The sequence below is a fragment of the Paenarthrobacter sp. TRD_SC_7 genome (assembly GCF_056156245.1).
This window is the reverse complement of record NZ_CM149587.1, coordinates 4,435,376-4,549,069: the sequence shown is the minus strand read 5'-3', so window position 1 is coordinate 4,549,069 and position 113,694 is coordinate 4,435,376. Positions and strand designations below refer to the sequence as shown.

Annotated in this window: 104 protein-coding genes (2 of these 104 only partly in view); 61 read left to right on the top strand and 43 right to left on the bottom strand. The window is 62.8% G+C overall.

Translation table 11 applies throughout. From position 1 onward, the window contains the following. A protein-coding gene (locus AC0J5Z_RS21560) for a helix-turn-helix transcriptional regulator (RefSeq protein WP_475036442.1) crosses the window boundary here: on the bottom strand, positions 1-1,259 show its 5' portion. 16 nt of this gene lie to the left of the window's left edge; the window shows 1,259 of its 1,275 coding nt (coding positions 1-1,259); its start codon is at positions 1,257-1,259; its stop codon lies off the left edge, out of view. Positions 1,260-1,409: 150 nt separating this feature from the next. On the opposite strand from AC0J5Z_RS21560, the gene hxlB reads away from it, so the two are divergent. Continuing rightward, positions 1,410-2,000 (top strand): 6-phospho-3-hexuloisomerase, encoded by a 591-nt coding sequence (gene hxlB / locus AC0J5Z_RS21555; RefSeq protein WP_475036441.1) that lies wholly within the window; start codon positions 1,410-1,412, stop codon positions 1,998-2,000. An 80-nt stretch (positions 2,001-2,080) separates the two neighbouring features. Then, a complete protein-coding gene (hxlA, locus tag AC0J5Z_RS21550) occupies positions 2,081-2,704 on the top strand; it encodes a 3-hexulose-6-phosphate synthase (RefSeq protein WP_475036440.1) in 624 nt (207 codons plus the stop codon). 3 nt (positions 2,705-2,707) lie between these two features. Here hxlA and AC0J5Z_RS21545 read toward each other — a convergent pair whose 3' ends face one another. Continuing rightward, the gene (locus AC0J5Z_RS21545) at positions 2,708-4,861 is read right to left on the bottom strand and encodes an amylo-alpha-1,6-glucosidase (protein WP_475036439.1); all 2,154 of its coding nucleotides are present in this window, start codon (positions 4,859-4,861) and stop codon (positions 2,708-2,710) included. 277 nt (positions 4,862-5,138) lie between these two features. Here AC0J5Z_RS21545 and AC0J5Z_RS21540 point away from each other — a divergent pair, with 277 nt between their 5' ends. From AC0J5Z_RS21540 to AC0J5Z_RS21500, 9 genes are all read left to right on the top strand, one after another. Continuing rightward, positions 5,139-5,477: a hypothetical protein gene (locus tag AC0J5Z_RS21540; protein WP_475036438.1), complete on the top strand. Its 339-nt coding sequence runs from the start codon at positions 5,139-5,141 to the stop codon at positions 5,475-5,477. Between the two features lie 91 nt (positions 5,478-5,568). Beyond that, entirely contained in the window at positions 5,569-6,960 is a 1,392-nt protein-coding gene (locus AC0J5Z_RS21535; protein ID WP_475036437.1) for a cryptochrome/photolyase family protein, read from the top strand. A 151-nt stretch (positions 6,961-7,111) separates the two neighbouring features. Then, entirely contained in the window at positions 7,112-8,611 is a 1,500-nt protein-coding gene (locus tag AC0J5Z_RS21530) for a CoA-acylating methylmalonate-semialdehyde dehydrogenase (RefSeq protein ID WP_475036436.1), read from the top strand. Beyond that, positions 8,611-9,675, top strand: a complete 1,065-nt coding sequence (locus AC0J5Z_RS21525) for an enoyl-CoA hydratase/isomerase family protein (protein WP_475036435.1) — start codon at positions 8,611-8,613, stop codon at positions 9,673-9,675. Before AC0J5Z_RS21530 ends, AC0J5Z_RS21525 begins: the two co-directional genes overlap by 1 nt. 10 nt (positions 9,676-9,685) lie before the next feature. Further along, positions 9,686-10,609 carry a 3-hydroxyisobutyrate dehydrogenase gene (gene mmsB / locus AC0J5Z_RS21520; RefSeq protein WP_475036434.1) on the top strand — a complete coding sequence of 308 codons (924 nt, stop codon included), beginning with the start codon at positions 9,686-9,688 and terminating at the stop codon, positions 10,607-10,609. 62 nt (positions 10,610-10,671) lie between these two features. Next, the gene (locus tag AC0J5Z_RS21515) at positions 10,672-11,451 is read left to right on the top strand and encodes an enoyl-CoA hydratase (RefSeq protein ID WP_475036433.1); all 780 of its coding nucleotides are present in this window, start codon (positions 10,672-10,674) and stop codon (positions 11,449-11,451) included. A 60-nt stretch (positions 11,452-11,511) separates the two neighbouring features. Next, positions 11,512-11,808 (top strand): DUF4190 domain-containing protein, encoded by a 297-nt coding sequence (locus AC0J5Z_RS21510; RefSeq protein WP_402936812.1) that lies wholly within the window; start codon positions 11,512-11,514, stop codon positions 11,806-11,808. A gap of 86 nt (positions 11,809-11,894) precedes the next feature. Next, a complete protein-coding gene (locus AC0J5Z_RS21505; RefSeq protein ID WP_475036432.1) occupies positions 11,895-12,035 on the top strand; it encodes a hypothetical protein in 141 nt (46 codons plus the stop codon). A gap of 36 nt (positions 12,036-12,071) precedes the next feature. Further along, the gene (locus tag AC0J5Z_RS21500) at positions 12,072-12,647 is read left to right on the top strand and encodes a dihydrofolate reductase family protein (RefSeq protein ID WP_475036431.1); all 576 of its coding nucleotides are present in this window, start codon (positions 12,072-12,074) and stop codon (positions 12,645-12,647) included. Between the two features lie 7 nt (positions 12,648-12,654). Here the strand turns inward: AC0J5Z_RS21500 and epsC are convergent, their stop codons facing one another. Continuing rightward, the gene (gene epsC, locus AC0J5Z_RS21495; RefSeq protein WP_475036430.1) at positions 12,655-13,233 is read right to left on the bottom strand and encodes a serine O-acetyltransferase EpsC; all 579 of its coding nucleotides are present in this window, start codon (positions 13,231-13,233) and stop codon (positions 12,655-12,657) included. Beyond that, positions 13,230-13,889: a TenA family protein gene (locus tag AC0J5Z_RS21490; protein ID WP_475036429.1), complete on the bottom strand. Its 660-nt coding sequence runs from the start codon at positions 13,887-13,889 to the stop codon at positions 13,230-13,232. The genes epsC and AC0J5Z_RS21490 overlap by 4 nt, the downstream gene beginning before the upstream one ends. Before the next feature lie 105 nt (positions 13,890-13,994). On the opposite strand from AC0J5Z_RS21490, the gene AC0J5Z_RS21485 reads away from it, so the two are divergent. Both AC0J5Z_RS21485 and AC0J5Z_RS21480 read left to right on the top strand, forming a co-directional pair. Then, positions 13,995-14,861, top strand: coding sequence for a universal stress protein (locus AC0J5Z_RS21485; RefSeq protein ID WP_475036428.1), 867 nt, complete (start codon positions 13,995-13,997; stop codon positions 14,859-14,861). 90 nt (positions 14,862-14,951) lie between these two features. Beyond that, complete coding sequence (locus tag AC0J5Z_RS21480) at positions 14,952-15,848, top strand: helix-turn-helix transcriptional regulator (RefSeq protein ID WP_475036427.1); 897 nt, start codon at positions 14,952-14,954, stop codon at positions 15,846-15,848. 38 nt (positions 15,849-15,886) lie between these two features. On the opposite strand, the gene AC0J5Z_RS21475 is transcribed toward AC0J5Z_RS21480, so the two are convergent. Then, complete coding sequence (locus AC0J5Z_RS21475) at positions 15,887-16,375, bottom strand: cyclophilin-like fold protein (protein ID WP_475036426.1); 489 nt, start codon at positions 16,373-16,375, stop codon at positions 15,887-15,889. Beyond that, the gene (locus AC0J5Z_RS21470; protein WP_475036425.1) at positions 16,372-17,568 is read right to left on the bottom strand and encodes an MFS transporter; all 1,197 of its coding nucleotides are present in this window, start codon (positions 17,566-17,568) and stop codon (positions 16,372-16,374) included. The genes AC0J5Z_RS21475 and AC0J5Z_RS21470 overlap by 4 nt, the downstream gene beginning before the upstream one ends. Before the next feature lie 146 nt (positions 17,569-17,714). Here AC0J5Z_RS21470 and AC0J5Z_RS21465 point away from each other — a divergent pair, with 146 nt between their 5' ends. Continuing rightward, positions 17,715-19,070: an HNH endonuclease gene (locus tag AC0J5Z_RS21465; RefSeq protein ID WP_475036424.1), complete on the top strand. Its 1,356-nt coding sequence runs from the start codon at positions 17,715-17,717 to the stop codon at positions 19,068-19,070. Between the two features lies 1 nt (position 19,071). Here AC0J5Z_RS21465 and AC0J5Z_RS21460 read toward each other — a convergent pair whose 3' ends face one another. Together AC0J5Z_RS21460 and AC0J5Z_RS21455 are read right to left on the bottom strand one after the other, a co-directional pair. Continuing rightward, on the bottom strand, positions 19,072-19,581 hold the full coding sequence (locus AC0J5Z_RS21460) for a MarR family winged helix-turn-helix transcriptional regulator (protein ID WP_475036423.1): 510 nt from the start codon (positions 19,579-19,581) through the stop codon (positions 19,072-19,074). Positions 19,582-19,606: 25 nt separating this feature from the next. Beyond that, the gene (locus AC0J5Z_RS21455) at positions 19,607-21,325 is read right to left on the bottom strand and encodes an AMP-binding protein (protein WP_475036422.1); all 1,719 of its coding nucleotides are present in this window, start codon (positions 21,323-21,325) and stop codon (positions 19,607-19,609) included. Between the two features lie 134 nt (positions 21,326-21,459). On the opposite strand from AC0J5Z_RS21455, the gene AC0J5Z_RS21450 reads away from it, so the two are divergent. Beyond that, positions 21,460-22,677: an acyl-CoA dehydrogenase family protein gene (locus AC0J5Z_RS21450; protein WP_475036421.1), complete on the top strand. Its 1,218-nt coding sequence runs from the start codon at positions 21,460-21,462 to the stop codon at positions 22,675-22,677. 80 nt (positions 22,678-22,757) lie between these two features. Here AC0J5Z_RS21450 and AC0J5Z_RS21445 read toward each other — a convergent pair whose 3' ends face one another. From AC0J5Z_RS21445 to AC0J5Z_RS21435, 3 genes are all read right to left on the bottom strand, one after another. Further along, complete coding sequence (locus AC0J5Z_RS21445) at positions 22,758-24,332, bottom strand: APC family permease (protein WP_475036420.1); 1,575 nt, start codon at positions 24,330-24,332, stop codon at positions 22,758-22,760. A 142-nt stretch (positions 24,333-24,474) separates the two neighbouring features. Next, on the bottom strand, positions 24,475-26,130 hold the full coding sequence (locus AC0J5Z_RS21440; protein WP_475036419.1) for a GMC family oxidoreductase: 1,656 nt from the start codon (positions 26,128-26,130) through the stop codon (positions 24,475-24,477). Continuing rightward, entirely contained in the window at positions 26,131-27,642 is a 1,512-nt protein-coding gene (locus AC0J5Z_RS21435; protein WP_475036418.1) for an aldehyde dehydrogenase family protein, read from the bottom strand. It lies immediately after the preceding gene. A gap of 104 nt (positions 27,643-27,746) precedes the next feature. On the opposite strand from AC0J5Z_RS21435, the gene AC0J5Z_RS21430 reads away from it, so the two are divergent. Both AC0J5Z_RS21430 and AC0J5Z_RS21425 read left to right on the top strand, forming a co-directional pair. Next, positions 27,747-29,333, top strand: coding sequence for a molybdopterin-dependent oxidoreductase (locus tag AC0J5Z_RS21430; RefSeq protein ID WP_475036417.1), 1,587 nt, complete (start codon positions 27,747-27,749; stop codon positions 29,331-29,333). A gap of 154 nt (positions 29,334-29,487) precedes the next feature. Continuing rightward, the gene (locus AC0J5Z_RS21425; RefSeq protein WP_475036416.1) at positions 29,488-29,763 is read left to right on the top strand and encodes a hypothetical protein; all 276 of its coding nucleotides are present in this window, start codon (positions 29,488-29,490) and stop codon (positions 29,761-29,763) included. Between the two features lie 184 nt (positions 29,764-29,947). Here the strand turns inward: AC0J5Z_RS21425 and AC0J5Z_RS21420 are convergent, their stop codons facing one another. From AC0J5Z_RS21420 to eat, 10 genes are all read right to left on the bottom strand, one after another. Then, positions 29,948-30,292, bottom strand: coding sequence for a hypothetical protein (locus tag AC0J5Z_RS21420; RefSeq protein ID WP_475036415.1), 345 nt, complete (start codon positions 30,290-30,292; stop codon positions 29,948-29,950). Between the two features lie 323 nt (positions 30,293-30,615). Then, positions 30,616-30,939: a hypothetical protein gene (locus tag AC0J5Z_RS21415; protein WP_475036414.1), complete on the bottom strand. Its 324-nt coding sequence runs from the start codon at positions 30,937-30,939 to the stop codon at positions 30,616-30,618. 170 nt (positions 30,940-31,109) lie between these two features. Then, entirely contained in the window at positions 31,110-31,712 is a 603-nt protein-coding gene (locus AC0J5Z_RS21410; RefSeq protein ID WP_475036413.1) for a TetR/AcrR family transcriptional regulator, read from the bottom strand. A gap of 44 nt (positions 31,713-31,756) precedes the next feature. Beyond that, the gene (locus tag AC0J5Z_RS21405; protein WP_475036412.1) at positions 31,757-32,515 is read right to left on the bottom strand and encodes a MerR family transcriptional regulator; all 759 of its coding nucleotides are present in this window, start codon (positions 32,513-32,515) and stop codon (positions 31,757-31,759) included. A gap of 77 nt (positions 32,516-32,592) precedes the next feature. Then, the gene (locus AC0J5Z_RS21400; RefSeq protein ID WP_475036411.1) at positions 32,593-33,240 is read right to left on the bottom strand and encodes a PadR family transcriptional regulator; all 648 of its coding nucleotides are present in this window, start codon (positions 33,238-33,240) and stop codon (positions 32,593-32,595) included. 145 nt (positions 33,241-33,385) lie between these two features. Beyond that, on the bottom strand, positions 33,386-34,168 hold the full coding sequence (locus tag AC0J5Z_RS21395; RefSeq protein WP_475036410.1) for a 3-oxoacyl-ACP reductase: 783 nt from the start codon (positions 34,166-34,168) through the stop codon (positions 33,386-33,388). A gap of 34 nt (positions 34,169-34,202) precedes the next feature. Then, positions 34,203-35,573 (bottom strand): aldehyde dehydrogenase family protein, encoded by a 1,371-nt coding sequence (locus tag AC0J5Z_RS21390; protein WP_475036409.1) that lies wholly within the window; start codon positions 35,571-35,573, stop codon positions 34,203-34,205. After that, on the bottom strand, positions 35,570-36,340 hold the full coding sequence (locus AC0J5Z_RS21385) for a gamma-glutamyl-gamma-aminobutyrate hydrolase family protein (protein ID WP_475036408.1): 771 nt from the start codon (positions 36,338-36,340) through the stop codon (positions 35,570-35,572). Before AC0J5Z_RS21385 ends, AC0J5Z_RS21390 begins: the two co-directional genes overlap by 4 nt. Beyond that, positions 36,321-37,703: a glutamine synthetase family protein gene (locus tag AC0J5Z_RS21380; protein ID WP_475036407.1), complete on the bottom strand. Its 1,383-nt coding sequence runs from the start codon at positions 37,701-37,703 to the stop codon at positions 36,321-36,323. The genes AC0J5Z_RS21385 and AC0J5Z_RS21380 overlap by 20 nt, the downstream gene beginning before the upstream one ends. Positions 37,704-37,753: 50 nt before the next feature. After that, positions 37,754-39,184 carry an ethanolamine permease gene (gene eat, locus AC0J5Z_RS21375; RefSeq protein ID WP_475036406.1) on the bottom strand — a complete coding sequence of 477 codons (1,431 nt, stop codon included), beginning with the start codon at positions 39,182-39,184 and terminating at the stop codon, positions 37,754-37,756. 270 nt (positions 39,185-39,454) lie between these two features. Between eat and AC0J5Z_RS21370 the strand changes: the two genes are divergently transcribed. Beyond that, on the top strand, positions 39,455-40,171 hold the full coding sequence (locus AC0J5Z_RS21370; protein ID WP_475036405.1) for a FadR/GntR family transcriptional regulator: 717 nt from the start codon (positions 39,455-39,457) through the stop codon (positions 40,169-40,171). 72 nt (positions 40,172-40,243) lie between these two features. Here AC0J5Z_RS21370 and nadE read toward each other — a convergent pair whose 3' ends face one another. Beyond that, a complete protein-coding gene (nadE, locus tag AC0J5Z_RS21365; protein ID WP_475036404.1) occupies positions 40,244-41,065 on the bottom strand; it encodes an ammonia-dependent NAD(+) synthetase in 822 nt (273 codons plus the stop codon). 80 nt (positions 41,066-41,145) lie between these two features. After that, on the bottom strand, positions 41,146-42,162 hold the full coding sequence (locus AC0J5Z_RS21360) for a LacI family DNA-binding transcriptional regulator (protein WP_475036403.1): 1,017 nt from the start codon (positions 42,160-42,162) through the stop codon (positions 41,146-41,148). 134 nt (positions 42,163-42,296) lie between these two features. Here AC0J5Z_RS21360 and AC0J5Z_RS21355 point away from each other — a divergent pair, with 134 nt between their 5' ends. The 16 genes from AC0J5Z_RS21355 (at position 42,297) to AC0J5Z_RS21280 (ending at position 60,360) form a co-directional block, all read left to right on the top strand. After that, positions 42,297-43,655, top strand: coding sequence for an ABC transporter substrate-binding protein (locus AC0J5Z_RS21355; RefSeq protein ID WP_475036402.1), 1,359 nt, complete (start codon positions 42,297-42,299; stop codon positions 43,653-43,655). Between the two features lie 12 nt (positions 43,656-43,667). Continuing rightward, on the top strand, positions 43,668-44,729 hold the full coding sequence (locus AC0J5Z_RS21350; RefSeq protein ID WP_475036401.1) for a carbohydrate ABC transporter permease: 1,062 nt from the start codon (positions 43,668-43,670) through the stop codon (positions 44,727-44,729). Next, a complete protein-coding gene (locus tag AC0J5Z_RS21345) occupies positions 44,726-45,661 on the top strand; it encodes a carbohydrate ABC transporter permease (protein ID WP_142936848.1) in 936 nt (311 codons plus the stop codon). Before AC0J5Z_RS21350 ends, AC0J5Z_RS21345 begins: the two co-directional genes overlap by 4 nt. Positions 45,662-45,663: 2 nt before the next feature. After that, positions 45,664-46,512: a sugar phosphate isomerase/epimerase family protein gene (locus tag AC0J5Z_RS21340; protein WP_475036400.1), complete on the top strand. Its 849-nt coding sequence runs from the start codon at positions 45,664-45,666 to the stop codon at positions 46,510-46,512. Then, entirely contained in the window at positions 46,509-47,705 is a 1,197-nt protein-coding gene (locus AC0J5Z_RS21335; RefSeq protein ID WP_475036399.1) for a Gfo/Idh/MocA family protein, read from the top strand. Before AC0J5Z_RS21340 ends, AC0J5Z_RS21335 begins: the two co-directional genes overlap by 4 nt. Then, positions 47,702-48,622 carry a sugar phosphate isomerase/epimerase family protein gene (locus AC0J5Z_RS21330; protein WP_475036398.1) on the top strand — a complete coding sequence of 307 codons (921 nt, stop codon included), beginning with the start codon at positions 47,702-47,704 and terminating at the stop codon, positions 48,620-48,622. The genes AC0J5Z_RS21335 and AC0J5Z_RS21330 overlap by 4 nt, the downstream gene beginning before the upstream one ends. A 3-nt stretch (positions 48,623-48,625) precedes the next feature. Next, a complete protein-coding gene (gene uxaC, locus AC0J5Z_RS21325; protein ID WP_475036397.1) occupies positions 48,626-50,017 on the top strand; it encodes a glucuronate isomerase in 1,392 nt (463 codons plus the stop codon). Then, positions 50,014-51,345, top strand: a complete 1,332-nt coding sequence (locus AC0J5Z_RS21320) for a mannitol dehydrogenase family protein (protein WP_475036396.1) — start codon at positions 50,014-50,016, stop codon at positions 51,343-51,345. Before uxaC ends, AC0J5Z_RS21320 begins: the two co-directional genes overlap by 4 nt. 57 nt (positions 51,346-51,402) lie before the next feature. Continuing rightward, positions 51,403-52,632, top strand: coding sequence for a D-mannonate dehydratase ManD (manD, locus tag AC0J5Z_RS21315; protein WP_354514051.1), 1,230 nt, complete (start codon positions 51,403-51,405; stop codon positions 52,630-52,632). Then, entirely contained in the window at positions 52,622-53,155 is a 534-nt protein-coding gene (locus AC0J5Z_RS21310) for a gluconokinase (RefSeq protein ID WP_475036395.1), read from the top strand. The genes manD and AC0J5Z_RS21310 overlap by 11 nt, the downstream gene beginning before the upstream one ends. Positions 53,156-53,475: 320 nt before the next feature. Further along, positions 53,476-54,600, top strand: a complete 1,125-nt coding sequence (gene chvE, locus AC0J5Z_RS21305; protein WP_475036394.1) for a multiple monosaccharide ABC transporter substrate-binding protein — start codon at positions 53,476-53,478, stop codon at positions 54,598-54,600. Positions 54,601-54,726: 126 nt separating this feature from the next. Then, positions 54,727-56,256: a multiple monosaccharide ABC transporter ATP-binding protein gene (gene mmsA, locus AC0J5Z_RS21300; protein ID WP_475036393.1), complete on the top strand. Its 1,530-nt coding sequence runs from the start codon at positions 54,727-54,729 to the stop codon at positions 56,254-56,256. A 5-nt stretch (positions 56,257-56,261) separates the two neighbouring features. Then, positions 56,262-57,545: a multiple monosaccharide ABC transporter permease gene (gene mmsB, locus AC0J5Z_RS21295; RefSeq protein WP_475036392.1), complete on the top strand. Its 1,284-nt coding sequence runs from the start codon at positions 56,262-56,264 to the stop codon at positions 57,543-57,545. An 81-nt stretch (positions 57,546-57,626) separates the two neighbouring features. Beyond that, a complete protein-coding gene (locus tag AC0J5Z_RS21290; RefSeq protein ID WP_475036391.1) occupies positions 57,627-58,610 on the top strand; it encodes a LacI family DNA-binding transcriptional regulator in 984 nt (327 codons plus the stop codon). A gap of 5 nt (positions 58,611-58,615) precedes the next feature. Beyond that, the gene (pyrE, locus tag AC0J5Z_RS21285; protein WP_475036390.1) at positions 58,616-59,188 is read left to right on the top strand and encodes an orotate phosphoribosyltransferase; all 573 of its coding nucleotides are present in this window, start codon (positions 58,616-58,618) and stop codon (positions 59,186-59,188) included. Between the two features lie 47 nt (positions 59,189-59,235). After that, a complete protein-coding gene (locus AC0J5Z_RS21280; protein WP_475036389.1) occupies positions 59,236-60,360 on the top strand; it encodes a thioesterase domain-containing protein in 1,125 nt (374 codons plus the stop codon). Between the two features lie 21 nt (positions 60,361-60,381). Here AC0J5Z_RS21280 and AC0J5Z_RS21275 read toward each other — a convergent pair whose 3' ends face one another. Together AC0J5Z_RS21275 and AC0J5Z_RS21270 are read right to left on the bottom strand one after the other, a co-directional pair. Next, positions 60,382-61,092 carry a tyrosine-protein phosphatase gene (locus AC0J5Z_RS21275; RefSeq protein WP_475036388.1) on the bottom strand — a complete coding sequence of 237 codons (711 nt, stop codon included), beginning with the start codon at positions 61,090-61,092 and terminating at the stop codon, positions 60,382-60,384. 12 nt (positions 61,093-61,104) lie between these two features. Further along, the gene (locus tag AC0J5Z_RS21270; RefSeq protein WP_475036387.1) at positions 61,105-61,935 is read right to left on the bottom strand and encodes an HAD-IIA family hydrolase; all 831 of its coding nucleotides are present in this window, start codon (positions 61,933-61,935) and stop codon (positions 61,105-61,107) included. A 117-nt stretch (positions 61,936-62,052) separates the two neighbouring features. Here AC0J5Z_RS21270 and AC0J5Z_RS21265 point away from each other — a divergent pair, with 117 nt between their 5' ends. The 9 genes from AC0J5Z_RS21265 to AC0J5Z_RS21225 all read left to right on the top strand — a co-directional run bounded on the left by AC0J5Z_RS21265 (position 62,053) and on the right by AC0J5Z_RS21225 (position 71,599). Beyond that, on the top strand, positions 62,053-62,580 hold the full coding sequence (locus tag AC0J5Z_RS21265) for a PadR family transcriptional regulator (protein ID WP_475036386.1): 528 nt from the start codon (positions 62,053-62,055) through the stop codon (positions 62,578-62,580). Further along, entirely contained in the window at positions 62,577-63,290 is a 714-nt protein-coding gene (locus AC0J5Z_RS21260; protein ID WP_475036385.1) for an ABC transporter ATP-binding protein, read from the top strand. Before AC0J5Z_RS21265 ends, AC0J5Z_RS21260 begins: the two co-directional genes overlap by 4 nt. Beyond that, complete coding sequence (locus tag AC0J5Z_RS21255) at positions 63,287-65,506, top strand: FtsX-like permease family protein (protein WP_475036384.1); 2,220 nt, start codon at positions 63,287-63,289, stop codon at positions 65,504-65,506. Before AC0J5Z_RS21260 ends, AC0J5Z_RS21255 begins: the two co-directional genes overlap by 4 nt. A gap of 217 nt (positions 65,507-65,723) precedes the next feature. Next, the gene (locus tag AC0J5Z_RS21250; RefSeq protein WP_475036383.1) at positions 65,724-66,752 is read left to right on the top strand and encodes a hypothetical protein; all 1,029 of its coding nucleotides are present in this window, start codon (positions 65,724-65,726) and stop codon (positions 66,750-66,752) included. Between the two features lie 56 nt (positions 66,753-66,808). Continuing rightward, the gene (locus AC0J5Z_RS21245; RefSeq protein WP_475036382.1) at positions 66,809-67,507 is read left to right on the top strand and encodes a TrmH family RNA methyltransferase; all 699 of its coding nucleotides are present in this window, start codon (positions 66,809-66,811) and stop codon (positions 67,505-67,507) included. A 169-nt stretch (positions 67,508-67,676) separates the two neighbouring features. Continuing rightward, complete coding sequence (locus AC0J5Z_RS21240) at positions 67,677-68,903, top strand: lipase family protein (RefSeq protein ID WP_475036381.1); 1,227 nt, start codon at positions 67,677-67,679, stop codon at positions 68,901-68,903. A gap of 137 nt (positions 68,904-69,040) precedes the next feature. Beyond that, complete coding sequence (locus AC0J5Z_RS21235; protein ID WP_475036380.1) at positions 69,041-69,967, top strand: endonuclease domain-containing protein; 927 nt, start codon at positions 69,041-69,043, stop codon at positions 69,965-69,967. A 190-nt stretch (positions 69,968-70,157) separates the two neighbouring features. Continuing rightward, entirely contained in the window at positions 70,158-71,177 is a 1,020-nt protein-coding gene (gene fbaA, locus AC0J5Z_RS21230) for a class II fructose-bisphosphate aldolase (RefSeq protein WP_475036379.1), read from the top strand. Then, positions 71,177-71,599, top strand: coding sequence for a DUF3151 domain-containing protein (locus AC0J5Z_RS21225; RefSeq protein WP_011773312.1), 423 nt, complete (start codon positions 71,177-71,179; stop codon positions 71,597-71,599). Before fbaA ends, AC0J5Z_RS21225 begins: the two co-directional genes overlap by 1 nt. Positions 71,600-71,718: 119 nt before the next feature. On the opposite strand, the gene AC0J5Z_RS21220 is transcribed toward AC0J5Z_RS21225, so the two are convergent. The 3 genes from AC0J5Z_RS21220 to AC0J5Z_RS21210 are packed head-to-tail and all read right to left on the bottom strand — an operon-like array spanning position 71,719 to position 74,671. Further along, positions 71,719-72,531: an ABC transporter ATP-binding protein gene (locus AC0J5Z_RS21220; protein ID WP_475036378.1), complete on the bottom strand. Its 813-nt coding sequence runs from the start codon at positions 72,529-72,531 to the stop codon at positions 71,719-71,721. Beyond that, on the bottom strand, positions 72,528-73,592 hold the full coding sequence (gene fepG, locus AC0J5Z_RS21215; RefSeq protein ID WP_475036377.1) for an iron-enterobactin ABC transporter permease: 1,065 nt from the start codon (positions 73,590-73,592) through the stop codon (positions 72,528-72,530). The genes AC0J5Z_RS21220 and fepG overlap by 4 nt, the downstream gene beginning before the upstream one ends. After that, positions 73,589-74,671 (bottom strand): iron chelate uptake ABC transporter family permease subunit, encoded by a 1,083-nt coding sequence (locus AC0J5Z_RS21210; protein WP_475036376.1) that lies wholly within the window; start codon positions 74,669-74,671, stop codon positions 73,589-73,591. Before AC0J5Z_RS21210 ends, fepG begins: the two co-directional genes overlap by 4 nt. A gap of 123 nt (positions 74,672-74,794) precedes the next feature. On the opposite strand from AC0J5Z_RS21210, the gene AC0J5Z_RS21205 reads away from it, so the two are divergent. Then, complete coding sequence (locus AC0J5Z_RS21205) at positions 74,795-75,841, top strand: ABC transporter substrate-binding protein (protein WP_475036375.1); 1,047 nt, start codon at positions 74,795-74,797, stop codon at positions 75,839-75,841. Between the two features lie 147 nt (positions 75,842-75,988). Here the strand turns inward: AC0J5Z_RS21205 and AC0J5Z_RS21200 are convergent, their stop codons facing one another. Continuing rightward, positions 75,989-76,621 (bottom strand): uracil-DNA glycosylase, encoded by a 633-nt coding sequence (locus tag AC0J5Z_RS21200; RefSeq protein WP_475036374.1) that lies wholly within the window; start codon positions 76,619-76,621, stop codon positions 75,989-75,991. A gap of 478 nt (positions 76,622-77,099) precedes the next feature. On the opposite strand from AC0J5Z_RS21200, the gene AC0J5Z_RS21195 reads away from it, so the two are divergent. Then, positions 77,100-78,389 (top strand): adenylosuccinate synthase, encoded by a 1,290-nt coding sequence (locus tag AC0J5Z_RS21195; RefSeq protein WP_224094034.1) that lies wholly within the window; start codon positions 77,100-77,102, stop codon positions 78,387-78,389. 71 nt (positions 78,390-78,460) lie between these two features. On the opposite strand, the gene AC0J5Z_RS21190 is transcribed toward AC0J5Z_RS21195, so the two are convergent. Both AC0J5Z_RS21190 and AC0J5Z_RS21185 read right to left on the bottom strand, forming a co-directional pair. After that, positions 78,461-79,657, bottom strand: coding sequence for an IS30 family transposase (locus AC0J5Z_RS21190; protein ID WP_475039797.1), 1,197 nt, complete (start codon positions 79,655-79,657; stop codon positions 78,461-78,463). A 438-nt stretch (positions 79,658-80,095) separates the two neighbouring features. Beyond that, a complete protein-coding gene (locus tag AC0J5Z_RS21185; RefSeq protein ID WP_475036373.1) occupies positions 80,096-80,818 on the bottom strand; it encodes a DUF2306 domain-containing protein in 723 nt (240 codons plus the stop codon). 124 nt (positions 80,819-80,942) lie between these two features. On the opposite strand from AC0J5Z_RS21185, the gene AC0J5Z_RS21180 reads away from it, so the two are divergent. The 4 genes from AC0J5Z_RS21180 (at position 80,943) to AC0J5Z_RS21165 (ending at position 83,848) form a co-directional block, all read left to right on the top strand. Next, positions 80,943-81,656: a TetR/AcrR family transcriptional regulator C-terminal domain-containing protein gene (locus tag AC0J5Z_RS21180; RefSeq protein WP_475036372.1), complete on the top strand. Its 714-nt coding sequence runs from the start codon at positions 80,943-80,945 to the stop codon at positions 81,654-81,656. A gap of 49 nt (positions 81,657-81,705) precedes the next feature. Beyond that, positions 81,706-82,566, top strand: a complete 861-nt coding sequence (locus tag AC0J5Z_RS21175; protein WP_475036371.1) for an SMP-30/gluconolactonase/LRE family protein — start codon at positions 81,706-81,708, stop codon at positions 82,564-82,566. A 66-nt stretch (positions 82,567-82,632) separates the two neighbouring features. Then, positions 82,633-82,866 (top strand): DUF6480 family protein, encoded by a 234-nt coding sequence (locus AC0J5Z_RS21170; protein WP_091465072.1) that lies wholly within the window; start codon positions 82,633-82,635, stop codon positions 82,864-82,866. 61 nt (positions 82,867-82,927) lie between these two features. Next, a complete protein-coding gene (locus AC0J5Z_RS21165; RefSeq protein ID WP_475036370.1) occupies positions 82,928-83,848 on the top strand; it encodes an NADP-dependent oxidoreductase in 921 nt (306 codons plus the stop codon). Positions 83,849-83,866: 18 nt separating this feature from the next. Here the strand turns inward: AC0J5Z_RS21165 and AC0J5Z_RS21160 are convergent, their stop codons facing one another. Then, entirely contained in the window at positions 83,867-84,535 is a 669-nt protein-coding gene (locus AC0J5Z_RS21160; protein ID WP_475036369.1) for a GntR family transcriptional regulator, read from the bottom strand. A 207-nt stretch (positions 84,536-84,742) separates the two neighbouring features. On the opposite strand from AC0J5Z_RS21160, the gene AC0J5Z_RS21155 reads away from it, so the two are divergent. Continuing rightward, the gene (locus AC0J5Z_RS21155) at positions 84,743-87,589 is read left to right on the top strand and encodes an FAD-binding and (Fe-S)-binding domain-containing protein (protein WP_475036368.1); all 2,847 of its coding nucleotides are present in this window, start codon (positions 84,743-84,745) and stop codon (positions 87,587-87,589) included. A 31-nt stretch (positions 87,590-87,620) separates the two neighbouring features. Here the strand turns inward: AC0J5Z_RS21155 and AC0J5Z_RS21150 are convergent, their stop codons facing one another. After that, positions 87,621-89,369 (bottom strand): L-aspartate oxidase, encoded by a 1,749-nt coding sequence (locus AC0J5Z_RS21150; protein WP_475036367.1) that lies wholly within the window; start codon positions 89,367-89,369, stop codon positions 87,621-87,623. Positions 89,370-89,440: 71 nt separating this feature from the next. On the opposite strand from AC0J5Z_RS21150, the gene AC0J5Z_RS21145 reads away from it, so the two are divergent. After that, the gene (locus tag AC0J5Z_RS21145) at positions 89,441-90,382 is read left to right on the top strand and encodes a LysR family transcriptional regulator (protein WP_475036366.1); all 942 of its coding nucleotides are present in this window, start codon (positions 89,441-89,443) and stop codon (positions 90,380-90,382) included. Positions 90,383-90,388: 6 nt separating this feature from the next. Here AC0J5Z_RS21145 and AC0J5Z_RS21140 read toward each other — a convergent pair whose 3' ends face one another. Then, complete coding sequence (locus AC0J5Z_RS21140; protein ID WP_475036365.1) at positions 90,389-91,375, bottom strand: malate dehydrogenase; 987 nt, start codon at positions 91,373-91,375, stop codon at positions 90,389-90,391. A 317-nt stretch (positions 91,376-91,692) separates the two neighbouring features. Here AC0J5Z_RS21140 and AC0J5Z_RS21135 point away from each other — a divergent pair, with 317 nt between their 5' ends. Beyond that, the gene (locus AC0J5Z_RS21135) at positions 91,693-92,970 is read left to right on the top strand and encodes a flavin-containing monooxygenase (protein ID WP_475036364.1); all 1,278 of its coding nucleotides are present in this window, start codon (positions 91,693-91,695) and stop codon (positions 92,968-92,970) included. A gap of 60 nt (positions 92,971-93,030) precedes the next feature. On the opposite strand, the gene AC0J5Z_RS21130 is transcribed toward AC0J5Z_RS21135, so the two are convergent. From AC0J5Z_RS21130 to AC0J5Z_RS21115, 4 genes are read right to left on the bottom strand one after another with little or no spacing between them, the layout of a single operon-like run. Beyond that, a complete protein-coding gene (locus AC0J5Z_RS21130) occupies positions 93,031-94,449 on the bottom strand; it encodes an aspartate ammonia-lyase (RefSeq protein WP_475036363.1) in 1,419 nt (472 codons plus the stop codon). A 41-nt stretch (positions 94,450-94,490) separates the two neighbouring features. Continuing rightward, positions 94,491-95,648: a M20 family metallopeptidase gene (locus AC0J5Z_RS21125; protein ID WP_475036362.1), complete on the bottom strand. Its 1,158-nt coding sequence runs from the start codon at positions 95,646-95,648 to the stop codon at positions 94,491-94,493. Further along, positions 95,638-96,309, bottom strand: coding sequence for a DUF1028 domain-containing protein (locus AC0J5Z_RS21120; RefSeq protein ID WP_475036361.1), 672 nt, complete (start codon positions 96,307-96,309; stop codon positions 95,638-95,640). Before AC0J5Z_RS21120 ends, AC0J5Z_RS21125 begins: the two co-directional genes overlap by 11 nt. Further along, positions 96,306-96,737 carry a RidA family protein gene (locus AC0J5Z_RS21115; protein WP_475036360.1) on the bottom strand — a complete coding sequence of 144 codons (432 nt, stop codon included), beginning with the start codon at positions 96,735-96,737 and terminating at the stop codon, positions 96,306-96,308. The genes AC0J5Z_RS21120 and AC0J5Z_RS21115 overlap by 4 nt, the downstream gene beginning before the upstream one ends. A 133-nt stretch (positions 96,738-96,870) precedes the next feature. On the opposite strand from AC0J5Z_RS21115, the gene AC0J5Z_RS21110 reads away from it, so the two are divergent. Then, entirely contained in the window at positions 96,871-97,785 is a 915-nt protein-coding gene (locus AC0J5Z_RS21110) for a LysR substrate-binding domain-containing protein (RefSeq protein ID WP_475036359.1), read from the top strand. Here the strand turns inward: AC0J5Z_RS21110 and AC0J5Z_RS21105 are convergent. Both AC0J5Z_RS21105 and AC0J5Z_RS21100 read right to left on the bottom strand, forming a co-directional pair. Beyond that, positions 97,782-98,390, bottom strand: a complete 609-nt coding sequence (locus AC0J5Z_RS21105; RefSeq protein WP_475036355.1) for a TetR/AcrR family transcriptional regulator — start codon at positions 98,388-98,390, stop codon at positions 97,782-97,784. The genes AC0J5Z_RS21110 and AC0J5Z_RS21105 overlap by 4 nt on opposite strands. 104 nt (positions 98,391-98,494) lie before the next feature. Further along, on the bottom strand, positions 98,495-100,465 hold the full coding sequence (locus AC0J5Z_RS21100) for a primary-amine oxidase (RefSeq protein WP_475036351.1): 1,971 nt from the start codon (positions 100,463-100,465) through the stop codon (positions 98,495-98,497). Between the two features lie 118 nt (positions 100,466-100,583). On the opposite strand from AC0J5Z_RS21100, the gene AC0J5Z_RS21095 reads away from it, so the two are divergent. The 5 genes from AC0J5Z_RS21095 to AC0J5Z_RS21075 all read left to right on the top strand — a co-directional run bounded on the left by AC0J5Z_RS21095 (position 100,584) and on the right by AC0J5Z_RS21075 (position 107,386). Further along, positions 100,584-101,045, top strand: coding sequence for a hypothetical protein (locus tag AC0J5Z_RS21095; RefSeq protein ID WP_475036347.1), 462 nt, complete (start codon positions 100,584-100,586; stop codon positions 101,043-101,045). A gap of 23 nt (positions 101,046-101,068) precedes the next feature. Further along, the gene (locus tag AC0J5Z_RS21090; protein ID WP_475036343.1) at positions 101,069-102,565 is read left to right on the top strand and encodes an aldehyde dehydrogenase; all 1,497 of its coding nucleotides are present in this window, start codon (positions 101,069-101,071) and stop codon (positions 102,563-102,565) included. A gap of 171 nt (positions 102,566-102,736) precedes the next feature. Continuing rightward, the gene (locus tag AC0J5Z_RS21085; RefSeq protein ID WP_475036339.1) at positions 102,737-104,170 is read left to right on the top strand and encodes a purine-cytosine permease family protein; all 1,434 of its coding nucleotides are present in this window, start codon (positions 102,737-102,739) and stop codon (positions 104,168-104,170) included. 4 nt (positions 104,171-104,174) lie between these two features. Then, on the top strand, positions 104,175-105,848 hold the full coding sequence (locus AC0J5Z_RS21080) for an amidohydrolase (protein ID WP_475036335.1): 1,674 nt from the start codon (positions 104,175-104,177) through the stop codon (positions 105,846-105,848). Positions 105,849-105,877: 29 nt separating this feature from the next. Beyond that, on the top strand, positions 105,878-107,386 hold the full coding sequence (locus AC0J5Z_RS21075) for an APC family permease (protein WP_475036331.1): 1,509 nt from the start codon (positions 105,878-105,880) through the stop codon (positions 107,384-107,386). Positions 107,387-107,462: 76 nt separating this feature from the next. On the opposite strand, the gene AC0J5Z_RS21070 is transcribed toward AC0J5Z_RS21075, so the two are convergent. Next, positions 107,463-108,812, bottom strand: coding sequence for an MFS transporter (locus AC0J5Z_RS21070; RefSeq protein ID WP_475036327.1), 1,350 nt, complete (start codon positions 108,810-108,812; stop codon positions 107,463-107,465). Between the two features lie 239 nt (positions 108,813-109,051). Beyond that, the gene (locus AC0J5Z_RS21065; RefSeq protein ID WP_475036323.1) at positions 109,052-109,885 is read right to left on the bottom strand and encodes an alpha/beta fold hydrolase; all 834 of its coding nucleotides are present in this window, start codon (positions 109,883-109,885) and stop codon (positions 109,052-109,054) included. Positions 109,886-109,981: 96 nt separating this feature from the next. Between AC0J5Z_RS21065 and AC0J5Z_RS21060 the strand changes: the two genes are divergently transcribed. The 3 genes from AC0J5Z_RS21060 to AC0J5Z_RS21050 are packed head-to-tail and all read left to right on the top strand — an operon-like array spanning position 109,982 to position 113,076. Then, on the top strand, positions 109,982-110,545 hold the full coding sequence (locus tag AC0J5Z_RS21060) for a TetR/AcrR family transcriptional regulator (protein WP_475036320.1): 564 nt from the start codon (positions 109,982-109,984) through the stop codon (positions 110,543-110,545). A gap of 41 nt (positions 110,546-110,586) precedes the next feature. Further along, entirely contained in the window at positions 110,587-111,888 is a 1,302-nt protein-coding gene (locus tag AC0J5Z_RS21055) for a cation:proton antiporter (protein ID WP_475036316.1), read from the top strand. A 45-nt stretch (positions 111,889-111,933) separates the two neighbouring features. Then, positions 111,934-113,076 (top strand): App1 family protein, encoded by a 1,143-nt coding sequence (locus AC0J5Z_RS21050; protein ID WP_475036312.1) that lies wholly within the window; start codon positions 111,934-111,936, stop codon positions 113,074-113,076. 3 nt (positions 113,077-113,079) lie between these two features. Here AC0J5Z_RS21050 and AC0J5Z_RS21045 read toward each other — a convergent pair whose 3' ends face one another. After that, a protein-coding gene (locus AC0J5Z_RS21045; protein ID WP_475036310.1) for a PHP domain-containing protein crosses the window boundary here: on the bottom strand, positions 113,080-113,694 show its 3' portion. It continues 1,110 nt past the right edge of the window; the window shows 615 of its 1,725 coding nt (coding positions 1,111-1,725); the start codon falls outside the window, past its right edge; its stop codon occupies positions 113,080-113,082.

Genomic DNA, 113,694 nt, shown 5'->3' with positions numbered 1-113,694 from the left:
CTGTGGGCCAGGGCGATGGCCTCAGTGCGGGACCGGACGTCCAGCTTCCGGAAGAGGTTCCGGAGATGGAATTTCACGGTGTTTTCGCTGATGCCAAGGTCCGCGGCGATCGCACGGTTCCGCTGGCCGGCAGCCAGCAACTGAAGAACCTCAAGTTCCCTGGCAGCCAGCCCCCACTCTGCTACGTCCCCCGCGGGAGTTGACGGCGGATCCAATGGCAGGACCACGGAGATATCGGCACCCCACCCCTGCATGACGTCCACGCTCATGGTCCCGTCCACAGCCTGCACGCGTTGAAGCAACCGTTCAAGGGTGGGTCCCTCGGGGGAGAGCTCACCGCCTCCGTCATCCCTGACATTGATCAGCAGGTTCTCTCCATCACAATCCCATTGCGTCCGGACCCGATGAACATCAGACTGTTCGGCGATAGCCAGGACCAATCCTCGAACCACAGCCCTGGCGGCGTGGGCCACCTCGCCGGGCAGTGCCCTTCCGTTCGCAGGCGGTTCGATGAACTGGATGTCTATATTGCTGAAGTGCATGAGCGGCCTGAGGTCTTCCCGAAGCCTCTCGAATGCCGTGGCGACAGGCTCTTCCACGAGATTGCTGGTGCGGTCGCTGAGGGTCCGGAGGCCTACCAGGGCTTTGGCGGTCAGATCTGTCACGAAAGAGCGGGCCGCGTGATCGTCCAAGGAGTTTGAACGTAACGCCGCGAGCACAGTTTCCAAGGTTGTTGAGTGCTGGTCCACCAGCTCGCCGGTGACGCGGACACGCTCCGCCGATGCGGCCCGGGACTCCAGAAGATACGACGGCGGCGCGTCGCTGACCTTCTCCTGTATGCGCGCCGCTGCAAGCTCCCAAAGGTAGGTCACTATCCGTAGAGCTGCATTGTCCGAATCCGCAGGCGTTGGCGCCGGATCGGTAAGAACCAGCAGGGCGTTGCTTGGTGCATAGCGAAACGCCAGGACCTCTCGTTGCTGGCCGCCAATGACAGCGGGCCCGCGCAACGGTCCTTCCCCTTCCACCGCCGCGCGTAAACGCTCCAGTTCAGGGATGGAGACCCGGCTGACGATGTCCTCTGCGCCGGCCTTCTTCTGTGGGCGGCCCGTGCAATCCTCGGTGAAGATGACCAGCGAGCTCGATGTCAGGAACGGCAGAGTGGCCGCGCGAAGCTCTTCGGCAATGCCCATTAACGGGGCTTTTGCAATGGACGCAACCGCATCGAGAAGGGGCCAGTGGAAGTCGTTGGGCTGGGGCATGCCACCAAGCCTAAAGGAGTTCCAGCCAGCTGCCTACCCAAACGGGTGGTTATTACTGTCCATTTTTGGCGTTACACCTACCTGAAGTAATCGGAACAATCGTTGTAGGCCCTCAAAGGGAAAAGGCACCGACCTGCAAAAGGAGTGAAAGTGAACGTCACAGCAGAAGCAGCAGCAATCACCAGTGACGACTTAGGCAGTAACGTATCCCTGATCCTCGGGGAGATGGGACACACGGCCTCCGGCATGGATTACGGACAAGTGTCCCGCCTTGCCGACAAGATCAGTGGTGCTGAACGCGTCTTCCTCGCCGGAGCCGGTCGGAGCGGTTTGGTCTTACGGATGGCAGCCATGCGCCTCATGCACCTCGGAAAAACCGTCCATGTTGCGGGTGACACCACAACCCCGGCCATCAACGCCGGGGATTTGCTGGTGGTCGCTTCCGGTTCCGGTACCACAACCGGGGTAGTCAAAGCGGCTCAAACGGCACTCTCGGCAGGAGCCCAGGTTGCGGCAATCACCACCAACCCATCGTCCCCCTTGGCTGGCCTTGCCCAAACGGTGGTGGTTATCCCCGCCGCCCAGAAGACGGACCATGGCCCAGATGTTTCGCAGCAGTACTCCGGCAGCCTCTTCGAACAGTCGCTCTTCCTGGTGACCGAGGCTGTTTTCCATTCTCTCTGGGGCGCCACTGACGAGCCCGCTGAGAAGCTCTGGTTGCGCCACGCCAACCTGGAGTAGACCCGGTCAACACCCTGAGATCCGCGCAACACCTCATACCCACCCGATTCACCAACAATTCCAAAGAAGGAAACAACACCATGAAACTGCAAGTTGCACTCGACCTCCTCACCATCGAAGACGCCTTGGAACTCGCCGGCAAAGTAGCCGAGCACGTGGACATCATCGAGCTGGGCACCCCGCTGATCAAGGCCGAAGGTCTCTCCGCCGTCACGGCAATCAAGGAAGCCCACCCCACCAAGATCGTGTTCGCGGACATGAAGACCATGGATGCCGGTGAGCTTGAAGCCGACATCGCCTTTAAGGCAGGCGCCGATCTGGTGTCCGTCCTCGGAACGGCGGACGACTCCACCATTGCCGGTGCAGTCAAGGCTGCACAGTCCCACAACAAGGGCATCGTGGTGGACCTCATTGGCGTGGCTGACAAGGTTTCCCGGGCCAAGGAAGCACGCGCCTTGGGCGCAAAGTTCATCGAGTTCCACGCTGGCCTTGATGAGCAAGCCCAGCCCGGTTACGACCTGCGTGGGCTGCTGAACGCCGGCGAACAGGCCCGCGTACCGTTCTCTGTGGCCGGTGGAGTGAACGCATCAACCATTGGAGCCGTGCAGTTGGCCGGCGCCGACGTGGCGGTCGCTGGCAGTGCTATCTACAGTGCAGCCGATCCGGAGCTGGCTGCGAAGGAGCTCAAGGCAGCCATTCAGTAGATCCTACGGTTCGGTCCGTCGCAGCTCGGCCTTTTCCACGAGCTCAGTGATCCAGGGCCGTTGCGCACGGTGGAGTGTCAGGCCTTGCGGAAGTCCCTGAACCTGGGATGTAGAACCGGCGACATCAATGGTGATGCGCCCGCTCCCCATGGGGGCATTGCTGATGTGCAGGTCACCGTAAGATTCCGGCAACACCGGATCCAGCCAGACGCCGCCCAGGGAAATGTGGGCGTCGTAACGCATGAGTCCGGTGATCAGCTGGATGGGAGTGGTGGCAGCCCATGCCTGTGGGGAGCAGGCAGTCGGATACGGCACGGGCTCCCTGAACTGTCCGCGGTCAAAACCGCAGAACAGTTCGGGGAGCCTGCCGCCCGAAAACTCGGCAGCCTCAAGGAGGGCAGTGGCGATGCGCTGCGCTTCCTCCACGTAGCCGTAGCGGAGCAGCCCTGCCGCTATCAGGGCGTTGTCATGCGGCCAGACAGACCCATTGTGGTAGCTGGCAGGGTTGTAGGCACCCATGTCGCTGGCCAGTGTCCGGACGCCCCAGCCGCTGAACATTTCCGGGGACATCAGCCGCTCCGCCACGAGGGGTGCCTTGTCTTCATCCACCAGCCCGAACCACAGGCAGTGGCCCATGTTTGAAGCACACGCATCCACGGGTCGCTTGTTCTTATCCAAGGCCACCGCGTAGTAGCCCTTGTCCGGGAGCCAAAACTCCTCGTTGAACTTCTTTTTGAGGCGATCCGCGCGTTCCCGAAGCTCGGCTGCCAAGGTGAGGTCGCCGTCGTCGTAAGCCATCCAAGCACGCGCCATATAGGCGCCGTGCACGTATGCCTGGACTTCGCACAGCGCCAAAGGTGGTTCAGCGATGGCGCCGTCGGCAAAGTTGATGCCGTCCCAGGAGTCCTTCCAGCCCTGGTTGATGAGACCGTGTTCGTTGGGACGGCCGTACTCCACAAAGCCGTCGCCATCCCGGTCGCCGTAGTCCCTGATCCAGTCAAGCGCGCGATCCGCGTTGGGCAGGAGCTCCGAAATCACATCCTTGGCGAAGCCCCAGCGGCTGACGGAACCCAGGACAACGACAAATAGGGGAGTGGCGTCGACGCTGCCGTAGTACGCGGACTTACCGCCCAGAGCCAAGCCGCTGGAGACGTCCAGCCGAACTTCATGCAGGATCTTGCCCGGTTCTTCCTCACTGGTGGTGTCCACCACCGTTCCCTGACGGTCAGCCAGCGTGCGGAGGGTTCCCAAGGCCAGTGACGGGTCAACGGGCAGTGCCATCTCTGACGCCCACAAGGAGTCGCGGCCAAACAACGTCATGAACCAGGGTGCCCCGGCCGCAACAACCACCCTGTTCGGATGGTCCGGATCCTGGATCCTCAACGCGCCCAGGTCTTCGTAGCTGCGCCTCAGGGTGCGTTCAATGGAGCGGTTCCCCACCTGCAGGCGGGGGATCTTGGCCACCCATTCCTGCCGGCGGCGATCGCTGGGAGACAACTCGCCGCGGGACGGATGGGCGAAGGGCGTCCCCGCGCCGTCAAGGGTGGGGACCACACTCACTCGGGTGCTCCAGCTACCGGAAGGTGGAATCCTGGCCGTGAAGCCCAACGCTCTGGCTCCCGCGCCGGCGCCTTCAGCGCGGATGACCACGCTCTTCCGGATACCCTCCCACTTTCCGCGAATCTCCAAGGAATCGCCCTCGGGGACGCGGGTTTCCGTCCACTCCCGGGTTATGCGTGCTTCCTTCACTTCAAAAAGGTCAGCGAAATCCGACTCTGCAGTCAGCAGGATTCGGCACTCCTCGGGCCGCTTGGAGTAGTTGCGGACTGTGATCTCCTCCAGGATTCCCGCCCCGACTTCCCGTAGCCGTTCCACCAGCAAGGGGCTGTCCGCGTACCCGTCCGAACGCGGAACCCGGCCTGCGAAGAGAGCGCGGTAAGGTTCCCGGGTTTCAGCTGCCAAGGGTTCGATCTTCTGGCCGTTGATGGTCAGTTCCCATCGGGAGAGTATCCGGGTGTCCAGGTGAAAAACGCCATGGGGAAGTTCCGGGTAGATGTCCCCGTTGGCAGAGGAAATGCAGAAGGACGAGCCTTCCACCAAGGTAACCGTTCCAGAGCCCAGCGGCCCCGCTGCGGTGTCAGCATTCCATCCAGCCACGTGATGCTCCTTGCCACTGAGCTTGCGGATCGCTTGTGCTTTGGCAGCCGCTCGGTGGGCGGCCTGCATGGGTGCAACTGACGCTACGCCGGAGAGCGGGCAGGCACCAGAGCCCGGCATTTTCCTGTACATCTGCGTAGGGCAACTCCTGCATGCAACCCAGAGTTAATCTCATTTCCTCGTGTGGGAAACCACAACAGGTCTATAGTGGGTGAACAGGACATTCGCTGATGCAGCCCGGCGGCCCGATATTTCTTCCGACGCCGGAGGCCCCGTAATGACCGACACCCAAATTGGCAGCTTCATTCGCGAATGCGTGGTGTTCGAGGATGACACTGAGAGCGGCTTGGACTTTGACACCTTCTACGGCCTGTACATCAGCTGGTGCGTTCTCGGACGCAAAATTCCCATTCCCGACTCCGCCTTCAAAACGGCCCTTGAACTTGAGGGCTTCAAGCCCATCAAAGAAAATGGCCGGAGAATCTATCCCGGCATGAGCATGGTAGGTCCAGCCGCGAGGGACTACGTGGTCAACAACGTTCCCATGTGGACCGAAACCGCCACCGACATCCCGGTTTCCGAGATCCGCCAACAAGCCATGGCGTCCATCGCCTGATCTCCAAGCAGCGAGCGTTCAGCCCATGCCCCTAGGATTCTTAGGGGCATGGGCTGTTCCTGTTTCCGGAGGAATTCGCTGAAAGGAATCGATGAAACCGTCCATCGTTTGGTTTCGTGACGATCTAAGGGTGGCCGATAACCCGGCCTTGCGTGCCGCCGTCGACGACGGTGCAGCAGTTGCCCTCTACGTCCTTGATGAAGAATCGCCGGGCATCCGGCCCCATGGTGGTGCCGCGCGTTGGTGGCTTCACCACTCGCTGACCGCGCTCCGTGGGGAGCTGGACAAGCTAGGTGTGCCCCTGCTGCTTCGTCGTGGACCGGCTGCTGAGGCGGTGCAGGAGACCACGACGGCGGTTGGCGCCAGCGGGCTGTACTGGAACCGTCGGTACGGTTCTGCCGAGCGAACGGTCGACGCCGGCATCAAGGCCTGGGCACGCGGGGCCGGACTGCATGTCTCGAGTTTTCAAGCCTCTCTCCTCCACGAGCCGTGGGAGGTCACCACTAAAACGGGCGGACAATACAAGGTCTTCACGCCATTCTGGCGAACCGTTTCTGCGCAGGACTTCCGCGAGCCGCTGCCCGTCCCTGAAGCTGGCCACGGATTCACTGGAACGCTGCCCGTCTACGACCAACTGGAGGCATGGCACCTGCTGCCCGGCAAACCGGACTGGTCCGCCGGATTGGCCGGGATGTGGACGCCGGGCGCTGCCGCGGGGCATAAGCGGCTTGCCAAGTTCGTGGCCGACGGCCTCGCCAACTACAGCGAGGGCCGAAACCGTCCGGATACGGACGGAAGCAGTTGCCTGTCGCCTTACCTGCGCTGGGGTGAGCTCAGCCCATTCGAGGTGTGGCATGCCTTGGGTTCCAAGCGATCGGACAGCGCTTCGATTTATGCTTCCGAGCTGGGCTGGCGCGAATTCTGCTGGCACCAGTATTTCCACAACCCAGAGCTTGCAACGGCAAACCTTCGCCCTGAGTTCGATCGCTTCCCTTGGGCGTGGCCAGGCAGCAGCGATAGCAATGGCAAGCATCCTGGCCACGAGTCAGCGCCGGAGGAGTTCCGGGCCTGGCAGCAGGGCCGCACGGGTTTCCCCCTTGTGGACGCGGGGCAGCGGCAGCTGTGGCGTACGGGCTGGATGCACAACCGCGTCCGCATGGTTGCCGCCAGTTTCCTGGTGAAGAACCTGGGGATTCATTGGCAGCTCGGGGAGCAGTGGTTTTGGGACACCCTGGTGGATGCGGATCCTGCATCCAATCCAGCCAGCTGGCAATGGGTAGCTGGCTCCGGGGCGGATGCTTCACCGTTCTTCAGGATCTTCAACCCGGAGGCTCAGCGCGTTAAGTTCGATCCGCAGGGGAGGTACATCGCCCACTGGATTCCTGAGTTCGGGACTCCGGAGTACCCGGAGGAAATCGTGGACCTCAAGACCACCCGGGCGGAAGCGCTGGAAGCGTACAAAGAGATGAAAGAGGTCCACTAGGGGCTGAAAAATACCCCTCTGGAAATTAGTAGGAAGTCCGAGTATATTCGGATTCAGAGATGACCTGGATCACAGTTGGTCACGTGTTCCGCAATGGTCCCAGCACCCGGCGGGCACGGCAGTCATTCACGATGCAAAGGAGCATTCCACTATGGTGCGCGAGCTTTCCCACTACGTAGACGGCCAGAGGATCGACGGCACGTCCGGTCGGTTCAGTGATGTCTACGATCCCTGCACGGGCGAAGTCCAGGCGCGGCTTCCGCTGGCCAGCGCGGACGAGGTTCGCAACGCCGTCGCCAATGCCGAAAAGGGCCAGCTCGAATGGGCGGCCATGAACCCGCAACGCCGGGGACGCATCCTGCTCAAGTTCGTGGACCTGGTCAACGAGAACATGGACGAGCTCGCCAAACTCCTGTCTTCCGAGCACGGCAAGACGTTCGCCGACGCCAAGGGAGACATCCAGCGCGGCATCGAGGTAGTGGAGTTCTCCGCCGGGGCACCGCACCTGCTCAAGGGCGAATTCTCGGACAGCGCTGGCCAAGGGATCGACGTCCATTCGCTCCGCCAGCCGCTCGGCGTCGTCGCAGGCATCACACCCTTCAACTTCCCGGCGATGATTCCGCTATGGAAGTCCGGCCCGGCGCTCGCAGCCGGCAACGCTTTCATCCTCAAGCCCTCCGAACGGGATCCCTCCGTCCCGCTGCGGCTTGCTGAGCTGTACAGCGAAGCCGGCGTTCCCAACGGCGTCTTCAACGTGGTCAACGGTGACAAAGAAGCCGTTGACGCCCTGCTTGAGGATCCGCGCGTCAAGGCCATTGGCTTCGTTGGCTCCACGCCGATCGCCCAGTACATCTATGCCACGGCCGCCGCGCACGGCAAGCGCGCGCAGTGCTTCGGCGGGGCGAAGAACCACATGGTGATCATGCCCGACGCCGATCTGGACATGGCTGCCGACGCCCTCATTGGTGCCGGGTACGGTTCCGCCGGCGAACGCTGCATGGCGATTTCCGTTGCCGTGCCCGTGGGCCAGGAAACTGCCGATGCGCTGGTGGCCAAGCTGACCGAGCGTGTCAATGACCTGAAGGTGGGCCACAGCCTGGACAAGGATTCGGATTTCGGTCCCGTGGTTGCTGCTTCTGCCAAGGAACGGATCGAGGGCTACATCCAATCCGGCGTGGACGAAGGCGCAACCCTGGTCACGGACGGTCGCGGCCTCACCGTGGACGGCTACGACGGCGGCTTCTGGGTTGGCCCGACCCTTTTCGACAACGTCACCAAGGACATGAAGATCTACAAGGAAGAGATCTTCGGTCCCGTCCTCAGCGTGCTGCGCGCGGCTGACTATGACGAAGCGCTCAGGCTCTGCAGCGAGCACGAGTTCGGCAACGGCGTCGCAATTTTCACCCGCGACGGCGACTCCGCCCGCGACTTTGCCAGCCGCGTCGAGGTAGGCATGGTGGGTATCAACGTGCCGATTCCCGTGCCGATCGCGTACTACACGTTCGGCGGATGGAAGGCGTCCGGTTTCGGCGACCTCAACCAGCACGGCGCCGACGCGTTCCGCTTCTACACCAAGACCAAAACCGTGACGTCGCGGTGGCCCTCCGGCATTCGTCAGGGCGCCAGCTTCATCATGCCGGCAGGCAGCTGATGGGGGCTGAAGCGGCAGAGGAAGAAGTCCTGTTTGAGCGTCGCGGCCACCTCGGCATCGTGACCCTCAACCGCCCGAAGGCAGTCAACGCCCTGAACGCGGGAATGGTGAAAGCCATGCTCAGGCAGTTGGCCGCCTGGGCTGATGACGACGCCGTTGTCACCGTTTTGGTGCGCGGCGCGGGCGACCGCGGGCTGTGCGCCGGTGGCGACATCGTGGCCATCTACGAGGACATGTTGCACGGAGGCACCGAGACAGCCGAGTTCTGGGCTGACGAATACCGGCTAAACGCACTCATCTCGCACTATCCCAAGCCGTACGTCGCGTTCATGGACGGGCTCGTCTTGGGCGGCGGCGTGGGCATCTCGGCTCACGGCTCGGTTCGCGTGGTCACCGAGCGGACGCGCACCGGCATGCCGGAAACCACCATCGGTTTTGTGCCCGACGTCGGCGGCACCCTGTTGCTGTCCCGCTCGCCCGGGGAGACGGGAACCCATGCGGCCCTAACCGGCGCGCATTTGTCCGGAGCCGACGCCCTGTTCCTCGGACTCGCGGATCACTTTGTTCCGTCCGAAAGCCTCGCCGCGCTGGCGGAAGCGCTGGAAAGCTCGACGGCGGAGTCCGCCGTCGAGCGCTTTGCCCAAGTACCGCCGGACTCGGCCCTGGCGGCCCAAAGCGAGTGGATCGACGCCGCGTACGCGCATGCCGACGCGGAGGAGATCGTCCGGAGCCTGCGCACTTTGGGAAACGAGGCAGCTGCTGCAGCCGACACGGTCGAGGCGAAGTCGCCTACGTCGGTAAAGGTCGCGTTGGAATCGCTGCGGCGGGTCCGGGGGATGTCCCTCGAGGAAGCGCTGGACCAGGAATACCGCGTGGGCCTGCGATGCCTGGTCGGACCCGATTTCCGGGAGGGCATCCGCGCGCAAGTGGTGGACAAGGACCGTAATCCGCAGTGGAAGCCGCCCACCTTGGCCGATGTCCAGGCGTCCGACGTCGAGGGCTACTTTGCGCCGCTTGGCGAACGGGAGCTGGGGCTTTCAGCCAGTCCAGTCCGATCGAATTGAAGGAGACGACATGACAGAGAACGCAGCCCCGGCAACAGGACTCATCGCTTTCCTTGGCCTGGGCCATATGGGTGGCCCCATGGCGGCCAACCTGATCAAAGCCGGGCACGATGTTATTGGCTATGACCCCGTTCCGGCGGCCGTCGAGGCAGCATTGGATCACGGGATTCCCATGGCTTCCACGGCGCATGAGGCTGCTGCGGAGGCTGCCGTGGTGTTGACCATGCTCCCTAGCGGCAAGCATGTGCTGGATGCCTACCGCGGGGTGGACGGGCCGGGACTGCTTTCAGTTGCCCGCCCGAACACCCTGTTCCTGGACTGTTCCACCATCAACGTGGACGAGGCCCGCGAAGCCGCCGTGATCGCGCTGGAAGCCGGACACCGTTCAGTGGATGCCCCGGTTTCCGGCGGCGTGGTGGGAGCCGAAGCGGGCACATTGACGTTCATGGTGGGTGCGTTGCCCGAGGACTTCGAGACCGTGAGGCCCATTTTGGAGCTCATGGGCAAACGTATTGTCCATTGCGGTGACCATGGTGCCGGACAGGCCGCGAAGGTCTGCAACAACATGATCCTGGGTGTGTCCATGATTGCCGTTGCTGAGGCATTTGTGCTCGGCGAGAAGCTGGGTCTCACACATCAAGCCTTGTTCGATGTCGCATCCAACGCCTCCGGGCAATGCTGGGCATTGACAACAAACTGTCCTGTCCCCGGTCCTGTTCCCACCAGCCCGGCCAACCGCGACTACCAGCCCGGTTTCGCCGGCGCGTTGATGGCCAAGGACTTGCGCTTGGCTGTGAATGCGCTGGAAAGCACGGGCGTCGCTGCGGACATGGGGCCCTTGGCTTCGCGTATCTACGACGCCTTTGCGGCCGGTGAAGGTGCTGGAAGGGACTTCTCGGGAATCATTACCGAGATCCGAGACAAGTCCGTGTGAGTGTTTTTGAATGAGTAGTTGATGGTTTGGACGGGTTTGATGGGTTTGGCGAGAGGGAGAGCATGACGGAGCAGTACCAGAACATTGTGGTGGAACGTCGGGGACGGGTTGGCTTGGTGACACTGAACCGGCCGGAGGCGCTGAACGCGTTGAACACAGCACTCATGAATGAACTCGTGGACGCAGTAACGGCGATGGACACCGACCCCGACGTCGGGGCGGTGGTGATCACGGGATCCGCCAAAGCGTTTGCGGCTGGCGCGGACATCAAGGAAATGTCCTCCAACAGCTACATGGAGATGTACGCCGCTGACTGGTTCCGGCGTTGGGAAGACCTAACACGCCTGCGTATTCCCGTCATTGCTGCTGTCTCCGGCTTTGCCCTTGGCGGTGGCTGCGAACTGGCGATGATGGCCGACTTCATCATCGCCGGAGACAACGCCAAGTTCGGCCAGCCCGAGATCAACCTCGGCGTGATCCCGGGTATGGGCGGCTCCCAGCGGCTCACCCGTGCCGTGGGCAAAGCGAAGGCGATGGACATGGTCTTGACGGGCCGGTTCATGGATGCCGACGAGGCCGAACGCGCCGGCCTGGTCTCGCGTGTGGTTCCCTCTGCTGAGGTGATCGACGAAGCTCTCAAGGCCGCCGAAGTCATCGCATCCAAGTCCAAGCCCGCGGCGATGGTGGCCAAGGAAGCAGTCAACGCAGCCTTCGAAATGGGTCTGGCGCAGGGTGTTCTTTTCGAGCGTCGGGTGTTCCATTCGCTCTTTGCCACGGAGGACCAGAAGGAAGGCATGGCCGCGTTCAGCGAGAAGCGTCAGCCGGAGTTCAAGCACCGGTAGATCCCCGGGATTCGGGCCCGGCGGGGATAGACTCAGGGCACTTACGAATGGGGAGAGAACATGTCAACGGAGATCGTTCAAACCGAGCAAGCTGACACGTCCGTGCAGCCGGTCAACCGGCAAGCCATTGTGGCCGCCGCCATGGCGGCGCTTGCCCTTGTGGGGCTGTTCTTCGCGGGCATGGCGGTCATCGCAGTCTTCGTCGTGGGGGCCGGCCATGTGGCCTTGAACCAGATACAACAACGCGGTGAACGGGGACGCGCCTTCGCCATCGGAGCCTTGGTTGTCGGCTACGGCATCGGTCTCCTTTCCTTGGGCTCAGCGCTGATCTTCGCTGTTACTTCCGCAACCCAGTAGGGGGCAGCTCACGTTCCATCCCTCGTCACGATCCCGGTGATTGTGCCTCCTAATTGGGAGACGCAAACACGACGACGAGGAAATCAATGGCTGCGCAATTCTGCGATAACGATGACTGCCTGGACAGCTGGCACTGGACGGACTTGGCGGACACGCCCGAAGGCTGCCGGGAGGCTGGGAACGAGAAGAACGGTGAAGGGGTTGTCGGGTCATTCTTCGCGGCGTAGGCTCCTTCGGGCCAGCACCGGATCGAGGAGTCGCTCATGGGACAGCTGATCGTCCAGGATTTTGTTACCGCCGATGGATTCGCCGCAGATACCAACAACGAGTTCAAAGCGTACGAATTGCTGGAAGGCGGAACGGCCGAGTTTGACCGTGCCCAACTCGAATGGCTCGGCAGCGTGGAAGCCATGGTTTTGGGGGCCAATACTTACAGGTATTTCGTTGAATACTGGCCCACACCCGCCTCCGAGGGCGAGGTCATCGCTCCCGCACTCAACGGTCTCCGCCGCCACGTGTTTTCACGCCACCTGAAGGAAGCCCCCTGGGGCGACTTCCCGCCGTCGAGCATTGAATCCGGCGACGCGATCGAGGCGATCCGTCGCATCAAAGGGGAGTCCGCAAAGGACATCGTCCTCTGGGGGAGCCTGTCGCTCGGAGAGACGTTCTTCGCTGCCGGAGAAGTGGACGCCGTCCGGCTGGTAGTGATGCCGGTGGGCCAAGGGTCAGGCAGGGGCGTGTTCCCGGCGGGACATGACCCTGCCCTGTTGAAGCTCGTGGACGTGAACAGCTATGACCAAGGCTTAGTGGAGCTGAACTACTCCGTCCGGAAACGGTGATGCGTTCCTAAGTAAGCAGCGCCGGATCAATGAAATCCTCGCGCGGGTCCATCGTGGCACCAGGGTCTTTTGAGCGTGAAAGTGCGGGCAGGCCCACTGCGACAGAATGAGGCGGAACGTCCCGAACGACTACGGCGTTAGCACCGATTGCAGAGTGCTCACCCACGGCGACGGGGCCCAGTACTTGAGCTCCGGAGCCGAGCATGACGTGATTGCCGATGGTGGGATGCCGCTTCATTTTAGTGAGTGCCCGGCCGCCCAATGTGACGCCTTGGTACATGAGGACGTCGTCCCCTACTTCGGCCGTTTCCCCCACGACGATCCCCGTTCCATGGTCGATGAAAAGCCGCCGCCCAATCGTGGCCCCGGGGTGAATTGATATTCCGGTCAGTGCCTTCGTAGCTTGGGAAATCAATCGAGCCGGACCGCGCAGGTGCGGTTTTTGCCACATCGCGTGGGCCAGTCGATGGCTCCAAAGGGCGTGAACCCCTGAGTAGACAAGTGCTACCTCGAAGAGGCTTGTCGCCGCCGGGTCCTGGTTCTTGGCGGCGTGGAGATCTTCTTTGAGGAGCTTCAGGATACTCATGAAACGTATACAGCCAGCGCCGCGTCAAAGAACGCGCGCTCCAGCCGCACTGCCGCCGCGAAGGTGGCGGCAACCTGCTCACGTTCTGCGGCGTCACCAGGCTCGACGGCGTCAAATTCGTTGCGTAGCCATGTCACCCACGCGTTGTACTCGGGGTTGTTGTGGAGGCGGATCCACTCGGCATGCTTAGCTTGAGCCGGCCAACTGACGGGGTCGCCTGCGCGGGCTGCCCAGTCTCCGTACAGCCATTCAGCAACCAACAGCACGGCCAGGACCTCCGGGTAGGAACGGGTGGCGAGGGCGCTCCGCATAAGGTTGTCGAAGTCGCGGGTGGCAGCTCCGAGTGCTGGGGCGGTTCGATCCGCCTCCGGAACATCGAGTTCATTGAAGCAATCCTGGAAGTACGTATTTTCGTCCGAAGCGAAAGCCCCGAGGACACCAGCGAACACCAGCCGGGAGCGCAGTGTCGGTGCCGATGCCACCGCCTGGCCCAGAAGAGCTGTGAAGGCGTCACAGAACTGATAATCCTGCACGAGGTAGCGGCGCAGGTGCTCATCGGAGAGGGACCCGTCCAAGAGTTGCTCCACGAACGGATGGTTGACGGCGGCGTCCCAGTCCTCGGTGTACTGGTTCCTGAGTTCATTGGCAAAGCCCACGGTGTTCCTCCTGAAGTGTCAGCATCGGAGCCTAGCAGCGTGCCGCACCATATCGTCGGGCGTTACGCTATGGTGCAGCTTCCCGCGCCAGCGTAGGCTCGGGCCATGACGGAACCCCGCACGATCGTGGTTGGCTATGACGGATCCGAAGAAGCGAAGCGTGCCGTCCAGTGGGCCGCCCGGCACGCTGTCCTGCGGGACTGTTCCCTCCACGTTGTGCACTGTTCCCTGTGGGTCCTGCTGTCACACAACAGGGGTCCCGTCCCCGGTGTTGCTGATAGCGGCCTGGAACGGGCTGCCCAAAAGGTGCTCGAAGAGGGTATGGAGCTCGTCAAGGAAACCGTCCCCGACCTCGAGGTCCACACAACCCTGCTGCACGGAATGCCCCGTGATCACTTGGCCCGGGTTTCTGTTGATGCTGAGATGTTGGTGCTCGGAAGCCGGGGCCTTGGCGGGTTCATGGGGTTACTGGTGGGTTCCGTGAGCCTTGAGATGGCCGCAACCGCAGAGTGCCCGGTGGCAGTAATCCGCGCAGATGACCGTCCCGATGGTCCAGTGCTGCTTGCCGTGGACGACGCGGGGTCACCGGCAGCACTCGAAGACGCCTGCCATTTCGCTGTGGCAACGGGTGCCGAGCTCAAGATTGTTCACGTGCTGCACGAACCCGCCGGCTATCGCCGGTTGCGTGAGCCGGTGGAGGCGTACCCGGAAGCTGAAGCTCTGCTTGATTCCGTGCTGAGCCAAGCCCGCCACAAAGCGCCCGGGATCGCCGTGTCAGGAGAGTTGCTGGTGGACGCTTCGTTCTCCAAGGCAATCGTCAAAGCTTCGCAGGGTGCTCGCATCACGGTGGTGGGGACCAAAGGGCATGGACTCATCAAGGGAACCATAGGCTCCACGGCACACGCCGTCCTACACCATGCCCACAGTCCCGTGCTGGTTTCCCGTCGCAAGGCCACATCCGGGGGCATATAGGGCCGGGCTTCCAAGCCAGTAAAGAGCCGTCATTTCGGAGGCCCTCGCAGGGACTCCCTCCAATGACGGCCCGGACTTATTGTGGAAAGCATGGACAATCGGGCGGAAGTACGCGAATTTCTCATCTCCCGGCGTGCCCACGTGGCCCCGGAGCAGGTTGGGTTGCCCACAGGATCCAACCGGCGGGTCAAGGGATTGCGTCGCAGCGAAGTGGCCACCCTTGCGGGGTTGAGCGTGGAGTATTACACCCGCTTGGAACGCGGTGCCATTAGCGGCGCTTCCCCACAGGTCCTTGAGAGCATCGCCCGGGCGTTGAACCTGGATGACGCTGAGCGGGCACATCTGTTCGACCTCGCCCACGCCGCCAGTCCCGTTGCCCGACCCCCGCGGCGCCGCAACTCGAAATCCTATGTGCCCCACGAGAGCCTCCAGTGGGCGTTGGATGCTGTGACAGCAGGACCCGCGTTTGTCCGGAATGGCCGGATGGACCTGCTGGCCGTGAACCCCTTGGCGCGGGCGTTCTACAAGGACTGCTATGACATGCCGGGCCAGGCGCCCAACATTGCCAGGTTCACGTTCCTGGACCAACGTGCTTATGAGTTCTACCCGGACTGGGACGCCTTTGCGGAGGTCACTGTTTCCATTCTCCGCACGGAGGCCGGACGCGACCCGCACAACAAAGAACTGCATGATCTCGTTGGTGAACTCAGCACCCGCAGCGAAGAGTTCCGCATCCGTTGGGGAGCGCATAACGTCCGACACCACGGCACAGGGTTCAAAACGTTCAATCATCCGATCGTGGGCGAAATGACACTCGCATTCGAGGGCTTGGAAATGGCCGCAGAACCCGGCTTGACCCTGACCATCTACGCAGCGGAACCCGGGTCGCCGTCGGCCGAGCGCCTCCAGCTGCTGGCATCCTGGGCGGCAAGCGAATACGGACAAGGCGTCCAGCCGACGTCGGAAAAGACACGAACGGACAGCTGACGACGTCGGTGCTGTCGCGGACTCTGCCGGCTACGGACTCAGCGCAGCAGCTCCACACGCGTTGCGTGGCCCGCAAAACGGGCAAGTTCCTCGTTACTTGCTTCGTAGCGGCCCAAATGAATGGTCTGGTCCGAGAAACCGATCCCCGAAGTGTTGTAGTAGAAACCTAGGTTTCCCCAGGGGACGAAGTAGATCAGGTCGCCGTCCTCGGGGTCGGACCCGGGAGACCCTTCATAGTGGAGGGGCCTGGGCAGGTCCGCGATTTTCTCCCGGCCGGCGAACTCTTCCATGGTGAGGGTGAGCGGCAGCATGCTGAGGAAGTCCCGGGTGGCAGGATTGTCCTCCCCAATGGTGACGTCCAGTGATGCTGAACCGGTGCTGAAGCGGACCACGGTACCTACCACGCTGCCGGCGTCGGAGCTGGATGTCTCGCTGGCCGAACTTGATGTTGCCTTCACTGCGGGAGATGGGCTGCAGCCGATTAGCGAAATCGCCAGCAGCAGTATTCCGGCGATGCGGTGCTTCATGCCAAGGCACCTTCCTTCCGGTCTTTGAGCATCAGCACCGTGAGCGGCACGAAGTAGAGCGCGGCGATGCCCGTTCCAACCAGCACCGGACCGGTGGCTCCAAGCACGGACTCCAAGGCGTAACCGGCGATCCACGATCCCACGGCCGTGCCGAGGTTGAACGCTGAGGTGCTGAGTGCCGAAGCAAGGGTGGGTGCCTGCCCGGCGTAACCAACGGCTTTGCCGATCAGGATCGGATTGGTGGCCATGCCGAAGAATCCCAGCAGGAAGATCAGAACCACTGTCACCACGGCGTAGTGGGAGAACAAAGAAAGAGCGCCCAGCACCAGGAACGTCATACCTGCCGAGATGAACAGCGCCGGATAGGGGCGGTATGCACCGAAGCGACCTCCAAGATTGGAGCCGATGAACGCCCCGACACCGTACGCCACCAGAACCAACGGCACTACGGAAGCGGCCAGCCCCGTGTTCTCCGTAAGTAGCGGTGAGATGAAGCTGTAGGCAGCCAAGGACGATCCGCACACGATCGCGCAGCCGGCCAGAACAAGCCAAACCCTCGCGTCACGCATGCTGGCAAGCTCTGCCCGCACGGATGGAATGGGCCCGGATTCCGGACCGGCCGGGACCAGCCGGTACACCACAACAGCCGCCGCCAGCGCGAGAACAGCCAAAGCCCAGAAAGGGCCACGCCAGCCAATCACCTGGCCCGCGAAGGCGCCAAGGGGTACACCAACCACATTGGCGAGCATGCCACCGCCCAACACAACGCCCAGCGCCCGGGAGGCTGAAGCCGCACCCGCGGCCTTTGCACCCACGACGGCGGCTACCGCCCAGAAAGCGCCCGTCGCCAGTGCTGTTATGAAACGGGCCACCAGGATCAGCGTGAAGTCGGAAGTAAGGGCAACTACGACATGGCCCACAGCGAAGACCACCAGTGCGAGACTCAGCGTCAGACGTCGCGGCAGCTTGAGAGTCAGGATGGCCATGGTGGGTGTTCCCACAATCATGCCCATGGCAAAGACCGTGATCATGAGGCCGGCACTTGCCACGGACACCCCAAGATCGACCGCAATCTCGGGCAAAATGCCCGCAACGATGAACTCGGTAGTCCCCATGAGGAACACGCCGGCCGCCAGGACATAGGTCACCAGGGGCAAACGCCGGGTCTTGGTGGTGGAAATGGTTGTGGTCATGCATCCACATCATCACGTCCGTCGCCGGAGAGGGAGTCCCGCTTGAGGGAGGTCCTCCGAAGGACTCCCTCGCTTAGCTAAAAGCCATTGGGCTCCCCTGCGATCACTGACGTTATATTGTCGGTGCCTGCTGCCAGAGTTAGGGCATGGAGCGAATTGGGGAGAGGCAAGCGAAGACAGCGGTGTCCGCTGCGCCTCTTCATGCCAGTTCCCGAGGCGTGTCTCAGCCCGGCGCGGTTGAGGCCAACACTGTCAGCGCTGACCTGGTCGAGCAGTTGCGGGTGTTGGAGGAGATGAAGTCGGCCATTACCGCTTTGCAGGCGCGGGTTGCTGTGGCGTTTGATCTTGCCCAGCGTGCCGAGCAGGCCGAGGCCGGTGTTCCTGTCTCGGAACGTGGAAGTGGCGTGGGTGCTCAGGTGGCGTTGGCGCGGCGGGAGTCACCGAACCGCGGGTCACGGTTGCTGGGTTTGGCGAAGGCCCTTGTGCTGGAGATGCCGCGGACGTTGGCGGCTTTGAAGTCGGGGCAGTTGAACGAGTGGCGGGCGACGCTTTTGGTGAAGGAGACGGCGTGCTTGTCTGTTGAGGACCGGTCCGCGGTGGATGAGGAGCTCGCCCCCGATACCGGGACTTTTGACGGGAAGGGCGACAAGGCGATCGTTGCGGCGGCGAAAGCGGCCGCCTACCGCCGGGATCCGCGGTCGGTGGCCGGGCGTGCCAGCCGCGCCGCCGCCGAGCGGACGGTGAGCCTGCGGCCTGCTCCTGATACCATGACTTACCTGACCGCGTTGTTGCCGGTCGCGCAAGGGGTGGCTGTCTACGCGGCCCTGACCCGGGCTGCTGATTCGGCCCGTTCCAGCGGTGATGCAGAGACTGTGGGGGATGCAGGGTCTGTCGGGGTTGTCCGGTCCCGCGGCCAGGTCATGGCCGACACTTTGGTCGAGCGCGTCACCGGCACGCCCGGCGGGATCAGCGGTGTGGATCTTCAGCTCGTCATGACCGACCGGACCCTCTTCCAGGGTGACAGCGAACCGGCCCGGCTAAAGGGCTACGGAATCGTCCCCGCCGAATGGGGCAGAACCCTTGTTAGTGAGGAGCAAGCACCCCAGGACCAGGAGCTAACTGTCTGGCTTCGCCGGCTCTACACCGCGCCGGCCAGTGGCGAGCTCCTGGCCATGGACTCCAAAGCCCGGCTCTTCCCGACAAGGCTCCGGCGTTTCATCGAAACCCGCGACGACACCTGCCGGACGCCGTACTGCGATGCGCCCATCCGGCACATCGACCACGTGCTTCCGTGGCGCTCGGGAGGAAAGACAAGCCTCGCGAACGGCGCCGGTCTGTGCGAAGCCTGCAACCACACCAAGGAAAACCCCGGCTGGACGGCCCGAACCGTACGCCCCGACGTGCACGGGGGTACGCACACCCTGGAAATCAGCACCCCCACCGGGCACAGCTATCAATCGAAAGCCCCACCCCTGCCCGGGCACCGGCCCTCCAGAACGTGAGTTACTCCTCGGTGAAATCCCCGGCGTCCCTGCGGAAGCTGCCCAGCACGCGGATGAGGTGATCTACGTCGTCGGGCCCGAAGCCTGACTTGCCGAAAACCTCTGCGTTGAGGGCCGCCGTCGCTTTCTTGGCGAGGGTGCGTCCCTCGGCGGTGAGCTCGATGAGCGTAGTGCGGCCGTCCGTAGGGTGCGGGGAACGCGTCACCAGGGCGGCCTTTTCCAAGCGGTCGACGGCGTTGGTCACCGAAGTGGGATGCACCTGCAGGAGCGCGCTGGCTTTGTTCATGGGCAGCGCGCCGCTGCGGGCGAAACTCAGCAGGGCCAGCAGCTCGTAGCGCGCGAACGTCAGCCCAAAGGGTTTGAGCACCGTTTCAATGCGCGCGAGGAGGATCTGTTGCGTGCGCATAATCGCGGTGATGGCGGCCATGGGCGCGGCGACATCGCCCCAGCCATGCCGTTCCCAGTTTCGCTGGGCGTCGGCGATGGGGTCGCGGGGGAGTGGCGTGCCCATGGGCCTCCTAAGGTTGATCGGTTGGCTAGTCTTTCAGATTCGGGAACTCTTCCTCGGTGTATTCGACGCCCAAACCTGCCGGCAGGGGACCATCGCCGTGCCGGGCGACCTCGGTGCCGCGCAATTCCACCCGTCGGATTTTGCCGGATATCGTCTTGGGCAGCTCGCCGAATTCGAGCCGCCGGATGCGCTTGAACGGTGCCAGGTGCTCGCGGCAATACTTGAGGATGTCCTCGGCGACTGCCGGCCCGGGTTCGTAGCCGGCGGCCAGCACCACAAACGCTTTGGGCACCGACAGCTTCACTGCATCAGGCGAAGGTACGACGGCGGCCTCCGCCACTGCGGGGTGTTCGATTAGAACGCTTTCCAGTTCGAAGGGCGACAAACGGTAATCGGAGGATTTGAAGACGTCGTCGTCCCGGCCGACATAGGTGATGACGCCGTCGGCATCCCGACTCGCCATGTCGCCGGTGTGATAGTAGCCATTCCGGAAGGCTTCGGCCGTTTTCGCTTCGTCACCGAAGTAACCCTTCATGAGCCCCACCGGCCGGGGATCCAAGCGCAAGCAGAGTTCGCCGTCGTCGGCCTCCTGTCCGGTGACCGGGTCAACAAGGACCACATCGTACCCGGGCAGGGGCCGACCCATGGAGCCGATCTTCACCGGCTGGGCCGGCGTGTTGGCGATCTGGACTGTGGACTCGGTCTGTCCGAAGCCGTCGCGGATAGTGACTCCCCAAGCTTCCTCCACTTGGCCGATAACCTCGGCGTTGAGTGGTTCGCCGGCAGATACGACCTTGCGTGGCGGGGTGGAAAGTTGCGTGAGGTCGGCCTGGATGAGCATGCGCCACACGGTGGGTGGTGCGCAGAAACTCGTAACGCCTTCGCGGCCCATCTGGTCCATGAGGGCAGCGGCGTCGAAGCGCTGGTAGTTGTAGATGAAGACGCAGGCCTCGGCAATCCACGGCGTGAAGACGTTGGACCACGCGTGCTTGGCCCAGCCGGGGGAAGCGACGTTGAGGTGGACGTCGCCAGGTTCCAGGCCGATCCAGTACATCGTGGACAGGTGGCCCACGGGATATGAGGTGTGGGTGTGCTCCACCAGTTTGGCCCGTGACGTGGTGCCGGAGGTGAAGTAGAGCAGGAGAGTCTCGTCCGCGCGAGTGGGGGCGTCGGGCGTGAAATCCGTGCCGGCGTCGTACGAGTCCGCGTACTGTTTTGCGTCCGCGTTGGTGGGTTCCGCACCGATCTCTATCAGCGTGTACTCGCCCTCCACTGCGGCGAACTTGCTGATGTTGGCGCTGCCGACGGCAACCCAAGTGGCCCCGCCGCGTTCCACACGGTCCTGGAGATCGCGGGCGCCCATGAGAGTGGTGGTGGGGATCATGACGATGCCCAGTTTGATGCCGGCCAGCATGAGTTCCCACAGCTCAACCTGGTTGCCGAGCATGATGATCATGTGGTCGCCGCGCTGCACGCCTTGGTCCCGCAACCAGTTGGCGAGCTGGGAGGACCTCCGGGAGAGGTCCTTGAATGTGCGGCGCGTGGAGCTGCCGTCCTGTTCCACGATGACCAACGCAGGCCTGCTGCCCCTGGCCTCGTCCGCGGCGATCTGGTCGAACCAATCGAGGGCGAAATTGAACTCCTCGAAGCGGGGCCACTGAAATTCGGCATGCGCCTGCTTGTAGTCCTCGCGCAGCTCCAGCAGCCGGTCGCGGGCCGCACGGAAGTCTTCTGTGACTGTCATAGTCCGCCTTTCGCTTTCGGGTTGCCCTGGCACCTTTGCCGGAACAACCCGCCTAGTGATACACATCACCTTGCAATATACTAGGACATCCAAGGGTTTGGAAGAGCCCATGCGGGACATGACGAAGGGGTCTAATGCTCGACGAAAAAGCTGCCGGCACTGTTACCAGTGGTGCGGCATCAGAACGCGTCCGGCCTCCTTATCCGGAGGCGGACTTGATGCACGTCATTGATTTGCTCCCACCGGAGGAGCGCGCGCGGTACCTCGAAATCAGGGAGTTCCTGCAGACGCGGATCAGGGCTGCGAGTATCGACTACTGGAACCGTGAGGAGTTTCCGTTCGGGCTGCTGGCTGACATGGCCAAGTTCGGCTTGGGAGGACTACAAACGGACGGCTCGTCCAAGCTGTTCAAGGGGCTCATGTATACCGAGATTGCCCGGGCGGATGTGTCCCTTTCAGCGCTGGTGGGCATCCATAATGAGCTCATCGTCGGCATGATTGACGAGCTCGGTTCCCCTGAGCAGAAGCGCAAGTGGCTGCCTGGGCTGGAGGCTTTTACCCAGCTGGGTGCCTTCGCGCTGACGGAACCGGACCACGGATCGGACATCGCCGGAGGACTCTCGACGACGGCGCGGCGCGACGGCGGCGAATGGGTTATCAACGGTGCCAAGCGCTGGATCGGGGCCGGCACGATTGCCGACTTTGCTCTCGTTTGGGCTCGCGACGAGGCTGATGGACACATCAAGGGCTTCATCGTCGAGACGGACCGACCCGGGTACTCCGCCACCAAGATCTCCAACAAGATCGGCCTGCGCATCATGCAGAATGCGGACATCGTGTTGGACGAGGTGCGTATTCCTTTGGAAAACCTCTTGCCGGGTGCCACGGAGTTTTCCCGCGCTAATGATCTCCTGCGTGACTCCAGGGCCTGGGTAGGCTGGCAAGCTGCGGGAATTCAGTTGGCTGCCTTTGATATTGCCCGTTCATACGCTTTGGAGCGCCGGCAGTTCGGCAAAGAGTTGGCGCGCTTCCAGTTGGTGCAGCAGCAGCTCGCCGACATTCTGGGCAACGCCAACGCTTCGCTGTCCATGATGGTTGAGCTCGCGCGGATCCAGCAGGCCGGGAAACTCGAAATGGTGCAGGCTGCCATGTGCAAGGCCACCACCACGCGACTGGCCCGTTCATCCGTGGCGATGGGCAGGTCCCTTTTGGGCGGGAACGGGATTACCACGGATTACGAGATGGCCAAGCTCTTCGGCGACGCTGAGATCCTGTACACGTATGAGGGCAGCTATGAGATTAATTCGATGATCGTGGCCCGAGCGGTGACGGGGAAGTCGGCGTTCGTCTGAGAACGCAGGCTTGTTTGAGAATGCGACGAGCATCCCTTCGCCGGTTGAAAGCCGGGCGAAGGGATGCTCGTCGGGTGCGGCTAGGTGTTTTGGGCTACCACCAAGGCAGGGTCCGGAGGGGTGGCGGCAGCATGTTCCGCCAGGACTCCCGTACGGTGCCTGATGCGGAGGCGGTAGAGGAGTGTTCCGCCGATCACTACTGCCGCAACGAAGATGACGCCGCCCCATTGCAGGTACCACTCGAAGGGCGGTACCGAGTTGTAAATCTCCGGCCGCGGCCACACAAGGTTCAGCGTCATGGCACCGCCCCAAAGCACCGCCAGAATGTTCACGGGCAGTCCCCACTTGCCGAGGCTGAACCCCGGTTCCGATTCGTCGTCCTGCAGGGGCCACTTCTTCAGGAACCGTCGCCGCAGCATTGGCACCGTAACCAGCAGGTAAGACAGGTAGATCAGGACGATGCTGATGCTGGAGAGAATGGTGAAGATGGCGGGCTGGGAGATGTTGACGATCAGCGGAATCACCGCCACTACACCGATGACGATGGCAGCCACTGTGGGGGTTTTCCGGGTGGGGTGCACTTTGCTGAGCTGACGGCTGAAGGGGAGGTTGTTGTCCCTGGCCATGGCAAACATCATCCGGATAGCTGCTGCATGGACGGCCAGCGTACAGACGACCACAGCTACTACGATGCATGCCAGGAAGGCCTTGCCGAAGGGGCCGCCCAGCACGGAAAGCACGATGTACTGCAGTCCGCCATCGGCCGCTCCGAGCTTGGGATCGGAAAGATCGGGCGCGGCCAGGATTCCGCCCAGGAGGAGTAACCCACCCAAGAGGAAGGACGCTGTAACGGCGCGCAGGATCGCTCTGGGAGCCGTGCGCTTGGGGTCCTTGGTTTCCTCACCCAAGGAACTGGCGGTGTCGAATCCGTACATGACGTATCCGGATGCCATGGCGGCAATGATGAACACCCCGAAGAAGCCCAAGGGATGTTCTTCGCCGAATCCAGCGGTCTCCAGGAGGACTTCCGGTCCCCGCACGGAGTGCCAGATGAGAGCCGCAATGAGCAGGACGGCCGCAACCAGTTCCACGAACACGCCTACGCTGTTGATCATGGTCATGAGCTTCACGCCGAACGCGTTGATGAGTGTGGAAATGCCGATCATGATGCTGGCCAGGATGACCCCGTTGACCGCAAAGTCGTAAGGACCTGTTCCATCGCCTACCAGTTGGAAACCGCTCCAGATCTGCGGCAAGGTGATTTGGAGGGCCAAGGCCACGGACCCAAGAGCCATGATGGACGAAAGCAGCAGCAACCAGCCGGCCAGCCAGGCCCACGTTCCGGTCGAGAGCCTTTTTGCCCAGTTGTAGACCGATCCGGCCACCGGATAGCGTCCGGCCAGTTCCGCAAAGCATAGAGCGACCATTAGCTGGCCGACGAAGACGATGGGCCATGACCAGGCGTAGGCGGGTCCCGCCGTCGAAAATCCGAAGTAAAACAGTTGAAAAACGCCGGTGAGGATGGAGATGTAGCTGACGCCGGCGGCGAAGCTGGCAAACTTACCGATGCTGCGGTCGAGTGTTTGGGCATAACCAAACTCGTCCATACCGCTTGCGTCGCTCTTGCAGGGTCCTATTTTGCTGGGTTCAGACATGTGAACTCCTAGTTCAGACGTGCACGAATGGTGATAGCCTGCGGCCGCCATTGGACGCAGTCGATATCGAAGGCCGGGCACCACGGTGTGCCTCCGGCTGTTTCCCCCATTGTTATTGCGTGGTCTAAAGCAACTCGCCTGTTCAGGCGAGAGACAAGCTGAAGTCGGCCTCCGCCGTCGTTGTTTCCTCCGTCCCCCCGGCCCTGATGAGGTCGGTCTTGATGAGATCGGCACAGCGCTCACCGATCATCATTACGGTGATGTTGGGGTTCACGGTGACATGTTCCGGCATGACGGAAGCGTCGGCCACTCGCAGGCCAGTAACTCCCTTGACCCGCAGTTCGGGGTCCAGTGGTGACATGTCGTCGTCCACTGGTCCCATGCGGACAGTGCCGACGGGGTGGTAGACGGTGTTGTGCGTTTTGCGAATGTAATCCTGCAGTTCCTCGTCGGTCTGCGCCTCGATGCCAGGGGAGAGCTCCCGCCCGGTCCACTCGGCCATGGCGGGCTGCGCGGCGATTTCCCGGGCCTTGCGGATACCGGCCACCATGACTCGCATGTCGTGCCCGTCCGGATCGGTGAAGTAGCGGGGGTCCACCATGGGCTTGTCGCGGAAGTCCCTGCTGCGAAGCCGAACGGTCCCGCGGGAACGGGCGTGGGTGACGTTGGGAGTAAGGCTGAAACCGTTCTCCGTGGTGGGGTAGCCGTGCCGCAGGGTGTTCATGTCGAAGGGCACGGAGCCGTAATGCATCATCAGGTCCGGTCGGTCCAAACCCTCTTCGGTTGGGGTGAAGATGCCAATCTCCCACCACTGGGTGGAAGTCTGCACCATGGGCTGTTTGGCCTCGAACTGCACCACGCCTTCCGGATGGTCCTGCAGGTTCTCACCAACGCCGGGGGAATCCACGAGGACCTCGATGCCATGCGCCGCCAGATGTGCAGCCGGGCCAATGCCGGAAAGCATGAGGAGCTTGGGGGAGTCGATGGCACCAGTGGACAGGATAACCTCGCGATGCGCTGAGAGCCTGTGCGTCCGGCCGAAGGCCGAGTCCACCACGTCGACGCCGGTGCAGCGCTTGTCCGCGTCGAACACCAGTTGGCGGGCCCGCAGGCCGGTCAGCAGCGTGAAGTTATCGCGATCCACGATGGGGTGGATGTAGGAGACCGAACTGGAAGAACGTGTCCCGTCCGAGCGACGGTTGATCTGGAAGAAATTGGCGCCGTTGATCACCGTGCTGCCGTCATTGAACTTTGCACGCGGGATGCCGGTCTGCTCACAGGCATTGAGGAGCGCGACGCCGGCGGGATCGTTCGGGGGAACGTTCATCAAATGCACTGGACCGTCGTGGCCGTGGTGGGGAGCTTCCGGGCCCGCGTCCTCGTTGCTTTCCAGACGCTGGTACAAGGGCCAGGCGGCAGCAGCGTTCCAGCCGGTGGCGCCATACTTTGACTCCCACTCGTCCAGGTCTTCGCGAGGAGCCCAGAAAGCGATGCAGGAGTTGTGGCTGGAGCATCCACCCATGACCTTGGCGCGGGCGTGGCGCATGAAGGAGTTGCCGTTCTCTTGCGGTTCCACCGGGTAGTCCCAGTCGTACCCTGACTCCAGCAGTTCCATCCAACGGTCAAGCTGGAGAATCTCGGGCAGGCCTCGGTCATCCGGGCCGGCTTCCACCAACGCCACGGTAACTGCAGGGTCCTCGCTCAGCCGGGCGGCGACGGCAGCGCCGGCAGATCCTCCGCCGATGACGACGTAGTCGAACCCGTGCTCACTGAGGTTTTCGATGTTGTCAGTGTGCATCTATTTCTCCTTGCCGTGGTCTGCGAACCAGCCGGTCACCTGAGGGCTGGTGTTCTGGTAGATGTGCTTGGCTTCCTGGTATTCAGCCAGTCCGGTGGGACCGAGCTCACGGCCGACGCCGGACTGCCCGAAGCCGCCCCATTCGGCCTGCGGAAGGTAGGGGTGATAGTCGTTGATCCAGACGGTGCCGTGCCGCAAACGGCCCGCTACCCGCTGAGCCTTGCCGGCATCCTGGGTCCAGACCGCGCCCGCCAGCCCGTAGATGGTGTCGTTGGCGGTGGCTACGGCTTCGTCTTCCGTGCGGAAGGTTTCGACCGTTACTACCGGGCCAAAGGCTTCGTCGACCACAACCGACATTCCGCGTTGGACGCGGTCCAGGATGGTCGGCTGGTAGTAGTAACCGGCGTCGTACTTCTCCCCTTGAGGGGCGGCGCCGCCGCACCGCAACCGCGCACCTTCCGCCACTCCACGCTGGACGTACTCGTGGACTTTGTCGCGGTGTTCGGCGGAGATGAGCGGGCCGGTTTCGGCGGCCTCATCGAACGGGCCACCGAGGCGGATGTCCTGTGCCCTGCGGACCAGCTCGTCCACGAAGCGCTCGGCGATGGATTCCTCCACCACCAGCCGTGCCCCAGCGGAGCAGACCTGCCCTGAATGGACAAACGCGCCGTTCAACGCATTGTCGACGGCGGCGTCGAAGTCAGCGTCAGCAAAAATAACGTTGGGGTTCTTGCCGCCGAGCTCCAGCGCCACCTTCTTGACGGTGGCGGCAGCGGCAGCGGCGATACGCTTGCCCGTCTCCAGGCCGCCGGTGAAGGAGACAAGGTCGACGTCGGGATGTTCCGTCAGCGGTGCGCCCACCTTCCTGCCGGGTCCGGTGACGAGGTTGGCCACGCCGTCCGGCAGGCCAAGGTCCTTGAGCAACTGCATGGCAAGGATTGCGGTGGACGGGGTCAGTTCGGCGGGCTTGAGGACGAAAGTGCAGCCAGCCGCCAGCGCCGGTGCGATCTTCCACGCGGCCTGCAGCAGGGGGTAGTTCCACGGCGTGATCAGGCCGCAGACGCCGACGGGCTCGTAGACGATCTTGCTCACGACGGCGTTGTCCCCTGCATCGACTACCCGGCCCGCGGACTGCCCGGCGAGCCTTCCGAAATATTCGAAGCAGGCAGCGATGTCGTCGATGTCGATGCGGCTTTCGATGATTCGCTTGCCGGTGTCCAACGATTCGGCGCGGGCGAACTTCTCCCGGCGTTCGCGCAGTTCCGCGGCGACCTTGAGCAGGAACGCGCCTCTCTCCGGCGCGGGAACCGAGGACCAAACACCGGAGTCGAAGGCCGCGCGGGCTGCGGCAATGGCGCGCTCGGCGTCCTCGCGACCCGCCTCGGACACCGTGGCGACCAGTTCGCCGTCGGCCGGATTATGGATTGCGCGCACCGCACCGGATGCGGCCGGCTCCCACTTGCCGTTGATGAAGAGAGTGGAGGCGGAATCGGAAAATGTGGCTTGGGTCATACGAAGCAGGCTAGTGCATCTTGAACATCTGTTCAAGGAAAATTATGAACGGATGTTCAAAGTGACTCACCCATCCCAGCTCCCTGCCGCTACGAACCACTGACATGAAAAAGCTCGGACTCCGGACCAAAGGCCCCGAAACCATGGCAGCGCTGGCAGGCGTGGTGTCGGCCGCCGTCGTGCTGGCCGTTGCCGAGCTGATCGGCGCCTTCTTCACTGCCAGGGCAACCCCGGTGTTCGCCTTGGGATCCACGTTCATCGACTTCACGCCATCGTGGCTGAAGGACTTTGCGATCGCCACGTTCGGTACTAATGACAAAGCTGCGCTGTTTGTGGGCATGGGCCTGACGATCGCCGTGCTGGCCTGCGTTCTGGGCGTTGTGGCCTACAAGAAGTGGGCGCTGGGCGTCCTGGGCGTCCTGTTCATGGGCGCTGTGATCGTGGCCGCCGTCCTGACTCGCGCCGGGGTGGGACCCGCCGACGCCATTCCCTCCCTCGTGGGAACCATCGCCGGCCTCATCGTCCTGCGGCGCCTCATCGTGCCGTTGTGGGGGTTGAAAGCGTGGCCGGAAGCTCCCGCTGACATAGCAGCCGACGCCGACGAGCAGGTGGGCGGCGCCGGTACCAGCCGCCGTCGTTTCTTCGCAGCTGCCGGGATCACCGCGGTGGCCGCCGGAATCGCGGCGACCGGTGGTCGACTGCTGGGTGCAGCGCGCAACAATATTGCGCAAGCCCGGGATGCCCTCCGGCTGCCGGCGCCAATCAAAGCTGCACCCCCCGTGCCTGCTGGCGTCCAGTCCCCGGTCCCCGGAGTCTTCCCCTGGCTGACACCGAACAACGAGTTCTACCGCATTGATACGGCCCTGAGCGTCCCGGAAATCAACGTCGACGACTGGGAACTGCGGGTGCATGGAATGGTGGAGGAGGAGCTAACGCTCACCTTCCAGGACCTGCTCGACGCCGATCTGATCGAATCGCACGTCACCCTCACCTGCGTGTCCAACCCGGTGGGCGGGAAGCTCGCCGGAAACGCCAAGTGGCTGGGCATGCCCATCCGCGAAGTCCTCGCGAGGGCCAAGCCGAAGGAAGGCGCGGACATGGTGCTCTCAACATCCATTGACGGCTTCAGCGCCTCCACTCCACTGGAGGTCCTGCAGGATGACCGCGATGCCATGCTGGCCATCGGCATGAATGATGAGCCACTTCCTGTAGAGCACGGATACCCCGTGCGGATGGTGGTTCCGGGGCTGTATGGATTCGTCTCCGCCACCAAGTGGGTAGTGGACCTGGAAGTCACCCGTTTCGCGGACAGCAAGGCCTACTGGACCCAGCGTGGCTGGTCGGAGCGTGGCCCCATCAAGACCATGGCGCGTGTGGACGTACCGGCGTCCTTTGCGCGATTGAAGGCAGGCAAGGTCGCTGTGGGCGGCACCGCATGGGCGCAGACGCGGGGAATCACCAAGGTGGAAGTCCAGATCGACGACGGCGATTGGGTGGAAGCAACGCTTTCGGACGAAGCCTCCACCATCACCTGGCGCCAGTGGTCCTTTGAATGGGATGCCACGCCCGGCATGCACTACGTCAAGGCCCGAGCCACCGACGGCACCGGCGAAACCCAGACCGACCAGCGCGCCGATCCTGTGCCTGACGGAGCCTCGGGCTGGCCTTCGGTGGCGGTGACTGTGGAGTAAGGAAGTGGGACGGGAAACTGTGTAGCGTTTAGGGCACCTTCACCGGGCAGTTTTGCGGGCGGGTCTTACGGGAATCCTGGTTCCGCCGAATGACGCGAATTTTACTTAGCGCTGGTTGGGACCGCATGGCGGCCGGTGGGGGACCGATGCTCCTATGGATCGTCAAGCGGCTTTGGCGAGTTCCTCTGTGGTGTTGGCAGGTTGCAGGGCATGGATGGACCCGGAATACTCCCAGCCCGCCGACGTCATGCAAAGGCTGGAGCCCATCTATTCACTCCTAGGCTCAGGCCCTGTCCTGAAGCTACACAACCCCCCGCGGGAAGCCGAACATGACTACGGCTCGGTCACCGGAAAACTCGGCTTCCACGAGTTCATCGTGATTGATCGGATTCTCCGGACACTTCACGTCATCGTCGCATCGGATGACTGAATTACTCCGCCCCGTTGTCATCATTCGCAGAGCCCTAACTTGGAGTCACTGATGGCATCCGATCAGTGAGCGTATTCCTCCGCCAAAGGGCCCAAGGAAACGGAAGCGCCTGCCGCGCTGCTTATCCGAAGCTACCAACACCAACCCCAGGCAGCACGGTAAGGGATCCTCAACCGGACGCTTCTCACGAAATCTGCCATGGCTCCGGGGTTTGCCATCGAGTGAAGAACTGGTCGATCTCGTCAGGAGATGATTTGTCGACGGACAACCATTCTGCGGCTGCCTTGCGTCCGATCTTCTCGCGTGCTTCCTCGGACGCCGGGCCGGCTGGATTGTCGTAGAGGTCGCTGATTTCCATCCAGAGGGCATATGCGGCGCCATCGTGAGAGGACCCTAGGAGCTCGCGAATGAACTGCTCGGCCTCCTCCATGACCAGGTCGTAGATTTGCTCACGTTCGGCCTCTAGCACCTTGTTGGCGACGTCGGTCATTGCTTGTAAAAAGCGAGCCTCACGGATGGTATCTTCCATGTAAGTTCCTGTCATTCGGTGGACCAGTTATCAGTCATCCTCCTAATTGGAGCAGGGGGCCCGTTACCTAGCAGGACACACGCCCGTAACTCATTGGCTCCTTACAGCCACGGCTGTGCCCGTAAACCCGTCGTCCATGCTCGCATCTTCTGGCACATTACTTCATGGACGTACCATTCCTCAGATAGGCCGGCAAGAGCGATGCATGACACCGATTTGCACAGCGCCCGGTCAAGGATCCGTCTCGGGGCGCTGGTTTGGGTCTCAAATCTGATCGAGGTTTTGCCCATTCCTCGAAAAAGGGGTGGCGAGTAGGCGTTTGTTCAGATCTCTTGTGAGCGTCCATCTAAGGAAATCTGCGCACAGCGAAGTACGAGGCCTGCCCCCTCTGACCAAAGCATGAACTCCACCCGCCAGCAGCGCGCGCTTTCGTCGTACAGGGCCTCGACTTCCGTAACCTCTGCATAGCTCCAGGGACCGGGAATATCGCTGTAGAAGCGCAGGTCGGTCACGTCAGCACAGAGCAGCACATGCGTTGTACTTCCGGATTGCTCTTCAACAGCTATTTCAAGAACGCATTCATGAGTAACGGGATCAAATGCGAAGCTCTTAAGGAGGCCGCCCCAGAGGGCATCTGTGAAGCTCATCAGTAGATCCTGTCGTCGTGCGCTGGCAAAAAACCTCACCCCCTGGCTCTCACCGAGCTTCTCTTCTTTGAGGTTCGATGAGGGAACGAAGGCCCGCTGTCAGCGCTGGTCGAAAAGTGAGCCGCCACTCAAATCTGCGCGGCGGACGGATAGCGGGACCTGCCCCGTCACTAAGTGTCCTCGTGCCGCGAAGGGGCGAACGCGATCTCCTCCGTCCGGGCAATGCCTCGCTCGATAGCCGCTTTGTCTATTCCCAGGAGCGTGGTGAGCCACATGCCGTTCTGCACCACGACGACGTCCGCTGCGCGCTCCCTGCATTCATCAGGCGAGAGCCCGGGAACGGCATTGCCGATCAAGGCCGCAAGCCCTTGAAGATACCTGTCAAAGGCTGCGGCATTGATCTGAGCGAAGTCCTCATCCGCCTGGGCGAGAGCCCACAGATGGAGGCGGAGGGACAGGTACGGCGTGGTTAGGAGCCCGGGGTCCGCAACGCGCCGAAGGGACTCACGAAGTTGCGCGTCCGGGGTTGAAGTGGGCGCCGGCTCCACCAGTAGGAGGTCGTGCTCTTCAATCTGGTGGAGCACGGCGCGGATCAAACTCGATTTGTCTTCGTAGTAATAGTTCACGAGTCCCAGTGCAACGCCGGCTTCACGCGCCACGGCACGCATATTGATGCCCGAAATGCCATGGCGGGACAGTAGTTCAAGTGCCGCTTCAAGAATGCGTTTCTGCCTGTCAACCTGTTCGCCGGACTTTACGGTGCTTGTACCCATTCGGCCAGACTATTGCCAAACCCGGATCAGCGCATCCTGACCGTCTATAGGTTCTTTTCCGCGTAAATCCGCAGCGCATCCCGAACAAACGTAGCCCCTGTTTCCCCGCCATAGTTGGCCGCGAACCGTGGATCAGCAACGTACATTTCGCCGAGGCCTGTGACGTAACCTTTGACGTCTCCGCCAGGTGCCGCCGTCGGGGTTCCCGGGATGCCGCGAAGCCATTCGACGTGTCGCTTCGCCAGATCCTGTGCATCAGCGCTGTCCGGCGCGATGCCGGACCCGGCAGCGGAGATCCAGTCGCTCCCCAGCCTCTGCACGCGTTCCTTCCACTGCTGCTTTTCCTCGGTACTCATTCCGCGCCACCAGGAATCACTGGCGGCGTACGCATCCTTGCCCCAGCGGCCCTCCACCTCGTCCTTGTACTGCGTGTGGTCGAAGCCATCAAACATGTCCTGTGCCATGTACTTTCCATCCCCTTTCATTGTGTCGATGGTCTGCCGAACGGAGGCGATCTGCCGGGTCAGCCTGTCCTGCTCCTTTGCAAGCCATTCCAGATGGCCGCTCAACGCTTTGACTGTGTCCGTCTCGCGATGGAGAACCTCGGCTATGGCCGGCAGGCCAAGCCCGAGTTCCCTGAGCAGGAGAATGCGCTGGAGCTGAACCAGCGCCGGACCGTCATAGTAGCGGTAGCCGTTATGGCCGGTCCGGCTTGGTTTGAGCAGCCCGATGTCGTCGTAGTGACGCAGCGTCCGGCTGGTTGTGCCCGCGATCTTGGCGATTTCCTGGATTGACCAGTCCATCTGTCCTCCGTCCTTGCCTTGTTCTTCGACAGTAGAGGTTGACGCTACGTCAAGGTCAAGAGGATGCTGACCGGCACTTAGTCAGCCAGGATCAAGTAGAGGGCGCGGCGGGTTTCGTCCAGCTTCTCAATGGCTGCCTGGCGTTGTTCGTCGGTAGCCGCGCCCCGGAATTGGTGGATGACGCCCATGAGCTTGCCGACGCTTTGGTGGAATGCTGCGCCTGTTCCATCGGCCTCGGTGTTCCATGCATTGGCGAGCTCTTCTTCATGCTCGGCGACGTAAGCCTTGCCATCGTCTGTGAGCGTGAACTCGGTGCGACGCCCCTCGCCGACAGCGACGATCAACTCTTCATCCACCAATTGCTGCAGCGTCGGGTAGACGGAGCCGGGGCTGGGACGCCATGCGCCGGATGTCTTTTCGGCGATGGTCTTGATCAGGCCGTAGCCGTTGGACGGAGCCTCCGCCAAGAGCGAGAGGATCGCTGCGCGGACGTCACCGCGGTTTGCGCGACGTGATCCGCCGGGACCGAAGCCCCGTGGTCCGAAACCCGGACCAAAGCCGGGGCCAAAACCTGGACCGAAGCCCGGCCCAAATCCACCTCCGCCATGGCCGCCCGGTCCGCGCCGGCCCTTGCCTCGGTTGAAGCGGCCTCGGCCGTGTCCGTGTTCGGGGTGCCCATGGCCATGCTCAGGGAAGGTGTTGTCGTGTTCGTTGATGCCTTTCATAGCAGCATCGTCCTTTCGGTCGAATGGTTCACCGAAGGAGTATCGGCGATAGTTAACGATATATCGGTAACTATCGGGTCGTCAAGGCCCTCAAACAAAGCTGCCCCCGCCAAAACCGGCGGGGGCAGCAGAAATAATGCGAGCGTTAGGAAAGAGGCGTGACGTAAGCCCCCGAGATGCCGCCGTCCACCAAGAACGTGGAAGCTGTGATGAACGAGGCGTCGTCACTGGCCAGGAAAGCCACGGCAGCGGCCAACTCTTCCGGTTCCGCGAAACGGCCCAAAGGAACATGTACCAATCGACGTGCGGCCTTCTCGGGATCCTTGGCGAAGAGTTCTTTCAGCAGCGGAGTGTTCACGGGGCCCGGGCACAGGGCGTTGATGCGGATGCCCTGCCGTGCAAATTCGACGCCGAGTTCCCGGCTCATGGACAGCACGCCGCCTTTGGACGCGCTGTAAGAAATCTGCGACGTCGCCGCGCCCATGACGGCCACGAATGAGGCCGTGTTGATGATGGATCCCTTCCCCTGCTCCTGCATGTACGGGATGGCGTACTTGCAGCAGTAGTAGACCGAAGTCAGGTTAACTTCCTGGACCCTGCGCCACGCGTCAATGCCGGTGTCCAGGATGGAGGCGTCGTCAGCGGGGGAGATGCCGGCGTTGTTGAAAGCGATGTCCACGCTTCCGTACGTCTCTTTGGTCTGCGCATAAAGGTTGCGGACCTCTTCTTCGCTGGTCACGTCTACCTTGACGAAGAGGCCGCCTACCTCGGCCGCGGCGGCAATCCCGGATGTCGGTTCGATGTCTGCGATCACCACGTTGGCGCCCTCTGCGGCCATGCGGCGGGCCGTGGCCAGGCCGATGCCGCTGGCCCCGCCCGTGATGACTGCGCTGCGGCCGGCGAGACGGTTGGAAACTACTGCTTGCATTTGTTGCTCCTTCAAAAAAGTGGAATACGGAAGATCACGCGGACTGCGTGGAGATGAAGACGTTTTTGACCTCGCTGAACGCATCCAGCGCGTCGGGTCCAAGCTCGCGGCCCAGCCCGGATTGCTTGAAGCCGCCAAATGGAGTGGAGTACCGGACCGAGGAATGCGAGTTGACCGAGAGGTTGCCGGACTCCACTCCCCGAGCCACGCGAAGGGCGCGGTCCACAGAGGAGGTCCAGATTGAGCCGGACAACCCGTACTCCGTGTTGTTGGCGATGCGAATGGCGTCGGCCTCGTCCTCGAACGGCACCACAGCTACCACCGGGCCGAAGATTTCGTGGGTGAAGGACGGCGCATTCAGGTCAGGTGTCAGGACCGTTGGCGGGAACCAGAAGCCCGGTCCTTCCGGCGCCTTCCCTTGGAAGGCGACCGGGGCGCCGTCGGGCACGAACGCTGAAACCGTACTGAGCTGCTGGGCTGAAATCAGCGGCCCCATAGTGGTGGCCGCATCGGCGGGGTCTCCCACGCGCATACCGAGGACTTCGGGCTCCAGCAGTTCCAGGAAACGTTCATAAACTCCGCGCTGCACCAGAATCCGTGACCGGGCGCAGCAGTCCTGGCCGGCGTTATCGAAAGCACCGCCCGGCGCAGCAGCCGCCGCCAGCTCAAGGTCGGCGTCATCGAAAATGATGTTGGCGCTCTTGCCGCCAAGCTCCAGCGTCACGCGCTTTACCTGCTCTGCGCAGCCAGCCATGATCTGCTTTCCCACCCCGGTAGACCCGGTGAACACCACTTTTCGGACCGCGGGGTGGGTGACAAAGCGCTGCCCCACCACGGAACCCTTGCCCGGGATAACTTGGAACACGCCCTCGGGAAGACCGGCTTCAAGAGCAAGTTCGCCAAGACGGATGGCGGTCAGGGGAGTCACTTCCGCCGGTTTGAGCACTACCGTGTTTCCGGCAGCCAGGGCAGGAGCGAAGCCCCACCCCGCAATCGGCATGGGGAAATTCCAGGGGACGATGATCCCAACAACTCCCAGAGGCTCGTGGAACGTCACATTGATGCCCCCTGCAACCGGAATCTGACGGCCGAAATGCCGTTCCGGAGCGGCGGAGTAGTACGTGAGGACGTCGCGGACGTTTCCCGCTTCCCAACGGGCGTTGCCGATAGTATGCCCGGCGTTGCGGACCTCCAGTTGAGCGAGGTTCTCCAGGTCATTGTCGACGGCGGCAGCGAACCTTCGCAGCAGCAGCGCACGGTCCGCAGGGGCTACTGCCCGCCAGGATTCGTAGGCAGCAGCGGCCTTGGCAATGGCTGCGTCGGTTTCTGCCACACCGGCGAGCTGCACGGTTTGGAGAACTTCCTCGGTGGCCGGGTTGATCACATCAAATACTGTGGCGGTCATGCGGGGGACATCGCTTTCTCGGTAGCGGCCTGATCGGACCTGTAGTTGGCGGCAGCTTCCACGAAGCCACGGAACAGCCGGAGGTCGCTGAGATTCTGTTCCGGGTGGAACTGGACTCCAAGGACCCAACCGTGGTCTGTGCTTTCAAGGGCCTGGACCAAACCGTCGGAGGACGTGGCCGTCACGCGCAGGGAGTCGGGGACCGTGTCCATGGCCTGATGGTGGTAGCAGGGCGAGGAAGCGGAAGCTCCCAGAAGGTGGTGGATGATGCTTCCCGGAGTGGTGGTGAAGGTTGCCTGTCCGTAGACCCCGGGAGCGGGCTGGCTATTGCTTTCCGGGCTGACGTCCGGAATGTGCTGAATCAGGGTGCCGCCCAGCACGACGTTGAGGAGCTGGGCTCCCCGGCAAATCGCGAAAAGCGGGAGGCCGCGTTCAAGTGCAGCACGAATGAGGGCGGAGTCGTGGCTGTCCCGCAGCGGTTGCGACTTGGTGGTGGGATGCGGCGCCGCCCCGTAGAGGGAAGGATCGACGTCGGGCCCACCCGCCACGATCAGCCCGTCTACCAGATCCAGCACTGTCTCGTCGGTGCCCAGCGGGGGCAGCAACATGGGGGTTGCTCCGGACGCGACCACGGCCTCCACGTACGTTCCCGGGAGAATTGCCGCCGTCGTATTCCAAACTCCCCAGGAGGCCTCCTGTAGGTAACTGGTGAGCGCGATTCTGGGCTTGTACGGTTGCCCGTAGGTTTTAGAGTCGTTCGAAGCCACGGACCCGCTCCCAATCTGTGATGGCGCTGTCGTAAGCGGTCAGTTCCACTGTGGCGGCGTGGACGTAGTGGTCCACCACGTCGTCGCCGAAGGCTTTGCGCGCGATGCTGCTCTCGGCCAAAAGGTCCCGGGCGTCCCGCAAGGTAGTGGGCAGGCGTTCCGCGTCGGATTCGTAGGCGTTGCCCTTGGTGATCTCCGGCAGCTGAAGGTCGTTTTCGATCCCGTGGATGACGGCGGCGATCATCGCGGCCACAGCGAGGTATGGGTTCACATCGCCGCCACCCACCCGGTTCTCGGTCCGGAGCCCCCGGCCGTGGCCCACCACGCGGAGTGCGCAGCTGCGGTTGTCCAGGCCCCAAGCGATCGCTGTTGGGGCGAAGCTGCCCTCTACGAAACGTTTGTAGGAATTAATGTTGGGTGCCAGGAAATAGGCGAGTTCGCGCAGCGCCGCGAGTTGACCAGCAACGAAGCGCTCCATCAGGGGGCTGAAGCCGTGTTCGCCGTCGCCGGCCAATACGGGGTTGCCGTCCAGGTCGGTGAGGCTGAAGTGGATGTGGCAGGAGTTGCCTTCGCGCTCGTTGAACTTGGACATGAACGTGATGCTCTTGCCGTGCTGGTCAGCGATTTCCTTGGCGCCGTTCTTGTAAAACGTGTGCTTATCGCAGGCGGCCAGGGCTTCATCGAAGCGGAAGGTGATTTCCTGCTGGCCGAGGTTGCATTCGCCCTTGGATGACTCGACCACCAGGCCCGCGGCTTCCATGTTGTTGCGGATGGAGCGAATCACTGGTTCCAGACGGGCAGTTGCGAGGAGCGAGTAGTCGACGTTGTACTGCGTAGACGGCGCGAGGCCGGTGTAGTTCTTCTGCCAAGCCTGGTTGTAGGAGTCATCGAACATCAGGAATTCAAGCTCGGTCCCTGCGTGGGCCCGGTATCCGAGCTTTTCGAGTCGCTCAATCTGGGCCTTCAGGATCTGCCGGGGTGATGCGGCTACAGGGGTCCGGTCAGTCCACAGGACATCGCACTGCACGATCGCTGTGCCTTCGAGCCAGGGCACCCGGCGAAGTGTGGAGATGTCCGGCAGCATCACCATGTCTCCGTAGCCGGTTTCCCAGGACGACATTGCGTAGCCGTCCACAGTTTTCATCTCCACATCAACGGCAAGCAGGTAGTTGCAGCCCTCCGCGCCGTGATCCAGAACGTCCTCAAGGAATGAGCGCGCGCCGCACCGCTTGCCCTGCAGCCGGCCCAGGGCATCGGTGATGGCGACGATGACAGTATCGATCGCGCCGCTTGCTACTTGTTCGCGCAGTTCATCGACGGTGAGTTGCCCGTTCCGGCTGGGCTCTTGGGTCTTAGCGTTCATTGTGTCTCCGCAGTGTGGTTCGGTGAATGAATTTCAGTGTCTGCCGGCTGTTACTTCAGTTCGGCCTCGGCCATGGCAATTTGGGCGAACTCTTCCTCGGGCGCGCCCGCCACGATCCGGTGCCGGCTGTACAGCCAGTAGTAGAGGAGGGCAGCTGCAAAAATCGCTGCCGTGATGGAGGCGGCAAAGACGTCGACGACGAACGTCGCCACCACTGCCACAGCGGACAGGACCAAAGCAATCGACGTTGTGACGATTCCGCCCGGAGTCCTGTAGCCGCGTTCCAGGTTGGGTTCCTTCTTGCGAAGGACTATGTGTGAGAGGTTCAGCAAGACGTAGGAAACCGTGGCGCCGAAGACTGCGATGTTGATCAGCAAGGCGCCGTCCCGCGTAAGCGCAGCCAGCAGGAAGCCAACAGTCCCTGGGACGATCAGTGCCCAGTATGGGGTCCGCCGTGCCCCGGTCAGGGAGAGCCAGCGCGGGAGGTAGCCGGCCCGCGACAAAGCAAAGAGCTGACGTGAGTAGGCGTAGATGATGGAGAAGAAGCTGGCCACGAGTCCCGCCAAGCCTGCGTAGTTGATGAAGTCGGCCAGGAACGTGTTGCCGCCATAGGCAATGCGCAGCGCCTCAGGAAGCGGGTTGTCCGATTCGCTCATGGCCTGGGACCCGGCAGCTCCCGGGACCAGGACGAGCATAAGGGCACCGAAAATCACCAGGATGACAACGGCCACGATGATTCCCTTGGGCATGTCCTGTTTGGGGTTCGAGGTTTCCTCGGCCGCGAGCGGAACTCCCTCCACAGCGAGGAAGAACCAGATCCCGTAGACCAAGGCCGCCAGGACGCCGCTGATACCCATGGGCAGGAAGGCGCTGGAACCTGCCGAACCGTCCGGCACGATGTCGAAGAGTCGTGCGGCATCGAACTTGGGGAGAAGTCCAATAGCCGCGGCGATCAGGGCCACCGTTGCCACAGCCGTGATGGCAAACATGATCTTCAGGGCTTCGCCGACTCCACGGATGTGGATCCAGATGAAGACGACGTAGGTGACCAGATAGATGGGCCACGAGTTCGTCAGGCCGAACAGCCCGAGGGCTTCCACGTAACCCCCGATGAAAGTCGCGATGGCCGCCGGTGCCACCGCGTATTCGATCAGGACCGCAACACCAGTGGCGAATCCGCCAAGCGGACCCAGCGCCCGGCGGGCGAACGCATAGCCGGCACCCGCCGTCGGGAGCGTTGACGAAAGTTCTGCCAGACCAAAAACCATGCACGTGTACATGACCGCCATCAGCACAAAGGCGATGAGCAGGCCGCCCCAGCCTCCTTGGGCCAAGCCAAGGTTCCAACCGGCGAAGTCGCCGGAAATAACGTACGCCACCCCAAGCCCAGCCAGGAGAATCCAGCCGGCCGCGCCCCGTTTGAGGCGCCTGTGCTTCAAATATTCATCCTCGCCGCCAGGCGGCTGGTGCGCTGTTTCCATGCGTGTTCCTATCGTCTGAGGAATGCTTCTGGGAAGTTTGAGCGGAGGATCCTCGGGGGATCCTAAAGGACTGTTTTCAGTCCAAAGTATGATTCATAGTCTGGATTGTCATTCCCCTAACGTCAAGGCTTTTCATTAAAAGCTGATGACTTGGATCACAGGTGAGGATTTCCAAAGGTCTCTTTGGTGACCTTTGAAGATCCTCGCGGGTAGCATTGAGTCAGCGGCGCCCGCATGTGGCGCGGCCCGCGATTCGTGGAAGGAGCTGCCGTGCCGGACTCTCCGTTTGGCCCGTCGTTCTCGATGCTGCGCCCAGTCCGGGGTGGCAACGCGTTCGAAGAGACCATCGAACACATCCTTCAGACCATCAAGCTGGGTATCTTTGCGCCGGCCGAAAAGTTGCCACCGGAGCGCGAGTTGGCGGAACAGTTGGGTGTATCGAGGGCAACGCTGCGGGACGCGCTGGGGGAGTTGCAGAGCGCTGGCTACCTCGAGGTCCAGCGGGGCCGGTACGGGGGTACCTACGTCTCCGCGGCCGCCGTCCAACGGACTCCGGATGTCGGGCCGCTCGACCCTGCCGAGGTTGAGGATGTCCTGTTGTTCCGCTCAATTCTCGAGCCCGCTGCTGCTTCCTTGGCTGCGAAGGCCGATCTCTCCGCTGCGGCCAGGAGGCACCTGCAAGTCTGCCTGTCCGAAGTAAGTGCTTCCCCTGCAGTGGGATACCGCCCGCGTGACGCGCGGTTCCACATCGCCATTGCCGAGCTATCCGGCTCGGCAAGCCTGGTGGGAGCGGTGGCTGAAACCAGGGCCAGGGTCAACGGACTGTTGGACAGGATCCCGCTGCTCGCTACCAACCTGGAGCACGCCAACGAACAGCACGCGGAAATCGCGGAGGCGATCCTGCGCGGCGACGCCCCCGCCGCAGAGCAGGCCACCGTTCAACACCTTGAGGGAACAGCCTCGCTCCTGAGGGGCTTCCTGGCCTGAAACCACGACGGCGGGTGCGGACTTATCAAAAAGTCCACACCCGCCGTCGAGGTTCTGTAGCGCTAACTCAGGCTATTTCCACCACGTATCAAAGATGGTGACCGGGACGGTTCGCTTGTGGCGCGTGCGGAGGTACTTCTGCTCGATGAGCTCCGCGGCGCCCTCAGCTACTTCTCGGCCTTCGAGGTAATCATCAATTTGGTCGTACGTGATGCCGAGCTCATCCTCGTCGGTGCGTCCGGGCTTGTCGTCCAAGAGGTCGGCGGTGGGCACCTTCTGCCAAAGGCGGGCGGGGGCGCCCAGTTCCGCCAAGACTGCGCGGTTCTGACGCTTATTCAGGCCGAACAGCGGAAGGATATCCGCACCGCCGTCGCCGAATTTCGTGAAGAAACCCGTGACGGACTCGGCGCCGTGATCGGTGCCGACCACCAGGTAATTGTGCTCGCCTGCCAGGGCGTACTGTGCGATCATCCGGGCGCGGGCCTTGGTATTGCCCTTGTGGAAGTCGGAAATTTCGGCGCCGGTGGTCTTCTCGAACTCTTCCTCAAAACCGTCCACCGCCCGGGAAATGTTGAACGTCCATTCGGTCTTGGCCTTGATGAAATCCAGGGCGGCCTGGGCGTCGTCTTCGTCATGCTGGATGCCGTAAGGGAGTCGGACGGCCACGAAGTCCGCCTCCACACCCTCCGCTTCAAGCTCTTCCACGGCCAATTGGGCCAGACGTCCTGCGAGCGTGGAATCGAGCCCGCCGGAGATGCCCAGGACGAAGCCCTTGGTGCCGGTCGCTTTTACATAATCCTTGAGGAAGGCGACCCGCTTGCGGATCTCCTCCGGAGGATCGATCCGGGGCTGGACGCCCATTTCTTCAATGATCTTGGCCTGGAGTTCGCGCATGGTCCAACACTAGTCAGCCTGGTTATGAACGCTCAACCATATTGCACACTTCCAGCCCAAGTGACTCGCAATAATGCCACCTAGCTGGCGGGGACCGGACCTGTTGAGCCGCGGACAGTGAGGTGGGTGGGCATCACAGCCAGGCGTCTGCTGGATCCGGAGTTCAGTGGATCAAGTTGGGCCAGCAGCATGGAGACGGCCACGCGTCCTGCCTGCTCAATCGGTGAAGCCATGGTGGTCAGGGGTGGGTTGCAGAAGTCTGCGCCGAAGATGTCGTCGCAGCCCACGATGCTCATGTCTTCCGGAACGCGGATGCCGCGCTCGCGAAGTCGCTGCAGCATTCCAATGGCCAGGAGATCGTTGAAGACGATGCAGGCCGTTGCTCCAGTCCGAACGGCTGCATCAGCTGCTGCCGCGCCGGACGTTGTCTTGGGGGTGAAGGGACCCACCCGGGATGTGGTGAGCCCGCGGTCGCGGCTTTCGTCCTCAAAGGTCTTCCATCGCTTGGCATTGGACCAGGACGACGCCGGCCCGCCGACGTAGCAAATCCTGCTGTGGCCGAGGGACGTGAGGTGTTCCAGTGCCTGGACCACGGCGCCGGGGGTATCGATCACCACCGTAGGTGCGTTGGCGGAGGAGCGGTTGATGGTCACGATCGCTTGTGACGATGCTGCCTCGAGTATTTGTGCGTCGGTAAGGCGGGACGCGGCGAGGATGAATCCATCAGCAGTCCGTTGCATCTTGCGGAGCGTGTCTGCTTCCATTTCGGCGGACTCTTCGGTGTCCACGAGCAACTGCGTGTACCCGGCGGCTTTTAGCTGGTTCTGCGTGCCCCGGATGATGTCGAAGTAGAAGGGGTTGGTGACGTCGGGGACCAGGAGGGCGATCGCGTTGGTGCGTCCGGAGCTTAGTCCGCGGGCCTGTGAGCTGGGAACATAGTTGAGCTCGGCCGCCACCTTTTCGATGCGTTCGCGGGTCACGCGGTTTACCCGGTCCGGGTTGGACAACGCCCGCGAGACCGTTGAGGTTGCCACTCCGGCCCGTTCGGCGACGTCCCGGATGGTAGGGGCCGTTGCCCTCGCGCTTGTCTGTCCCATAGGAAGATTGCAACACTCTTGGCAACTTTTGGCAAACGCTTGCCGCGTGGATTGCCAACTCCCTAGACTCAACAACGAAGCCCCTGTGACGCACGCCACCACCACCTGCGGGCTTGGTAATCAAGGAGGAAACAATGAGGTTTGCACCATCAGCGAAGCTGGCCGCCGTTCTGGCAACGGCGGCCTTGGCTTTGACCGCCTGCGGGGGAAGCGGCAGCAGTTCCGACAGCACCGGGGGTGCCGTGGACGGCGCCGGGAAGAAGTTGAGCGTCCTGACCGGCGTCAACAACCAGTACCCCGAGCAACAGAAGGAATGGTTCAAGGACATTGCCGCAAAGTTCAAGGCGAAGACGGGCGCGGATGTTGAATTTGAAACCTTCGCATCTGCCAACGACGAACTGACCCGGATCCAAACGTCAGTGGTTTCCGGCCAGGGCCCGGACGTCTACAGCCTGGGCACCACCTTCACCCCCACCGCCTACGCCACCAAAGCATTCGTGACGCTCTCCGAGGACGATTGGAAGAAGGTTGGCGGAAAAGAACGCTTCAACCAGGCCGCCTTAGGCATTTCCGGCCCGGACGCCGATCACATGGCAGGTATTCCGTTCGTCAGCCGCCCGTTCGTTATGGCGTACAACAAAGACCTCCTGGCCGCCGCTGGCATCGAGAAGCCCGCAACAACGTGGGACGAACTCGCTGAGCAGGCCAAGAAGATGACCAACGCCTCGGCCGGCACTTATGGCCTGGCCGCGGGGTATAAGGACAACTTTGACCCGTGGAAGTTCATTTGGGCCATGTCCGTCCAAGCCGGGAACCCGCTTGTGGACGGGAACAACCTCAAGATGGACGACCCCACGGTCAAAAAGGCCTACGAGACCTACTTCGGTTGGCTTACCAAGGACAAGGTAGTGGATCCCGCTGCCATCGGTTGGAGCAACAGCAACGCCGTAGCCGCGTTCGCGTCGGGCAAGGCCGGCTACTTGATGATGACGACCTCAAGTTCCGTTCCCACCTTGGACAAGTCCGCTATCGCCGGCAAGTACGCCTACTCCGTCATGCCCACCACGGCGCCCGGTGAAACAGCACCCAAGGGTGACGGCGACAAAGCTGCCAGCATCCTCTCCGGCGACAATGTAGTGGTTGCCGACTACTCGCAGCAAAAGGACCTGGCCTTCGCGTACATCGAGCTCATCACGTCCAAGGACGAGCAGCTGAACTACCAGAAGATCTTCGGCGAGCTTCCTGCGAATGCAGAGGCGCTCGCCTCCTTGACAGATCCTAAGCTCCAGCCAATTGCCGACGCCGCGGGCAAGTCGAAGGCAACACCGTTCACGGGCGCGTGGGGTGACATCCAGTTGGGCCTCCTGAACGTCACTGTCCAGTCCATTCCGGATCTGGCCAACGGTTCCGTGGACGACGCGGCGCTGGAATCACGGCTCAAGGATGCACAGTCCAAAGGCCAAGCGTCACTCGACCGGGCCGCGAAGTCCTAGGCAGGATCTCCCATGTCCACTGATTCCTTCAGGGAAATAAAGGCCGCGACCGGCCCGGCCGCCGAAGGGCAGCTGGCCCGGTCCGGTACAGCAGGCCAAGCGTCCGACGCCGGTACGTCACCGGCCGCAGGCACAGGCACTATCCAGCCGTCCGGCCGCGGCAAGAAACCTGCCCGCCGCAAGGGGTTGAGCGAGCGCAACCGTCCCTTGTGGATGCTGATCCCCGGCGGACTCCTGATGTTCGTCATCATTGTGATTCCGCTGTTCCTGGGCATCTATATGTCGGCCCTCAACCTGGACCAGTACACGCTGCGCAAGTGGGTCAGCGCCCCCTTCATCGGCGTCGATAACTTTGTAGAGGCGCTGACCGATTCGCCGCTGCTCCACTCGGTGTGGCTGAGCGTCAGCTATTCGCTGATCGCCATGGTGGTGACCTTGCCCCTGGGTATCGCTGCTGCCGTGGCCACGCAGAACGCCTTCAAGGGCCGGGCGCTGATCCGCTCGATTTTCCTGATTCCGTACGTGCTGCCATCCTTCGTGGTAGCCACGGTGTGGCGGACCATGTTCCAGCCGGACGGCGTAGTGGACTCAGCCCTGGGCACGTTCGGCATGGATGGCGGTCTGTGGCTCAACGGGCCGCAAACCTATTGGACGCTCATCCTGGTCCAGATCTGGGCTTCCTGGCCGTTCATCTACCTGCTGGCTCTGTCCGGCCTGCAGTCCGTGGACCACGAGGTTCACGAGGCCTCGGCCTTGGACGGCGCGCTGTGGTGGAACAAGCTGCGGTATGTCATCTTCCCGTACCTCAAAGGTCCGCTCGCGCTGGCTTTCCTGATCGGCATGCTGCATCACATCAATAACTTCACCCTCCCGTTCGTGCTGTTCGGCGTACCGGCCCCGGCCGACGTCGAAGTGCTTCCCATCCTCACCTACGTCACCAGCTTCCAGAGCTTCCGCTTCGGCCTCAGCGCCGCCATGGCTTTTGTGTCCTTGGTGCTGATAGCCATTCCGCTGTTCATCTACCTGCGCGCCGTCAAGCTGGACGACGCCGAGACGCCTGGAGGCAAGAAGTGAGCGCATCAACAACCTCCGTCCGCGGCACGGCCCGCCGGGGTTCGGCCGGGACCACGTTCCGGCCGGGTTCCAAGCGGCAGCATGAAGTGACCAGGCTTCTGCCCGGCCCCATGCTGGCGATCATCCTGACGGTGCTCAGCGCCATTGTGCTGATCCCGGTGGCGTACATCTTCCTGGCCTCGGTGAACTCGGACATCGGCGTGGCCAACGGCGAGTTCTGGCCATCTACGTTCTCCTTGGAGAACTACACCAAGATTTGGTCCAGCGTTGGCCTTGCCAAAGGCCTGGCCAACAGTGTGCTCGTAGCCGGAGCCACAGCCGTGGTGTCAGCAGCGATGTCCGTTTCCATCGCGTACGTGCTGGTCAGGTACCAGTTCCGTGGACGGCTCACCATTCTGCGGAGCCTCCTGGCGCTCCAGTCAGTGCCTGGCACGCTGATGGTCCTGCCCGTGTTCGTTCTTTTTTCCTCGGCTGCGAGCTACCTGGGAGTCCAGGTCATCGGAACCCAATGGGGCCTCTTCATCACCTACCTGACGTTCGCCATGCCCTTCTCAACGTGGGTGATGGTCACCTACCTGCGCGGCTTGCCCCGCGAACTGGAGGAGGCGGCAAGGATCGACGGCGCCAGCAACCTCGGCGTACTGGTACGCATCATCCTGCCTCTCAGCTGGCCCGGCATTGTGGTCTCGGGTATCTTCGCATTCCTGCTCGGCTGGAACGATGTTCTCTTTGCCTCGGTGATGACCCGGCCTGACAGCCAAACAGCTGCTGTGGCACTGCAGATCTTCGGGGCTTCGCAAGAAGGGGGTGCCATCCCGCTGTACGGGCAGATGATGGCGGCCTCGCTCGTCTGCGCGGCACCAGTAGTGATTCTCTACCTGATTTTCCAACGTTACCTAGTGGGCGGCCTCACCGCCGGAGGAGTGAAATAGCAATGACCGGTTCAGCAACAGTTGAGTGGACGCTCTCGGGCTTCGGAGACGAAATCGACGACGACCCGGTGCTGCAGATCGCGGTGCTCCAGGCCTTGGGCGCGAACCACATTGAGGTCCGCAGCGCATGGGGAACCAACATCGTGGACCTCACTCCGGAGCAGTTGGCAGAACTGAAGAATCTCCTGGACTCGGCGGGCATGGGAGTCTCTGCCATCGCTTCGCCCATCGGCAAGGTTGAGGTCACACTGCCAGTGGAACACGAGGTGGAGCGACTTCGCCGCGCCGCCAACGCAGCCCGGGTCCTGGGTGCCCGCTACATCCGGATCTTCTCCTTCTACTACGGCGAGGGCGTCCCCGTGGACAGTATCCGGGACGACGTCATTGATCGGATGCGTGCCTTGGCAACAGTGGCCGAGGAAACCGGCGTGGTCCTCCTTCATGAAAACGAAAAGGACATCTTCGGAGACACCCCGGATCGGGTCCTGGACATCATCGAATCCGTGGCCTCGCCGGCTTTGAAAGTCGCCTGGGATCCGGCCAACTTCGTCCAGGTGGGCGTCAAGCCGTTCGACGAAGGCTATGCCAAACTGCGGCCCCACCTCGAGTACCTGCAGGTCAAGGACGCACGGTTCGCGGACGGCGTCGTTGTTCCCGCAGGGGAAGGCGACGGCGACCTGCTCCGGACGGTAGAGGCGCTGAAAGCCGACGGCTTTGTAGGATTCGCAAGCCTCGAACCCCACTTGGCTGGCGCGCACGGCCTGGGTGGCTTCTCAGGGCCAACCGCCTTCGGAATGGCAGCGCGCGCCTTTGCCAAAGTCGTGAACGAAGCAGGAGTTGAAACCAAATGAGCAACCAAGACCCCAACGCTGTCCTCAACGTTGCCATCGCCGGGTGCGGCACCATCGGACGCACCCACGCCGCATCCGTCGGTGAGATTACCGACCTTCGTGTCACGGCGCTTGTAGACGAAATCACCGAAGCGGCCGACGGACTCGCCCAGCACATCGAGGACAGCGGCGCCCCCCGCCCGGGCACCTTCCGAAGCCTGGGCGAAGCGTTCGCCGGGGCCGACGTAGACCTCGTCATCATCGCCACCCCCAGCGGACTGCACATCCAGCAGGCCCTGGAAGTGCTCGAGGCCGGCAAACACGTGGTCATCGAAAAGCCGCTGGACGTGAACCTGGACCGGGCGGATGAGATCCTCGCAGCGGCCAAAGCCGCGGAAGCAAAAGGACTCGTTGCAAGCGTCATCAGTCAGCACCGCTTCGATCCCGCCAGCATTGTGGTGGACGAGGCCCGCCGTGCCGGGCGTTTTGGGCGCCTAACGTCGGCCATCGCCTCCGTGAGCTGGTACCGCAGCCAGGGCTACTACGATTCCGGCGCTTGGCGGGGAACCTGGGCCATGGACGGTGGGGGAGCCGTGATGAACCAGGGCGTCCACACCGTTGATCTGTTGCTGTGGTTCCTCGGCCGCCCCGTTGAAATCAGCGCCAAGACCGCGCTCTTGGCGCACACCGACGTTGAGGTTGAAGACACTGCGGTTGCCACCGTCACGTTCGAATCGGGTGCGCTGGCCGTACTCCACGCAACCACAGCCGCATATCCGGGACTCACCGTCAGGCTGCAGGTCATGGGCAGCAAAGGTTCTGCCGTGATCGACAATGACAACCTTCAGTTCTTCCACGCAGCCGCTTCAGACGAAGAGACGCAAAGCGGACCCATGGGTCTCCCGGGTGCCGGCAACCAGGCCGAGGCGGAACTCGCCAGGTTCGCTGAACCGGCCACCGAGACGAACCTGGATCCGACGCTCTACCCGGCCGGGCACATTCGCCAGTACCGCGACGTTGTGGATGCCATCCGAAACGGCCGGCCCGCCGCCGTCACCATCCAGGACGCCGTCACGGCCCTCGCCACGGTGCGGGCACTGTATGTCTCGGCCACGCTGGGCCGCCCGGTCCTCATCGCCGATGTCACTGCAGGCAAATACAACGATGTCCAGGTACGGACGGGTAACGGCCGGCTTGAGGAGGTCACGGCATGAAGTTCTCGGTTTTCACGGCTTCGACGCCGGAATGGACTCCCCGAGAAGCAGCCAGGGAACTGTCCGCCCAAGGATGGCACGGCATTGAATGGCGGGTCACGGACCAGGCCGACGCCCCGGAACCAGGCTTCTGGGCAGGGAACAAAGCCACCTGGCCCCTGACCGGGCTGGAGGAATCACTTCCGGAAATCGCGCGCATTACCGCTGACGCCGGCCTGGAGTACTCAGGCCTGGGCGGCTACGCCCGCTGCGACAACCACGACGACGTCGATCGCGTCCTCGCGGCGACCGCCGCGTTGGGTGCCACGCAAGTCCGCGTCAACGTCCTTCCGCTCGGCAACTCCACCATGGGGGGCCAGGAACCCACAGGCCTGTCCTATCCCGAGCTGTTCGACGCCACGCGGAAACACTACGAATGGGTTGCGGAGCGTGCGGCCCACCACGGCGTCAAAGCCTTGGTGGAACTGCACCACGGAACGGTGACCGCCTCGGCGTCGTCCGCCCGGCGCCTCCTCGACGGCCTCGATCCGCAGCACGTAGGTGTCATCCATGACCTGGGCAACCTGTTGATCGAAGGCTGGGAGTCGCCGCTGCCCGCGCTGCAACTGCTGGGCCCATACCTTGCCCACGTCCACGTGAAGAACGCCCGATGGGTCCTCACAGACCGGCGCGATCCCGCTGGCGGTGCAGTCTGGGCCAGTGAATGGGCGCCCCTCGCAGAAGGAATTGGAAACGTGGTGACCTACTTCAAGGCGCTCGCTGACGCGGGCTACGACGATTGGGTGACTGTGGAGGACTTCTCCACTGACGTTCCCCTCGCCGAGCGGACGGCCCAAAATCTCGACTTCCTGCGCCACGCCGCATCCCTTGCCGGACTTGCCGTTGCCGGCAGCGCCGACTCTGTCCCGAAAGGCTGAGCCATGTCCCTAGCCACCCATCCCGACCGCCTGCTGCCGGCGGATCCCGGCACCCGCGGCATCGCCCGCGAGCTGCTGCAACGCGTTCAGGACCTGCCCATCATTTCGCCGCACGGCCATGTGGACGCAGCGGTCATCGAACAGAACACGCCCTTCCCTGACCCCGCAGCCCTGCTGGTCACCCCGGACCACTACGTCACGCGCCTCATCCATGCCTCGGGAATCGGCTTGGACCAGCTTCAGCCAAGCAACGCCGCGCCCCGCGAGATCTGGCGCCATTTCTGTGCGGCTTGGCCACTGTTCGACGGCACCGCGTCCGGGTACTGGCTGCGAACCCAATTCGAGTCGGTTTTCGGGTTGCACGGCGAACTGAGTGCGGAGACGGCTGATGCCAGCTTCGATTCCATCTCGGCCAAACTCGCGGAACCGGGATTCCGTCCGCGGGAGCTGTTCAAGGATTTCAACATCGAGGTACTTGCCACCACGGATGACCCCTTGGACAACTTGGAGAGTCACCGTGCGCTGGCGCAGGATCCTTCGTTCCACAGCCGGGTGCTGCCGACGTTCCGCCCGGATGCTTACATCAATATTGCGCACCCGCAGTGGGCGGCCAACGTGGAGCGGCTCATCTCTGCGGCGTCCGACGGCGTCACCGGCTACCGTGGGTACCTCACCGGGCTGGAGAATCGCCGCCGATACTTTGTGGACTGCGGTGCCGTCTCCGCGGACCATGGCGTCCGGACTCCGGCCACCATCAAGCTGGATGAATCCGAAGCGGCGGCATTATTCGAAAAGGCCCGCTCCGGCCAGGCAAACGCCGAGGACCGCGACCTCTTCGAAGCCCACATGATGTACCAGATGGCCAGGATGTCCGTGGAGGACGGCCTGGTCATGACCATCCACCCCGGCTCCTACCGCAACCACCACGGGCCTACTTTCGATAGGTTCGGGGCAGACACCGGCCACGACATCCCCGTCGCCACCAACTACACCGAGGCCATCCGTCCGCTGCTGCAGGATTTCGGTACCGCCAAGGACTTCCACCTGGTCCTCTTCACCCTTGACGAAACAGTCTTCTCTCGGGAACTTGCACCCCTGGCAGGCTTCTACCCCTCGGTTTACATCGGTGCACCGTGGTGGTTCCTGGACGCCCCGGATGCCATGCTCCGGTTCCGTTCGGCAGTGACTGAAACCGCGGGTTTCTCCCGGTCCTCCGGCTTTATCGACGACACGCGCGCCTTCTGTTCCATCCCTGCACGGCACGACGCCTCACGCCGGATTGAAGCCTCGTTCCTCGCCCGCCTTGTGGCTGAGCACCGCATCAGCGAGGCCCGCGCGCACGAGCTGATTGTCGACGTCGTGGATTCCTCGCCACGAAGGGTTTTCAAGCTGTGACCGTTGACCAGACACTTCCGCGGCTGGGCCGGGGATCCCGGCCCAGGCCGCCCATCCGTATGGTCCACCTTGGCTTGGGCGCCTTCCACCGCTCCCATCAGGCCTGGTACACACAACACGCGGGTGACGCAGCTGGATGGGGAATCGCCGCGTTCACCGGACGGAGACCGGACGCGGCTGCAGTCCTCGCGGAACAGGAGGGCGTGTTCACGGTGGTGGAACGCTCGGGCAGCGGCGACACTTTTGAAACAGTCGGCAGCATTGTGGAGGCTGTTGATGGTGCCGACGTAGGACGGCTGACGGAGCTTGTAGCCGCACCCACCACGGCTGTCATCACGCTGACCATCACCGAAGCTGCCTATGCGGCGGATGCAGTCGGCAACACTGAAGGGTCGACGCCGTTGGCTCGCTTGGTGACGGCCCTTGCCGCCCGCAGGGACGCCCAAAGCGGGCCGATCGCGGTGGTGAGTTGCGACAACCTGGCGGAGAACGGCGGCGTGGCCAGGCACGCTGTTGGCGCGTTGGCGCGTGCCAGGGACCGCGGACTGGCCGCGTGGATCGATGCCAATGTCAGTTTCGTCAGCACCTCGGTGGACCGCATCACGCCGCGGACCACCCAGTCCGACCTCGACGTGGTTGCGGCCTCATGCGGTTACCGGGACCAGGCCGCGGTGGTTACCGAGCCGTTCCACAACTGGATCCTGAGCGGGGACTTCCCTGCTGGCCGGCCTCGCTGGGAGGACGCCGGGGCCGTGTTCGTGGACGACACTGAACCGTACGAGAACCGGAAGCTCTGGTTGCTCAATGGCTCGCATTCGATCCTGGCCTACGCCGGATTGGTTCGCGGGCACGCGACCGTAGCCCAGGCGCTGTCCGATGACGTGTGCAGGGGAGCTGTTGAAGCGTTCTGGGACGAAGCATCCCGGCACCTGTCCGGCGATGAATTGGAGATCCCGGAGTACCGGAAAGCCTTGTTGGAGCGTTTCGGCAACTCCCGGATTGCCCATCACCTGACCCAGATCGCCATGGACGGGACCACCAAGCTGCGCATGCGCGCCTTGCCGGTCCTGGCTGCCGAACGCGGCGCGGGCCGATCCGGGGATGGCGCGGCCCGGATGATCGCGGCCTGGATCGCGTACTTGTCCTCCACGGCCGAGTTCCACGACCCCTTGGCCGCCGACATCCGGGATGCAAAAAAGTTCGACGGCGAACACCGCACCGCTGCCCTGGTGGCGCTCATCAGCCCTGAACTGGCAAAGGACCCGGCCGTTGTATCCCGCATCCATCGGCAACAGGACTCCTTGGCCGCCACGACTACGCACGCCTAGACCCTCAGCTGTTGCCAGACACCCAGCTGCCAGACACCCTTGGAAGGACCCTCAATCATGAAAATCATTGCCGCTGAAGTCTTCGTGACCAGCCCGTCCCGGAATTTCGTCACCTTGCGCATCACCACGGAGGATGGTGTGACGGGCATCGGTGACGCGACGCTCAACGGCCGTGAACTCGCCGTCGCTGCCTATCTCAAGGAGCATGTGGCGCAGCTGCTGATCGGCAAGGATCCACACCGGATCGAGGACACCTGGCAGTTCCTGTACCGCAGCTCTTACTGGCGCCGCGGTCCGGTCACGATGGCGGCGATTGCCGCCGTCGACATGGCGTTGTGGGACATCAAGGGCAAGGTGGCCGGGATGCCGGTCTACCAGCTGCTGGGCGGCGCTTCCCGCAACGGCCTGCGTGCCTACGGACACGCGTCCGGCGCTGACATCCCCTCCCTGTTCGACTCCGTCCGCGAGCACCTGGAACTGGGCTACAAGTCCATCCGCATCCAAACTGCAGTCCCCGGCATCAAAGCCGTCTATGGTGTGGCCGCCCAGGCCCAGGCTTCCGGCGAACGTTACGACTACGAGCCCGCCGGTCGCGGCAACTTCCCGTTGGAAGAGGATTGGGACACCCGCGCCTACCTGCGCCACCTGCCCACCGTTTTTGAGGCCGTGCGCAACGAGTTCGGCCCGGAAATCCCGCTTTTGCACGATGGCCACCACCGCATGACGCCCATTCAGGCAGCCAAGCTCGGCAAGGCTTTGGAACCGTATGACCTCTTCTGGCTGGAGGACTGCACTCCCGCGGAGAACCAGGAAGGGCTGCGCCTGGTCCGCCAGCACACCACTACTCCGCTGGCCATCGGCGAAATCTTCAACACCGTGTATGACTTCCAGACCCTCATCAAGGAACAGCTGATCGACTACGTGCGCGCGGCCTCCACTCACTTCGGCGGCATCTCACCGCTGAAGAAAGTCATGGATTTCGCGGCCCAGTACCAGATCAAGTCCGGTTTCCACGGCCCCACGGACATCTCCCCGGTGGGCTTTGCCGCGCAGTTGCACGTGGGCCTGGCCATTCATAACTACGGGATCCAGGAATACATGCAGCACTCGGACAAGACCAACGAGGTCTTCCAGCAGTCCATGACCTTCAAGGACGGCTATCTGCACCCGGGCGACAACCCCGGTATCGGCGTCGAGTTCAACGAGGAAGCCGCCGCCGCTTTCCCGTACCAGCAGGCGTACCTGCCCTACAACCGCCTCGTGGACGGCACTGTTCATGACTGGTAAACCTGCTTCCCTTGTAGGCGGACGCCGCCACCACATCGTGGTGATGGGCGTGGCGGGCTGCGGTAAGAGCACCGTTGGTGCCGCCCTCGCCGAGCGCCTTGGGGCTGAATTCCTCGACGGCGATTCGCTGCACCCGCAGGCGAACATCGACAAGATGGCCTCGGGTACTCCGCTGGACGACGACGACCGCGCACCGTGGCTGGCCGACATCGGAAGGCGATTCCCGGCGTCGAGCACTGCTCTTGTGATCGCGTGCAGCGCGCTCAAGCGCTCGTACCGGGACATCATTCGCAGCGCCGATCCCTCGGTGGTCTTCGTGCACCTGCATGGCACGCGGGAACTACTGAGCGAACGCATGATGTCCCGCCCCGGACACTTCATGCCGGCCTCGTTGCTGGACTCGCAATTGGCCACGCTGGAACCTTTACAGGACGACGAAGCCGGGATCGTTGTGGACATCGCAAAGCCCGTGGAGGAAATAGTGGACGAGGTGAGCTCTGCCCTCACGGAAGCCCTGCTCTAGGCTTAAGCCCTCGAATCCCGGCACTGCCACAAGGCAGTGCCGGGCTTTTTTTCTGTCCCTTTGCCACCGCGCCCGCCAATTGTGAACGCTAACAACGTTTCAAGTCAAGAGCGTTGGGACCGGTTCAATGCTGCAATCATTTCGTGATCCACGGCACTTGACCGACGGTATTGTTAGCGTTCACAATGGCATTCGCACCACCTTTCGTGGCATGTGGCACCCAGAGGGCCGCAAACCACAAAACGCTTCACCGTGCCGGACGCGCAGATGCTCCGGCTGCATCAGAGTTCGCGGCAAAGCTGCCGCGGAAGGAGAGCATCGTGAGATTGAAGAAACTCCTGGGCGCCGTAGCGGTTGTCCTTACCTTGACTGTCGGAGCCACAGGCTGCGGTAGTCGCGGTGGCTCAGCCGAGTCCACCAGCAGTGCAAATCCCAGCGATTCACTGGTTGGCATTTCGATGCCCACCCAGACGTCCGAGCGTTGGATCGCTGACGGCGCCAACGTAGAGAAGTCCCTGAAGGACCTTGGCTACAAGACGGACCTCCAGTTCGCCAACGATGACATTCCCACGCAGGTTTCCCAGATTGAAAACATGCTGACGAAGGGCGCCAAAGCGCTCATCATCGCAGCCATCGATGGCACCACGCTGACGGATGTCCTGGCCAAGGCCAAGGAGCAGAACGTCAAGGTCATCGCATACGACCGCCTCATCAACGGAACGCCGAACGTGGACTACTACACCACGTTCGACAACTACACCGTGGGCGTCCAGCAGGCTACCTCCTTGCTGACCGGCCTGGGCCTGGTTGACGCGAGTGGCAACAAGGTTGAGGGCAAGGGCCCGTTCAACGTTGAACTGTTTGCGGGCAGCCCGGACGACAACAACGCCAACTTCTTCTGGACCGGCGCCATGGACACCCTCAAGCCGTACCTGGATGCAGGAACCTTGAAGGTTCCCAGCGGCCAGACCAAGTTTGAGCAGGCAGCCATCCTGCGCTGGCAGGCACCCGTAGCCCAGAAGCGCATGGAAGACATCCTTACCTCGGCCTACAGCTCCGGAACCAAGCTGGACGGCGTTCTGTCCCCGTATGACGGACTGTCCATCGGCATCATTTCCGCACTGACCAGCACCGGCGGCTACTCCACCGGAAACCTGCCCGTCGTCACCGGCCAGGATGCAGAGAAGGGCTCTGTGAAGTCCATCATTGCCGGCGAGCAGTACTCCACGATTTTCAAGGACACCCGCCAGCTCGGCGCGCAGGCCGTGAAGATGGTTGACGCTGTCCTCAAGGGCACCGAGCCGGAAACCAACGACACCAAGACTTACGACAACAAGGTCAAGGTTGTCCCGGCGTTCCTCCTGAAGTCCGTCATCATCACCAAGGACAACTTCCAGAAGGAACTGATCGACTCGGGTTACTACACCGAAGCCGACGTCAAGTAATCACGTCCCCGGTCTGTGGCTCCGCCGTTCTGTGTTGCAGTGCGCAGCGCGGCGGGGCCACAGCCTCCCCCAGAGCCTCCGAGTCCTCGGCCTGGCCAAGTTTCAACCAGTCAGCGGGAATTGACGATGAACGTACCCATTCTTCAAATGCGAGGAATCACTAAGACCTTCCCCGGGGTAAAGGCCCTGCAGGACGTCACCCTGGACGTCAACCGTGGTGAGGTTCACGCCATCTGTGGCGAGAACGGAGCCGGGAAGTCCACCCTGATGAAAGTGCTGTCCGGCGTCTACGCCCACAACACGTTCGAAGGCGACATCCTCTTCGAGAACGAACCCTGCGATTTTTCCAGCATCACGGACAGCGAGAAGCGCGGCATCGTGATCATCCACCAGGAACTGGCCCTGAGCCCTTACCTGTCCATCGCCGAGAACATCTACCTCGGCAACGAGCTTGCCAAGAACGGTTGGGTGGACTGGCGGAAGACCAACCTGGAAGCGGCCAAGCTGCTGGCGCGCGTAGGCCTCAGCGAAAACCCGATCACGCCCATTCAGCACATCAGTGTTGGCAAGCAGCAGCTGGTGGAGATCGCCAAGGCACTGTCCAAGGAGGTGAAGCTCCTCATCCTTGACGAGCCCACCGCGGCGCTGAACGATGAAGACTCGGACCACTTGCTGGACCTCATCCTGCACCTCAAGGGCCAGGGCGTTACAAGCATCATCATCAGCCACAAGCTCAACGAGATCCGCAAAGTGGCCGACGCCGTCACCATCATTCGCGATGGCAAGTCCATTGAGACCCTGCGCCTGGACCAAGGCCAGATCACCCAGGAACGCATCATCCGGGGCATGGTGGGACGCGACCTCGAAAGCCTCTACCCGGACCGGACCCCCAACATTGGCGAGGAAGTCCTCCGCATCGAGGACTGGACCGTCCAGCACCCGCAGGATCATTCACGGACCGTGGTGAACAACGCCAGCCTGAAGGTGCACAAGGGTGAAGTGGTAGGCCTCGCCGGGCTCATGGGCGCAGGGCGGACCGAGCTGGCCATGAGTGTATTCGGCCGGACTTACGGGCGGGCGGTTTCGGGCAAGGTCTACAAGTACGGCCAGGAAATCAACACCTCCACGGTCTCCGATGCCATTGACCACGGGATTGCCTACGCCACCGAAGACCGCAAGCACTATGGCTTGAACCTGATCGAAGACATCAAACGGAACATCTCCATGGCAGCACTGAACAAGCTGGCCAAACGGGGCTGGGTGGACGGCAACAAAGAGACCACCGTAGCCAACCACTACCGGAAGAGCATGAACATCAAGGCTCCGTCCGTTGCTGCCATCACGGGCAAACTCTCGGGTGGAAACCAACAAAAGGTGGTCCTGAGCAAATGGATGTTCTCAGACCCTGACGTCCTGATCCTGGACGAACCAACCCGGGGAATCGACGTCGGCGCAAAGTTTGAGATCTACACGATCATTGCCGAACTCGCAGCTGCAGGAAAAGCCGTCATTGTGATCTCCTCTGAGCTTCCGGAGCTCCTGGGCATTTGCGACAGGATCTACACCCTGTCCGCAGGACACATCACCGGCGAAGTCCCCATCGCCGAAGCCACCCAGGAAACCCTCATGCATTTCATGACCCAAGAGAAGGAATAGCGAACATGTCCGCCCTACGAGAATCCCTTGGCTTCCTCACAAGCCGCCTCCGCCAGGTTGGCATCTTCGTCGCCCTGATCCTCATTGTCATCCTTTTCCAGGTACTGACTGACGGCATCCTGCTGCAACCGCAGAACGTCACCAACCTGGTAGTCCAGAACAGCTACATCCTGATCCTCGCCATAGGCATGGTGATGGTCATCATCGCCGGGCACATCGACCTCTCCGTTGGCTCCATCGCAGGCTTCATCGGCGCTGTGGCAGGCGTCATGATCGTGCATTGGGGCTGGGCGTGGTGGCTCGCCATCCCTGCTTGCCTCCTGGTGGGTGCGCTGGTGGGTGCGTGGCAGGGGTACTGGATTGCCTATGTGGGCATCCCCGCCTTTATCGTCACCCTTGCAGGCATGTTGATCTTCCGCGGCTTGACTCTCATTACCCTCAAGAACCAGCAGATCACCCCGTTCCCGAACGAATTGCGAGCCCTCGGCGGCGGCTTCCTCCCCGACATTTCCGGCGGCACATCCGTTCTGGAATGGCTGACTGTCATCCTTGGCGTCGGCGGTACTGCTGCCATCCTGTTCCAAGCCATCAAGGAACGCCGGGTTCGCCGGAAGTTCAACCTGGAGAATGAGCCGATTGCCTGGTTTGCCGTCAAGAACGGGTTCATCGCAGTGCTGATGCTCATCATCACCTTCCTTCTTGCCAGCTACCGCGGAACCCCGATTGTCCTGATCGTCCTGGCTGTCCTGGTGATCGTTTACTCGGCACTGATGAACAACAGCATCTTCGGACGGCACACCTACGCGATCGGTGGCAACCTCCACGCGGCCGAGCTCTCCGGTATTAAGACCAAGAAGGTCACCTTCCGCCTGTTCGTCAACATGGGTGTCCTCGCTGCCCTGGCCGGGTTGGTCTTTACGGCTCGCCTGAACTCGGCACAACCCGCAGGCGGTACCGGCTTCGAACTCGACTCCATCGCAGCAGCGTTCATTGGTGGCGCTGCGGTCCAGGGCGGCATTGGAACCGTAGCCGGTGCCATGATCGGCGGCCTGATCATGGGCGTCCTCAACAACGGCATGTCCATCCTTGGGCTCGGCACCGATTACCAGCAGCTCATCAAGGGCTTGGTCCTGCTGCTCGCCGTCGGCTTCGACATCTTCAACAAGAACCGCACCGGATCCGGTGGGGGCTCGTCCATGGGGCGTCGTTTCAAGTGGAAGACCACACCTCCGGTCACGGAAACTTCCACACCGGCCAAGGTTGAACCCGTCGGCGTCGACGCGAAATAGTCGCTGATGTCCAGAGGGGGAGTGTCCCGGCCCCGGGCAACGCCCGGGGCCGGGACGGACACACCGGCCAGGCCTCCTGTCATGGGTGACGTGGCAAAGATGGCAGGAGTCTCGCACCAAACCGTTTCCCGCGTCCTGAACAACCATCCGAACGTCAGCGGCCAAACCAGGCAGCGCGTGGAGTCGGCCATTGAAGCGCTGGGGTATCGCCGCAACACCGCCGCCCGCAGCCTGGTGACCCGGCGGTCCCGGACCATCGGTGTGCTTGCCTGCGAGACAGGCCAGTTTGGACCTGCGAACACCCTCCTGGGAGTCGAACAAGCGGGGCGGGAAGCGGGCTACTTCGTCAGTATTGCGAACCTCCGGGAAGTGACCGACGACAGTGTCAACGGCGCCATCGCGCACTTCAGGAACCAGTCCGTGGATGGGATCGTCATCCTGGTTCCGCACCCCGATGTCCTCGCGGTCCTGCGCGATGTTTCGTTCCCCGTGCCAATCGTGGCTGTCGGGGCCGGCACGGGAAACCAGTTGACGGGCGCATCCTTGAATCAGCGGCTGGGAGCACGCCTTGCTGTTGACCATTTGATCGGCTTGGGGCACCGCCGCATTGCCCACATCTCCGGCCCACCGCACTGGATCGATGCCGCCGAACGCATCAAGGGATGGCAAGAGTCGTTGGCAAATGCTGGTTTGAGTGCTGAGATCCTGCTCCAAGGCGGCTGGGATGCGGCGTCCGGTTACCGTGCCGGTCTTGACCTCATCCGGCAGCACACCGTCACGGCCGTGTTCGTTGCGAACGACCAAATGGCAGTGGGCGTTCTCCGCGCCGTCCAGGAAGCCGGCCTTCACGTGCCGGGCGACATCAGCGTAGTGGGCTACGACGACCAACCCGAGGCTGAATTCTTCATGCCACCGCTGACCACCATCAAGCAGGACTTCGAGGAACTCGGCCGCCGCTGCATGGAAGCGGTGCTGCAGCAGCTGGACGGAGACGGGGAAACCGGTGACCAGATCGTCAATCCCCGTTTGGTGATCCGTGCGACTACGGCCGCCCCACTAAACTAGGAGCCATGACTTCCACGCTTGATACTGCTGCCGCCCGCGCCCGCCTTCTTGAACTCATCAAAGAACTGGCGGTGGTCCGCGGCAAGGTGATCCTCTCCAGCGGCAAGGAAGCGGATTACTACATCGACCTCCGCCGCATCACCTTGCACCACGAGGCGTCCAAGCTGGTGGGTCAGGTCATGCTGGCAATGATCGACGACGCCGGCGTTTCAGTTGAGTGCGCCGGCGGACTCACCATGGGTGCCGATCCCGTGGGTACCGCCGTGATGCACGCTGCTGCAGACGCCGGCCGTGCTGTGGACGCCTTTGTTGTCCGCAAGGCCCAGAAGTCTTACGGCATGGGCCGCCAGGTGGAAGGTCCCTCGGTTGAAGGCCGCAACGTGGTGGTCCTTGAGGACACCTCCACCACCGGCGGGTCCGCGCTGACCGCCGTCGAGGGTGTCCGTAAGGCGGGCGGCAATGTAGTGGCCGTGGCTGTGATCGTTGACCGCGACACCGGCGCCAAAGAGAAGATCGAAGCCGAAACCGGCGTGCCTTACCTCTTCGCCTTCGGCAAGGACGAACTGGGCCTCGACTAGGATCTACGGGGCTGTAAGGCAGTGCCCGCGAAGCCTATGCTTGCTGCGTGGACGTTCAAGTAGGGAAGCTCACGGCACCGCCGGAGGTGAACGAAAACCTCCCCACGGCGGTGACTCCGGAACCGGAGAAAGCCGAAGATCCGGGCTCATGGGCCCGGATCCTGCCTTACGCTGCCCGGCTGAAGAAGACATCCCGCCGCAGCTTCCTCATCACCGCCGGAGCTTCCGGGGCGCTCGCCGCGGACATGCTCTTCACTCGTCGTGTGCAGGCCGAGCGGCGAGCCACCAAGATCCTCCGCGTCCCTGATTCGTACTCGGACCTGTACTTCCCCAAGGCCAGCTGGATCCTCTTCCCGGGTTACAAAACCAGTTGGGAGGAGGCCCAGTGGATCCTCAACTCGCTGCGTCCTGCCCTGCATCAGCGGGGCCGCCTTGCCGCCGTCGGATATTCCAACCTGGGATTGGACGTGGACGAGATCGTCCGCGAAATCATCCTGCACGTCCGCGAGCTGGAACTGGAGAAGCTGTACTTTTACGGCCACAGTTTTGGCGGAATGCTCGCCACCCAGGTCGCGGCCCGCCTGCTGGAACTGCACGGCGTCGAAACGCAATTGATCGTCCTGGATTCGAGCCCGTTCAGCCGGGCAGACGTCCTGGACCAAAGCTGGTTCGACGGTGTGGTGTTCCTTTACGAAAATGGCTTCCGCATCCCGTCGGTACTGCGCGGCGGCTATGAGCTGGGGGAGCGTGTGGCGCATAAGGACGAGCGCACGTGGCGGCAGATCCTTGACCAGAGCCTGGAACAACTATCGCCGATCGCCCCTTCCAGTGTGCTGATACAGACGGAGTCAGCGTACATTTACCACTTTGACGGCCTCCGGCTGGCCGGAAAAATCGGTGGCGCCAAGATGGCATTCATAGGCAACGCCAAGGACGCCACCGTGGATTATGAGTCGGCGCGTGCGGGGTGGAGCAAGGTCTTCGGAGCGAACATGGCGATGCCCACGCTCAGCACGGAAGGCGCCCGGCCCGCCCATGCCAGCCCGCAGTGGAACGGCAGCACCTACCGGCCGCTGCTGGAACGTGTCCAGGATGAGCTCCAGCCGCTCCCGCCCGAGCCCCGGGAGCCGTCATACCAGGAGCCGAACGGTAAGGTGATCCGGCCCGCCTAGCGCTTCTCCGGCTGGGCGCTGTCACGTACCCTCGCGCAGCGATTTAACCTCGACGGCGGTGAGGCCCGCCTCGCGCAGGAAGCTCCGCGCGTCGCCGAACTCGCGTGCGAAGCCGGCCAGAAAATGCCGCATCGCAGCTTCAGGGCTCTGCAGGACCATCAGTTCCGGGCTGAAATATGCCGCTGGCGTGGAGGGGACGTGCAGGTGCCAAGTTTCGGCCATGACCTCCAGCATTGTGGGGAGGCTGATAGTGGTGGCCGTGTAGTCCTTCACCACGGCATCATCAGACTCTCCGGCCGCCAGAAGGGCAATCGCGGACACCACCCCGGTCCGGTCCTTGCCCAACGAGCAGTGCACCAGAGTGCGTTTTCCGCGGGCGGCGGGTCGCAGGGCGTCAGCCACCCATTCCGGTCGCAGCTGGATCCACCCCAAATACAGCTCGCCGAGGTCCTCTGCCGTTTCCACGGCTTGGAGCGAGCCGGCAATGGCGTTCGGGTCCAGCGGATTATGGATGAGTTCGACGGCGGGCGGGACGACGGCGACAGGCTCGCCGCCGCCGTCGTCAACCAGCCACGGGACCAGCGAACGCTCAAGCTCGCTGCGAAGGTCCATGATGGCTTGGATTCCGTGCTCCGCCAGGAAACCCGACGTTGCAGCGGCATCCAAGCCGAATGGCTGGCTTCCCCTGAGTATCCGGCCGCCGGCCAGGGGACGCAGATTGAGCACAGCCATGGTTTTGGCCTCTTAGATCTGGCTCTTGAGGTCGGCCACGGAGTTTAGGATCTGGTTGGGCCGGAACGGGAAGGACACGATTTCTTCGCGCTGCGTGATGCCGCTGAGCACCAGGACCGTGTGCAGGCCCGCTTCCATGCCGGCCACGATGTCCGTGTCCATGCGGTCGCCGATCATGGCCGTGGTCTCGGAGTGGGCATCGATTTGGTTCATGGCCGAGCGGAACATCATGGGGTTCGGTTTGCCAACAATGTACGGTTCGCGGCCCGTGGCTTTGGTGATCATGGCCGCGATGGCACCGGTCGCCGGCATGGGGCCGTCCTTGGAAGGGCCGGTGGCGTCCGGGTTGGTGGCGATGAAGCGGGCACCGGCCAGGATGTGGCGGACGGCCATGGTGATCGCTTCGAAAGAGTAGGTGCGGGTTTCGCCGAGCACTACGAAGTCGGGGTCGGTGTCTGTGAGGATGAACCCGGCCTCGTGCAGGGCGGTGGTGAGTCCGGCTTCGCCAATGGTGTAGGCGCGGTTGCCGGAGTCCGAGGACTGGACCTGGTCCTTGAGGAACTGGGCGGTGGCCAGTGCGGACGTCCAGATGTTCTCTTCCGGAACTTCCAGGCCGGACGCGCGCAGTCGGGCTGCGAGGTCGCGGGGAGTGAAGATGGAGTTGTTGGTCAGGACGAGGAACCGCTTGGACGTATCCACCCAGCGCTGGATGAGCTCAGCTGCGCCGGGGATTGCCTGGTTTTCATGGACCAGTACGCCGTCCATGTCCGTGAGCCAGCATTCGATTTCGTGGCCGTTCCGGTAAACCGATACGGACGTGTGGGGCGTGGATTCTTCTGCCATATTTGCCTCCGGCTGGGATTGTTCATGCACTGCCACCCAGTCTTTCATTATTCGGGCCTCGGGACATCCTGTTCGCCTGCTGGCGTACCACTATAAACTCAGTGTATAGATAGGAGGGTGAACAACTCACTCACCCTCCTGGGCCTTTTGAATCGCGAGGCCAGCTATGGCTACGACCTCAAGCACTCCTACGACCGCTACTTCGGTGCAGGGAAGGCTTTGGCGTTCGGGCAGGTGTACTCGACGCTGGCCCGAATGGTCCGCGACGAGCTGATTCGCGCCCTGGGGGAGGAAACCGGAGGCGGCCCGGACCGCAAGAAATACGAAATCACCGTTGCCGGTGAGGCCAAGGTCCGCGAGTGGTTGTTCACCCCGGATGTTCCCTCGGAGTCCCTGCAAAGCAACCTCTTCGCCAAGACAGTGATTGCTTTACTACTGGACGACGACGCCGAGCACCTGCTTGATGTGCAGCGCAGCGAACACATGGCCCGCATGCGTGAATTGACCCGGATGAAGAAAGACGCAGGCCTGCTGCACGTGCTGATGTGCGACCACGGACTGTTCCACATCGAAGCTGACCTGCGCTGGATGGACCTCACCAGCGCACGCCTCACCCAACTCAAGAAGGAGCTGCACAGCGCATGATCACCACGGACCCGGCATCACCCATCCTCAGCGCCCGCGGCCTGCACCACTCCTTCGGTAACACCGAGGCGTTGCGCGGTATCGACCTGGATGTCCACGCAGGTGAGGTGCTCGCCGTCATGGGTCCGTCAGGATCCGGAAAGTCCACGTTGCTGCACTGCCTCGCAGGGGTCATCAAGCCCGACGGCGGTTCGGTAACCTATTGCCCGGCCGGACGAACTTCCTTGGAAGTCAATGCCCTGCGGGAACCGGAACGGTCACGCCTCCGGCTGACTGATTTTGGCTTCGTTTTTCAGTTCGGTCAGTTGCTGCCGGAGCTCACTGCGGTAGACAACGTCAGCATCCCGCTGCTGCTCAACGGCATCAAACGACCGGAAGCACTCCGCAGGTCCACGGATCTCCTGGACCGGTTGGGGCTGGATGGGCTTGATTCCAAGTTGCCCCGGGAACTCTCCGGTGGCCAGGCCCAACGCGTCGCAGTGGCCCGGGCGCTGGTGACCTCGCCTGCCGTGTTGTTCGCGGATGAACCCACGGGTGCGCTTGATTCCCTCGCGTCAGAGAACGTCCTGACACTGATGCTCGATCTCGTCCGTGAAGCAGGAACCACGGTAGTGATGATCACCCACGATGCCCGCACGGCCGCCTATGCCGACCGGGAAGTCATCGTGCGGGATGGCGCCATGGGTGCCGGCTACCGGGTGTCCGCGTGAATGCCGGGCTGTTTCGCCTCGCAGTAACGGGCAGCCGCTCCGCCTACGGCAGGCTTGCCGGAATCGCTGGAGGTGTCGCGGTCGGGGTTTGCCTGTTGCTGTTGCTGTGGGGCGGTGCTAACGGGCTGCAAGCGCGTGACGACCGCGGGGCCTGGCTGCGGGAAACCGGGAAGCCCGCCTATTCGGACTCCCCGGACGGCTCAGGCCTTGCCGAGCCCATTCCGTTGACGCCGGAAACAGCGCTCATGAAAACCAAAGGTGCTGAGATCTTCCGGGACAAGCTCATCGAGCGGCGTGACTTTGCCGCCCTGCCCTCGGCCACAGTGAAAATCCCCGGTGTTGGCGTTCCTCCTGAGCCGGGCAGCTACTTTGCCTCTCCGGCATTGCAGCGACTCATCGCGTCCACGCCATCGGATCAGCTTGGCGACCGTTTCGGGGCCTATGCCGGCACGATTGATGACTCAGCGCTGCCCGGGCCGGACTCGCTGGTGGTCATCACCGGCGCCACGGCGGGCGAACTTCGGGCGAGCGGGACCGCTTCCCTGGTATCAGACTTCACCAGCAACCCCTACGGGGGCAGTGCGGCCAGCTACACTACAGTGATCATCATCGGGGCAATCGCGGTGTTCTTCCCTGTTCTGCTGTTGATCGGCATTGTCACGGATTTGGGGGCCGCCCAACGGCGGGAACGGTTTGCTACCTTGCGGCTCATAGGTGCCTCGCCACGCACGGTCTCGCGCATTGCCGCCGTCGAAATTGCCATCCCAAGCCTGATCGGCGCGACGCTGGGTGTCCTGGCAGCCACCTTGCTGAGCCCGGCCACCGCGGAGATACCGATCAATGGATCCAGGTTGTTTGCCGAGGATCTCCACCCCGGGTGGGGTGCAGCTGTGACGGTGGTGGCCGTGGTGGTGGCGGCTTCAGCGCTTGTTACCGCTGTGCGAACGGCGCGTGCCGACGTCGGGCCCCTAGGCGTGAGCAGGGCTGTCCACGAGAGGAGGCCGACAGCCTGGCGCACTGTGCCGGTGCTGCTGGGGTTGGCCTTCATGATTTCGGCAGTGGTCCTTATCCGCGTCCTGGAAATCCGACTGCCGTGGCTTGAGTCCCCCTTGTTGATGGTCGGCTTCTTGCTGGTTCTCGTGGGCATCGTGGTTATCGGCCCCTGGTTGACGCGGACCGTGAGCCACATGGGTTTGCGGCACGCCGGAAGCGCCGCGACGGTGATTGCGGCCAGCCGCATCCAGAGAACCCCCGTTGCGACGTTCCGGTCTGTGTCGGGACTGGTTATTGCGGTGTTCGTCGTCTCGGTTTTTGCCGGAGCATCAAGCGTCATCCAGTCCGCGGATGCACCGGTGGCCAGGCCCGGCCTTCTTCAGCCCACCAGCCTGCACGCGACAGTTGGGCCGGGACAGATTCCGGCTGCCGTTCTGGAGGCCGCCATGGCTGCCAAAGAACTGCCCGGTATCCGAAGCGCCGTCCTGGGCTACGGCCCCGCTGCGTTGTCCGAAAGGGGTGCCGGATCCGAGCTCATCTTTAGCGCTGCGGACGCCCCTGCCTTGGGATTCGAGGACGTTCCAGCATCGGAGACCGTAGCTGTGGATGATACGTTCCTCTATTTCTGGACGGCGCAGCCACTCGAGCTGACGCCCGCACCGGGTGAAACCTTGGAGGAACTGGTCCCGGTTGTGATCGTGCTGGGCACCGACGGTACGCCCGAAGCCATGGATCGCGCCCGGACGGCCTTGGACAGCTCGGGCGTCACGGCCACTCCAGCGGCCTCCAGTGCAGACTTCCAACTGCAGTCATCCCGCCGCCTCGTCAACGGCTTGGCAGTGCTGGCATACCTGGGAATGTTTGTTGCAGTCGCCATCGCTGGACTGTCACTCGCCGTCGGGACCGCTTCGGCCATCCTGGACCGGCGAAGGGTCCTGGGGTTGATGCGGCTGATGGGAATGCCTCCCTTCGTCCTGCGCCGGATCATCACCCGGGAAGCCGCGGTCCCGCTCCTCAGTGTGCTGCTGCTCTCCATCGGGCTCGGCTTCCTCACCGCCTGGCTTATGGTCACCGTCATCGATGACAGTTATCAGGTGGCCTGGCCGGATCCTGGATACTTTGCCGCCCTGGGCTTGAGCCTCCTCCTTGCCTGCTGCGCCGTGGTGGGAACCTTCGGCCTCATCCGGAGGAGCACAGGCATGACAGCCACGCGGTTTGAGTGACGCAGCACCCGCACCTGTTCCACGACGTGACTTGCGTTGGGCGCCTCGGGCTCGACTACGCTGGTTGCGGCGCTGGCGTGCCACCACCGTGGGTCGGGGGATCGACATGGTGGTTTTTATGCGTCGCCCACGCTTCAGCAGGTCCCCTTGTTCCGGATCGTCCACCAGGTGTCCCCAGAAACATCCCGGTGACTCACTGCATTTGAAAGGGCCTGTCATGAGCAACAACAACGGAGTGCCTCAGCCTCCCCACAACCCGGACGGCGTGCCGCAGCCGCGCTACGACACCGGCAAGGACCAGTACAGCCAGTACCAGCCCGGCTATCTCGGCCAGCCCGGCTATCCCGGCCAGCCTGGCGGACCCGGCCAGCCTGGCGGACCCGGCCAGAACCCGGGCGACCACAACAAAAAGTCCCTGTTCCTCATCCTGGGTGGCGTCGCCGTCGTCGTTATTGTTGCGCTGGTGGTGACGTTCACATGGCTGATTCCGTCGATGACCAAGCCCACCGCCGTTGACACCCCGCTGCCATCGGTGACGTCCTCCGATGAAGCATCCGAGGCAGCTGCCGAGCCGTCTGCCGAACCCTCAGGCGAGGCCTCGGCATCCTCCGAAATCCCCGCTGACGCCATCCCCCTGCCCGCTGGGTGGGACGAACTGGCCGGACCCGGCAACGTACCGGCCGACGGCGATCCCCTGTTCAGCAAGTGGGTCACCGGCGAATCGTCCTTCCAGTACCTGGCCGAGTGGACCCATGACGAGTCGTTCGGCATCACCAAGGACCCCACCACCGGTGTAGAGATCCAGAAGAAGGCCCAAGGAACTGTGGAGGCCGACGGTGACGGAATTGCGCTCGCCTACGCTTTCTTCGCGGAGTCTGAGGAAGGCAAGTACGGCAAGGATCCGGCGGAGATCAAGAAGGCCATCAAGGACATCGAAACCCGCTACAAGGGGATGACCGCTACCGAACTGCCCCAGAACCTGGTGGGCCACAAGTGCACGGCGGACTTCAAGACCTCCATGCCGGAAATCCGCGAGTTCCGACGCGGTGCGGCCGTGGTCGTCGGATTCACCTGCACCAACGCCCGCGGCGAAGAGATTCAGGCCGTGAACCTGTTCTCCGTGACGCCGTGGGGGACCCCGCAGATGCTCGGCGTCAGTGGTCACAAAACGTACTGGGATGCACACCCCGGGCTCTTCGAGCAATTGAGTAACTCGTACCGCATCAACAAGTGGAAGATGGTCTAAGGCCCGCTCGACACAGCGCGCTCAGGCGGGCAACGGGGCAGGGCTAAAGTTGAGGGGTGACTGACCTTCCCCCCAATAACGCCCTGCCCACGCCTGCCGGGTCTCCTGCCGAAACCACACCGGAAGGTGAGGCAGAAGCGAAACCCGAGGTCGGCGTCGGGCCTTGGGAAGGCGAGTGGCCGGTTGGCGAGCACTGGGACCCGGACCTGTTGAGGGATGGTGACCGCCGCAACGTGGTGGACCAGTACCGATACTGGAAGCACGAGGCGATCGTGGCGGACCTTGATTCCAAACGCCACGAATTCCACATCGCCATAGAGAACTGGCAGCATGACCTCAACATCGGCACCGTGGTGCGGACTGCCAACGCCTTCCTCGCCAAAGAGGTCCACATTATTGGTCGACGGCGGTGGAACCGTCGCGGGGCCATGGTCACCGACCGCTACCAGCATGTCCGCCACCACCCAACTGTTGAGGACTTTGTCCAGTGGGCTGAGGGGGAGGGGCTTGCTGTGATCGGCATCGATATCTTCCCGGATTCCGTACCTCTGGAGACCTTTGACCTCCCGAAGAAGTGCGTTCTGGTGTTCGGCCAGGAAGGCCCCGGCCTCACGCCCGAGGTGCACGATGCCGCCGTCGCTACGCTTTCCATCGAGCAGTTCGGCTCCACCCGCTCCATGAATGCAGCCTCCGCCGCGGCCATTGCCATGCACGCGTGGGTGCGCCGGCACGTATTCCAGCAGCCCGTCTCTTAGCCCTCCCGCCGAGACGGCACTTAACCCCCATGTTTTCCCCAAACATGGGGGTTAACTGCCATCTCGCGGCAAGAAATATTCGCTGAATCCCTAGGCCCAGATGTTACCCATTAGTAACATCTGCCGTGGACCGTGCTCATCGTGGCGCACGGCTACTACTGGAGGTTCAATGAAGCATCCTTCTCTACGACTGTCTTCCGCTTTCATCCTTGCTTTCCTGCTCGCGGCGGGCAGCGGCGGGGCTTCCACTGCGGCCCCGGAGCCCGCCGACTTTTACGCCGCCCCGGTCGTGCTTCCACCCGCCAACGGCGACGTGATCCGGACTGAGCCGTCGGTCTTCTACGTCGATCCCCTTAAGACCGTGAGGGCGCAGGCCACCGTGCAGCGCGTCATGTACCGATCCGTGAACGGCGCCGGTGTTCCCATCGCAGTGACCGGCACCGTCCTGGTTCCGTCCGCACCCTGGATAGGCGCGGGCGCTCGTCCGCTGGTGGGGTATGCCGTGGGAACCCAAGGGCAGGGCGATCAGTGTGCGCCCTCCCGGGCGATGGCTGCGGGCGAGGAGTACGAGGGCGTCTTCATCGCCGGTTTATTGGCGCGGGGATACTCCGTTGCGGTGACCGATTATGAAGGACTGGGCACTCCGGGCAGCCACACGTATATGGATCGTGCATCGCAGGCACACGCAGTGCTCGACATCGTCCGCGCGGCCCAGCGACTAGGTAACCCTCAGCTTGTGGCCGGCGGACCAGTGGCCCTTGCCGGATACTCCCAAGGCGGTGGCGCCTCGGCAGCTGCCGTCGAGCTTGCGGCGCAGTACACGCCGGAGCTGAACCTCAAGGGCGCCTATGCCGGTGCCGTCCCGGCGGATCTTCCCTCAGTGGGACGCAACCTCGACGGCGGGCTGTACACCGGCTTCCTTCTCTACGCGGTGACCGGCATGAGCGCTGCCGGGAGGCTGGACCTTAGCCCATATCTTAGTGTTGCCGGCCAAGCGAAAATCGCTGCGACGAACCAGGAATGCACTGTACAGTCCATTGCCTCCAGCGGCTTCCTGGACACTACTAAGCTCACGGTGTCCGGGGAGAAGCTGAGTTCACTGTTGGACCTGCCGCAGGTCAAGCCGGTGATCGCGGAACAGAAAATCGGCAACGGGCGTGCACCCGTGGTTCCGGTTCTGCTCTCCCACAGTGTGCTGGACGATGTCATTCCTTACGATCAGGGCCGCCAGTTGGCCAAGCGTTGGTGCGCGGCGGGTTCGTCGGTGTACTTCGATACCACCGCGGGGGCTACCCACGTTGGAGGGTATGCGGCGGCGATCCCGCAGGCCTTCCTGTTCCTGGAGCGTCGTTTTGCGGGCAGGAGCCCGGCGAGCAACTGCTGGCTGTACGGATAACTCACCTCCCGCCGAACTGGCAGATAACCCCCATGTCCGGGCCCAACATGGGGGTTATCTGCCAACTCGGCGCGGGGTAGGCAGCCTGGGCTGTGGATAACCCAGCGGGGAGTTTGGCGGGCAAGCCAGAATAAGGAATGCGCAGGACAAACCTTCCGGACCATCTGACCACGGGCTCGTTTTCCTTGCGCGCATCGGACAAGGCCGGCGTGACCCGCAAGCGCACTGCTGCCAAGGATTTGGTGACAGTTTCCCGCGGTGTCAGGGTGCCGGTCTTGTTCGGTGCCTCCGGGGCGGCAGCCCTACGGGCTTACACAGACCTGGATGACGCCTCTGTGCTTGTCATGCTCAGTGCCGCACGGCTGTGGAATGTCCCGCTGCCCGGCTATGTCAGTGGCGATTGGCGGATTCACCTGGCCCGCCGGAGGGGGTTCAGTTTTCCCCGGCGGGTCAATGTCTCAGGGCACCTCCTCACTTTCCTTCCGGAGGAGACGGTTGAGTACGACGGCGTCCGTCTCACCTCGCCGGCGCGGACGTGGCTGGACTTGGCAGCGTTGCTTACCGTGGAAGATCTGGTTGCAGCGGGCGACTCGCTAGTGTGTTCCCACGGTCCTGATTTCCCTGTGCCTAAGGACGCGATATGCAGCATCGAGGAGTTACGGGAGATCGTGGGGCGCCACCCTGGGATGCGCGGAGTGCGAACGGCACGGGCAGCATTGGAACTCATCCGGGTCGGCGCCGACTCGGCTCCGGAAACCCACATGCGGTTGGCATTGATCGACGCGAACCTGCCTGAACCTGAACTGAACCACGTGGTCCGCAATCACCTCGGCCTGCCAGTCCTGTGGCCGGACGCTGCGTACCTCGAGTGGAAAGTCTCGCTTCAGTACGACGGCCAACACCACGGCGGCGCCGAACAACACCTCAGGGACATCGAACGCCAGGAACGCTCCCTGGCATATGGCTGGCTTGAGGTCCGGATCTCCAAGCACGACCTCGAAGGTGAGAGACCCGCCGTCGTACATAAAGTCCGCCGGGCGCTCCAAAGCCGCGGATGGAAGTAGCGCCGAGGTGGCACTTAAACCCCATGTCTTGCCGCAACATGGGGGTTAAATGCCAACTCGGCGGAAGTGTTAAGAACCACCAGTGACCCGAAACACGGCGTCCCGGTGGATATCGCTAGGATGGGTGCTAGCCGTAAGCGGTCTACTCCAGGGTTACCAACCCACAGACGAATTCAGCATAGGAGTCACCATGCCCATTGCAACCCCAGAGATTTACTCCGAGATGATCGACCGCGCAAAGGCTGGCGGATTCGCTTTCCCCGCGGTCAACGTGACGTCGTCGATGACTCTGAACGCTGCGATCCGCGGTTTCGCCGAGGCCGAATCCGACGGCATCATTCAGGTTTCCACCGGTGGCGCAGCCTACTGGTCCGGCGCTTCGGTCAAGGACATGGTTGCCGGTTCCCTCGGCTTCGCCGCGTTCGCCCGCGAAGTTGCCAAGAACTACAACGTCAACATCGCCCTCCACACGGACCACTGCCCGCAGGACAAGCTTGCAGACTTCGTCCTTCCGCTGCTCGCGGCTTCCGAGGAAGCTGTTAAGGCCGGCAAGGACCCGATCTTCAACTCGCACATGTGGGACGGCTCGCACGAGACCCTCTCCGAGAACCTGCGCATCGGCCGCGAGCTGCTGGAACGCGCTGCAGCTGCCAAGATCATCCTCGAAGTTGAAATCGGCACTGTGGGTGGCGAAGAAGACGGCGTTGAGAACGAAATCAACGAGAAGCTCTACACCACCACCGAAGACGCCCTGGCCACCATTGAGGCCCTCGGTGCCGGCGAAAACGGCCGCTACCTCACCGCACTGACCTTCGGCAACGTGCACGGCGTGTACAAGCCGGGCAACGTGAAGCTCCGCCCCGAGCTGCTCAAGCAGATCCAGTCCGAGGTTGGCGCCAAGATCGGCAAGGAAAACCCGTTCGACCTCGTGTTCCATGGTGGCTCGGGCTCCACCGAGCAGGAAATCGCTGACGCCGTTTCCTACGGTGTCATCAAAATGAACATCGACACCGACACTCAGTACGCCTTCACCCGCCCCGTTGCCGGCCACATGCTTGCCAACTACGACGGCGTCCTGAAGATCGACGGCGAAATGGGCAACAAGAAGACCTACGACCCCCGCGTCTGGGGCGCTTCCGCCGAAGCCGGCATGGCCGCGCGCATCGTCGAAGCCGCGCAGCAGCTCGGATCGGTTGGCAAGACCTTCTAATGTCCGACGAATTCCGGAAGAACCTGATGGGGCCGGAGCCCACGCTCCTGCCCGCCGAAACCGAGATCTACCAGCACCTGGCACTCGGCAACGAAGCGCTGGACCTGGTGGCGAAGAACCCCACGTCGTCTCTTCTGTGGGCCATCCTCGCGGAGGAAGCCTGGGCGGAGGGCCGCACCATCGAGTCCTACGCCTACGCCCGTGTTGGCTACCACCGCGGCCTGGATTCCCTGCGCCGCAACGGTTGGCGCGGTGTCGGACCCATTCCGTGGGAGCATGAGCCCAACCAGGGCTTCCTGCGTGCGCTCTACGCTTTGGGTCGTGCCGCTTCTGCAATCGGCGAAGCTGAAGAGCCGGAGCGGATCGAGAAGTTCCTGAACGACTCGGACCCGAAGGCCAAGGCAGCGCTCGAAGCCCGCTAGGGACTCAAGCAAACAACGACGGCGACCCTCACCCAAAAGGCGAGGGTCGCCGTCGTCTTTAACCCAAGTAAGTAGCAGCAGAGCGCGTTTTGACCGCTCAAAACGCGCTCTGCTGCGACCTAGTTGGGTAGCCGCGGCCGCCCCAACGGAACCACCAGCGGTGTGTGGGTCACGGGGTCCTCGATGATCCTGCAGGCCATCCCGAACACTTCTTCCACCAAGGACTCGGTGATCACGTCCGCGGGAGGGCCCTCGGCTACCACCCTGCCGTCCTTCATGGCGATGATGTGGTCCGCGTAGCGGCTGGCGTGGTTGAGGTCGTGCAGCACGGCAACCAGTGTGTGGCCCTTGTCCAGGTTGAGCTCGCGGAACAGTTCCAGCAGCTCGATCTGGTGGGCGATATCAAGGAAGGTTGTTGGCTCGTCCAGAAGCATGAGCGGGGTCTGCTGGGCGAGGACCATGGCCACCCACACGCGCTGCCGCTGGCCGCCGGACAGTTCGTCCACGAGGCGCCCGGACAGGGCCGCGACGCCGGTGGCCTCCATCGCTTCAACGACGGCAACCTCGTCGGACTCGGACCATTGCCGCAGCAGCCTTTGGTGCGGATAACGGCCGCGGGCCACGAGGTCTGCCACGGTGATGCCATCGGGTGCGATGGACGACTGCGGGAGCAAACCCAGGCGCCGTGCGAGTTCCTTGGCGGGCAATGACGTCACCGATTTCCCGTCCAACAACACCTGTCCGCTGCGGGGCTTGATCAGCCGGGCGAGGGCGCGCAGCAGCGTGGATTTGCCGCAGGCGTTGGGACCGACGATCACGGTGAACTGCCCCTCGGGGATGCGCACGTTGAGGTTCTCGGAGATGATGCGCTGCTCGTAGCCGATGGTTAATGCCTCGGCGTGGAGCTGCGGCGCAGCAGTGGTGAGGCTCATGATTTCCTTGCTTCCCTGGCCAGCAGCCAGACGAGGTAGATACCGCCGATGCACACCGTCACAACGCCCACGGGCAACTGGATCGGAGCGAACAAGCGTTGGGCCGCGAGGTCGCTGGCCACCAAGAGGAAGGCGCCCATCACCGCGGAGGGCACCAGCGTGATCCCGGCGCTCCGGGTGAGCCGGCGGGCCAGTTGCGGTGCGGCGAGGGCTACGAACGCGATGGGTCCGGCCACGGCGGTGACTGCCGCCGTCAGTGCCACGCCAAGGACCAGCAGCAACAAACGGGTGGGTTCCGCCCGGACGCCTAGGGCGCGTGCTGCGTCGTCGCCCATTTCCAGGAGTTGCATCCGGCGTGCGACCGCCAGCGTGGCCAAGCCAACCACAACAACCACGACGGCGGCAGGCGCCGCTTGCTCCCAAGTGATGCCGTTGAGGGACCCGGCACCCCAGACAGCTGCAGCCAGGGCGGCCTCAAGCTCGGCCTGCAGGATCAGCCAGTGGTTGAACGCGGCCAGCATCGCACTGATTCCGATGCCCACGATGATGAGACGGAAACCCTGGGAACCACGGCGGTAAGCCAGCAAATAGACGGCCAGCGCCGTGAGGATGCCGCCGACAAGGGCTCCTGCGGCGATGCCGAGGTAGCCACCGCCAACGGTCAGCATCACGATCAAGGCTCCCGTGTAGGCGCCCGTGTTGAAACCGATGATGTCCGGGCTGCCCAGGGGGTTGCGGGTCATGGACTGGAAAATGCCGCCGCTCATTCCCAATGCCGCGCCAAACGCCAGCGCCGCCAGAACGCGGGGGAGTCGCCATTCCATGACGATGGTCTGGGCGAGCCCTGGTGCGTCGCCGGTGAAGGCCTGCAGGACTTGGGCGATGGTGATGTCGTAGTCGCCAGTAGCGAGTGACACCACGGCCACAGCAAGGGCCGCGAGAACCAGTGGGATGCAGACGAGGATGCTGCGTACATCGAAGCGGAGGCTCAGCGAACGGTTGCGGACCAAGACCGTGGGACGGCCAAAGTCGACGCGGCTCCCTGGGTCTAAGCGCGTCATAGCCCACTCACCTTCCGCCGCCGCACGAGCGCAATAAGCACCGGCGCACCAATGAAAGCAGTCACCACACCTACCTGAAGTTCGCCGGGTGCGGCAACTCTGCCCACGACGTCCGACACCAGCAGCAGGCTGGGGGAGAGCAGCACGGTGGTAGCCAGGATCCACCGCTGGTCCGGCCCCACGATCCAGCGCGCGATGTGCGGAATCATGAGCCCGACAAAACCGATCGCTCCGGCGCCAGCGGTTGCTGCACCGCTGAGGAGGGTGATGGCCACTACGCCCAGGACGCGGGTGCGGTGGACGTTTGCACCGAGGGAAGTGGCGAGGTCGTCGCCCAGCGCCACAGCGTTGAGCCCGCGGACACAGAACAATGCGACAAGCAGCCCCACGCCCATGAACGGTGCCACTGTCATGACAGACTCCATGCTGCGGGTGTCCAGCGAACCGATGCTCCACGAGCGCAGGTGGTCAAAAGCCTTGGGGTTCAGCAGCGTGAGTCCGGACCCGATACCCGTAAGGACAGCGCCCAACGCAACTCCGGCCAAGGTCAGCCGGATCGGGTTCACTACGTTCCTGCCGGATGTGCCGATCAGGTACACGGCCGCAGTGGTCAGGATGGCGCCCGCAAACGCGAACCAGATGTAGCCACTGAGGGATCCGACCCCAAAAACGCCGATGGCAATCACAATGGCAAACGATGCACCCGCGTTGACGCCCAGGATGCCCGGATCGGCTAACGGATTCCGTGTGATCGCCTGAATGAGCGCGCCGGCCACGCCCAACGCAACTCCAACGGCGATGCCCATCAAGGTGCGCGGCAGGCGGCTATCAAGGATGATCGCGTGGTCGGCGGTGTCCTGCGGGTTGGTGAACGCTTCGAGGACCGTGGACGCCGGGATGAACTTGGCGCCGACACCCAGGCTCAACACCACTGCACCCAGCAGGACTGCCGCCGCAAGGAGCAGGAAGAGGATCCGCCAGCGGGATTTATTGACGACGCCGTAACTTGCGGCCGCGCTGTCTGCTGACGGGGAGGCGGTGAGTGGCTCGCCGGCCTGTGGCTTGGGAGCGCGAGCCATCAATGGGGACACAACAAGGGACCATTCCGGAGAGGTGGGGCAGAAATAAGGCGGCCCTTTCGTGACTGTTGTCACAACGTCACGGAAGTGTGCCTTAATTAGGTTAGCCTTACCCAGTGAAAAATGACGATTTTGAAGTACAGCCGCGTAAGGCTTCTCGCAGTGCGCAAACTTGCGATGAAGGTAGCCGGTGCCGCCGTAGTGGTTGGCCTCCTCGCGGGCTGCGGCACCAGCGGTGGCTCCGGTTCCACCGCGGGCAACGCCGACGTTGCCACGGGTGGTTCCAAATTCACCACAGCAGACCAGGAAACGGCCAAGCTCGGCACGGACGCTGCCCCTGGCGTTTTCCCGCGCACGCTCAAGCATGCTAACGGTGAGACCACCCTGGAGAAGAAGCCCAGCCGCGTCGTGGTCCTCGACACCGGCGAGTTGGACGACGTCGTAACCCTCGGCATCACGCCGATAGGCATGGCGACCACTGAAGGCGCCAACCCTGTCCCCACCTACCTGGCTGACAAGGTCAAGGATGTGGCCTCGGTCGGCACCATCCAGGACCTCAACCTTGAAGCGATCGCGGCGCTGAAGCCGGACCTGATCCTCGGCAGCCAGCTTCGCGCCGACAAGCTGTACAAGCAGCTGTCCGCCATCGCTCCCACGGTCTTCAGCATCCGCCCCGGCTTCCCGTGGAAAGAGAACTTCCTCTTGGTGGGCAAGTCCCTGGGCGAGGAAGACAAAGCCGTCAAGGCCCTCAACGATTACCAGACCGAAGCCGACGCCCTCAAGGCAGACGTGAAGGGCGACCCCAAGATCTCCCTGGTCCGCTTCCTGCCGGGCAAGATCCGCCTGTACGCGAACAAGTCGCTGATCGGCGTCATCCTGAAGGACGCAGGCTTGGCTCGTCCGGAGAACCAGAACATTGATGAACTTGCCGCCGAGATCTCGGCCGAGAATATCGAGCAGGGCGATGCTGACTGGATCTTCTACAGCAGCTACGGCGATCCCGCGGCCACCGGAGAAACGTCCGTGGTCGAAGGTGCCGTGTGGCCCAAGCTTGGTGCGGTCAAATCCGGCCAGGCCAAGGCCGTCAGCGACGACGTCTGGTTCCTCGGGCTCGGCCCCACAGGCGCGCAGCTGATCCTCAAGGACCTCCGCAGCATGCTGGTCGGCTAACGCCGCCGCCCCAACACAAGCACCCAACGACGACGGCGGCCCTCACCAAAAAGGTGAGGGCCGCCGTCGTATGTTCGTTGTGAGGCCCGGCCTGCGCGCTTACCCGGAGATTTGGTGCGCAAAGCAGGCCCCGCAACGGGTTGGTAACTAGGCCTTGCGGGGGATACCCGTGCGGGCCATGGCCTCGGCGTATGCACCGTGGATGGCGTCCAGGTATTCCTGCTGGCGGGCCGGAGTGCCGGCGAAGGAGCGGCCACCGAGCGAGCGGACTTTGAAGGCCTTGAAGCCGCGGCGGGCGATGCTGGCAGGTGCGGCCTTCATGAGCTGGTCGGCCAGGCGGTGTGCCTCATTGCCGTGTGCCACCAATGCCGACGTGCGCGGCAGGAGCTGGAGGAGGCGAAGCAAGGGCTTGAGGCCTTCAGTGATGTTGGCCGGCGTCAGCTTGCCCGGTTCCTCGGTGGGCTCGATCCACGGGTAAGCATTCCACGGAATCATGAGCTCGGGCCGGAGTCCAAGCTGCCACTGCATGCCCAGCATGCGGGTGTTGGCCTCTTCATCACCCGGGGTGATGAAGCCCTCGCCGGACGAGGTGCGCTGATTGGAGAAAAGGCTGACGATGCGGCAGTCATCCATGCTGTGTGCGGGGTCGATGTAAAGGACCTCGCTGCCCGGCTTCTGCTCCTTGATGGAGTCGCACAGCTCGTTGACCTCGGCGATGTGCGGTTCGTAGCGGCGGTTCCAGAGGATTTCTTCAGGTGATTCAGTCGCCAGTTCTTGCATCAGGGGTTAGGTCTCCTAGGTGTTACAGCGCACCGTTCCAAGGTGCTGCGGGCATGCCGCAGCCAAACCTCAAAGGGTGCTGTTGGGGGCTAACTAACCTTACCGGACTATAGGGGTGAACGGGTGCTGCTCCGGCGCGCCTCTTAATGCGACACGGCGTGTTGCCCTGGAAACGTGGCAGGCGTCTCGACGGCGGCGGGTAGCTCTCGACGGGGGTAGACGGCTTACGCATGCTGAACAACAAGGCGCTGGCCTGCCTTAATGGCGACAAAGTGGTTTGCAGTTCCACCCCAACGCCGGCCAAACACCAGAGAAACCTTTGCAATCGGCTAAACTTGGCTGGTAAGAGCCCCGAAACTCTTGCGTATGCCCTGCCTGTGGCAGGTCTGCACCAGTTAGCGTCGGGGCATTCTCATGTACGGCGTCTCGTCCTGGTCATCCGGCTGGGTCCAGGCCCGAAAGAATGGGGGAGGATCCCATGCCCGCTATCGTGATCGTCGGAGCCCAGTGGGGCGACGAAGGCAAAGGCAAAGCAACCGATCTGCTCGGTGGCCGCGTTGACTATGTGGTCAAGCCCAACGGCGGTAACAACGCCGGGCACACCGTGGTTGTCGGCGGTGAGAAGTATGAGCTGAAGCTCCTTCCCGCGGGCATCCTGAGTCCCAACGCCATTCCCATTATTGGCAACGGCTGCGTGGTGAACCTCGAGGCACTCTTCCAGGAAATCGACGGCCTCGAAGCCCGTGGCGCGGACACGTCCCGCCTTCGCGTCTCGGCCAACGCCCACCTGGTTGCTCCGTACCACCAGGTCCTGGACAAGGTGACCGAGCGCTTCCTGGGCAGCCGCGCCATCGGTACCACCGGCCGCGGCATTGGCCCGGCGTACATGGACAAGGTGGCCCGCCTGGGCATCCGGGTCCAGGACGTCTTCGACGAGTCCATCCTCCGCCAGAAGGTGGAAGGCTCGCTGCGCCAGAAGAACGAACTCCTGGTCAAGGTTTACAACCGCCGCGACATCGTGGTGGACGAGATCGTGGAGTACTTCCTGTCCTTCGCTGAGCGCCTGCGCCCGCTGGTTATCGACAGCACGCTGGAACTCAACAACGCGCTGGACGAGGGCAAGGTTGTGCTCATGGAAGGCGGCCAGGCAACGTTCCTGGACGTCGACCACGGAACCTACCCGTTCGTCACCTCGTCCAACCCCACAGCGGGCGGCGCGTCCGTTGGCTCCGGCATTGGTCCTACCCGCATTTCGCGGTCCATTGGCATCATCAAGGCCTACACCACGCGTGTTGGCGCCGGTCCGTTCCCCACGGAACTGTTCGACGAGATGGGCGTTTACCTGCAGAAGACCGGTGGCGAGTTCGGCGTGAACACCGGCCGTCCCCGCCGCTGCGGTTGGTACGACGCCGTGCTGGCCCGCCATGCTTCCCGCGTCAACGGCTTCACGGACTACTTCGTGACCAAGCTGGACGTCCTCACGGGCATCGAGCAGATCCCGGTCTGCGTTGCCTACGATGTTGACGGCGTGCGCCACGACGAAATGCCCATGACGCAGACCGAGTTCCACCACGCAGTGCCCATCTTCGAGTACTTCGACGGCTGGACTGAGGACATCACCGGCGCCCGCACCCTGGAAGACCTCCCGGAGAACGCGCGCAACTACGTCTTGGCCCTCGAAAAGCTCTCCGGCACCCGCTTCTCAGCCATCGGCGTCGGCCCGGACCGCGACCAGACGATTGTTGTTCACGACCTGATCAACGACTAGGTTCTACGGATTTACGACGGCGGCGGGTCACCTTGGTTGCGGTTTCTAGGGGTCGTTGCAACACCTGTTGGTTAGGTGGTTAGTAGTAAATCACGTAAACGCTCGGCTGGGGTTTTCCAGCCGAGCGTTTTGCGTGGGCGGCCGTTGAGTTCCTGGGCGACGTGTTCGAGGTCTTCCGGACCGTGGACGGACAGGTCGGTGCCTTTGGGGAAGTACTGGCGCAGCAGTCCGTTGGTGTTTTCGTTTGAGCCGCGTTGCCAGGGGCTGGCAGGGTCGCAGAAGTAGACCTGCATGTCGGTGGCGAGGGTGAAGGATTTATGGGCGGCCATTTCCGAGCCCTGGTCCCAGGTCAGGGATCCGCGCAGGTGGGCCGGTAGGGTGGCCATGGTCTTGATGAGGCCGTCACGGACGGTTTCGGCGGTGTGGTCGCCTGGGAGGTGGACGAGCATGACGTAGCGGGTAGTGCGTTCGACCAGGGTCGCGATCGCGGACTGGTTATTGGCGCCGGTAATGAGGTCGCCCTCCCAATGGCCCGGGACGGCGCGGTCTTCGATTTCGGGCGGACGCTCGGAGATCATGAGCATAGGGTCCACGAACCGTCGCGTGCGTTGTTCGCCGGTCGTGTGTGGTTTGCGGCGGGTCCGGCCGGTGCGCAGCGCTGCCTGCACTTCGCGTTTGAGTCCGCCCCTGGCCTGGAGGTAGAGGGCCTGATAAATGGTTTCTGGGCTCACACGCATCTCCGGGTTGTCGGGGAACTCTTCGATCAGCGTGTTGCTGATCTGTTCCGGAGACCAGCGTATGAGCAGCTTGTCCTTGACATAGTCCCGCAACTCCGACTCACCGGCCAGTTTGGCGGTCTTGGGACGTGCCCGCCGGAGCAAGGCTCGCCGGTGTGCCCCATGTGGCAGGTAACCCAGCCTGCCGTCGGTATTGCGGGCCAACTCACGGCTAATGGTCGAGGGCGAACGGCCCAGGACATGGGCTATCGCCCTGAGCGAGGATCCCGCCGCTTGCAGATCCCGGATCAGTTCCCGTTCCTGAACATTGAGGTATCGCGGGTCGACGGGCTTCTCTAAGGCCGGGACCGGCACCAGCGCCCTTTCGGTTGTGCCGGTGGAAGAGGTCATGGTGGTCACACCACGTTTGTAATCGACTACGCGCCCATCAGGGTAAATGCGTCGCCCGCCGGACTTCCGGATTCCACGCTCCCACTCCCGGGCGGTCTTGGGATTGACGCCCACGGCGGAGATGGCTTCGCTTCGGCTCATCCCGATCCCACGCAACTGGAGGAATTTCTCCCGCCGGCCGGATCCTGGGGCCTTGCTGGCAATTCCCGCTTCTCCAGCCCAACGGTGGCAGGTATTGACGTTCAACCCAAGTTCGGCGGCGGCCAGAGTCACACTCTCCACACGCCGAAGGACCAAGAGGAACTCTTCCTTCTGTCTTGGCGTGTATTGCATCCTGACGGCCTGCTCGTTCCGGATGCCGGCCTTCCGGCACCACTGGTAACAAGTCATCCGATTCAGCCCAAGCTCCGAAGCTGCGGCGGTGACACTGCCAAGGCGATCAAGGGCTTGGAAGAACTGAGCCTTCTGCTCAGGCGTGTACTTCCGGCGGTTTGCCGGTTCGTTCGATAAAGACGACACGGTCGTTGCAACTCCCAAAAATTCCGGGTGTTGCAACGACCGCTAGAACCCCCCGGTTCCTCACGGAACCGAGCGGTGGCCCGCCGTCGTCGTTTCCGGTTTGGGGACCCGACTCGCCGGCCGGGAGGATGGGCCGGACAATCTGCGCCGGCGAATGACGTACTCGGCCACCGCCAAGTTAATGACCCAGGATGCACCCATGAGCCCTGCCCTCGTTGTCTCGTCGGCGGGGCCCGCAACCAGCATCCACGACAGGAACACGAAGGCTTGTGTTCCCGCGCCCAGTGCGATTGCGTACGCACGCGTCATCCACGCGCCGTGCGTGGCGTAGTCCCCCCGGCGAATCGCAAAGAGACCCAGGATAATGCTCGTAACCATGGCGGAACCAAAGACCAGCCGAAGAACCAGGAGGGCCTCGCCGTCACCCTCTGGTAGGGCGTAAAACATCGACATCCACAAGCCGGACAAACCAGCGAGCAGGCCTGCCGGCACAAGGATCCGTCCGGCCATTCGGTGCCACGACTGCCTGCCTCGTCGAAGTGTTGGGACGAACTGAAAAGCCCCGAGCAGGCTGTATACCGTGACAGTGACGATGTGCGCTATCACGGGGATGGGCGAAGCGAAGAACCTGGCGTTCTGCGGAGTGACGTTCGCGCCGCCCGTCAGCTCGCTGAGGCGCGCCGCTCCGGCAATCACCGGGATGAGGCTGAGGATGATCAACGCCACGGGCACCGCCCATTTTGTGCGAGGGCCCCGGAAGGAGGGGGTGGTTTTTGGTGTCATGACGCTGCCTTGCGAGTAGGAGGTGTACGGCGTACACCTTTGTGATTGCTAGACTAGGTGTACGCTGTATACCTGTCAATCCCTAGGCTAAGAACTTGGCAGTATTTTCGGAAAGGCGATCCCCATGACCCAGCCGGCGGAGGCAGTCCGACGTTTACCTCTGAACCGTGACCGCGTGCTCCAGGCGGCCATTGGGCTCGCGGACGAGGTGGGTATCGAGGCGCTCAGCATGCGTCGCCTCGCCCAGGAGCTGGGCGTTGTTCCGATGGCGCTCTACAAACACGTCGCCAACAAGGAAGAGCTCCTCGACGGCATGGTGGACACTATCGTCGGCGAGATCAACCCGCCCGTTCCGGATGCCCCGTGGAAAACAGCGGTCCGACTCCGAGTGCTTTCCGCCCGACAGGCACTCCTGCGGCATTCCTGGGCCCGCCCTGTGATTGAATCCCGCACCAACCCGACGCCGGCCGTACTTGCATACATGGACGGCTTCGCGGGGATGTACCTGGCTGGCGGACTTTCGGTGGATCTTACGCACCATGTCATGCATGCCATGGGCAGCCGAATGTGGGGCTTTACCCAGGAGGTCTTTGATGACTCGGCGGGGCAAGACGCGAACGAGCAGCAAAGGGTATCGGTGGAAGCCCGGGCTGCCATGGCACGGCAGATGGCCGAGAAGTACCCGAATCTCTTGCAGATCGCTGTAGCGGCAACGCATGACGACGAGTCCGTTGTCGGGAACGGCTGCGACGACCAGTTCGAGTTCGAGTTTGCCCTCGACCTGCTCCTTGACGGATTCGAGCGACTCCACGAGCGGAACTGGACGTCAAACGGCTGAACGCGCTGCGAAGCCAATTCGGAACCTGCGAACGATTAGTCTCGAACACATGGAAGAACTGATCGCCGGCACCCTGGAGAAGATGTTTGAAGGAACCGTCTGGGCCGAGGGCCCCCTCTGGATTCCGCAGTCGCAGACCGTTCGCTGGAGCGACATCCCCAACAACAGGACCCTCGAGTTCTCTCCTGCCACTGGCGCCACACGCGAGTACGCGACCGGCGTCGAGTACACCAATGGGCGGACGCTCCACCCCGACGGGAGTGTGGTGCAGTGCAGCCACGGCCGCAGGCGCGTGGAGCGGGACCGCGACGGCGTGGTGACGCCAATCGTTGAAGCGTTCGGTGAGCGTCGGCTCAACTCGCCCAACGACGTTGTGGTTGGCGGCGACGGCGCAGTCTGGTTTACCGATCCTCCCTATGGGATCCTGCCCGGGACGGTGGAGGGACATGAGGGCGAGCAGGAATACGGCGGTTGCTACGTCTTCCGCTTCGACCCTGCCAAGGAAGAGCTGACGCCGGTGGTCACGGATCTGGTGCACCCCAACGGCCTTGCGTTCTCCCCGGATGAATCACTTCTCTACGTTGCGGACACGGCGGGCCGGGCCCACGGAGTGCCGTTCCGGATCGCTGTTTACCCAGTTGAGGGCGGTGCGTGCGGAGAGGGCAGGACTTTTGTTGAGCTCGAAGACGACGCGGCTTCGGACGGTTTCCGCGTCGACATCGAGGGCCGGGTGTGGACCTCCGCGGGAGCGTCCGTCCGGGTGTATTCCCCGGACGGCGGCTTACTGACTGCCGTCGACGTTCCGGAACGAGTATCCAATCTCTGCTTTGGCGGGCCGGATGGGCGCGATCTCTACATCACGGCCACGACGTCCCTGTACCGGCTGAGGACGTCTACCCAGGGATGCTAGGCCCAATCTCCTCGGCCCGATAGCCTTGAACACAGCACCAGCACTGCAATCAAGGGAGTGATGGACATGTCCGGAAGCAACCCCGATCCGTATGAGGACAAGATCACCGGCCTGGAGCCGGGCGGGGGAGTGCCCCCTGGAGAAACACCTCCCGGCGAGGCTTCAACAGCCGGGCCCCAGGGGCACGACGAGGGCGGTCCCCGGAAGGGCACGCAGTTTCTGTGGTTGGCAGCCATCGGTGCCGGCGTTCTCCTTACCTTGCTGTTCTTCATCGGCTACATCGTGGGCTTCTTCGACTAGGCGGCAGGCCGGCGTCGAGCCTCTTCGGAATACGCTGCGCTAAATGGGAGTTGGCGCTCATATGAAGGCAATAACTTATAGCGAATACGGAAGCCCGGATGTCCTTGAGCTGACAGAGCAGCCCATGCCTAAGGTTGGGCCGGGCATGGTCCTGATCAAAGTGAAAGCTGCATCCGTCAATCCGGTGGACTGGAAAATCATGGCGGGGTACCTCGACTCATTCATGGATCTTCAATTCCCGGCGATCCCCGGCTGGGATGTTGCGGGTGTTGTGGAAGCTGTGGGTATCGACGCTCCCCACTTCGAGCCCGGTGACGAAGTTATCTCCTATGGCCGCAAGGATTACGTCCACGGTGGCAGTTTTGCCGAGTACATCGCCCTGCCCGAGCGACTGCTTGCCCGCAAGCCGGAATCATTGGAATGGAACGAGTCGGCAGGGCTTCCCTTGGCAGGGCTCACCGCTTTCCAGGTCCTCAACCGCTTGGGTCTCACCTCGGGCGAGACCGTGCTGATCCACGGCGGATCCGGCGGAGTCGGCTCCCTCGGTATTCAAATCGCCGTGGCGCGTGGCGCGAAGGTGATCGCCACGGCGTCCGGGAAGAACCATGACTTCCTGCGGTCCTTGGGTGCCGAGCCCGTTGCTTATGGTGAGGGGCTCGCTGAAAGGGTGAAGGCGCTGCGTCCTGGAGGAGTGGACGTCGTGGCCGACTTCGTGGGCGGCAATCTTGAAGCAACTTTGGAGGTGCTGGCCGAGAATGGACGGCACGCTTCCATCGCCGACAGCGAGGTAGAAGCCCATGGCGGCACGTGGATGTGGGTGAATCCCATAGGCGCCGAGCTGCAGCAACTCGCTGACCTGGTGGACGAGCACAAAATCCTCGTGGAAGTGGCGCAGGCCCTCCCGTTGGCAGAGGCGGGGGACGCCTTCCGGCTCAATATGGAGGGCCATACCCGCGGAAAGATCGTGGTCACCGTCCCGTAGGTCGGTCTGCCGCTTAGCTTAGGCGGTGGCCTCCCCGGAGTCCCCGCCCATTGCGGCAACCAGGCGTTCCCGTGCCCGCCCCAGGTGTTCGTCGAGCAACGCGGCGGCTGCGTCGGGCTGACCGGATTCGATGAGCTCGAGGATCTTCTGGTGTTCTGCATGAATCAATGAAGTGTCCAGTAGGTGCAGCGTCTGGACCCGGACCATGCACATGCGGACCTCTCCCACGAGCGAGCGGTACATACGGCTGATGCGCTGGTTGCCCACGGCATCAATCAAGCTGGTGTGGAAGCGCATGTCCGGTTCGACCACGTCCAAAGGAGCGCCGCTCTGCAGCGCGGCAATGTCGCGATTGGCCTGGACGGCCGCCTCCGGTACTTCCTTCTTTTGGGCGAGCCGCCTCAGCACCTCGCTCTCAAGGTACGCGCGGGCCAGGTAGATGTCGCGCACGGAGCCTGGTCCGAGCTCCACCACGCGCGCTGTCTTGTGTGTTCCCCGCTCCAGCAATCCCTCGGGGACGAGTTTTTCAATCGACGCCTTGGCAGTGGGGCGGGCTACCTCGTAGGAGGAGGCAACGTCTGTTTCCGTGAGCGTGTCGCCGGGGCGGAGGTCGCCGGAAAAGATGCGGCTCCGCAAGTCCGCTGCAATGGCGTCAACTATTGAAACTGCTGATACTCGGCCCGGCAACAAGGCCTCCTTGATGGCTCGAAGGGCTCTCTTTGCTTCAATCTTGCCAGACAAGTCTACAAGGCACGCTTGACGGGCATGTGTACTTGTTAGACAATCATAGGACGCGTTCCGGGAGCTTCCCGGCTGGAGCCTTGGCCTGTTGGTGCTCATTACCGTGTCGATCTTCCTGCAGTCCACCCCCGTACTGGATTGGATGGTGCCCTAGTGGCTTCTCTTGACCTGTCAGGCTTCCGTGCTTCGGTGCAGGATCCCGCCGCTGTAAGTACCCGGGCAATCGATCTTCATTCCAACGCCCATGATGCCTCGCATTTCCTGTTGATTCCGCAGGCCGTAGTCACGGCGAAGACCGCTGCCGACGTCGGTGGTTTGCTGCGTGCCAGCGCGGCCCAGGGGGTGCCGCTAACGTTCCGCTCCGGCGGTACCAGCCTGAGCGGGCAGGCAGTAACCGACGGCGTGCTGGTGGATGTTCGCCGGAACTTCAGGGATATCGAAGTGCTCGACGACGGTGCAAGGGTACGCGTCCAGCCTGGAGTCACCGTTCGGGCACTGAACGCGAGGCTCGCACGATACGGCCGGAAGTTTGGCCCCGATCCGGCCAGCGAAGCCGCGTGCACTATCGGCGGGGTAGTGGCCAACAATTCCTCCGGCATGAACTGCGGCACGGTGGACAACACGTACCGTACCCTGGAGTCCCTGACCGTGGTGCTGCCTTCGGGTACCGTCATCGACACCGGAGCACGTGATGCCGACCAAGAGCTCCGTACCGTTGAGCCGGAACTCTATGAGGGGCTGGCCAGGCTCGCCGATCGGGTCCGGAACAACCCGGACTCCGCGCAGAGGATCCGCCAGCAGTTTTCCATGAAGAACACCATGGGCTACGGACTGAACTCCCTGCTGGACTTCCGGAAGCCGGTGGACATCATGGCCCATCTGATCATCGGCAGCGAGGGCACTCTGGGATTCGTGGCAGAGGCGGTCTTCCGCACCATCCCCAGGCTCCAGTACGCTGCGGCGGGGCTCCTGGTCTTCCCGGACCTTGAGGCAGCCAACGCAGGGCTGCCCCCGCTGGTGGAAACGGGGGCAGCAACGATTGAACTGATGGATGCGCTGTCACTCAAGGTGGGCCAGACGCTTAAGGGAACACCCGCCGTCGTACACGACATAGCGGTCCGTGACCATGCCGCCCTCCTGGTGGAGTACTCCGCAGGCAGCGCAGGGCAACTGGAAGAGCTTCAGGCGGGCGGCTCGGAAATCCTGCAGGGCCTGGGCTTATCCGCTCCAGCGCAATTCACCGCCGATCCAAGGGAGCGCGGTCAGTTGTGGCAGCTACGAAAGGGACTTTATGCCTCCGTGGCGGGGGCGCGTCCCCAGGGCACCACAGCGCTGTTGGAAGACATCGTGGTGCCGGTGCCCGTGCTGGGCCGCACCTGCCGGGGCCTCATAGGGCTGTTTGAAAAGTATGGCTATGGCAACAGCGTGATCTTCGGCCATGCCAAGGATGGCAACGTCCACTTCATGCTGACCGACAGCTTTGCCTCGACGGCGGAGCTGGATCGCTACAGTGCCTTCACCGAGGACATGGTTGACCTTGTCCTTGCCGAAGGAGGATCGCTGAAGGCCGAACACGGCACGGGGCGGGTCATGGCCCCCTTCGTTCGCCGGCAATACGGCGACGAACTCTACGACGTCATGCGCACCATCAAGCGCCTCTTCGACCCCGCGGGCATGCTGAACCCGGGCGTGGTGATGGATGAGGACCCGACCGCCCACCTCCGGCACATCAAGACGGCTCCGCCAGTAGCGGAGGAAGTAGACCGCTGCGTTTCCTGCGGCTATTGCGAGCCGGTGTGTCCCAGCAAGGACATCACCCTCACGCCGCGCCAGAGGATCGTCACACTGCGGGCCATTGAATCCGCCCGATTGGCCGGGGATATGGCGTTGGTGAAGGAGCTGGAGCGCGACTACGAGTACGAGTCGGTGGACACCTGCGCCGTGGATGGCATGTGCCAAACCGCCTGTCCCGTGGACATCAACACCGGGTCGCTGGTGAAGCGCTTGAGAAAGAACGACGCCGGCAAACTCGCCAACGGTGCGTGGAACGCCGCAGCCAAGCACTGGGAAGGGGTGACCCGAGGCGCCGCGCTTGCCCTCACCGTAGTGGACAAGCTCCCGGCCGCCGTCATCACGCCGCCCAACAAGGCAGCACGGGCTGTCTTAGGTGCAGATACCATTCCCCTCTACTCCGCGGAGCTTCCCGGCGGAGGCTCGGTCCGGAAACGCCCGATCCCGGCAGGACACGTTGACGCCGTGTACTTCCCTGCCTGCGTCGGAACCATGTTTGGACCGGCAGGGTCCGGGCCGGAAGGCTCGCCTGAATCTCCTGGTCGCGGCGTGCAGCACAGCTTTGAGCAGCTGTCCGCCCGGGCGGGCCTCACGCTGTTGGTGCCGCAAGGCATCGACGGCCTGTGCTGCGGAACGCCGTGGTCCTCCAAGGGGATGGCCGACGGCCGGGAAACCATGAAGGCGAAAACCGTGGCGGCACTCCGGGAGGCAACACGTGACGGCGAGCTGCCCATAGTCTGCGACGCTTCGTCCTGCACGGAGGGCCTGCGCCATGCGGTGGAATCGGACGTCCCGGAGGAGGGCCAGGCTCCGCTGCGCATCGTGGACGCCGTGGACTTCGCCGCCGAGCGGATCCTGCCCCGACTACACGAGCACCAAAAGCTCGAGTCGTTGGCGTTGCATCCCACTTGCTCGTCCACACGGATGGGCCTCAATGATGCTCTCGGTGCCGTCGCCGGAGCCGTGGCAGAGCGCGTGGAAGTTCCCGAAAATTGGGGTTGTTGTGCGTTCGCCGGCGACAGGGGGATGCTGCATCCGGAGCTGACGGCTTCGGCAACCGCGCGTCAGGCGGCGGACGTGGCGGACATGAACGCGGCGGCCCACGCCTCCTGCAACCGAACCTGCGAACTTGGCATGACGCGTGCAACCGGTTCCCGGTACCGTCATGTGCTGGAGCTGCTGGAAGAGGTCACCCGCCAACCATCCTGAAGCACGGATCAGGATGGTTGGCTCCGGTGTTCTACTCGACGAGCTTCCCCGCGACGGAATCGTCCGCGTTGGCCTGGGCCAGGGCACGGAAGGAATCCGGAGCCTGAGGCAGGCTTTCGAACCTGACGCCCTCATCTGTTGACCACACAAAGTTTCCCTGCAGCGAGGGATCTGCCGTCGGAAAGTCAGCGCGGTTGTGGGCGCCACGGGTTTCGCGGCGTTCAAGGGCGCACTCGAGGGTGGCTCGTGCTGCCAGCAAGGACCCGAGCAGGTCGTAGGCGTGAGCCAAGTCATCGAACCCTGCGATGTCCGGGTGGGCGGTAACGAGCTGGGCGCGTTCCTCTAACGCGGTCAGCTTCTCGAGTCCTTGTTCCAGTCCCTGTTCGGTGCGCACCACCCCGGCGTGCTCGGTCATGAGGTTGCGTAGTTCACGCTGCAGCCGCCTGGCGGACTCAGTCCCGCGTTCACTGAGCAGTGACTGCATTTCGCCGCGGGCTATTCCGACGGCGGCGGGATCCCGGACGAGATGGGTGCGCGAATGGACGTAGTCGGCCACATGCTCGCCGGTAATACGTCCGTAAACGAGCAGCTCAATCAGTGAATTGCCACCGAGGCGGTTGGCGCCGTGCAACCCGGACGATGCCTCGCCGATTGCGTAGAGGCCGTTCACTCCCGTTCCGTGGTCCTCCGGTGCAACCCAGACCCCACCCATCGAGTAGTGAGCGGTGGGCGCAATTTCGATTTTGGTGGTGGTGATGTCCAGCATCTGCAGGTCGATCAGGGTGCGGTAAACCCGTGGCAGCTTTTCCATGATGGTTTCCCGTGGCAAGTGGGAGACGTCCAGGTAGACGCCGCCCTTCCCGGTCCCGCGACCTTCGGCGACCTCGGTGAATGCGGCCAGCGCAACCCGGTCCCGGGTGGAAAGTTCCATGCGCTCGGGGTCGTAGCGTTCCATGAAGCGCTCACCGAGAGCGTTCGTGAGGATGCCTCCTTCTCCGCGCGCCGCCTCGGAGACCAACGTACCGGCCGCGTCGTCGGGCTCCACCAGGCCGGAAGGGTGGAACTGGACCAGCTCGGCGTCGCGGATCCGGGCTCCGGCCAGGGCGGCCAGCCGGAAGGAGTCCCCGGTGTTCTCATCGCGCCGGGACGATGTGTGCCGCCAGATGCGGGTATGTCCGCCCGCGGCCAAGATGACCGCATCGGCGTGGATCTGCACGGGAGTACCGTCCACTATGTCGAATCCATATGCGCCGAAGACGGTGCCGTCGGCGACGAGCAACCGTGTGATGTAGACGGTGTCGATGATTGGCACGTTCAACTCTGCGGCCCGTCGCATCAGCGTGCGTTGGATCTCCAAGCCGGTGTAGTCGCCTGCGTATGCGGTGCGGCGATACTTGTGCGCGCCGAAGAACCGCTGTGAGATGCGGCCATCCTCCTCCCGGGCGAACGGCATGCCCCACTGTTCAAGGTCCTCGATGCCGCGGGCCGCGTTGCGGGCAACTGTCTCGACAATGGCTGGGTCGGCCAGGAAGTAGGACTCCCTCAGTGTGTCAGCAGCGTGCTGCTGCCAGCTGTCCTGTGGGTCCATGGTGCCCAAGGCTGCGTTGATGCCTCCGGCTGCGAGGCTGGTGTGCGCGTCGTGCTTGCGCCGCTTTCCCACCGCCAGCACCTGCACCCCTCGCTGGGCGAGTTCAATCGAGGCGCGCAGGCCGGCGCCGCCGGTGCCGATGACCAGCACGGAGGTAGACATAAGGCGTTCTGGAATGGTGTTGAGGTTCATGCTGTCAACGCTAGAAGGAGCAGCATCATGTATCCAATGAATTGTTCGAGTCAACTTGATGCATTTATGCTATGACTATGAAGCTAGAGCAGTTACGCTCCTTCGAGGCGATCGCCCGAGTGGGCCATTTCACACGCGCGGCCGAGCAACTGTTTCTCGCGCAACCTTCTCTCAGCAGGCAGATCGCAGCTCTTGAGGCCGATCTTGGAATGGCTCTTTTCCACCGCGGACCTTCCGGGGCCACTCTGACGAACGCGGGAGAGCTCCTCCTGCCCATCGCCCGACGCATGCTCGGCGACGCGCAGACCGCGCGGGAGCAGATGGATGAGCTCGCAGGGTTGCGCCGGGGCCGCATTCGCCTGGGCGCCCCACCTACCCTGTGCGTCTCACTGGTGGCCGATGTACTGGCCTCTTTCCGAAGTGCGCATCCCGGAGTTGAATTGCATATCACCGAAGGCGGTTCGCGTTTCCTTGTCGATTCCCTGAACGAAAGCGCGCTGGATCTGGCTTTGGTGGTCACCCGCGGAGTGGACACCGCCGTGAAGGGGACTGAGCTGATTCCGTTGCTGACCGAGGAGCTGGTGGTTGTCTCCGCGGCCGGATCGGCGTCGAAGGGAGAACTCACACTGGAAGAGTTGGCGCGCATTCCGCAGGTGGCTTTCAACCGCAGCTATGATCTGCGGATGGCCACCGAGGCTGCGTTCTCCGCCAGCGGCTTGGAACCGGTGATCGCCGTCGAAGGCGCCGAGATGGACGCCGTGCTGCGGTTTGTGGAACGGGGACTGGGTGTGGCGGTGGTGCCGGCAATGGTAGTCATCGGTCGGCCCGGACTGCGCAGTGCGCGCTTGGTCAATCCCTCGCTGACCAGAACCGTCAACCTGGCCCGACGCGACGACATTGGACCTTCAGCAGCCGCAGCAGCAATGCAGGAGTTCATTTTCGGCACAGTGGACCGACTCGCGGCGCCCGGCACCGATCTTGCGCGGCTGGTCACGCCAACGGCACGTCGCTGATGGAGATCAGATCAAGCCAAGTTCAGCCACGGCAGCTCGCTCGTCGAAAAGCTCAGCGGCTGTCGCATCCATCTTCTTCCGGCTGAAATCGTTCACCTCCAGCCCTTTCACAATCTCCCAGTTCCCGCCTGAGGTAGTCACTGGGTATGAATAGATGAGACCTTCGGGCACCCCATATGATCCGTCGGATGTAACGGCCATCGAAACCCAATCGCCCTCGGGTGTGCCGAGTAGCCAGTCGCGGGCTGCGTCGATGGTTGCCGACGCTGCCGATGCCGCGGAGGACGCACCCCGGGCATCGATGATCGCTGCACCTCGCCGAGCAACCGTGGGAATGAATTCGTTCTCGATCCAATCCTGGTCGTTCACGACCTCGGCCGCGTTCCGGCCGGCGACCTCTGCGTGAAAGATGTCCGGATACTGCGTTGCAGAATGATTGCCCCAGACAGTCATTTTGCGGATGTCCCCGACCTTGACTTGGAGTTTTTTAGCAAGCTGTCCAAGGGCGCGGTTGTGATCCAGCCGGGTCAGGGCGCTGAATCGCGCGGCGGGGATGTCCGGGGCGTTGCTCATCGCAATCAAGGCGTTTGTGTTGGCCGGGTTGCCCGTCACACCGATGCGGACGTCGTCGGCCGCGACCCGGTTCAGCGCCTTGCCTTGTGCTGTGAAAATAGCGCCATTGGCACTGAGCAGGTCGCCGCGCTCCATGCCCTTGGAACGCGGACGGGCACCGACGAGTAAGGCAAGATTGACGCCGTCGAAAATATGATCGGCGTCGTCGCCGATTTCGACCGAGTCGAGCGCGGGAAACGCGCAGTCGTCGAGCTCCATCACAACACCCTCAAGTGCCTTCAACGCGGGCGTGATCTCCAGGAGCCGGAGTTGCACTGGAGTATCGGCACCAAATAGGGCACCACTGGCGATCCGGAAGAGGAGGCTGTAGCCGATCTGGCCAGCCGCGCCAGTTACAGCGATCTTAATGGGCGTGCTCACGTGACGTTCTCCCTGCTGATCTGATGTACCCGATGGGCTTTGCAAGCTGTATGTCATCGTGCCACAGAGCTGCGGTTCCCAGTATCGGCAGTGGCTGTACTGGCTTTTGGTTGAATCGAAATTTCCGATGCGGTTACGCGCTTTTATTCGCTATGCAGATGCAGGAGGCCGCGCAAGAATGAATTGACCGTTCAGAAAAGGGCCACAGCGGCCAACATCCCAGCCGATGCTCCCAACGATGGGAGGGGCAGCGGGCACGATTCTTGATCCCGTGCCCGTGGATGCCCGCTGTGAACTTTCGCCAAATAGGAGATCACATGTCAAGCCAAGAGGTTGAGGTCCTCGTCGTAGGCGCAGGCCAGGCCGGGGTAGCGATGAGCGAGCACTTGAGCGAGCGGGGAATTCCCCACATCGTCCTGGAACGCCACCGCATTGCCGAGCGGTGGCGTTCAATGAGGTGGGATTCCCTGGTTGCAAACGGGCCTGCCTGGCACGATCGTTTCCCGGGCCTGGAATTCACCGACATCGATGCCGGCTCATTCCCGTCCAAGGAACAGGTTGCCGACTACTTCGTGGCGTACGCCGAGAAGATAGGTGCGCCTGTTCGCTGCGGCGTGGAGGTGACATCCGTGCGCAGGAACGTCGGTGCACCGGGCTTCCACGTGCACACGTCCGAGGGGGAGTTCAACGCACGGTACGTCGTCGCAGCCACCGGGCCGTTCCAGCGGCCGGCAATCCCCGCCGTCGTCCAGGAAACTGCCGGACTCATGCAGATGCACTCAAGCTCGTACCGCAACCCCGGCCAGTTGCCCCAGGGTGCCGTGCTGGTGGTCGGGGCCGGTTCCTCCGGCGTGCAGATTGCCGCAGAAATCCAGCGCTCGGGCCGGCAGGTGTACCTTTCAGTGGGCCCGCACGACCGGCCCCCGCGAAACTACCGCGGCCGGGACTTCTGCTGGTGGCTGGGTGTGCTCGGCAAGTGGGACGCTTCCACCCCGGCGTTGGGCGCCGAACATGTAACCATCGCGGTCAGCGGGGCAGACGGCGGGCACACCGTGGACTTCCGCGCGCTCGCCGAGAACGGGATCAAACTCGTGGGACGGACCGAGGAGTTCCAGGACGGCACCATGCGTTTCGCGAACGATCTCCGTACAAACATCGCGAACGGCGATGCACACTACTTGGAGTTGCTTGACGAAGCTGACGCGTACGTTGAACGCAATGGCCTGAACCTGCCGGAGGAGCCGGAAGCCCGCTTCCTCAGACCTGACCCTGAGAGCCTCACCAACCCCATCCGCGAGCTGGACCTCGCCGCGGCCGGAGTCACCTCCATTGTGTGGGCCACAGGCTTCGCAGTGGACTACAGCTGGCTGCAAGTGGACGCCTTCGATGCCAAGGGAAAGCCGATGCAGCAACGCGGCGTATCCACCGAGCCCGGCGTGTACTTCCTGGGCCTGCCCTGGCAGTCACGGCGAGGCTCCAGCTTCATCTGGGGTGTCTGGCACGACGCAAAGTACGTTGCCGACCAGATCACCATCCAGCGGAGCTACCTGACCCACAATGAGCAGGATGCGCTGGTGGCGAGCGGAGCCGTCTGACGTCAGAGCCAGGAAAGGGGACCACGCCAGCAGGCGTGGTCCCCTTTCTTGTGGCTGGATTCAGCCGAGCCCCGCCAGCGACTTGGCGGACAGAGCCGCCTCCATTTTCTGCGGGTCGAGCAGCCCGCGTTCAAGCACCAGTTCCGCGATCCCGCGATGGGATGCGAGCGCTTCCTTGGCCAGTTCGGCCGCGGCGGCGTACCCGATCAAGGGCGCCAAACCGGTGACCACGCTGATGGATTCGAGCATCCGTTGCTGCAGCATCTGCGTATTGGCGGTAATGCCGTCCACGCAGTGGGTCCGGAGTTGTCGGCAGGCCACAGTGAGCCAGGCAATCGACTCGAGCAGCGCATCGGCAATGACCGGCTCGAAAGCATTGAGCTGGAGCTGCCCCGCCTCCACGGCCATGGTCACGGTGGCATCCGCGCCGATCACTCGGAAGGCAACCTGGTTGACCATCTCCGGGATGACCGGGTTGACCTTCCCGGGCATGATGGAGGACCCGGCCTGCACTGCCGGCAGGAAGATTTCTCCAAATCCCGTCTGCGGGCCGGAGGAGAGCAATCGGAGATCATTGCAGATCTTGGAAAGTTTGACCGCCGCCCTCTTCAAGACGCCGGACACCAGCATGAAGACGCCCGTGTCGCTGGTGGCCTCCACGAGGTTGGTCGCGGAGGTGAGCTGCAGCCCGGTGATGGAACTGAGTTCACTGATCACCGCTTCCCGGTACCCCGGGGAAGCGGTGATACCTGTGCCGATGGCTGTGGCTCCAAGGTTGGATTCCCGCAGGTGTGGAAGGAGTTCGAGGAGCCGTTGGCCGTCTTCACGAAGGGTGTCGGCGAAGGCCCCGAACTCTTGTCCCATGGACATGGGCACGGCGTCCTGCAGCTGGGTACGGCCAACTTTGATAATTCCGGCGAACTCCGTGGCCTTGGCATCAAACGCTTGGATGAGTCTGCCGTGTTCCTCGCAGAACTCCGATATTTCCCGCTGCAGGGCGATCTTGATGGCAGTTGGATAGACGTCATTGGTGGACTGGCTGCGGTTCACGTCATCAATGGGATGCAGTGCAGCGTAGTCGCCCTTGCGGTGACCCATCATTTCCAGTGCACGGTTGGCGATGACCTCGTTGGCGTTCATGTTGGTGCTGGTTCCTGCACCGCCTTGAATGGTGTCCACCACGAACTGGGTATCCAGGAGACCATCCATGACTTCCAAGGAGGCCTTTTGGATGGCTGCCGATTTGTCCGGATGCAGAAGGCCCAGGCTTTCGTTTGCACGTGCCGCTGAGTATTTCACGGCACCCAGGCTCCAGATGAGGGATCGTAATGTGCCGATTGTTCGTCCGCTGACGGGGAAGTTGTCCACGGCCCGGTGCGTGCTGATACCCCAGTAGGAAGCCTCGGGAACGGCTGCGTCCCCGAGGCTGTCCTGCTCTAGCCGTACTCCCGGGCAGGGAGAAGTTACGTGTTCTGTCATTGTCCTGTTCCTGGAAATGCTCACGACGCCGGACTACCTGGCTACGTTGCCAGATAATCCAGTGCCGTGAGTGCCAAGGCGGCTGCGCCGTCGTGAATGGCAAGGTTGGCGGCGTCGCCGACGCAGTGCGCGGCGAACTCGGGTTGGTGGTTGGCTGCCGGGAAACAGCCGAGTCCTATGTAGGGGTGGATGGCCGGAACGACTTGGGACACATTGCCCATATCTGTTGACGCCCGGTTCATGGTGGCTTGCTCCGGGGGCGCGTTGAAGTCGCGGCCGAGAGCCTGCGCATGCTGCACGTACAGCCCAAGCGCCCGCAGGTCCGTGCGGAACTCCGAGTATGGTTCCGATTCCGGAGTCACCGACAACTCGCAGCCCGATGCCAAGGCCCCCGCTTCGAAGCACCGTTGAATGCGCTCCTCCAGCTCGCCCAACAGCGCAAGTGACTCTGCGCGGACGTACCAGCGGCCCTCGGTCTTTTCCGGGATGGCGTTGGGTGCTTCGCCCCCGCGGGTCTGGATCCCGTGGACCCGCGTTCCGGGAGGCAACTGTTGGCGGAGTAGGCCCAACGCCACCTGGGCAACAATGAAGGCGTCGTTGGCGTTGACGCCCTGATCCGGATAAGCAGCGGCATGGGCTGATTTACCCCGATATTCCACGTGGTTGTGGGCCACCGCGTAGGGGCGGGCCTCTGCGGAATCAACAGGGCTGGGGTGTGCCATCATGGCCAGGTCCAAACCTTGGAAAGCTCCTTTCTTGAGGAGCTCGATCTTTCCGCCGCCGCCTTCTTCGGCCGGGGTTCCGTAGAGTTCCACGGTCAGGTCATGTTCGGCTGCGAACTGGGACAAGGCCACTGCGGCACCGCACGAAATGGCCGTGATGATGTTGTGGCCGCACGCATGGCCAAGGCCCGGAAGGGCATCGTACTCGGCCATAAGCCCAATCCGGCGGGTGCCCCTTCCGAAAAAGGCGCGGATCGCGGTGGGAAAGCCCAGATACTCTCTTTCCACCTCGAAACCGTGCATGGACAGGTACTCCGCGGTCCAACCGGCGGCACGATGTTCCTGCCATCCAAGTTCGGGGTTGGCGTGAAGGGTTTCGGAGAGCTGGATCAGCTGCGGCTGCTGCGCGGTTACGGAGTCCAACACCCGCTGGCGTTGAACTGCCTGAGAGGTGGTTGTTGCCGTTTCACCGTTCATCGCCGGCTACCCCATAACTGACGGAAGCGGCGGGGTCCAGGCCGCGGACTACGTAGTCCTGCCGCTGTGGAAGCCAAACGTCCAGGAGCTTCTCGAGTTCCGCGATGGGGTGATGGTGCCAGTCCACGCGCAGGTCAGTGTCCCTCCATCCGTGGCCGGATACCACCGAGATGCCGGCCGAACGCACGGGGCCTGCCTCGCCGCCGGCCGCCTCGGCCGCTCGAAGGGCAGTCATAAGCCGCATTTCCAGTTCTCCGGAGGCGGTTTCAAACGCGTCGCAGAGGGCTTGGGCAACACCCGGATGAGCCAGCATGTTGCCGGCAGCCACACTGTTGGCACCCCGGCTTTCGCCAAACACACCAAGGGTATGTGCGCCACTGAACACGGCGGATCCGCCGCTTGCGTCCAGGACCACCAGTTGCCGATAGTCCACCGCAGGTGATTCCTGCACGACGGCGTCAATCGCCTCTTGCGCGGAGTAGCCGGCCTGCAGGCGGTTCAGTAACGCTGTTCCCAGCCGAGGATCGGTAATGTTCTGGGAGCTGACGGCGCCGACCCCGTCGCGCAAGTGCGCGCAGCGGGCAGCCACGGCAGGAGATGAAGAAGACACGGCGATGCCAAACCTGCCGCTGCCATCAGTGGCCGCGATGCTGAATGTCATGAGCGTCCCTCCGAGGTATCCGCGGAGATCACGGCGGTGGCGTCAATTTCCACGAGCCATTCCGGACGGGCCAAAGCCTGGACCACAATGCCCGTGGAGACGGGGAACACGCCTTTGAGCCAGCGGCCCATGGTGCGGTAGACGGTTTCGCGGTACCGGGGATCGATGAGGTACACGGTGACCTTGACGATGTCTTCAAGGCTGCTGCCCGCCTCCTTGAGCAACATGTCAATGTTGGCCATGGCTTTCTCCGTCTGGGCTTCGACGTCGCCAATGCCCACGGACTCGCGCGTCTCAAGGTCTTGTCCGATCTGGCCTCGAAGGTAAACCACGCCATTGGCCACAACGGCCTGGCACAGATCGTTGTCCAGGTTCTGTTCCGGATAGGTCTCTTTGGTATTGAACGTGCGGATACGCTGGTGCTTCATGTCGCAGCTTGCCTTTCAGTCCTGTAAGCCGGGTGCTCGTATCCTTCAGCTTCCTTTGGTGCTTTACATCTGTCCAACAGTTCTTTTAGAACGATTGCATCGACTTTTCCGATGAATGCAGTAGCCTCTTCTCATGGATGTCACCCTCACTCAGTTGCGCTACTTCGTGGAAGCGGCAGCCCAGCTATCCATGACCGGCGCGGCCGTTCGCCTCAACGTTGCGCAGTCGGCAGTTTCAGCGGCCATCGCTCAGTTGGAGCGGCACGTCGGAACACAGTTCTTTATCAGGCAGCGCTCCAAAGGCCTGGTGCTCACACCGGCCGGCGAGTTGTTCGTCAGGGATGCCCAAGCCATCCTCGCGCAGGTTGAGGAAAGCATTGACCACGCACGTGGTGAGCACCAGAGCGTCGCCGGGCGAATCCGCATTGCCTGCTTCAGTACCTTGGCGCCATTCCTGCTCCCCGGGGTACTGACCAAGTTGAGGGAAGACCATCCCGCCCTTGAAACGGAGGTCATCGAAACCGACACGTCAGGGTGCATCAGCGCCTTGCTCAGCGGGCAGGCCGATTTGGCGCTGTGCTACGACCTCGACCTCCCCGAGGCCATAGCCAGCTCGGTAGTGGACACCGTCAGGCCGTACGTGGCACTTCCGCCGGACCACAGGCTGGCCGGATCAAAAACTGTTCAGCTTTCTGCCCTCAGCGGTGAACCCTTTGTGCTGCTGGACTTGCCGCACACCCGTGATCTCATGCTCTCCATCGCCAGGCTGGGTGGGCAGGAGCCGGACATCAGGTTCCGTTCTGCCAGCTACGAAACGGTGCGCACTTTCGTAGCCCGGGGCCTGGGTTATTCGATCCTCCACCAGCGGCCGCAGCACCAGTTGACGTACGACGGCGGCCAGTTGGCCGCCGTCGAAATCCGCGACGATGTGCCGGAATTGAAGACAGTTCTGGCGCACCTGAAGTCCCATCGCCCCACGGCGAGGGTGCGGGCGGTAGCCCAGGCGGTCAGGCACCAAATAGTTGCCGCCCGCTCGGCCCGAAGCTAGGCCGGCTGTTTCCGGACAGCCAAACGCGCAAGCGCACGCTCCACCAGGTGCCTCTGTCGGGAACCAGTGACGGCATCGGGATCCAGCATTGAGGTGACGTGCAGGCCCATCATGACGTTCAGCAGCTCATCAGCAACCGCGTCAGGGTCCACCAAAGGTTCGCATTCGCCGTCGTGCTCTGCTTGGGCAAGGAAACCCATCACCAGGCCACGCCAGTGCAGCAGGGCCTCCCGGCCGACGGAGCGCAGCGCGTCTTCCGTCTGTGCGCGCTGCCAGAAGGAAACCGCTACGCGGGCTTCCACCACGGTGAGGGGGTCAGCCGGGATGATTTCCAGGCACAACCTTCGAAGGGCTGAAAGCCCGCGGCGGCCAGTGGTGCCAGCCGCGATGCGTTCGTTGGTGCGTTCGCAGATCAACTCGTAGGAGGCCAGCAGCAGGGCGTCCTTATTGGGGAAGTAGTGGGCCAGCACGCCCGGTGCCGCGTAGCCGCACTCCCGCGCGATGTCCCGCATGCTGGCGTTCTCGATGCCCTGCTCCGCGATCAGACGCCACGTTGTCTCGATGATGGAACGTCGGCGTTCCTCGTGATCAACCAAGCGGGGCATGCTGCTCCTTCAATCGGGCGGGTGGCCATGGCGGGACCGTGAGCACCCTACCACTGCGGGAACGCCGGGGCGCGCTCCCGCAGTGGTAGGGGAGGGTGAACCCGTCAGTGTCCGCAGCCGCCGGCGTCCTGCTCGGCTGGAGGGCAGTGCCCGGCGGCAGAGGATGGCACGTTGAGTGTGGGGTTCTGATCGAAGAAGCCGTGCGGCTTCAGCGTGAAGCCGGTGGTGTCAACGGGCATGATGGGCCAGTCCTCAGGCCGGGGGAAGTGGGTCAATCCAAATGAGTGCCACACCACGAGGTCCTGGCCGTCGATGTCGCGGTCCTTGGCCACGTAGCTGGGAAGCCCTGCACCTCCGGGGTGCTGGTTGACGAAGTCGCCTGCCGCATAGAGCTCATCTTCGGCGTGCTGAGTGACCCACAGGTGGTGTTTGGCGAAAGCGGCCCGCGAGGCGATCGAGGAATCATCCGCCATGGCCAAGGTGGGGTTGCCCTCCGGATAGAGGGTGTAGCCCACGGGGTGGCCGAGGTGGTTCAACGAGTCCGGGTTGCTGATGTGCCACACCCTTCCCTTGGTGCCGTCGGCATCGCGGACTGCCTCCGATTCACGGGCCAACACTGTGCGCTTCTGGGTGAAGGCATTGCCGTGCGGGTTTCCGGGTCCCTTGGGAAGGCGCACCAGGTCCAGTTCCTCAACACGGTTCGTATCGCCGTCGATCATCATGTCCAACCGGGCGCTGAAGAGGTGCTGGTGGTAGGGGGCGCCAAGGCCCGGAGCGATCTCCGAGGCGTAGGCGTAGCCCTTGTCCGGGAGCGCTGCCGTGAACACAATACCCGTGGCTTTGGCTTCGAATTCGATGGTGCCGTCCAGATAGAGGTACCAGTAGAAGCCGTAGTCGTAGTTGCCGATGGTGGTGAAGAAGGAGACCACCAACCTGCGGTTGCGGCGAACTTCGTTGGAGCCGGCCCACTCGTCCGTGTGCTTCCAAAGGATTCCCGCGTCTTCCTCGTGGATGCAGATGCCGTTCTCGATCACCCGGGGGTTGCCGAAATCATCAGCCACCACTGGGGACATGTAAGTGATGTCACCCAGGCAGTCGCAACCAAGCTTGAGCGAGTTGGCGTCCCGGCCCACCAAGTACTCGCCGGAATCGAAGTAGTTCTGCCAGCTCCGGTAAGGCGACGGATCGCCATAAGGGACCACCATTTCGGAGATGGACGCGCGGTGGACCACTGGGCGACGCCGTCCCTGGTGCGAGTGGTGCAGTTGGTGGAGCACCAAGCCTTCGCGGGCGTCGAAGCCGATGCGAAGGTCCCAGCCTGCCCACGACAGGTGATTGCCCTCCAGGGTAAAGCTGGGACCTTCGGGCTGGGTGATCTCTATCGGCTTCAGGTCGGTGCGGAGCTCGCCGTGAATTGTGGGGTCGGTGTAGTTGCCGTTGACCTCCGGTACCGGAACCGGGCCGTCGTCGATGAGGTGGTTCACCCTGCGGTTTTCCACATCAACAAAAGCCACCAACCCGTCAATCGGGTGGGCCCACGGGTGGTCTGCGGGATGATCCTGGCGGAATCCGAGGCCACGAAGCAGGCGTTTGCCTTCCTCGTTCCCATATTCGAAGACGCCTGCGGATAGGGGAGCAACGCGGACTTGGGCCGGGGTCAGTCCACGGCTGGCCAGCGCTGCGTTCCACTGTGGATCTACGGCCAGGATGTCCTCGATGATCCCGAATTCCTCGAGGAGGACCGGCAGCTGGCCGTCGATTTGTGGGTTCAGTTCCCGCTTATCCAGGACGAGGCCGGTGGCCAGGGAGAGCCTGACATCGAGTGAACGCGACTGCTCGGCGTCCCAAAGCATGGCCCGGACCAGGCGAGGGGCATCTGCGGCATCACCCTGAAAGGCGGTCTTGGGCGGTTCGACCAGGCCCAGGTAGGCGAAGCGGGTGGTCTCCGCGACGAGGCCGGCCTCTGCCAGAATCCGGCGGGCCTGGTGGATTTCCCGTGCCGAGAGTTGCTCAAGCGGATGCTGCCCCAGCGGAGCCTGCGTCGTTGCGGCCAAGGGGGTGGTCTGAAGGGTCATGGCACTTCCTGAAGTCGATTTTTGATGGTACAACTGTTCAACCAACGCTTTGATGTTACCCACCTCACAGGCCGGCGTAAAGTCCTCGACCCAAACGTCGCCGGCAGCCAGGAGAATCATGAACCAGCAATCCCGCCTACCCTGGCGGCGTGGCACAACCATGCACGTTCCCGCAGGCGTCGTGGGCGTTGCGGCTGCGGGCAGCGCAGTAGCCCACGTGACGGCAGCGGCAAGCGGTCCGGCAGGCGTAATGGCTTGGTGGATGGCGGCGATGGGCGCTGCCTGCTTGACCTGCGCCGCTCCCATGGTGGGCTTTCCCACCCGTAGGTTGCGGCTCTGCGCCATACAGGGGGCGCCACGTGCCGCCGGCCACCTACTGGCCATGAGCACGGCCATGATCCTCATCCACCTGGTCCTTCTGTTGGGACCTGGCGGCGGCCACCACGGCTACGTCCACGGCGCATCAACCCCGGACCACCGGCCTGCCATGCTCACCCTCATTGGCGTTGAACTGCTTTGCCTTATGGCCGCTTCGGCGGCCTTGCGAATAGCCCGGGCCTCAACAGCGCACCGGAATTGAAACCCCCTGACCCAGGAGTCATCATGAACACCACCTCAACCACTCTGTCCTTCGACTGGCACGGCCGTGCCGACACCCTCGCGATCGACGGCAGGGCTTTCGTCGATGGTCGCCGGGCGGCGTCAAGCACGGAACTTACCCGCTCCACGATCAGCCCGATTGACGGCCGCGTCCTCGCTGAGCTGGCTGCGTGCGGAACCGAAGACGTTGACCGTGCGGTAGCAGCCGCCAGGCGAACCTTTCCCGCCTGGGCCCGATGTGGGGCCGGGAAGCGAAAGGGGCTGTTGCTGGCGTTGGCTGCCTTGATGGAGCGGCATTCTGATGAATTGGCGCTCTTGGAGACGCTGGACAGTGGAAAGCCAATCCTGCAGACCACCACTGTGGACGTGCCCGGCGCTATCTCCACATTGCGCTGGTACGCGGAGGCGGCGGACAAGCAGAACGGCGAACTACCGTCCGTTCCGCCCGGGGCAACCGCATTGGTTACGCGCGAGCCCCTTGGTGTGGTGGCGGCCATCGTGCCGTGGAATTTTCCACTGGAAATCGCTGTGTGGAAGTTGGCTCCTGCGCTCGCCTCCGGGAACACCGTGGTGCTCAAGCCAGCCGAACAGACCTCGTTGAGCGTGCTGCGCCTCGCCGAATTGGCCTCGGAGGCGGGTCTTCCGGATGGCGTGTTGAACATCATTACCGGCACGGGCCGGGAGGTAGGCGCGGCCTTGGCGCATCACATGGACGTTGATGCGCTGGCCTTCACGGGCTCCACTGCCGTCTCCCGCACCCTGCTGGAAGCCTCGGGGCGCAGCAACCTCAAGCGGCTGAGCCTCGAAGCGGGCGGCAAGAGCTCCAACATCATCTTTGCCGATACGGCAGACCTGCCGGAAGCCGCAGCCAAAGCTGCCTTCGGCGCCTTCTACAACCAAGGCCAGGTCTGCTCTGCGAACTCACGCATCCTGGTGCAACGGGATATCCATGACGAGTTCGCGGCCCTGCTTGCAGATGCGGCTGCCGGCTACCGACCAGCGGATCCGTTGGCCGGCTTGGAGGGTAACGGCGCCCTTATCAGCAGCGCCCACGCGAACGACGTCGAGGGCTGGATTCGGCGCGGCCGCGCCGAGGGTGAGGTACTTTTCGGCGGTGAGCGGCGTGAAATCCAAGGCTCTGATGCCTACTTGGAGCCCACGTTGTTGGGCGGCCTGGGTTCGGATCACGACGTCCATCGCGAGGAGATTTTTGGGCCGGTGGCTGTGCTCCACGCCTTCGACTCGGAGGAGGAAGCGGTGCGTTTGGCCAATGACACGGACTACGGGTTGGCCGCGTCTGTGTGGACGTCCAACCTGTCCCGCGGCCACCGGGTGGCAGGGGAGCTCCTTGCCGGAACAGTCTCCGTCAACACCGTGGACGCGTTGGGAAACACCACCCCGTTCGGGGGCTTCAAGCAGTCCGGATTCGGCCGGGACCTGTCCCTGCATGCCTTCGACAACTACACCGCGCCCAAGACGACGTGGATCCAGTTCGGCTGAACTGTTTCATCTGAAAATCTGTTGATACGCATCACGATTCAATGGTTTACGTGATGCAGTTCACAGGCCTACGCTGGGCCAGACAGCAGACCAGGTTAGGCGCCGAAGGGCTTTGGGGAAGGCCTGCCAGAATCTGCCAGCATCCTTCCACTGTGTTAAGGACACCCTCAAATGAAATCGATGCTCCGCTCCCGTCTTTTCGAAATCGAACAAGAGTCCATCGCCCCCATACCCGCCGAGGCCAGGCACGGTAGGTCCCGGGAACTCTTTACCATCTGGTTCGGAATGAACATGACGCCCCTAACGGTGGTCACCGGCGCCACGGCCACAACGCTGTTGGGCCTTCCCATGGTCAGCTCCATCATCGCGATCTTTCTCGGCCACGCAATCGGCGGAATCGCCATGGCGCTGCACGCGGCCCAAGGACCGCAGCTGGGCGTCCCCCAGATGCTGCAGGCCCGCGGCCAATTCGGATCGCGCGGAGCCAGTTTGATCGTGGCGGTGGCGATCCTGATGTTCGTGGGGTACTTCTCTTCGAACCTGATCGTTTCCTCGGACTCGATCGCAGCGCTCCTGCCGGAGGCCAATGGAACTGCCATGATCATCGGCTGCGCTGTCCTCAGCTTCATCATCGCAGCGTTCGGGTACAACCTGGTCCGGAAGGTAACAGCCTTGGGTGCTTACGTGGTTGGCGCACTGGTGCTGGTTTCCTTCGCGGGCCTCCTTGCCAGCGGCAACTTTTGGGCCCAAATGAACCATGGTGAATTCACCTGGACGGGTTTCCTCGCCATGTTGGCAATCGGCATCGTATGGCAGCTGACATACGCTCCCTACGTGTCGGACTACTCCCGGTACATGCCTGCCAGGTCAGGTACCAAGGGAGCTTTCTGGGGAACCTACTTGGGCTGCGTTACGTCGAGCGCAGTGCTGATGGTCCTCGGTGCCGGAGTTGGGATCGCCGTAGAGGGCGTGGATTCGATGACAGGGCTCCACGGCTTGCTCGGCCCGGTACTCGGTGCCGCGGTCTTGGTGGGATTTGCTTTAGTGGCCGCCGCAGGAAACTCGGTGAACGCCTACTGCAGCGCACTATGTGCCCTGACGCTTGTGGAGACCTTCGTCAGCGGATGGCGCCCTGGAATCAGAGCCCGCCTGGTGACGTCCCTGGTGCTGCACGTGCTCGGTGTCGCCCTGGCCCTAACCGCCGCAACCAGCTTCGCGTCCTCCTACTTCAGCTTCCTTAGCGTGCTCCTTTACGTGCTCATCCCGTGGTCTGCCGTCAACTTGGTGGACTACTACGTCATCCGACACGGCTCCTACGCAGTAGACGAGTTCTACGCTGCCGACGGTGGCCGCTACGGGCGCTGGAATGCCGGCTCCCTGGCGGTTTTCGCCATCGGCGTTCTTGCCCAGATCCCCTTCATGGCCACCTCCTTCTACACGGGTGTGGTGGCGGAGGCTATGGGCGGAATCGATATCGCATGGCTCGTTGGCCTTGGCGTCAGTTCGTTGGTCTACATCTTAATCGCCCGCACCGCCCCGGCGCTGATACGCCTCGATTCAGAGACTGAGTTCAGCTCCATCGAAGCCCAAATCCATGGAAAGTAATGACATGACCCACGCAGACTGGATTTTCAGCGGCGGCCCCGTACATACTCTGGATCCCCTCCAACCCCACACCGAGGCAGTTGCGGTGGCAAACGGGAGAATCGTGGCTCTCGGCGCCGATGCCGCAGGCTGGCGAGGTCCAGCCACTGAGCTGGTTGACCTCACTGGAAAGGCGCTCCTTCCCGGCTTTCAGGATGCCCATGTCCACCCACTGGCGGGCGGGCTCCAAATGCTCGGCTGTGATCTCTCCGGCGTCCATTCCCTGGCAGAGTACAAGGCGCTCATTGCGGACCATGCCCGGGCCAACCCGGCTGCTGAATGGATCCAGGGTGCGGGCTGGTACGGCGACGTTTTCGACGGCGGCTTCCCGCATCGTGCGCTGCTGGACGAGCTGGTTCCGGACCGGCCTGTTTTCCTGATCAGCCACGATGGCCACGGGGCCTGGGTGAATTCACGGGCACTTGAACGTGCCGGAATCACTGACACGACTCCTGATCCGGACGGAGGAGTCATTGCCCGGGATGGCGCCGGAGCCGCCACTGGCATGCTCATTGAACACGCGGCTGACCTCGTCTCCGCACTGATACCGGACCCGGACCAAAAGCATATCCGTCGTGCCCTTCTTGCAGCCCAGGCCTACCTGCACTCGCTGGGCGTGACCGCATGGCAAGACGCCGCCGTCGGACAAGCCCTGGGAATGCCTGATTCCTTCGAGCATTACGTGGCCTTGGAGTCCGAAGGGCTCTTGACTGCCACCGTGACCGGGGCGCTCTGGTGGCAGCGGGACCGTGGTCTCGAACAGCTTGAACTGTTCAAGGAGCGCCGGGCCACATCGCGGGGACGCTTCCGGGCTACAGCCGTAAAGATCATGGTGGACGGCGTTTGCGAAAACCTCACCGCTGCCTTGACCCGGCCATACAACGGCCATCCCCATGAAACGGGCATGATCCTCATCGCACCGGACGAGCTTGCGCGAATCACGCGGGCTGTGGACGCGGAGGGCTTCGACCTGCACTTGCATGCTGTTGGTGACCAGGCCGTGCGGGACTGCGTGAACGCTCTGGACTTGCCGCGCCGCGAAGGGTGGGACCCGCGCCACCAGATCGCACACTTGGACTTGGTGGATCCGGCCGACGTCGCCCGCTTCGCCGCAACAGGGGCAATCGCCAATATACAACCGCTGTGGGCCAGACAGGATCCGGTCCTTGTTGAAACAAAGCTGCCGTATCTCGACGAAGCCCACCAGCAGGTGCACTTTGCCTTCGAGACCTTGCGCCGCGCCGGCGTCGAACTCGCCATCGGCAGCGACTGGCCGGTCTCCAGCCCCGATCCCCTATGGGGCATTCATACCGCAGTGAACCGGACGGCTCCGTCGGCGGACCCACATGCGCGCGACACCCGCTCGCAAACGGATCCGCTGTTACCCGCCGAAGCGATTACCCTCGCCGCGGCGCTCGCCGCCTACACCACGGGAGCTGCGCGCGCTAACCGGCTCGACGCCGAGCATGGTGCCATCCGCGTGGGCATGACCGCCGACTTGGTTGTGCTCGACGCAGATCCGCTCGCCGTCGAAACCAGTGCGCTTGGGGCAATTAGCGTCGACTTCACTTTCGCTGGAGGCCAGCCCGTTTACAGCCGCGCCCATAACGGGGCGCTTCCCACCCTTCTTGCTCAGTAGCAAACTTAAGCAGTAGCAAAGGATCGATCATGGATCAGCCAGTAGCCTCAACGCGGCTCGCGCAAGAGCAAAGCAAGCATCTGCAAAAATCCCTGGGCCGCTTCGACATTTTGTTGTTGGTGGTTGCCGCCGTCATCTCAGTGGAGGTCTTGGGCCAGGTCTCCGGCTTCGGAGGGGAAACCTTCACCTGGACGCTCATCCTGGCCGTGACGTTCATGGTCCCTTATGGACTGATCTTCGCCGAGACGGGCGGCGCCTTCACTGAAGAGGGCGGCGTCTACGTGTGGACGAAGATGGCTTTTGGTCGGGTGGTTGCAGCCATCACGTCCCTCTTCACGTGGGTGACGCAGCCCGTTTGGGTCGGTGGCGCCATGGCCTTCGTCGCAGTGGAAACCTGGTCCGAGTACGTGGGCCACGTGGACGCCGGCAGTCCGACCGACTACATCTTCAAGCTGCTGTTCATCTGGATCACGGTGTCCTCAGCGATCATCAGCTTGAAGCACGGCAAATGGTTGCCCTCATTGGGCGCCATCCTCAAGGTCGCGTTCCTGACCTTCTTCATCATTGTCACCATGATTTACGGGCTGCAGCACGGTTTCAACGGCTTGGACCTGGGCTTCTTCTCACCAACGCTTGCCGGATTCCTTGGCGTCACGCCACTTCTGCTGTTCTCATTCCTTGGTTTTGAGTCCGGGAACAGCGCCGCCGGGGAGATGAAGAACCCGGCCAAGGATGTTCCCATCTCGGTGGCCCGGTCCTCCATGATTGCCGCCGCGAGCTACCTGCTCCCGATCCTTGCCATCCTGCTGGTGGTGCCGCTGGACCAGATCACCGGCATTGGTGGTCTGTTCGGGGCAATAGCCACGGTCTACACAGTCTTTGGTCCGGCTGCTGAAATCATGCTGTCTATTTCCGCGGTAGTTTTCTGCTTCATCCTGGTGTCGCAAGGCGCAGCCTGGATGATCATCAGCGACCGCATGCAGGCCATGGCTGCGGCAGACGGTTCCTTCTTCGGCGGTTTCTTTGGTCGCTTCCATCCCAAGCTGGGCACCCCCATTCGCGTCAATACGCTCTCCGGTGTGGTGGCCACACTGTTCATGCTCGCAGCCATGCAGCTCAGCGGGACCAGCAGCGCATTGTTTGGAGTGGTCCTCTCCATCGCGATCTCGACGTTCCTGCTCAGCTACCTGTTGGCAATCCCGGCCGCGGTGAAGCTCCGGAGCAAGTATCCCCATGCTGACCGGCCCTTCAAGGTTCCTGTCTCCGACACAGGTTTCCGCATCCTCGGCTACATCTGCTTCACGTGGATCCTGATCGGGTCCTGGGTAGCAATCTTCCCGGGGACTCTGGACGTGCTCTTCGGCTTGCCGTACGACTTTGAGGCAACGTGGGGCGTCTCGCAGTTCACCTTCGAAGCCTTCGCCCTCGGCACGCTTGGATGCATCCTGGCGCTGGGACTCGTGGGTTACGCCCGGGGCAAGAAGGTGCGTGACGCGGTAGCACCCGTGACCGAGACCCAAGAGTTGGTCAACGACTAGGGACGCACAACGCACGACGGCGGCAGGTCACCCGGGTTCCTTGCGGAACCGACGGCGAGCTGCCGCCGTCGTTATGTCAGCGGGCCTCGAGGTCCTCGAGCGTTTTGCCCTTGGTGTCCGAGGACAAGAGGGTTGCCACGGCGGAGACAAGGCAGATGCCGAGTGTGGTCAGGCCGATGACCACGGGGATGTTCGCTGATCCCGGGGGAGCGATCGCGGTGAACAAGCTCGGGAAGAAGGAGGCGATCATAAGTCCGATGTTTTGCGAGACCGCGAAGCCGGTCACCCTCATCCGCATGGGGAACTGCTCCTGGAAGAACGTGGCAAAGGTGGCGTTCCACATCTGGAAGAGGATTCCCTGCACGATCACGACGCACACGAAGACCAGGGGCAGGCTGCGCTGTTCGATCGCCCAGAGGTACCCCATGGTCAGCAATCCGCCGGCAATGCCGCCGGCCACCATCAGTGATCGCCGGCCGATCTTGTCGGACAAGGCGCCGAACAGTGGGATGGTCAACACGGCCGCCACATTGGCAGCCATGGTCACCCACAGGAAATCGCTGCTGGAGAAGCCGATGCCGTAGCCCTTCTGGGTGGCGAAGGATACGCCGAAGATGAGGGTGGCCATGCCGATGACGTTGGTGAACGTCATGACGATGCACCGGAGCAAGACCCAGGGGTGGGTGCGCAGGAGGTCCACCAGCGGGAAGCGGCGTTTCGCGCCGGGGTCTTCGGACTGGGCCAGGTAGGCGGGAGGCTCTTCCACACGGCGGCGGATAACGTACCCCGCCACGATCACCACGGCGCTGAGCAGGAACGGCAATCGCCAGCCCCACGAGTGGAACTGTTCTTCAGGGAGAAGGGCGGCGAGTGGAATCAGAACGGCCGTAGCCAGGATGGAACCCACTTGCGTGCCCTGCAGGCTGAAGCTCGCGAAGAAGCCGCGCTTCGCGTCGGGGGAGTGCTCCACGATCATCGCACTGGCGCCACCAAGCTCGCCTGCGACGGCGAATCCCTGGATCAGTCGGAGAATCACCAGGAGGACAGGAGCGAGAAGGCCCACCTGACCATACGTGGGCAGGAGCCCGACGGCGAAAGTAGCGAAGCCCATGAGCAGCATCGCGAAAACGAGCACCTTCTTGCGCCCGTGCCGATCACCGTAGGCGCCCAGGATCACGGCGCCGAGCGGGCGGGATACGTAACCCACGGCGTAGGTGGCCAGCGAGGCGATGATGCCGACGGTGGGATTCTCCGTGGGGAAGAAGATGGTGGGAAACAGTAGCGTCGCCGCCAGTGAATACAGAGCGAAGTCGTAGTACTCCAGCGCGCTTCCGATCCAACCGCTCATCGCGGCCTTCTTGGGATCTTTCTGGCCCATGGTGTGGTCGGGGGAGGTTGTGAGATCCCTCCGGTGCGTGACTGTCACGTCGCTGTACTCCTCTGGCGTCGTTGGCAAGGAACAAGAACTCTTCCCACCCAGGACTGAACAAAGTGGTCATTCAGCGTGAGGAAGGTTACATCTTGAATCGATTCATAAAGCATAAGACGTGACGTGCGCTACGTCAACGCACGACGGCGGCAGGTCACCTTTGGTTCTCTTGGAACCGAGGCGACCTGCCGCCGTCGAGCGTGTTATTCGTCCTGAGTGGCTACTTGGCTACTTGGCTACTTGGCCAGGAAGCGCAGCAGGATTTCGTTGATTTCAGCGCCGTGCGTCCAGAGCATGCCGTGCGGCGCGCCTTCGATCTCAACGTATTCGGCGGACGGCAGGCGCTTGGTGAATTCGCGGCCCGTGGAGTCGATGGGCAGGATGCGGTCGTCGGTGCCGTGGACGATCAACGACGGGACGGTGATCTGGTCGATGTCGGAGCGGAAGTCCGTGAGCCAGGAATCCACTACCGCGAAGGATGCGAACCAGGACGAGCCTGCGGCGACATTCCACGAATTCCGCAGTGCTTCTTCACTGAGGCGGTTGCCCAGGAAGTTATCGGTGTTGAAGAAGTCGTTGTAGAAGGTGGTGAACCACGCGTAGCGGTCCTCGATGGCGGCGTTGCGGATGCCGTCGAAGACCGACGCTGGAACGCCGGTGGGATTGTTGTCCGTCTGGAGGAGGAAGGGTTGGAGGGAAGCCAGGAATGCGGCCTTGGCCACGCGGGCTTCGCCGTACGTGCCGATGTAGCGTCCCACCTCGCCGGTGCCCATCGAGAAGCCGACCAGTACGACGTCCCGCAGGTCCAGTGTTTCCAGGACTGTGTTGAGATCTGCCGCAAAGGTGTCGTAGTCATATCCGGTGGTCGGTTTGCTGGACTTGCCGAAGCCGCGGCGATCGTAGGTGATGACCCTGTATCCGGCATTCAGGAGGGCGGCTGCCTGCTTTTCCCAGGAACCGCCGTCCAGGGGGTAACCGTGGATCAGGACTACGGGCTGACCTGTTCCGTGGTCTTCGTAGTAGAGCTCAATGTCCGTGGTGTTTTCGGTGCCGACCTTGATGAAACCCATGATGTTGCCCCTTTTCTGCGAGTAGAGAACGCTCGTTCTCTTCCTGTGTTCTCCATCGTAGAGAACGTTCGTTCTCAATGCAAGTACAATGGGTGCATGGATATTTCCGAAGTTCGCGAACGCATCGTTGCCACTGCCGACGAGCTCTATAACGCGAGGGGAATCCAAGCCGTTGGCATGGACGAACTTAGGACGGCGGCAGGGATCTCGCTGAAGAAGCTATACGGGGAATTCCCCTCAAAGAGCAGCATCGTCATGGCCGTGCTTGAGCGCCGGCATCAGTCCTGGACCGAAGGGCTCGACGCCATGGTGCAACAAGCCGGGACACCGAAGGAACGCCTCCTCGCCATCTTCGACTACCTTGCCGGCTGGTTCTGCCAGGACTCATTCCGCGGGTGCGGTTTCATCAACAGCTTCGCCGAACTCGGTGCCATCAGCCCCGAAGTTGCCGAGTATGCGCGGAAGCACAAGGAATCATTCCAGGAATACGTCGCGCGCTTGGCGGACCGGGCCGGCGCGCCAGCCTACTTGGCACCGCAACTAGCCATCCTTGCCGAAGGTGCGCAGACCACTGCGGCCATCGCAGGAACATCCGATGCCGCCGGGCAGGCGCGTCAAGCAGCGGCAGTACTGATCGACTCAGCCCTCACGGCAGACTAGGCTTCTGACACGCGTCCAGCGCGGCAGGAAGAAGACTATTCGTGTTTGAAGTCCCCAGCATCTTGTTTCTCTCGGCAGGCTTTGCGGTGTTGGCCGCCGCGGTTCTGCCGAAGTTGTTGCGCCACATGCCGCTATCGATGCCGATGGTCTTTCTGGGCAGCGGAATTCTGGCGTTCACCCTGCTTCCTGATTTGCCGGACCCGGACCCCGTCCAGTACGGGGATTTCACGACGCACCTGACGGAAGTGTGCGTCATCATCTCGCTCATGGGTGCCGGACTGGCTCTGGACAGACCCTTCCGTTGGCGCGGATGGTCCACTACCTGGCGCTTGCTCGGTGTCGTCATGCCCTTATGCATCCTCGTGATGACGCTCCTTGGCCTGTGGGTGTTGGGCTTGGGGCTCGCCGCTGCCATCCTTGTAGCGGCGGCGATTGCCCCGACTGACCCAGTGCTGGCGTCCGAGGTCCAGGTGGGAAAACCTGCAGACACTGAAGATGACCCGGACGAGGATGAGGTCCGCTTCGCCTTGACCTCCGAGGCGGGCTTGAATGACGGGCTCGCTTTCCCCTTTGTGTACCTGGCCATCCTCATCAGCTTGGTGGGGGCCTCGCCCGATGCATGGCTTGGGGAATGGCTTGCGGTGGATGTTCTCTGGCGCACTGTTGCTGGTGTGCTGATCGGGTTCGGCACGGGCAAGTTGCTGAGCCTGATCTTCTTTGCCGCCAAGGGTAAGAGCTTCCGCCTGTCAGAACACTCCGAGGGCTTCGTGGCGCTCGCAGCTACCTTCCTCGCCTACGGCGCCGCGGAGATGGTGGAGGGCTACGGATTCGTCGCTGTCTTCGTCTGTGCTCTGACCATCCGGTCCGCTGAGCACAACCATTCCTACCACCAAGTGCTGCACAGCTATGTGGAGCAGTTGGAGCGCCTTATGACGGTGGTTATCCTGGTGCTTCTCGGCGGCGCCATTGCCCGGGGGTTGCTGGAGGGGATCGGTTGGGCAGAGGTGCTGGTAGCTCTGGCGTTCCTCTTGCTGATACGCCCTGGGGCGGGATGGCTTGGGCTCATGCGCGGGAAAACCGGTCCCCGCGAACGCTTGGCCATTTCCTATTTTGGAATTCGCGGGATCGGGTCTCTCTATTACGTGGGATACGCGTTGAGCCACGGAAACTTCGACACCGAGGCACATGAGCTTTGGGCCCTGGTGGGTCTGGTGGTGGCACTGTCCATCGTGGTGCACGGGGCAACCACCGCACCCCTGATGAACCGCTTGGATCGACTTCGGGCCGCGGAAGCACGCAAGCAGCATGGCGACGAAGGCCGGGCACCCACCACCGCGGTTTAGTCGCGAAAACTCGTCCGGCAGGTGCAGCCGTGGAAGACTGGATGCATGTCTCCCCGTCCCATGAAACCGCGAACCCCATCCGACTCCGTTGACAATGAAGGCCGCACGCCGCTGAGTAACGGACGCCGTCACCTCGCTCTGAGGCTCGACGACGCGTGGCTTGGTTTTCAGACGCGCCTTGCCATCCGCCGTGGCCGGGTGGAGACCGTGATTCCTTACACCGGGTACGGCAGCACTTCCTGGGTTCGGGTTCTCGCGCGAGTCGTCCGCAGTGATCCGCGGGACGCTGCCGGTCACGCAAATCCGTTGCAGGAGAGCATGCGCGGCTGGCGCAACTTCACGAGCGCGCCCGTAGCCCACGCCACGGTGCAGGTCACCATCGACGGTACCGTCCACGACGTCGTAGCCGACCGTGGTGGCGTGGTGGACGCGCGTATTCCGGTAGTTCTCGACGCCGGCTGGCACACCATCACCCTTCAGTCCGGGGAGTCCCAAATCGTGGAGGCTCCCGTGGAGATCGTCGCGGACGATGCCGATTTTGGCGTCGTGTCCGATATTGACGACACCGTGATGGTGACCGCTTTGCCCCGTCCTTTCCTGGCCGCTTGGAACACTTTCGTCCTCAATGAGCACGCGCGGACCCCGACGCCGGGCATGGCCGTCTTGTACGAACGGATTGCCAGGACTGCCCCGTCCGCGCCCGTGCTGTATCTGTCCACCGGAGCGTGGAACGTCGCACCAACCCTGTCCCGGTTCTTGTCCCGCAACTTGTACCCGGCCGGTCCCAAGCTCCTGACTGACTGGGGCCCCACTCCTGACCGCTGGTTCCGCAGCGGCCAGGAGCACAAGAGGACGTCATTGGAACGCCTCGCGAAGGAGTTCCCCAATATCAAATGGCTGCTGGTGGGGGACGACGGCCAGCACGACGAAGCCATATACTCCGAGTTCGCCCAACGTCATCCCGCCAGCGTCAGGGCCATCGCCATCCGCCAGCTCTCCGCGGGTGAAGCGGTCCTCGCTGGTGGGCGCTCGAAGTCCGGCGGGCAACCCACACCGGGGGTTCCCTGGATCTACGCTCCGGATGGAGCGGGAATGTCGGCCCAGCTCGAAGAACTGGGCATCATCCAGAATGAGGTTCGGTCCGCCGACGACCCCGAAGAAGGCGAAGTGCACACGGCATCGGAGTGATGACTACGCGACGTCGATAAACACCGGGTTGGCGTAGAACCAGGTATCAGCCCAGGGATTGGCGTCGCCGAGATTGTCGCCATGGCGGATGGGGCCGGCGGGATCTACGGAAGCGCCGTAGTAGCCCGCGCCGTGGCGGTTGCCGTCGCTGCCGCGGAGGCGGAAGTAGCAGGACGTCTGAACGTCCTTGATGACGTGCTTGATGGTGAACGTTCCGGTGCGGCCAGAGACATCGATCTGCTTCCACACGGTCGTCCCGGGGGCCTTCAATGTGTCGCGATCGGCAGCTGCACCCGTGACGGCACCGCCGATGACGTCCACGTGGGCGAGCTTGGGGAGGATACCCGCGAAGTTGCGGTAGCCCGTCGTCGTGATGGTGATGGAAATTTCGACGTCGGCGCCTCGCCTTACCTGCAGACGGGAGCCGAGGGTGGCACCGTTGCTTCCGTTGCCGTTTCCGGCACCGTTGCCCCGCAATTCCCGGACGCGCACGTCGAGTCCCTGGAGGAGGTGTCCGTGGTCCACCCACATGCGGCCGTTGCGCATGGCTTCCAAGACGCCGGTGTAGGAGCGCTTGGTGACGCCGGTGTGAAGGCGGCTGAACTGTCCCGGCCAGTA

Bases quoted from the DNA above. Each gene is read 5' to 3' on its own strand.
- AC0J5Z_RS21340 (WP_475036400.1), top strand. From the start codon at position 45,664: ATGACCGGTTCAGCAACAGTTGAGTGGACGCTCTCGGGCTTCGGAGAC.
- AC0J5Z_RS21410 (WP_475036413.1), bottom strand. From the start codon at position 31,712: ATGGGTACAAGCACCGTAAAGTCCGGCGAACAGGTTGACAGGCAGAAA.
- AC0J5Z_RS21450 (WP_475036421.1), top strand. From the start codon at position 21,460: ATGCTCGACGAAAAAGCTGCCGGCACTGTTACCAGTGGTGCGGCATCA.
- AC0J5Z_RS21440 (WP_475036419.1), bottom strand. From the start codon at position 26,130: ATGCACACTGACAACATCGAAAACCTCAGTGAGCACGGGTTCGACTAC.
- AC0J5Z_RS21465 (WP_475036424.1), top strand. From the start codon at position 17,715: ATGGAGCGAATTGGGGAGAGGCAAGCGAAGACAGCGGTGTCCGCTGCG.
- AC0J5Z_RS21270 (WP_475036387.1), bottom strand. From the start codon at position 61,935: ATGGCAGAAGAATCCACGCCCCACACGTCCGTATCGGTTTACCGGAAC.
- epsC (WP_475036430.1), bottom strand. From the start codon at position 13,233: ATGAGTATCCTGAAGCTCCTCAAAGAAGATCTCCACGCCGCCAAGAAC.
- AC0J5Z_RS21335 (WP_475036399.1), top strand. From the start codon at position 46,509: ATGAGCAACCAAGACCCCAACGCTGTCCTCAACGTTGCCATCGCCGGG.
- AC0J5Z_RS21455 (WP_475036422.1), bottom strand. From the start codon at position 21,325: ATGACAGTCACAGAAGACTTCCGTGCGGCCCGCGACCGGCTGCTGGAG.
- AC0J5Z_RS21535 (WP_475036437.1), top strand. From the start codon at position 5,569: ATGAAACCGTCCATCGTTTGGTTTCGTGACGATCTAAGGGTGGCCGAT.
- AC0J5Z_RS21530 (WP_475036436.1), top strand. From the start codon at position 7,112: ATGGTGCGCGAGCTTTCCCACTACGTAGACGGCCAGAGGATCGACGGC.
- AC0J5Z_RS21470 (WP_475036425.1), bottom strand. From the start codon at position 17,568: ATGACCACAACCATTTCCACCACCAAGACCCGGCGTTTGCCCCTGGTG.
- AC0J5Z_RS21515 (WP_475036433.1), top strand. From the start codon at position 10,672: ATGACGGAGCAGTACCAGAACATTGTGGTGGAACGTCGGGGACGGGTT.
- AC0J5Z_RS21125 (WP_475036362.1), bottom strand. From the start codon at position 95,648: ATGAACGGTGAAACGGCAACAACCACCTCTCAGGCAGTTCAACGCCAG.
- AC0J5Z_RS21135 (WP_475036364.1), top strand. From the start codon at position 91,693: ATGTCAAGCCAAGAGGTTGAGGTCCTCGTCGTAGGCGCAGGCCAGGCC.
- AC0J5Z_RS21185 (WP_475036373.1), bottom strand. From the start codon at position 80,818: ATGACACCAAAAACCACCCCCTCCTTCCGGGGCCCTCGCACAAAATGG.
- AC0J5Z_RS21050 (WP_475036312.1), top strand. From the start codon at position 111,934: ATGTCTCCCCGTCCCATGAAACCGCGAACCCCATCCGACTCCGTTGAC.
- eat (WP_475036406.1), bottom strand. From the start codon at position 39,184: ATGGAAACAGCGCACCAGCCGCCTGGCGGCGAGGATGAATATTTGAAG.
- AC0J5Z_RS21390 (WP_475036409.1), bottom strand. From the start codon at position 35,573: ATGACCGCCACAGTATTTGATGTGATCAACCCGGCCACCGAGGAAGTT.
- AC0J5Z_RS21110 (WP_475036359.1), top strand. From the start codon at position 96,871: ATGGATGTCACCCTCACTCAGTTGCGCTACTTCGTGGAAGCGGCAGCC.
- AC0J5Z_RS21355 (WP_475036402.1), top strand. From the start codon at position 42,297: ATGAGGTTTGCACCATCAGCGAAGCTGGCCGCCGTTCTGGCAACGGCG.
- AC0J5Z_RS21220 (WP_475036378.1), bottom strand. From the start codon at position 72,531: ATGAGCCTCACCACTGCTGCGCCGCAGCTCCACGCCGAGGCATTAACC.
- AC0J5Z_RS21415 (WP_475036414.1), bottom strand. From the start codon at position 30,939: ATGAGCTTCACAGATGCCCTCTGGGGCGGCCTCCTTAAGAGCTTCGCA.
- mmsA (WP_475036393.1), top strand. From the start codon at position 54,727: ATGAACGTACCCATTCTTCAAATGCGAGGAATCACTAAGACCTTCCCC.
- AC0J5Z_RS21195 (WP_224094034.1), top strand. From the start codon at position 77,100: ATGCCCGCTATCGTGATCGTCGGAGCCCAGTGGGGCGACGAAGGCAAA.
- AC0J5Z_RS21540 (WP_475036438.1), top strand. From the start codon at position 5,139: ATGACCGACACCCAAATTGGCAGCTTCATTCGCGAATGCGTGGTGTTC.
- AC0J5Z_RS21420 (WP_475036415.1), bottom strand. From the start codon at position 30,292: ATGGAAGATACCATCCGTGAGGCTCGCTTTTTACAAGCAATGACCGAC.
- AC0J5Z_RS21275 (WP_475036388.1), bottom strand. From the start codon at position 61,092: ATGGCTGTGCTCAATCTGCGTCCCCTGGCCGGCGGCCGGATACTCAGG.
- AC0J5Z_RS21445 (WP_475036420.1), bottom strand. From the start codon at position 24,332: ATGTCTGAACCCAGCAAAATAGGACCCTGCAAGAGCGACGCAAGCGGT.
- mmsB (WP_475036434.1), top strand. From the start codon at position 9,686: ATGACAGAGAACGCAGCCCCGGCAACAGGACTCATCGCTTTCCTTGGC.
- AC0J5Z_RS21210 (WP_475036376.1), bottom strand. From the start codon at position 74,671: ATGGCTCGCGCTCCCAAGCCACAGGCCGGCGAGCCACTCACCGCCTCC.
- AC0J5Z_RS21235 (WP_475036380.1), top strand. From the start codon at position 69,041: ATGCGCAGGACAAACCTTCCGGACCATCTGACCACGGGCTCGTTTTCC.
- AC0J5Z_RS21095 (WP_475036347.1), top strand. From the start codon at position 100,584: ATGAACCAGCAATCCCGCCTACCCTGGCGGCGTGGCACAACCATGCAC.
- AC0J5Z_RS21150 (WP_475036367.1), bottom strand. From the start codon at position 89,369: ATGAACCTCAACACCATTCCAGAACGCCTTATGTCTACCTCCGTGCTG.
- AC0J5Z_RS21290 (WP_475036391.1), top strand. From the start codon at position 57,627: ATGGGTGACGTGGCAAAGATGGCAGGAGTCTCGCACCAAACCGTTTCC.
- AC0J5Z_RS21165 (WP_475036370.1), top strand. From the start codon at position 82,928: ATGAAGGCAATAACTTATAGCGAATACGGAAGCCCGGATGTCCTTGAG.
- AC0J5Z_RS21225 (WP_011773312.1), top strand. From the start codon at position 71,177: ATGTCCGACGAATTCCGGAAGAACCTGATGGGGCCGGAGCCCACGCTC.
- AC0J5Z_RS21475 (WP_475036426.1), bottom strand. From the start codon at position 16,375: ATGAAGCACCGCATCGCCGGAATACTGCTGCTGGCGATTTCGCTAATC.
- AC0J5Z_RS21085 (WP_475036339.1), top strand. From the start codon at position 102,737: ATGAAATCGATGCTCCGCTCCCGTCTTTTCGAAATCGAACAAGAGTCC.
- fbaA (WP_475036379.1), top strand. From the start codon at position 70,158: ATGCCCATTGCAACCCCAGAGATTTACTCCGAGATGATCGACCGCGCA.
- AC0J5Z_RS21065 (WP_475036323.1), bottom strand. From the start codon at position 109,885: ATGGGTTTCATCAAGGTCGGCACCGAAAACACCACGGACATTGAGCTC.
- AC0J5Z_RS21460 (WP_475036423.1), bottom strand. From the start codon at position 19,581: ATGGGCACGCCACTCCCCCGCGACCCCATCGCCGACGCCCAGCGAAAC.
- AC0J5Z_RS21510 (WP_402936812.1), top strand. From the start codon at position 11,512: ATGTCAACGGAGATCGTTCAAACCGAGCAAGCTGACACGTCCGTGCAG.
- AC0J5Z_RS21120 (WP_475036361.1), bottom strand. From the start codon at position 96,309: ATGACATTCAGCATCGCGGCCACTGATGGCAGCGGCAGGTTTGGCATC.
- mmsB (WP_475036392.1), top strand. From the start codon at position 56,262: ATGTCCGCCCTACGAGAATCCCTTGGCTTCCTCACAAGCCGCCTCCGC.
- AC0J5Z_RS21485 (WP_475036428.1), top strand. From the start codon at position 13,995: ATGACGGAACCCCGCACGATCGTGGTTGGCTATGACGGATCCGAAGAA.
- AC0J5Z_RS21480 (WP_475036427.1), top strand. From the start codon at position 14,952: ATGGACAATCGGGCGGAAGTACGCGAATTTCTCATCTCCCGGCGTGCC.
- AC0J5Z_RS21505 (WP_475036432.1), top strand. From the start codon at position 11,895: ATGGCTGCGCAATTCTGCGATAACGATGACTGCCTGGACAGCTGGCAC.
- AC0J5Z_RS21080 (WP_475036335.1), top strand. From the start codon at position 104,175: ATGACCCACGCAGACTGGATTTTCAGCGGCGGCCCCGTACATACTCTG.
- AC0J5Z_RS21190 (WP_475039797.1), bottom strand. From the start codon at position 79,657: ATGAGCCGAAGCGAAGCCATCTCCGCCGTGGGCGTCAATCCCAAGACC.
- nadE (WP_475036404.1), bottom strand. From the start codon at position 41,065: ATGCGCGAACTCCAGGCCAAGATCATTGAAGAAATGGGCGTCCAGCCC.
- AC0J5Z_RS21090 (WP_475036343.1), top strand. From the start codon at position 101,069: ATGAACACCACCTCAACCACTCTGTCCTTCGACTGGCACGGCCGTGCC.
- AC0J5Z_RS21145 (WP_475036366.1), top strand. From the start codon at position 89,441: ATGACTATGAAGCTAGAGCAGTTACGCTCCTTCGAGGCGATCGCCCGA.
- AC0J5Z_RS21205 (WP_475036375.1), top strand. From the start codon at position 74,795: ATGACGATTTTGAAGTACAGCCGCGTAAGGCTTCTCGCAGTGCGCAAA.
- hxlA (WP_475036440.1), top strand. From the start codon at position 2,081: ATGAAACTGCAAGTTGCACTCGACCTCCTCACCATCGAAGACGCCTTG.
- AC0J5Z_RS21395 (WP_475036410.1), bottom strand. From the start codon at position 34,168: ATGCAAGCAGTAGTTTCCAACCGTCTCGCCGGCCGCAGCGCAGTCATC.
- AC0J5Z_RS21525 (WP_475036435.1), top strand. From the start codon at position 8,611: ATGGGGGCTGAAGCGGCAGAGGAAGAAGTCCTGTTTGAGCGTCGCGGC.
- AC0J5Z_RS21360 (WP_475036403.1), bottom strand. From the start codon at position 42,162: ATGGGACAGACAAGCGCGAGGGCAACGGCCCCTACCATCCGGGACGTC.
- AC0J5Z_RS21175 (WP_475036371.1), top strand. From the start codon at position 81,706: ATGGAAGAACTGATCGCCGGCACCCTGGAGAAGATGTTTGAAGGAACC.
- AC0J5Z_RS21260 (WP_475036385.1), top strand. From the start codon at position 62,577: ATGATCACCACGGACCCGGCATCACCCATCCTCAGCGCCCGCGGCCTG.
- AC0J5Z_RS21310 (WP_475036395.1), top strand. From the start codon at position 52,622: ATGACTGGTAAACCTGCTTCCCTTGTAGGCGGACGCCGCCACCACATC.
- fepG (WP_475036377.1), bottom strand. From the start codon at position 73,592: ATGACGCGCTTAGACCCAGGGAGCCGCGTCGACTTTGGCCGTCCCACG.
- manD (WP_354514051.1), top strand. From the start codon at position 51,403: ATGAAAATCATTGCCGCTGAAGTCTTCGTGACCAGCCCGTCCCGGAAT.
- pyrE (WP_475036390.1), top strand. From the start codon at position 58,616: ATGACTTCCACGCTTGATACTGCTGCCGCCCGCGCCCGCCTTCTTGAA.
- uxaC (WP_475036397.1), top strand. From the start codon at position 48,626: ATGTCCCTAGCCACCCATCCCGACCGCCTGCTGCCGGCGGATCCCGGC.
- AC0J5Z_RS21380 (WP_475036407.1), bottom strand. From the start codon at position 37,703: ATGAACGCTAAGACCCAAGAGCCCAGCCGGAACGGGCAACTCACCGTC.
- AC0J5Z_RS21500 (WP_475036431.1), top strand. From the start codon at position 12,072: ATGGGACAGCTGATCGTCCAGGATTTTGTTACCGCCGATGGATTCGCC.
- AC0J5Z_RS21115 (WP_475036360.1), bottom strand. From the start codon at position 96,737: ATGAAGCACCAGCGTATCCGCACGTTCAATACCAAAGAGACCTATCCG.
- AC0J5Z_RS21170 (WP_091465072.1), top strand. From the start codon at position 82,633: ATGTCCGGAAGCAACCCCGATCCGTATGAGGACAAGATCACCGGCCTG.
- AC0J5Z_RS21350 (WP_475036401.1), top strand. From the start codon at position 43,668: ATGTCCACTGATTCCTTCAGGGAAATAAAGGCCGCGACCGGCCCGGCC.
- AC0J5Z_RS21330 (WP_475036398.1), top strand. From the start codon at position 47,702: ATGAAGTTCTCGGTTTTCACGGCTTCGACGCCGGAATGGACTCCCCGA.
- AC0J5Z_RS21250 (WP_475036383.1), top strand. From the start codon at position 65,724: ATGAGCAACAACAACGGAGTGCCTCAGCCTCCCCACAACCCGGACGGC.
- AC0J5Z_RS21180 (WP_475036372.1), top strand. From the start codon at position 80,943: ATGACCCAGCCGGCGGAGGCAGTCCGACGTTTACCTCTGAACCGTGAC.
- AC0J5Z_RS21240 (WP_475036381.1), top strand. From the start codon at position 67,677: ATGAAGCATCCTTCTCTACGACTGTCTTCCGCTTTCATCCTTGCTTTC.
- AC0J5Z_RS21130 (WP_475036363.1), bottom strand. From the start codon at position 94,449: ATGACAGAACACGTAACTTCTCCCTGCCCGGGAGTACGGCTAGAGCAG.
- AC0J5Z_RS21060 (WP_475036320.1), top strand. From the start codon at position 109,982: ATGGATATTTCCGAAGTTCGCGAACGCATCGTTGCCACTGCCGACGAG.
- AC0J5Z_RS21200 (WP_475036374.1), bottom strand. From the start codon at position 76,621: ATGCAAGAACTGGCGACTGAATCACCTGAAGAAATCCTCTGGAACCGC.
- AC0J5Z_RS21400 (WP_475036411.1), bottom strand. From the start codon at position 33,240: ATGAAAGGCATCAACGAACACGACAACACCTTCCCTGAGCATGGCCAT.
- AC0J5Z_RS21075 (WP_475036331.1), top strand. From the start codon at position 105,878: ATGGATCAGCCAGTAGCCTCAACGCGGCTCGCGCAAGAGCAAAGCAAG.
- AC0J5Z_RS21405 (WP_475036412.1), bottom strand. From the start codon at position 32,515: ATGGACTGGTCAATCCAGGAAATCGCCAAGATCGCGGGCACAACCAGC.
- AC0J5Z_RS21430 (WP_475036417.1), top strand. From the start codon at position 27,747: ATGAAAAAGCTCGGACTCCGGACCAAAGGCCCCGAAACCATGGCAGCG.
- AC0J5Z_RS21100 (WP_475036351.1), bottom strand. From the start codon at position 100,465: ATGACCCTTCAGACCACCCCCTTGGCCGCAACGACGCAGGCTCCGCTG.
- AC0J5Z_RS21435 (WP_475036418.1), bottom strand. From the start codon at position 27,642: ATGACCCAAGCCACATTTTCCGATTCCGCCTCCACTCTCTTCATCAAC.
- AC0J5Z_RS21425 (WP_475036416.1), top strand. From the start codon at position 29,488: ATGGATCGTCAAGCGGCTTTGGCGAGTTCCTCTGTGGTGTTGGCAGGT.
- AC0J5Z_RS21105 (WP_475036355.1), bottom strand. From the start codon at position 98,390: ATGCCCCGCTTGGTTGATCACGAGGAACGCCGACGTTCCATCATCGAG.